Raw genomic sequence first — 115,343 nt, 5'->3', positions numbered from 1 at the left:
GGATGGGGTATTTAGGCGGTGGTAGTGGTAGTAGCAATTCCACTCCCTCTGGTAGTGGCACTACGTCTACAGAAAGTAGTGGTAGTTCTAGCCCGCAGTCTTCATCTAACAGTTTACCCAGTCAAGACAACTTGAACGATATTCCTTACGATCTAGCGATGGAACAGTTAAACCAGCAGTTAGGACGCGGAGAGAGTCAGCATAACCCTGCGCGGGACCTGCTTTACCGGTGGCAACCTACGCCGGGCTACTATTACCCGCCCATACAGTGGACCCCGCCGCAGTTGCCACCCTTGCCTAAGTTGGAGGTGACGCCTCCACCCACTCCGGTGAAGATTGAACAACCGCCGAAGATAGAAGTTCCTGCCGGGCAGCCGCAGCCTGAGACACCCGGCCCGACGCAGGACGTGCAGGAAAAAGGTCCTGGCGGGTTCGTGGAGCGGTTAGCCCCGCCGATGGCTGCGGTCCCGAGTGTGGATGAGCTTTACCGCATCTACAAAGAGGTTACCGGCGGTAAAGAGAATGAGGCCGTGCGGCAGTACCTGGCCTCGCCCCAGTTCCAGAGCGTCCTCGGCGGCAGGGTGCCTATGTGGATGAGCGCCGACCCAATTTGGCGGTTGTACTTAATGAGGTTGGGATACCTGAAACCTAATAACCGGGCCAGGTTGAACGCCTTACAGGAGAGGGTACAGCAGGCAGGGTAAAGAAGGGGCCACCTTCCACAGGGGGTGGCCATCATTGATATGTCTTATAGGAACGGCAATATTCGTAAATAGATGTGCTTGGTGTTTGGGTCAACCACCAATGGGAACCACCCAGGCAATCCGAATATTATTGTTGCAGCTATAGGGAGTAAAAGACATATAAGAACCACTTGCCACCTTTTAAGACTAAGACCATAATCACGCCCGTCAAACCAAAGCCACCTTATTAAACCTAGTGGCGCATACCATGCTGAAGGGACTAAAGTAAACCACAACCAAAAAGCAGGGCTAAGAAACCATGCAGCAATGAGCCACCACTTCATTGAAAATAGGGTTAAAGTATTTCTTAAATACCATGTTCCATTGAGGATTACAAAAAGACCATTCCATAGGGATAGTAATATGGCTACCGGCTTCGGAATAAATCGTTTAGTGCTATTGCCATCATTTTTGAAAAAATCATCTATCGATTTCCCAATCACATGAAGAGATTCATCTAATGTTTTGCTTAAATATTGATTAAGAGGATACACTACAGCAGCATCTAAATTATGACCATCGATAAGTGCATTAATAATACTGTCCTCACTATTTTCCCCCATAACCGAGACAATATTTAACTCCTTACACGCATGGTCTACAACGGCTGCCATAAATTTACTATTTTTAAACTCCAAAAGCATTGGATGGTAATATTCTACCTCCTTAAGAGCTAAATCGTGGTAAAATTTTACCTTTTGATTAAGAAATTCGTTAAGTTTAGTCTCAATAGAAGGTGATGATGTTAAATGCTTCCACCAAATACCCTTATTATTTTCAAAGACTACAAACATAATATCCATTAATGTATGCCTTAAAGGGCTATTCCCCAACAAAAAATAAAGCCGTCGATCTATAAAATAAAGGAAAAACGGTATAAATCCGTTGTAGTTTTCAAGATTAACTGTAGAACCTTTTGTAAGCTCTTTTATACTCCCATAAATGTCGTTATCCATCTTTATCAATAAATTAATTAAAGCGTCTGCCCATTCAATAGTACCTTCTGGTAAATCTTGAAGCGTTTTTTCGGTTACTTCCGGTGTTGCACTCACTATCAACCACCTCCCGCCAGGAGTATTCTACGTTGATGTAGTAAATCCTGCCTTTAGTGTAAATAAATTTCTTATGTCAACCGGGTTCCCTTGCAACCCGGATGTGTATGGAGTGATAGGGTTTCCACATGCACGTCCCAGCCAGGGTTCTCCAGGAACGGGATACCCACGCGCCCCGATAACACAAGCCGCTATTACTCCCGGCAAAAGCTAATACCTATCCCTGTGGTCCTGCCTGGCCAGGTGTTCACATAAAAATTGGCGGCCAGGTTTTCGGCCTGGCCGCAGTATCTTAAGACATTACTACTAAGCAACCATCAAGTTTTCCAGTATCACATAATCTAATGTATTCATCCACGTCTACCCATCGGTCGAGTATGTTTTCCAGTTCTCCTGTGGCTTTCTCGTTAATGAGGTCCCTTACTTCATCGTCCCTCCACAGTTCGTCAAGCAAGATTCCCGCTAGTTCACACTTCCGTTCCCACAGTTTTTGCTTTACGTCCTGCAGTTCGACTGCCATTGAAGGATACCTCCTATCTCAATAATTTGCTTCTAGCTCGTTAAATCGCCTGCTCTCTTAGATTTTCATTTTTTATGATAAAGTCCAAGAGGGCAGACTAAGCCTCCATCATCGTCCACAACAACAAGACGATGGCTTAATCTTAAGTCTTGGGTAGTAACCTCACCACTTCTTGCCCTCGGCTACCCTATCATGTCTCCCGGGGTCTATGCCCTGTGTCATTCCTTCGTTCGGCCTTTTGAGGGCGGGTGGGTTATGCCTGGTACTTGTGAGCAGGGTCTATGCCCTTATGGTGGGAATTAAGGCTTCCCCCACCCAAGACTTTTTACCTTGTGTTTGGGTTTTTATTTTTAAGCTGCTTGCTGTAATTGGGCGCGGCGATAGTCGCCTAATACTTTGTCAGGGTCGTAGTTTTCTTTCTTCCTGGCCAGGCCGTACATCACCCGCAGTAATTTTACGGCTATGGCTATTAAGGCCTGCTTTTTCTTCAACGGGTTTTCCCGCCTGGTCAGGAAGTAGTGGTACAACGCTTTAAATTCACGGTTTTTGGCTACCAGAGTAAGGCTGGCCTGGTATAACAGGTTCCTTAATTCGGCTCGCCCGCGTTTGGATATCTTGCTTTGCCCGTTCTTCTTCCCGGAACTTTGTTCGCTTAAGTTCAGGCCGGCGAGTTTTTGGATTTGCTTCCAGTGTTCGTAATTCTGGGGATCGCCTATTTCACCTAAAAAGCCGGCTACTGTTACCAGGCCTATACCGGGGATGCTTAATAAATTGCCTGCGATATCTATTCCTGCTAGTATGTCGGCCATGGCTGCTTCTGTTTGCTCGATCTGCTTTTGGTAAAAGGCTATTTCGTCCAGGCAGGCGTTTAGCTTGTGTTGGGCTCCGGTTAATCCTTCGGTTACTCCTATCGATTCCTGGGCCGTCTGGTAGAGGGCCTGGGCCCTTTTCATCCCTACCCGGTGGTTACTCGCTTCTTTTAGCTTCGCGGCTATTTCTTCGAGTTTATAGGCTAATATTAACTTGGGGAAGGGACAGTTCCTTAAGACCCATTGGGCAGCTTTGCCTAACAGGTTTTTGAATACTTGCCCCAGCTCGGGGAAGTATTCGTCCAGGATGGCCTGGAGTTGGTTTAAGGCGCTGTTTAGTTTCCGGCGTTGCTGCCGCCGGGTTACGGTCAGGTTCCTTAGTTCGGCATATTTTCCTTTGGGCAAAAGGCAGTGGAGGAAATTCCCGTCCTTGACTACTTTGGCTATTATCCCGGCGTCTTTGCGGTCGTTCTTGGTGGGGGAGTTGCCTACTTCCTCTTTCCGCCTTTTGACGTGATAGGGATTGACTATCACTACCGTATAACCCTGCTCCTGGAGAAACCATGCTAAGGGTTTCCAGTAGTGGCCGGTGGGTTCCATGCCGATTACTACCCTTGTTGCCCGGGCTTTTTCTTTGGCTTCTTCCATTTTTGCCACTAAGACGATAATAGCCTTCTTTGCTATTATGAAACTTGAAGGGTTTGACCACATCCAGTTCGATTTGGTTATAGATCCGTGCCCAGTGGTTGTGTTTGGCTACATCGATACCGACAATTATCACATCGCCATGGACCAGTAATTTCTTTTGCACCTCATTCATTCGGTTTCTCGCCTCCTGGTGGGTTTGTTTGTTTTGAGTCTATTTTCTTTTTACCAGGAGGCTTTTTTATTGGCAACACCTACCTTAAATCATTACAGGAATGCTTATAGTTTGTTTGCAAGCAGTTATTCTGGCTGCTTGCTAATACAATATTAGCATGGAAGCAGACAGTAGTCAAGTACTTTCTGCCTGTACAGACAAAAAATTTTTCCGGCTCCTTGCTCTATACATAGCTGTTGTGATACAATATGTATGAGCAAACAATAAACATGGGAGTGATGGTAATGGCTATAAAATGTTTGCTGTCAACAATTATGGGAGCTAAACGATTGAAGATGACTGAAGTCGCTGATGGTGCTGGCCTAGCCCGTAGTACAGTATTCGGCCTCTACCATGACAAGGTTAAAAAAGTCGATTACGCCGTCCTGGATAAGCTCTGCTCATTCCTCAATTGCCAGCCGGGGGATTTGCTGGTATATGTGCCGGAAGAAAAAGATAGCCACAAGGATTAATGGGGGAACGGCAATGTGGATATAACCGCTATAAGGAAAGCTGTATTTGAAGGCCGGTGGGCCATGACTGCCCATGCCAGGGAAAGGGCAGGAAGGCGTAAAATTAAGGATGGGGATGTCGCTAAAATCCTTGCTCATGGAGAGATACTGGAAGATTACCCCAATGATCCGCGTGGTCCAAGTGCCCTTATCCTGGGGTATACTGAAAATGGGCGACCGCTCCACGCAGTCTGCGCTTTTGACCCTTCCGGCACACTTCTCATAATAACGGTTTACGAACCTGAACCACCAAAATGGGAAAACGAAAGAACAAGGAGGCAGCAATAAGATGGTTAGCAAGTGTTATTTATGCGGAGGAAAAACTATCAAAAAGCTGGTGACGGCTGAAAACTGGTGGGGCGATAAATTGACCCTTGTCGAAGATGTCCCGGCCTGGGTATGCGAGGACTGCGGCGAAAAATATTTCGATGCTGATGTTTGCCAGGTGCTGGACGCCATGCGGGAAACTCCACCTGTGGAAAAGCGAACCATCCGCGTCCCAGTCTACGGCTTCAGGGAGGCTGCCGGGAACATTTAACCCATAGAAGGGGAGAGTAAATAGCTATGGATAAGTTTTTAGTCGTTATCGAGAAGGCGGACGGTAACTATTCCGCCTATTCACCCGACCTTCCCGGCTGCGTAGCGACCGGGAAAACGCCACAGGAAACCAGGGAGAACATGGCAGAAGCCATAAAGATGCACCTCCAGGGACTGAAGGAGGACGGCCGGCCAATTACCGTCCCTACAGCCAAAGCCGATTACATCGGCGTAAACCTGCAAGCTCTTTAATGGAATTGATTCCCTGCAAGGCCTCTTTGTCGAGCCGGTAATAGTTTTCTATTACCAGCGATTTTAAGAGGCCTTGCACCAAACGGTATAAATGGTAAATATGGTAAAAGGAGGGAATAGTGATGCCAAAAAGGAGAGGCCACGGGGAGGGTACGGTTTACCAGCGGCCTGACGGGCGATGGACGGCGCAAATAACTGTAGGCATTGACCATGAGGGGAAGCAGAGAAGGTTAACCCTTTACGGTAAGAGCAAGAAGGAGGTCCTGGAAAAACTGACCCAGGCCCTTTACCAGCAGCAAAACGGCGGCTTTATTGAGCCGTCGAAGATTACCGTCGAGCAATGGCTAAATCGCTGGCTTACTGATTATGCAAAGCCTCATTTGCGGCAGAGCACATGGGAAAGCTACGAAACGGTTTTAAGGCTCCACGTTATTCCTACTCTGGGCAGTATTCCGCTGAAGAAACTCCAACCGGCTGATATACAACGGCTTTATGCGTCTAAACTCGAAAGCGGCTTATCGCCGACCAGGGTACGCTATATCCACGTTGTTCTCCATGAGGCCATGAGCCAGGCAAGGGAGAGTGGGCTGCTTTTGCAGAACCCGACCGAGGCCGCTAAACCGCCACGGCACCCGAAGAAGAAGGTCCAACCGTTAAACCCGGAGCAGGTAAAACGATTCCTGGAAACAGCTAAACAGGACCCCCTTTACCCGGCGTTTTTGCTGGCCCTGGGGACGGGCCTGCGGCGGGGTGAAATATTAGGTTTGCGCTGGCAAGACCTCGATTTGCAGAAAGGCATCCTTCAGGTACGCCAATCCTTGATACGCACAAGGGAAGGGCTTAAATTCGAGGAGCCGAAAACTGAAAAGAGCCGGAGGCAAATACCCCTGCCGCCGAGTGTAGTCGCTGCATTGAAACGACATAAAGCCTGGGTTAACCAGAATAAACTCATTTTAGGTCCTGACTACGAAGACCACGACTTGGTTTTCCCAGTGGAAAACGGCAGGCCTCGTGATCCTAAAGGGTTTGCCGAGTACTTCAACCGCTTGCTGGATAAGGCTGGCCTGCCGCATATCCGGCTGCATGACCTGCGGCACACCCACGCTACTTTACTCCTTCTTGAGGGTGTTCATCCCAAAGTCGTTCAAGAAAGATTGGGCCACTCCACGGTTAGCATAACCCTGGACATTTATTCCCATATCCTGCCGGGGCTACAGGAGAAGGCGGCTGAAAGGATTGACGGTCTGCTGCAACCAAAAGAAAACTCTTCCCCAAAGGAAGGGACCATAAAGTAACATCCAATATTACCGGGGCCGCCACCCCGGTTTTTCATACCCACTGAAGCAAATAGCAGTAAGATAGCAGTCAAACAACCATAAATTGTAAAACCGCTTTATCTTTAAAAGGCCTTTCAGGCCTTGATTTTCTTGGTGCGAGAGGCGGGACTTGAACCCGCACGGACCAAAAGGTCCACGAGATTTTAAGTCTCGGGCGTCTGCCGATTCCGCCACTCTCGCAGGCAAGAAAAATTATATCATATAAACGCCGGGCTATTCAATACTAACTTTAAATTCCCCGCCTCTGAATGCTCCGGTAATGGAAGTACCAGTTTCCTGCTTTACGTAGAATATCCCCCCGGCTGTAGCTACCGGCCGTTCATCTACCACCATCTTCGCTTCCGTAACCACCATCTGGTCACCGTCATGGATTACCATCCCCTGGCAAACAACCACCTGACCTGGCTGCACCGGGCGTAAATATCCTACCTGCAGGTTGAGGGTCACTGCTTGCTTACCTGTAGTCCGTACGGCCGTGCCCATGGCCAGGTCGGCCATGGCGGCATAGACACCGCCATGCAGGGTCTTCCATGGGTTTAGATGCTTAGGTAACACCTTTAACTGCACCACGCTACGGCCAGGGCCGATCTCGACAACTTTGAGGCCCAGGAGATTGGCGAGGGGATTTTCAGGTAGGACCAGAGAAAGACATTTTTGCAGCTCCATATCACCAGCAGGCCGGTAAAAATCCCCTTTCATGGCGCCACTCCTTTTGTTATAATTGACTTCCAAAGCAGGCAAGGAGGGGTTTCTATATCTAGTTTAGCAATTAGAAGACCTGGAGGAGGAGCTGGAAGAGCTGCTCAACCAGCAAAGGGAGGCGCAATTAAATCCTAACAGCTAATCTATTACATGTAACAAGAAAGCCATCCTGCCGATAGTAGGATGGCTCTACAATTTTACCAACCTGGAGGCGCGGGCCGGATTTGAACCGGCGAATAGCGGTTTTGCAGACCGCGGCGTTAGCCTCTTCGCCACCGCGCCAGGATATAAAAATGGAGCGGAAAACGGGATTTGAACCCGCGACCCCCGCCTTGGCAAGGCGATGCTCTACCGCTGAGCTATTTCCGCTCGCTCATTGCATAGCTGATTATAGCACGTGACTGCAGGTCCTGTCAAGGCCCCCCGCGATCCCTCAGGTTAAAATAAACCTGAAGGAGAGCGCACGCCTGAAGCCCGAACTTACCACGCCATTACTTACAAGTCCGCTTCCTTTTCACCGGGTAGGCCCGTCCAGGACCGCAGGGGTTCAATTATCGTTTTTTCCCGTCAGAACACGCTCTAATTCCGCCTGGACGGCCGGGTTGGCCAGGGCAAAGACCAGATCCCCTTCTTCCAGCACAGTATTTCCACAGGGGACAATTGCCGTATTTTCCCGCACAACGGTCACCAGGATACACTCATTCGGAAATGGTATGGTCTTGATCTTCCGCCCCAGAACGGGTGCTTCGGGACCGAGCTTGAACTGGATCATCTTTAGGTCTTTGATGCCCTGCATCCACATGGCGGCCGTGGAATCCATGTCCACCCTTTCCTGGATGAGCCCCAGGATGAGGGAGGCCGGGCCGATTACCTGGTTGACCCCCAACCAGCGGAAGAGTTTCTCATTGCCCGGATTATTAACCAGGGCCAGGGTACGCTTGGCCTTAAACTGGCGCTCTGCCAGCTGGCAAATAACCAGGTTGTCCTGGTCGTCGTCGGTTACTGCTACCACGATATCGGCTTCTTCGGCTCCCGCTTTTTTTAGAAAGTGGGCCTTGGTGCCATCGCCGATGACTACTTGCAGGCCGAGTTCCCCCTTTATTTTTTCTCCCTTTTGCCGGTCGTTTTCCACCAGGACCACGTCGCAGCCCCAGGCGGCGCACTGCCTGGCCACCTGGTAACCCACTTTGCCGCCACCTACAATTATGATCCTCATGACCCAACCCCTTTCTTTTATATCTATTCGCTCCAATAGCCCCACTTCCTTCCTTGATAAATTTTATTTACCTCGGTACGGACGCCCCTGGCCAGCCAGAATTTTTGTCCCGGTGATTTCAAGGTTATGCCGGTATTACGCCCTGCTGCCTTTCGTTCCGGGGGAGGATCGGCCGATCAATAGGCGGAAGAAGTGGGGGACGAAGGGATTTCTTTCGTAATTCCCGCGAACGTGTGTTCGCCTTTTGCGGGTAGCCGTGCTATGCTAAAGCTGTCCGAAGGGAGGTGAAAAAAATGCCTGTTACCAACACCCCGCTGGCTTCCAGCCTGCGAATCCGGGTCCAGACCGGTACCAACGCTAACGGTCAACCTATTTACCGGGTACGTACCTACAACCGCGTAAAACCGGAGGCTACTGACCAGGACGTTTATGACGTAGCTCAAGCTCTAGGCGGGTTGCAGGTTTATCCGGTCAGCGCCATCAGCCGGATCAACGAAGGCGACCTCAGCGCCGGCGCCTAGGGACGGGGCGCCGGTCGGCAGGGAAGTAGGGGGACGATAGCCGCCACGTCAGGTAAAGTGACATGGCCAGGTGAAGGAGGAACCCAGGGAGGGCCGGGCTGGGCCGCCCTCCCCAACTTCCCCGCTACTTTCCATCTTACTGAAAGGAGGTGGACAATCATGCCGACAAAACGGCTGGAGCTAATCTTCCAGAACGCCGCCGGGCGTCGTACCACCCTGGTCATCCAGGAACCCAGGGAGAATTTGACCGAGGCCGACGTCCGTGCCGCCATGGATCTTATCCTGGCCAGGAACATTTTCACTTCGCCCGGCGGCGACCTGACGGCTATTACCGGTGCCCGCATCGTCACCCGGGATGTGACTGATATCATCGCTTCTTAAAACTACACCGGAAATAACTTCACTACCGGCTGATATTGTTGGCGCTCGCTTTGTAGTCCTCGTGGAGCGGCCAGAAATCAGTTCGCCCACAACATTGCGTTGAGTGCTGACACAACTCCGGGCCGGGACGGTGTTCCCGGCCCTTCTTAATGGTTATGTCTTTGCTTTTCGGCTTCGCCTGGGCTGTTTCACCCCTCAGACCAAGTTGTTCGCTTCAAAAAATGCCACCGGGATAAACCTATCAATTACGAGGTGATAAGCATGTACCAGGTACGGTTTGCCTTTTTCGCCCGGCAACGCCGGGGACGTTGTGACTGCTGCGACCGCCAGCAGGTCGTGGAGCGTAAAATTCTACTCCTGGAAGATGACGACTTAATCGGGGACTTCATTCTCTGCGGCGAGTGCGCTGCAGCCCTGGAAGCACTCCTGGGCAGGGCCCGGGAAACGGTAACCCGGGCAGGGGATATTTGCCGGCGGGCCGTCCAGGTCAGGGGATAGCCCTGGTAAATAAATAGGGAGGAAGTAATTATGGAAAACCTCTGGGTTCAGATTGGCAACTATGGCTTCCCGATGGTTATTGCTTTTTATCTATTAGTTCGAATCGAGAAAAAGCTCGACGACCTGACAGTGGCCATCAATGACCTGGCGCGGACCCTGGGAAACAGGGGGTGAGCTAGGCCCCTTGGTCCAGAACGTTTGTTCGGATATAATAAAAGCAAAAAGCAGGTCCGGGGGCAACGCCCTTCCTGGCCGGGTAGGTCAACCGCCTGGGCGACCTGATCATCGTCTGCCGGAATAATAAAAGCAGTCCCTGGCTGTAAGGGGGCTGCTTTTTTCTATGCACTCCTCTGGCAGGAAAATCCCGTATAAGTGACGAATAGCTATCAACAACCAGCTATTCAGGAAAGGGTGTGCCTGTCATTAATCGCTGCATTATTAAGAAGGCTGCTACGTTGCTCTTGTGTGCCAGTTCTCTGGCAGTAGTGCCGGTGCCTGCCGCTGCTGCCAGCGAAAGCGTTAAACTGGTGATTGACAACAAACCACTGACAGTACCGGCAGGGGACCAGGGAGCTTTTATAATGGGGAACAGGACCTACGTTCCTTTAAGGATCATCAGTGAAAAACTGGGAGCCAGGGTGGACTGGCAACAGGATGCCAATCGGGTTATTATCACTACCAGAGAAACGCCATCGGTTCCACCCCCGGCGGATGATCGAAAGAATCAGGGAGAGGTACAGATTATCATTGATGGTAAGATTTTACAACTCCCTCCTTCTCTGGGGCGCCCTTACATAACCCCTGCAGGGCGGACAGTAGTTCCCCTGCGGGCGGTGGGCGAAGCCCTCGGTTGCGAAGTTAACTGGGTGGCCTCCACCAGTACAGTAGAAATTAGATCCGCTACTTATAAACTGCTGCTAGAGTTAGCCGGTTACCGAAGCAACCTGCGGTTGCTGGACGGGACAGTAATCAACTCCGCCGAACTCTTAAAGATGGATCCCTCATCTTTCGGCCGGGAACAACTGCAGCAGTTCCGGGAATTCCTGGGGTACCTCAAGAAGTATGACCAGCAGGTCAAGTTGCCCGACGGCACGGTGTTAAACGTCGCCGATATCACCATCGAGGGGCAACCGGTAGCCAGCGCCGCCCAGCTCCGGGCCTGGATCGCCAGTGAAATCCCCCGCCTGCGGGTCAAGATGCAGGAACAGTACCACCGCGACCTGCTTCCCATCCCGGATCTGGCCGAACTGTACCTGCGGCTCGGCGCCGAGTACGGCATCCGCGGGGACCTGGCCTTTGCCCAGGCGGCCAAGGAGACCAACTTCTGGCAGTTTACCGGGAGCGTCAAGCCCGACCAGAATAATTACTGCGGCCTGGGGGCCCTTAGCAGTCCCAATACGGGGAATGAGCCCCTTAATGGCGCCGATCCCACTAAAGTCCGGTTCGCGCCCGGCGTCTACGGGGCCATCTTCGCTTCCCCGGAAATCGGGGTCGAAGCCCATATTCAACACCTTTATGCCTACGCCACTAAAAAACCCTTGCCCCCGGGTAAGGTGCTCTATGACCCGCGCTTCAATTTGGTACAGCGCGGCTCCGCCACCACCTGGCAGGGACTCAACGCCCGTTGGGCGGTTCCGGGCATTACTTACGGCCAGAGCATTATTGAGGATTACTGGCTGAAAGCCCTGGCGGCGAAATAAAGTAAAGGGGTGAACGGTCCGACAATCGTTCGCCCCTTTGTAATTTGTTTAAACCAGGCCAGCTACGCTGGTAAATTAGCTGGTCAAGATGTCTTCCTAAATGGTCCCTGGATAGGAGGTGAAGTTTGAGCAGGATTTGGATACCGCGCGGCGAATTATTCCCCCTGGTGCAGGTTTTAATAATGCACCAGGTCCTATTTTCTGGCGGTGATAATATGATCCGTTTTCTCCATACAGCCGACTGGCAGGTGGGTATGAAGGCCCGGCACGTGGCGCCGGTAGCCGCCCGGGTGCGGGAGGCGCGCCTGGAGACGGCCCGGCGTTTAATGGAAATCGCCCGGGAGCGCCGGCTGGACTTTATCATCATTGCCGGCGATGTCTTTGAAGACAACCAGGTAGATAATAAACTCGCCCACCAGGTAGTCCAGATTCTCTCCCTGGCCGCACCGGTTCCAGTCTATATCCTCCCCGGTAACCATGACCCCCTGACTCCTGATGCCGTTTATGAGCGCCGCGTCTTCAGGGAGGGTCTGGCCCCCAATATTCATCTGTTGCGTACTAACCAGCCCGTTACTGTTCTGCCCGGTGTGGTCCTGCTGCCTGCGCCCAACCGGGCTAAAAATTCCCCGGAAGACCCCACAGAAAAGATGGCACCGGTACCGGGAGGAGTCATCAACATCGGCGTTGCCCATGGCTCCTTGCGCATCGAGGGGCGTTACCAGTCCGATGACTTTCCCATTCCGCCGGAGGCGGCGGAACGCCGGGGCCTGGATTACCTGGCCCTGGGCCACTGGCATTCCTTTTTCCAGTACGGAGACCGGACTTTTTATCCCGGCACTCCGGAACCCACCGGCTTTGAGGAACGAGACAGCGGCACAGCAGCCCTGGTAACTATTGAAGGGTACGGCGCGCCGCCCCGGGTGGAAAAGATAAAGACCGGCACCCTGGGCTGGGAAACCTGGCGGCAGGAGGTCCACGGCGACCCCCGGGAAACCGTCCGGGCTCTTAAACTCCGGGTGGAAGGCCTGGCCAGCCCCGGCCAGACCCTCCTGCGCCTCGCCCTTTACGGGCGGGATACCAGCGGGGATCAATCCTGGCTGAAGGAACTCCGGGACTGGCTGGAGGCCCGGTTGCTATACCTCGATCTGGATACCACCCGCCTGGCTACGCAACCCCTGACGCCAAAGCTCCAGAACAGGGCTCGCTCCCAGCCCTTCCTGCGGGCTGCCATCGCCGACCTGGCCGCGTTGGCCAGGAGCCTGGGGCAACCCCTGGAAGACGTGGAAAATGTAGCAGACCCGGGAACCAGTCTGGATGCCGACCTGATCGACAGGATACTCCGGGCCGGCATCAAACCCGGGGACGTCCGGGAGGCCCTGGGAGTGCTGGCCGAAGTAGTAGAGGAGGTCTAAAGCAGTGTTCCTGCACTCCCTGACTGTTGCCGGTTTGCGTCGTTTCCGCAACCCCGTGGCCCTGACAGGTTTCGACCCGGGGATCAATATCATTTACGGCCCCAATGAATGCGGTAAGTCAACCCTTATCTGGGGGTTGATCCTGGCCTTTTTGAACCGCCATAACGTGAGCGGCGAGGAGATTGCCAGGTTCCGTCCCTGGGGTACGGCGCTGAATCCCATCATTAAGGTGGAGTTCACCGCCGGCGGCAAGCGCTACCGGCTGGACAAGGGCTTTTTGGACGAAGCCCGGTGCACCTTGTCCGAATGGACAGGAGGGGGCTACCAGGATTTGGCCCGGGGTAAAGCCGCCGACGAGATGGTCTTCCAGATGATGCAGGCTCAGATGGCGGGCCGTGGCTTGACCAAAAGCTCCCAGTGGGGCCTGGCCCATCTCCTCTGGATGCCCCAGGACAGGGAACGCCTGACGGCCCCGGCCCTAACGGGCAATGTCCAGGACTACTTCCGTGAGTCTCTGGGCTCCACCATTTTTACCCCTGCTGATGACCGCCTGCTGGCGGTAATCGACAGGAAATACAGTGAGATTTATACCCAGAAGCGGGGCGTCCTCCAGGCCCGCTCCCCCGTGCATCAAGCCCGGCAGAGATTGGAGGAGATCAAGGAGCAGCTGGCTACCCTCCGGCAAGCCCTGGAGCAGGTTAACCAGGTGGTGGCAGAACTAGAAACGCAGCAGGCACGCCATGAGGCGCTGCAACAGGAACTGGCCGGCCTCCGGGCAAGGGAGAAGGGATTAAAGGAACAGGTCGAGGCCATTAAAACCTTGCAGGCCGGCTACCGGCAGGCGGAAGCCGAAGTAAAAACGGCCACTACCATCTGGGAAAAATTAAAAACAGAATGGTGCCGGGTTAACGAGCTGGAAGAAAGCATTAACCTGGCTAACGCCGAAATAAATCAGGAGAAAGATTCCCTGGCGTCCCTGGGTAACGCCTGGCAGGAGGCGGGTCAAAAGCTGGGTGCCGCTGAAGAACGCCTGGCAACCCTGGAAAATGAACTGGGTCGGGCCCGCAAAGCCCTGCAGCAATCCTATGACCGGCAGCAGGCCCGGGAGCGCCTAGTGCGAATCGGCGAGCTGTCCCGGCGCCTTAAGAAAGCCCGCCAGGTTACCGCCCGGATTGCCGCCCTGGAGGGCGAGCTGGCCCGGCAACCCCTGCCCGGCCCGGAAGAGGTCAAGACCGTCACAGAAACCTGGAACCGTATTAATTCCCTGGAGGCCGAGGCCCGGGCCATGGGCCTGAGCATCAATTTCCGGGCCTATCGCGACCTGGAGCTTAGCGTTACCACTGCAGCCGGCCGGGAGAAGCGCCGGGTGGGCCCGGATCAACCCCTTCTCCTGGATGCCACCGACCGCCTCGCCCTGGAGATACCCGGCGCCGGCCTCCTGGAGGTACGTTCGGGTTCCAGGGACCTGCATAAGCTTTTACAGGAGATTGCCGGCCTGCGGCAAGATCTGGAGCATACCCTGGCCGCTTTTGGCGTTGCCAGTGTGGACGAATTGCAGGAAAGGTATAACTGGAGCGTCCGCCAAAGGACGGAGTTGAAGGCTCTGGGGGACAACCTGGGGCAGGTCCTCGGCCCGGGTAATACCCTGGAGGCCATGGAAAAGCAGGTCTTAACGGAACAGACTGCCCTGGCGGAGCAATGTGCCGCCCTGGGGATTACCGGGGAGGAACTTCTGGCCCTACCGGGACCGGATATCACTCCCCTGAAGGTGCAGGTGAAAAACCTCCAGGAAGAGGAGGAAAAACAGAAACAGGTGGTAACCCAGCTGAGGCAGCAGTTTCAGGACCTGGAACGAAGGCTAGCAGAAGAGCAGAAGAAGCTGGAGACCCTGCAAGCCCGGATCAGGGCCGCCAGGGAAGAACGTGCCCGGCGCCTGGAGGCCTGGGGCGGCTCCGCCGCCAAATTGCAGGCCGAACTGGTGGCTGCGGAGACGGCCAGGAGCAACAAAACCCTGACCTTGGAAGAGCTTAAGCATCGCCTCCCCACCAATGCTGCTGAAATTGAACAAGAAGCAAACCGGGTGGAAAAAAAGAGGGAAGAACTCGAACGGGAAATCCTGGTGGTCCGTGACAAGCTTACCAGCCTGAAAACACAGCTGGATCTTAGCAGTGGCCAGGGTCTCTATTCCCGGTTGGCCGGCCTGGAAGAGGAATATGAACTGGCAGGTGCTGAATACCAGCACGCGGCCCGGTACGCCTGGGCTATCTGGTTATTACACCTGATCATGCACAACCGCCGGGACCAGATGCTGAACAGCCTCACCGGGCCGGTGAGGCAGGAAGTCAGCGACCTCTTTCAGCAGATTACCGGCCGCCGGGAACGTAGCGTCGAACTGAATGCCGATCTTTCCCTGGCCGGCCTAAAGGTGGGAGTGGCAGACCCGCAACCCCTGGATGTCTTCTCGGTAGGCACCCAGGAACAGCTTATGGTCGCCATCCGCCTGGCCCTTGGGCGTTTTTTGGGCGCCGGCGAACGACAGCTGGTGGTCCTGGACGACGCCCTGGTAAATACAGACGCCGGCCGCCGTAGCCGCATTCTGGATTTGTTGGCCGCCGCAGCAGAGAAACTGCAGATAATAATCCTTACCTGTCACCCAGAGAACTACAGCGGACTAAAGGGAAGGCTGTTTAACGTAGAAGAGCTCGGGTAGAGGCTTCCCCGGCGGCCAGACAATAGCCTCCGTTTCTTAAAAAGCCCCCGCACTGGCGGGGGCTATACTAAAAGGGACACTACTGCTGCTGGGGTTGCTGCGCCTTCTGGAAGACCTTGTACTGGGGTTCCTGGCTTTCCAGGTAATTGACCCGGCCCTTTAAGCCCTGAGCAATACTATCGAGCTGGTTGGCGTAGTCGGTGAACTGTTTCTTGGCGTTTTTGTCCTCAGTTTGCAGGGCGTAGGTTTTCAGGTCAGCTACCGCGCCTTCCAGGCTGGTGAGGGTCTGGTGCATCTGAGTACCAATGGTCATAAGATGCAGCCTCCTTTGCAGTTTTGGTCCCTGTTCGTTTTATAGTTTTACCTTGGCCGGGGATAATATAAGGGACAATTTCTACCCTTAAGGGAGCCCTTGACCAAATATGGACAGAAGCATATAATTAAAATAAAAATTGGTCTTTTGGGTATTTCGGGAGGTGGTAGTTAACGTTGAAAACGTTAGTGCCACCTTTTGCGTTTTAATAAACTTAAGGGTAAGGAGGTTTTGACTTTGAACCTGGCGGCAACCTATGTCGGTGAAAAGGTACTGGAGCAGGGGGTAAAATTGATTCTCAATAATCCCGAAAAAAATATCCCGCGCCTGATCACCCTGGCCGAAAAACTGGCGCGGGACCCCTACCACCGGGAGATGGTAGCCAACGTTAAGAAAGTACTGGAAAATAAAGAAGGCAACTGGTACCAGTTTGCCCGACGGTTGCTGACCACAACCCATCCCAATATTCGCCAGCGCCTGGCCATGGATTTTTTTGTTAATTCTACCTTTATTGGCGTACCGCGGCAAAAGGAATGGGCGGCGAAACTGGGAGTGGCAGTGCCCTGGGCCATTCTCATGGACCCGACGGAGAAATGTAACCTCCACTGCCGGGGCTGCTGGGCCGGCGACTACCAGCGGGCCCGGGAGCTGGATTTCGCCACTATGGACAGGGTAGTTACTGAGGGGGAGAAGCTAGGGATCAACTTTATTGTCCTCTCCGGGGGGGAACCCATGATGCGGCGGGGAGATATTGTTCGCCTGGCAGAGAAACATCCCGACCAGGTCTTCCATCTCTTTACCAACGGTACCCTGATTGACCGGGCCTTTGTGGACGACATGGTTCGCCTGGGTAATATTACCGTAGCCCTGAGCCTGGAAGGTTTTGAGGAAAAGACCGACGCCCGCCGGGGTAAAAGCGTTTTCGCCAGGGTGATGCAGGCCATGGATCTCATGCGCGAGGCCGGGGCCGTATACGGGGTCTCGGTCACCTACAGCCGTAACAATACCGAGGAACTGGGCAGCGAGGAATTTGTAGATATGCTGGTGGAAAAGGGCGTGGCCTTTGGCTGGTATTTCACCTATATCCCCATCGGCAAGGACGTGGACTTGGAGATGATGGCCACGCCGGAGCAGCGGGCCTGGATGTTCGACCGCATCCAGTATTTCCGCCAGACGAAACCCATCTTTCTAGTGGACTTCTGGAACGACGGCGAGGCGAGCAACGGCTGTATCGCCGGCGGCCGGCGCTACTTCCACATCAACGCCGCCGGGGAAGTAGAGCCCTGCGCCTTTGTCCACTACAGTACCTGTAATATTAACCATATCAGCCTGGTGGAGGCCCTGCAGAACCCCCTTTTCTGGGCCTATCAGAAACGCCAGCCTTTTAATACCAACCTGCGCCGGCCCTGCCCCCTTATCGACAACCCGGAGATGCTGCGGGAGATGGTGGCCGAGGCGGGCGCCCGCTCGACCCAGCTCCACGCTGACGAGACAGCGGAGGAGTTCGCGGCCAAACTGGCCCCCTACGCCCGGGATTGGGGGGCCATCGCCGACCGCATCTGGAATGAGGCCGGGAAGGCGGGTAAGACAGCTGCGGGAGACAGGTGCTGCCAGGCCCATTGAACAATCAAGGGTAGAAATGGTAAAATGACCTTAAAGGGAGAGCCCTTTAGGGTCAATTATTTTTTGCACCCTTAAAAGGGCCGACCCCTGTTTGGTTAAATATTTTTGCGGAAAGGTAAGTGGGAGGATTGACAGGAGAGAAAATAATCAGCCTGGAGACGGCCCTGCAGGCCGGCCGCCAGGAAACCAGGGATCTCTACCGTCGTTATATCAATCCTGGCCTGGCCACGATGCTGGCCCTGCTGGACTTCGACAAGGCCTTTGTCCGGGCCGAGGGAATGGCGGTCTGGGATAAGGACGGTAAACGCTACCTTGATTTCCTGGGCGGCTACGGCGCCCTGAACCTGGGCCATAACCCGCCGGAGGTGCTGGCGGCAGTCAAAGAGGCCATGGGCCGCCCCAACCTCCTCCAGGCTTCCCTCAATCCCCTGGCGGCAGCCCTGGCCCATAACCTGGCCCAGGTTACTCCGGGCGACCTGGAGCGGGTTTTTTTTAGCAACAGCGGGACTGAAACGGTGGAGGGCGCCCTGAAACTCGCCCGGGCGTCTACAGGTAGGGAGAAGATTATTTACTGCCAGAACTCCTTTCATGGCAAGAGTTTCGGTTCTTTATCGGTCACCGGGCGCCAGAAATATCAGCGTCCCTTCGGTCCCCTGTTACCTGGCTGTGAGGCCGTCCCCTATGACGACCTGGAAGCCCTGGAGGCCAAACTCTCCCGCCGGGACGCGGCCGCCTTTATCGTCGAACCCATCCAGGGCGAAGGCGGGGTTATCGTTCCCCATGACGGTTACCTTAAAGGGGCGCGGGAACTCTGCGACCGCTACGGCAGCCTGCTGATTATCGATGAGATCCAGACGGGCTTTGGCCGGACTGGTTATCTATTTGCCTGCGAGCATGAGGGCGTGGTCCCGGATATTATGTGCCTGGCCAAGTCCCTGGGCGGCGGCGTCATGCCAATCGGCGCCTATATTGCCCGGCCGGCAGTATGGGATCGGGCTTACGGCGGTATGGACAAAGCCCTGCTCCACACCTCCACCTTCGGCGGCAACAGCCTGGCCACAGCCGCCGGCCTGGCAGCCCTGCAGAGCATCCTGGATCAGGACCTGGCCGGCCGGGCGGCTGCTATGGGGCGTTATTTCCTGGAGAGGTTACGGCAGCTAAAGGAAAAGTACGATCTAATTAAAGACGTCCGCGGCCGCGGCCTGATCATCGGCCTGGAATTTAACCAGCCGGTGGGAGGGCTGTTAGATAAACTGACCCGGGGCAAGGTTAACGAACTGGCAGGAGAGTACTTCGGTTCCCTGGTAGCCGGCGAACTCATGAACAAGTACCAGGTGATAACAGCTTACACCCTGAACAACCCCAACGTCATCCGCCTGGAGCCGCCCCTGATCGTCGGTGAGGAAGAGATTGACCATGTAGTGAATGCCCTCGAAGCCGTGCTTCGTGGCCATGGTTTCCTGGGGGTAACCTTAAGCAGCACCCGGACCGCCCTGGGTTCCCTCTTTAAACGTAAATAGGGCATAAATACTTGCTATTCCCGGCAGACTAAATAAAAAATCAGCCGGGAGGTGCGAGTGCTTTTTAAACTATGCCTGAAGACAACGTCATCGTTTATACCACCCCGACCTGACCCAGTTGCGCTACGGTGAAAGAGTATCTTTCCCGTCATGGCGTTGACTACGAGGAAAAGGACATCACCACCGATGAGCAGGCCCGGGAAGAGATGTACCGGCGCACAGGCCAGACAGCGGTGCCCACCCTGGTGGTCAACGGCCAGGTAATGGTCGGCTTCGATGAGACCCGCTTGCAAAAAATCTTGCACTAAGCCTGCACTGGCCGGGGACCCGCCCCGGCCTGGTTATTTTTGGCCACCCCAGGTGGTGTATAGGTATGCATAGATTACTGGCGGCAGGGAAAAATGATGGACGATTGATATATTTTTACAAAGGAGGCCACCTGATGAGTTTAACCCAGGCGGAATTAATGCAGCTCCGGGAAAACTTGAGCAACGAAATGCTCATGATCCAAAAGTTCGGGGCTTTTGCCGCCCAGTGCACCGACCCGCAATTGAAGAACGTCCTCACCTCGGTGCAGCAGGCCCACCAGCGCCACTATAATACCCTGATCCGCCACCTGGGCGGACAACAACTGATGTAGGAGGGGAAGTAAATGCCCATCCAGGGATTCGATGATAAGAGTATTTTTAGCGATTGCCTGGCCAGCGAAAAGCTCTTAACCAGTTGCTACAACACGGCCATTACTGAATGCGCCAATGATCAGTTGCGGCGGGATTTCATGGCTGTTTACCAGGATGAACAAAATTGCCTGAAGGCAGTATGGGATGTCATGCACGCCAGGGGCTGGTACCAGTTGAATCTGGCCAGCCAGCAGGAGATCAGCCAGCTGCAGCAGCGTATGCAACAGGAGCACCAGCGCCTGCAGCAGGTCGGTATGGCTGGCGGTGCCTTCATGGGCCAGCCCCAGATGGGTGGTATACCTCAGTACCGCATTTAAAAGGGTAGGTTAGTTCTCCCTTTACGGCTGTCACGGGAGAGCACAGCATGGCGATAAGATACCCCCGGCAGGCCGGGGGTATCTTTTTAGTCCCATGGCCGCGGTCTTAATCCCGCTGACCATCGCGACGGCTGTAGGGGAGGGGTACATACTGCACCGAAGGCCGGCGGCTGGCCGGCTGGGGATAAAGTTCCATGAGCTGGTATATCTCCCGGGGCAGGCCGGTTTTCACCGGGAGGCCCATTTTAATCAACTGGTCCACACCGATGGGGTAGTCGTGGGTCCAGCGGCCCTCACTAAAAACTGTAGCCAGTTCCTCGGCCCGCTGGCGTTCCATTTTCTCAGCCAGGAGTTCCACCAGGCTCTCCCGGACCTGATTCATGGCCTTGCGGGCAATGTCGCCCAGGATGAGGATACGGTCGTCGATCTTATTTTTATCCTTTTCCTCGATAACCTTGATAATCGAGGCCGCCGGGTACTCGCCCAGCTGGGGGTCTACAGGCCCCAGGACGGCGTTTTCGTCCATGACGATCTCATCGGCCGCCAGGGCGATGAGGGTGCCCCCGGACATGGCGTAGTGGGGGACATATACGGTAACTTTGGCCGGGTGCTTTAAGATGGCGTGGGCAATCTGTTCGGCCGCCAGGACCAGGCCCCCCGGGGTATGGAGAACCAGGTCGATGGGCATATCATCGGGGGTCAGGCGGATGGCCCGGAGGATTTGTTCGGAATCCTCAATATTGATATAGCGGCTCAGGGGAATGCCCAGAAAGCTCAGGGCCTCCTGGCGATGGATGAGGGTGACCAGGCGGGAGTTCCGCCTTTTTTCAAAGGTTTTGATGAGGTGCAGGCGGGCTGCTTCAATCCGCCGCTGGTGGATCATAGGTAAGAAGGCCGAGATAATAAAGATAATCCAGATGATGGATAGAAAGTCCAAGTGCTAGTACCTCCTCCACAAAATGCTTAAGAGACCGGGCACTACAAGTTTCCTCCAGGCGCTGGTTGCAGTCTATTATTCCTCTCCTGACAACAGGATATGCCAGGTTATCCACGCGGGTACCTGGGGTCACTTAGTTCATGGTAACCGCTAAATTTGCGACTATGTCGAACAAAAAGGGCTTTGGTATAGCAGGAATACCAAATAAAATAACGAATTCTTAACATGCATTAAAGCGAAACGGCGTTCGGTTATGTCGAATATTACCAGGCCTGTAAGGGTGGTTTTTTAGGAATGAATATTGTATACTTAAAATAACGAACATCGTTTGACATAACCGAATGGAGGCCGTTCCCGTGGAGGCAAAAAAGACCAGTAGGAAAGACCATCCACCCCAGATACGCTCGGTGGCCAAGGCCCTGATGATCCTTGATCTCCTGGCGGCCAGCCAGCGGGAGATGTCCCTGGCGGAGCTGGCCCGGGAGATGGAACTACCTAAAAGTACCCTGCACGGCCTGCTATCTACCCTGCGGGACTATGGCTATATCGAGCAGTCGGCCTTCGACGGCCGTTACCGGCTGGGGATTCGCCTGTTTGAGATCGGCAACGCCGTCGCCAACAACTGGGACGTCCGCCGGGTGGCCGCCCCCTATATCCAGCACCTGGTAGAAGAGTTGGAGGAGACGGTGCACCTGGTTATCCTGGATAAGGGCGAGGTCTTATATATCGATAAGCGGGAGAGCCGCCAATCCCTGCGTATTGTTTCCCAGGTGGGCATGCGCCTGCCGGCTCATTGCACAGGGGTGGGGAAGGTGCTCCTGGCTTACCTTCACCCCAGCGAAGTAAAGCGCATCATTGCTCTTAAGGGATTGCCCCGCTACACCAGGAATACCATTACCGACCCGCGCCGGCTGGAAGCGGAATTAGAGAAAATCCGTTCTCAGGGGTACGCCATTGATAATGAAGAGATCATGGACGGTCTTCGTTGCGTGGCGGCGCCCCTGCGGGAACACAACGGCAAGGTTTGCGCGGCCATCAGCGTCTCCGGGCCGGCAGCCCGGATGGACGGAGAGAGGCTGCAGCTGGCGATAGATCGTATTACCCGGACGGCGGCCGAGATTTCGGCCGGGTTGGGTTACCGGCCCGTCGTGGAGAGTGATGCCAGTGGAGCTTAGGGATTTCCTCTTTGCCCCCCTGGAGGGGAAAAAATTCATCTTTAAGATAACGTCCCGGGAAAAAGGGATCTTTTCCGGGGCTGCCCGGTTGGAGCAACAGGCCAGGGAGCTGGGCCTTGAGTTTACGATCCTGGCCTCCGAAGGAGCGCCCCTGGAACCCGGAAGCTGTATCCTTCGGGGCCAAGGCGGGGCGGAGGAGGTCATCCGGGCCGAAGAAATGCTCCTGGGTGCCATTGGTAAACCCTCGGGGGTGGCTACGGCGGCGGCCGATTTTGTCCGCCGGGCCGGGGGTCGCATCAAAGTCGTCTGCGGCGCCTGGAAGAAGGTAGCCCCGGAGGTAAGGTCCGACCTGCGCCGGGCCATCGCCACTGGCGGGGCGGGGGTACGCATTACCGACCGGCCCTTTATCTACCTGGATAAAAACTATGTCCGCCTCCTGGGCGGTGTCGGCCCGGCTGTTGCCCGGGCCCGGGCCTATGATCCGGAACGGGTAATTGCCGTGCAGCTGCGTGGCGAACTCCAGCCTGTGGCAGTCGAAGCCGCAGTAGCCGCAGAGGCCGGGGCCGGCATCCTGATGGTGGATACCGGGAACCTCCGGGACCTGAAGGCGGCAGTGACGGCGGCCAGAACCGGAGGCTGGCGGGAACAGGTCCAGATAGCCTTTGCCGGTGGTGTCACCCCGGCCGGATTGGAGGCCGTTATCGCCGCCGGCGCCGACATTGTGGACGTAGGCCGGGCCATCATCGATGCCCCCCTGTTAGATCTGAGCATGGATGTAGCAGAGTAGTTTAACTAGATGAAACCTAATTAATTCCCTATAGATTCCAACTAAAGCAAATTATATCTCGGTATCCGTGACGCAGGAAAGGAGGGAAAACTATGGAGTGGGATCTGCTGGAGAAAACGACCTTCTGGATTGACGATATCGACTTGAGCAAGGCCGATCTGGGCCAGGTGGCTGCCGTTGCTGCCGCGGCCCTGGAGCTGCCGGTGAAAGAAGTAATGGTGGTCGACGTGCGGCCGGGCCTGGTAGCCTTTGACATCCTGAGGCGCCGGGTCCGGGCCGAAGCCGTAGCCGGCAAAGAGAGGGTAATCCTGCAACGGCTGGCGGAGTTGCCCGGGGTAACCCTGGGACCGGGGGCCGCCGTCCATTCCGAAGGCGTCCTGGGCCTCATCGCCCTGGAGCCAGAAGAGGCCGCCAGCGTTCTGGCAGAGTCGGCAACCCTGGCCAGGGACATCAAGCAGGCGGTGACCCGGCGGGCCATTGTCTTTGCCTCTGGAGCCGAGGTCATCGCCGGTAAGATCAAGGACACCAATTCCCCCTATATCCTGGCCGCCCTGGAAAGGAACGGCTACCAGGCACGCTTCGGCGGCGTCCTCGAGGACGATTTGGTAGCGGCAGCCAACCGCCTGGAAGGGGCCCTGGAAGAAGGTTACGGCCTGGTTATCACCACCGGGGGCGTCGGGGCTGAGGATAAAGACTTCAGCGTCGAAGCCATCTTACGCCTGGACCCGGAGGCCCACACCCCCTGGATCTTGAAGTTTAAGCCCGACTATCAGCGCCACCACAAAGAAGGAGTCCGCATTGCCGTGGGGCAGGTGGGCATGACCATAATGGTGGCTCTGCCCGGCCCCCATCAGGAGGCGCGCCTGGGCTGCGACCGGCTGCTGGCCGGCCTGGAGCAGGGCCTGGCAGGCGGGCCCCTGGCGGAATATATTGCCAGCGCCCTGCGGGAACGCTGGCGCAGCGTAATGAAAGAAGGAGGCCACGAACATGGATTATCGAGCCATTGCTGCTGAACTCCTGGCAGCCGAAGCAAACTGCAGGCCCATAGAACCCTTGACCGGGACCTATCCGGACCTGACGGTAGAAGACGCCTACCGCATCCAGCTGGCCGGTATCGAGACCAAACTCGCCCGCGGCAGCAAGGTCATCGGTAAAAAGATCGGCCTGACCAGCAAGGGGATGCAGCAGTTGCTGGGAGTCAATGAGCCTGACTACGGCCACCTCCTGGACAGCATGCTCCTGCTGGAGGGTGAGCCCTGCCGGCGGGAGGAACTCCTCTGGCCGCGGGTGGAGGGCGAACTGGCCTTCATCCTAAAGGACCCCCTCAAGGGCCCTGGGGTGACCATTGCCGATGTCTACCGGGCCACGGAAGGCATCATGCCGGCCTTTGAGATTGTTGACAGTCGCATCCGCGACTGGAAGATCAAACTCCCGGACACCATCGCCGACAACGCCTCCAGTGCTCGCCTGGTCCTGGGCAGCCGTATGGTGCCCATAAAAGACCTGGACCTGCGCCTCATCGGCATGGTGCTGGAGAAGAACGGCGAAATGGTCAGCAGCGGCGCCGGCGCCGCCGTCTGGGGCCACCCGGCCGCAGCCGTAGCCTGGCTGGCCAACAAGCTGGCCGCCTTTGACATCGCCCTGGAGGCCGGGGAGATCATCCTATCCGGCGCCGTGACGGCAGCCGAGAACGCCAGTGCCGGCGATGTCTTCACCGTATCCTTCTACGGCCTGGGGAGTCTGAGCCTGAAATTTATATAGCAAGGGGATGTTAGTGTGGACAAGGTAAAAGTGGCTGTTATCGGCCCGGGCAATATCGGGTCCGACCTGATGTACAAGATCCTGCGCAGCCGGCATCTAGAGATGGCCCTGATGACCGGTATTATCGAATCCGAGGGCATCAAGCGGGCCAGGAAGCTGGGTATCAAGACATCCATCGAAGGTGTCAAGGCCGTCCTGGCGGAAGACGATATCAAGATTGTCTTTGACGCCACCGGGGCCAAACCCCACTTACAGCATGCGCCGCTTTTAAAAGAAGCGGGCAAGATCGCCATCGACTTGACACCGGCGGCAGTAGGTCCCTACGTGGTACCCTGTGTCAACCTGGACCAGGTTAAGGCCGAACCAAACCTTAACATGGTCACCTGCGGTGGCCAGGCTACAGTACCCATCGTCTATGCCATCAACCGGGTGGCCGGGGCCAGATACGCTGAGATTGTAGCCTGCATCGCTTCCAAGAGCGCCGGGCCGGGGACCCGCCAGAACATTGACGAGTTCACCCAGACTACGGCCAAGGCCCTGGAGGTTGTCGGCGGGGCGAAGAAGGGCAAAGCCATCATTATTCTGAATCCTGCCGAGCCACCCATTATGATGCATAACACCATTTATGTAGAGGTCGAAAAGCCCGACATCGAAGCCATTCGCGCTTCGGTTGAAGCCATGGTCAAGGAAATCCAGAGCTATGTTCCCGGGTACCGGCTCGTCGTGCCGCCCATTCTTGACGGCAACAAAGTAACGGCAGCTGTTGAAGTGGAGGGTGCTGGTGACTTCCTGCCCAAATACTCCGGTAATCTGGATATTATCACTTCAGCAGCCGTGGCGGTAGCTGAAAAGCTGGCCCAGGAACTGCAGGTAAAGGAAGGGGTAGCATGAGCGCTAGGTCAATCCACATTGTCGATACAACCCTGCGTGACGGTAGTCACGCCGTCAGCCACCAGTTTACGGCCGAGCAAATAGCCGCCATTGCCGGCGGCCTGGACGCGGCCGGAGTGGAGTATATCGAGGTTTCCCACGGTGACGGCCTGGCCGGTTCCTCTTACAACTACGGCTGGGCAGCCCTGGGGGATGAGGAAATGCTAAAAGCCGCTAGCGCGGCGATAAAAAAAGGCAAACTAACTGTCCTCTTACTCCCCGGCATTGGCACCGTCGAGGACCTGAAGATGGCGGCCGACTGCGGCGCCAAAGTGGTCCGGGTGGCCACCCACGTCACCGAGGCCGATATCGGCGAGCAGCATATCGGCATGGCCAAGAAGCTGGGTATGATGGCTGTTGGTTTCCTTATGATGTGCCACATGGCGCCGCCGGAAAAGGTAGTGGAACAGGCCAAACTCTTTGAGTCCTACGGCGCCGACTATATCAACATCGCCGACTCCGCGGGGGCTATGTTACCGGAAGATGTCAAAGCCCGGGTAGGTGCCGTGGTCGAAGCAGTAAAAGTACCTGTTGGGTTCCACGCCCACAACAACCTGACCATGGCTACGGCCAATGCCCTGGCGGCGGTAGAGGCTGGCGCGACTTTCCTGGACGGTGCCTGTCGTGGCCTGGGGGCCGGAGCCGGCAATGCCCAAACAGAAGCTTTAGTCGGTGTGCTTGACAAGCTGGGCTACCGGACGGGTGTCGATTTTTACAAAGTCATGGACGTAGCCGAAGACATCGTCGAGCCTATCATGCACCGGCCCCAGGTGGTGCGTAACGCACCCTTAATGCTGGGCTACGCCGGTGTTTACTCCAGTTTCTTACTCCACACCTACCGGGCGGCCGAGAAATTCAACCTCGACCCCCGGGACATCCTGGTGGAACTGGGAAGGAGGCGCATGGTCGGCGGGCAGGAAGACATGATTGTCGATGTGGCTTACCAGTTAGCACAAAAGAGAGGAGGAAACTAAACAGTGAAACTAGTTACTCTGTTAGCGCAGGTAGATACTGACAAGTGTAAAGGTTGCCGTACCTGCGAACGGGTTTGCCCGGTCCTGGCCATCAAGGTCGTGAACCGCAAAGCTGTTGTCGACCCGGAACGCTGTCGGGGCTGCGCCAACTGTGAGCAACGCTGTCCGGACTATGCCGTGACCATGGTTAAACGGGACAAGCCCCTGCAGGTGGGCGTCGATGTGAATGAAGTAAACTACGACGAGGTAGTGGCCCTTTGCGCCAAAGCTAAACTCCACCCGGAGCAGCGCATCTGCTACTGCGTCGGCACCCGGGCTGACGAGGTGGCGGCAGCCATTATCAAGGGCGCCCGGACCCCGGAGGAGATCTCCCTGGTTACCGGCGCCCGGACCGGCTGTACCATTGAATGCATCCAGCCTATCCTGCGCCTGCTGGAGGCAGCAGGATGCGAACTCAAACCTCCCGAGGGCGGCTGGCAGTGGTACGGCAGGACGGCTACGGCCTGGGACCTTCCGGAAGCAGTCAAACAGAAATACGCTTCCCGGGGCTTCTACTTTGAAGAAGACCGGGCCGTCCTGGATAAGTTGGTTGAAGAAGGCATAAAAGGAGGTGACGCCTGATGCGGGCACCCATTAAACCCATTCCCCCGAAACCCTCGCAATATGGCATTGACCCCTCCCTGGTGAAAACCAGGATCGCCGACCTGCCAGGGATGACTTCCGTCAGCCTGAAGGAGCTCTTTCCGGACCTGCCGGAGGTCATCTACCCCGGGGAAAACGGCCTGGCTAAAGTCCGGCAGGCGGCGGAAGAAGCCCTCATGAAAGTCGACATGAGCATGATCAAGCCGGAGCACTCGGTGAACGTCCTGGCCTCCCATCATGGTTTCACCCTTTTAGGTGGCGAGCCCTACGCCGAACTCCTGAAGGCCATTAAGGACGTTATTGAAAAGCGTACCGGTTGCCGGGATATCCGCCTGCGGGCCGGGGTTGGCATGCGCTTCCGGGAGACGGAAGAGTATATTAAACGCTACGGCCTGGACACCTATTACAACGGTAAAGCTACCGGGGTAGCCCCGGTGGATCAGGGTATCCCCATTGAGACAGAAATCGGTACCCTGTATGGTATCAAGAAGGTCTACGACGCCGATTGGATCGTCCACGCTCACCACAGCGACGTCCGGGAGGTCCACTTCCACCGCCAGGTGGACAAGGCCGTGAAGCCCTTCGGTATGTCCTACGCCCGGATTGAAACCCGGTCCACCTATCACCAGAACCTGGGACCGCGGGGGGCGAACTTTGTCGCCCGGGCCATCTTCGACTCCGAGTTTGTCCAGAAGAAGTTCGCCTTTGCGGCCTTCCTTAACATCGCCCCCAACGGTGTCGTCGGCGTAGACGTTGACAACGACCTCTATGCCCTGAACGACCGGGTAACCTTTACCGGTTGCCAGTACTACGGCAAGATCATGACCCTCTTCGGCGAGATCGACGAGTGTATCGCGGCCCTGGACTTCCCCTGCCCGGTACCCTACGTCTTTTCCGCCGGGGTTATCTACGCCAATTTTACCGGCGCCAACATGGATCTCTACGACCTGGATGCGCCCTTACCGCCTTATACCTGGTACACGGAAGCCTTTTACGGCAAGCGGGGTAAACCTCTTCTGAAGGATATCCCGCCCGTGAACCCGGCCATCAAGATGTGCGTCCACAACTACGCCTGGACCGGGTATCCGTCGGCATTCTTCGCCGAGCAGATTCCGACGGTGGTCGTGGGCCAGGAACAGGCCGAGCTCTTTAACCGCGATCCCTTGAACCTCAACTATATGGATTACGCCACGGTGATCAAGAGTACCGAGGCGGCCATGAACTTTGCCTACCGCGCCACCGGCACCCGGAAGGTTATTATCTTCGACGGCGCCATGGGCGGCATCAACGTCAGTGAACCCCTCGCCGAGCTGTTGACCAGAAAGGCTCCAGCCGTGAGCGAACGGGTGGACAACGAGCTCCTGCCTAAATGGCTGCGCCAGCGCGGCGTGGATATGTCGGTCTTAAAGCGGGGCGCATAACTTCTGAGAGGTGCAAGGGCATGTCACTGCCCGGCTAGAGTTTCCTGGATGGGATAGGCGGCATTCTCCACGGAGGATGCCGCTTCCCTCGAGTTTTGCCAATAGATGGTAATAAATGCCATGCCAGAAAATTTCTGAAGGAGGGTCCATTTGTGGCAATTGCTAAAGCCACCACACCTCGAAAGAGTGGCCTGATTGAACCCGGCCCAGGGTATGCTTCTGGTTTCGGCGACCTACCGCGCCACTTGAATGTTAATACCGTCACGGCAGGCATCATTGCCACTGTCTTTGGTTGTACCGGTCCGGCTTTGATTGTGATGAATGCCGCAGCCAATGGTAAATTGACCCAGGCCCAGACCATCTCCTGGCTCTTTTCCATCTATTTCTTTGGCGGCCTGCTGGGCGTGTTGCTGGCTGGTTACTACAAACAGCCCATCAACGGCGCCTACTCGATCCCGGGAGCGGTGATGCTCGCATCAGCCATACCTTTATTCCCCTTTAACCAGGTAGTAGGTGCTTATTTTATTGCTGGCGTTCTGGTACTCTTATTGGGTATTTCCGGCCTCATCGGTAAAGTTATGCGCTGGCTACCAGGACCAATTGTCATGGCTATGATTGCCGGGGCAATGATTCGCTTTGGTACCGGGATTATCACCTCGGTCCAAAAGGCACCCCTGATTGCCGGTATCGGCCTGCTGGTCTACCTCCTTATGTCCCGGTTAACGAAAAAGGTGTCGCCTGTCCTGGGTGCTCTAGTAGCCGGGGTAATCGCGGCCCTCTTTTTTGGCGGTTTTAAATTTTCGGCTGTCAACGTTCAGTGGATTGCTCCTCAGGTATTTTGGCCAGAGTTCAGCCTGGGCTCCTTCTTATCCATTGGTATTCCCCTCGCGGCACTGGTGGTCGGGGCTGAAAACGCCCAGGCCATCGGCGTCCTCATGGCCGAGGGGTATAAACCCCCCATTAATATGATGACCATTGTCAGCGGCATTGGCGGTATAGTGACTTCCTTCTTCGGAGGGCATAATGCCAATATCGCCGGTCCCATGACGGCTATCTGCGCTTCCAGTGAAGCAGGAGAAGATAAAAACGGCCGCTATGCAGCCAGTATCGTTAATGGTGTTACTTTTGGAGCTTTTGGCCTTGTTGCCAGCGTAGCCGTACCCTTTGTCAAGGCTTTGCCGGCGGACCTGGTATCTCTCCTGGCTGGCCTGGCTATGATCGGCGTACTGGTTAGCTCCTTTGAAATGGCCTTTGCGTCTAAAAAGTTTAAAGTCGGAGCGTTCTTTGCCTTGGTCATCGCCATGTCGGGGATCACCGTCTTGAAGATTAGTGCTCCCTTCTGGGCCCTGGTTGGCGGAGTGGTTGTTTCCCTGCTGGTTGAACCCAAAGACTTTGAGTAATGATTAGTTGATAGGGGTTGATAGCCTTGACAGCACGTTATGCCAACCGTATTGAGAAGGCCCGGGAACTGATGATAGAAAAAGACCTGGATCTGCTCTTTGTGGTCAACCGGGAGAACCTGATTTACTTTACCGGCCTGACCCAGATCGAGTGCCTGGCCGTGCTTATCCCCAGGGAGGGAGAACCATGTGCTGTGACCCTCTGGCTGGATGCTGATTATGTAGAACGGGAGTCAGGGCTCACCACCTATGGCTATTACTTTCCACGGGAGAGCCTGGCCAGCAAAGTTGTGGAACGCATCAAGGCCTATGGTTTCAAGGTACCGCGTATAGGTTTTGAACGCTACTTTGTCGATTTTGCCGTCTACGACGGCCTGCGCCGGGCCTTTCCGGAGGCCAGCTTTACCGGGGCAAGCGATCTCTTTTATCGCCTTCGCTCCATTAAAGAACCAACGGAAGTAGAACTCCTGCGGCGGGCGGCGGCGGCCGCCTGCCGCGGCATGGAAGCGGCCATCAAAAGCGTCCGGCCGGGGGTCACGGAGCTGGACATCCTGGCCGAAGCGGAATACGCCATGTTGAAAGCAGGCTCAGGTGGGTCTTCCTTCCGGCCTCAGGTGGTCTCTGGGGAACGGGTCCTCCTGACCCACCCCTGTGCGAGCAATAAAAAGATTGCGCCGGGGGAGGCGGTGGTCATCCACCTGGGCGCGACTTACGAGGGTTACTGTGCCAAGATGTGCCGGACCGTGGCTGTAGGCCGGATCCCTCCGGAGCAAGAAAATATCTACTATCTCCTGCTGGAGGCCCAGGGCCGGGCCATAGCCGCTTTAAGGCCCGGGGTCACGGCAGGGACGGTGGATGCCGCCGCCAGGCAGGTTGTAGAAGTCGCCGGCTATGGCGATAGTTACCTGGAGGTGGTGGGTTACGGCGTGGGCCTGCGCCAGTCGGAGTTCTACCCCATTGTCGGTAGAGGGCGGGAGGAGGTTATCGAGGCCGGCATGGTAGTAGACCTGCTCCTGCCGACCATCTACCGTCCCGGCATTGGCGGGCCCAGGGTGACGGATGTTATCTATGTCGGCCGGGAAAAGAACGAGATCCTGACGGATTACCCGCGGGAACTGGTACGGGTGTAGCCGGGCAGGTAGTTACCCGGGAAGTAGACCTGGGTACCTTGCCCATCCCGGTGTATCCCGAAAAAGAGGCGGCCCCATATCACCCCGGGGTGTGGTGGCGAAGGACCCCGCAACCGGGGTGCTTCTATATGTTTGGTTATAACACTTCACAAGTCCTTCCATTTCCCGCCTGATGTTATATAATAACTTTGTCAGTTTAATTTATAAGCGGAGGGTACCAAGGTGAAAGTAGTGGCTTTTAACGGTAGCCCCAGGAAAAACGGCAACACCTTTGCAAGCTTAAAAATCGTATTGAGTAAGCTTGAACAGGAGGGAATCGAAACAGAACTTATTCAGCTTGGCGGTAAAAGGCTTTCAGGCTGTAAGGCTTGCGGCGGTTGTATCAGGAATAAGGATAAGCGCTGCACCATAACTGACGACGACATGAACACTTTTATTGCCAAGATGATTGAAGCCGATGGTATTATTATCGGCTCCCCGGTTTATTTCGGCAACGTTACGCCGGAGGTTAAAGCCCTGATCGACCGCTCCGGCTTTGTTTCCAGCGCCAACGGGGGTTTGTTTAAGAGAAAGGTCGGTGCCGCTGTCGTAGCTGCGAGGCGGGCGGGGGCTAACTTTACTTATGCCGCCATTAACTTCTTTTTTGGTATAAATCAAATGATCGTACCCAATTCAAGCTACTGGAATATGACCCTTTCCAGGGATATTGGCGATCTGGAAAAAGACGAAGAAGGAAAAAGGACCTTTGCAACCCTGGGCGAAAATATGGCTTGGCTGCTGAAAAAGATGGCTTAAATTCTGCCGCCCCGGTCGGTCGACGCCCGGGGCGCTTTTGTAAGCTTTGCCAGAACTCTTCTTCCGTAATCTTGACCTAAAGGCAGACCCAACCATTTTTGTCGCAAGAGCGCTAATTTAAAATCGGCCACCAGTTCCCGAAGGACCTCATCTTTAGTAGAAGCGTTAACAGCCAGTTCCAGGTCATCCAGGGCAAGAGTAATGGAACCATCATCTTCCGGGAGAGCCTCCCCATCTCCATTCTAGCACATAATGAGCAGAGTATACAGGGATATCAGAGATAAGGTATGCTGGAATAGAGAGATATATTCATGTATAATATTAACATGAAGATAAATTGGAGGTGGTTTATCTCATGAATAAAGTTCCTTTGCAGGTATATCTTGACCAAAGAGTTCATGAACGATTGAGGCAGGTCGCGAAGAAAAAAAAGGTATCCAAGTCTGACCTTGTTAGAAAATATGTTTATCGTGGACTCGAGGAAGATTTGGGTAGGGAGGATCCAGCTCTGGATATTATCGGGATAGGAACAGGAAAAACTTCCGATATAGCACAAAGGCATGATCACTACCTGGTTCTACGGGAAAGGGAGACCTGGAAAGAGTGAAGAAGTTGTTTGTAGATACTTCGGCCTGGGTAGCAGTAGTCAACCGCCGGGATCAGTACCATACCATTGCGGCCCCCTTTTATAAAAAAGCACTGAAAGAATATGGACAGCTTCTAACGACTAATCTGGTGGCTGCTGAAACCTATGTTTTATTACGCCTCGATAGCGGTCTGGATGTAGCGTTGGGCTGGTGGGAGAAAATAAGTGCCTCACTGAAAATCCAGGTTGTCTATATAGATTCAGATATTACAACAGAAGCTGTTAAACTATTGCGCAAATTCGACGATCAAACCTTCTCCTTGACCGATGCTGTATCGTTTAAAGTTATGGAACGAGGGGGGATTGAAGAAGCTTTTGCCTTTGATGTTCATTTTAAAGTAGCCGGTTTTACAATGTTGCCATGAAACCGGTTGCTTTACCTTAGATCTTTACCGCAGATGCTCCAGGATCTGCAGCAGCCGGAAGGCCGGTTCGTCGGTGGTTTTAATGTTTTGCCGGGCGATATCCCGCAGGCGGCGGATGCAGGCGGTATAATCATGATTGAAAATAAATTTGAGGGTAATTTTCTGAGTGCCGGGATCTGGCTGGAGGCGGAGCAGGTCTTGAACCAGACGCCGGGAAACGGCCGGCGCCCAGAGCATGAAGACCGGTTCCCGGTCGGGGAAGTTGGCGGCAGCAAAGGCAGCCGCCCTTTTGATTTTGTGGCTGACCCGCTCTACGGTGGCAGCGTTGCTGTCGCCATAGAGGAGGCCGCGCAGGTGGGTGGCCACCTCGCAGAGGTAGATTTTTTTGCCGTCCGGGTCCAGGGCGACGACGTCGAGCTCGCCGCCACCGTCCAGGTGGCAGTTGTAGACCACGATTTTGCAACCCAAGACGTATTTAAAATAAGAGCCGACCAGGCTTTCACCGATGTCCAAAGGGTACCCTCCATTTGTTAGTTGCCCCGAGGCTGAAGGTACGGCTTCCGGGCTCCGGATGTTTTAGCGGCGGTGGTGGCTGTCTTTATGGAGCGGGCGTCAGTCCCCCCCTGAGGTGCTCCTATGAATTCCATTTATTTCCTCTCACAGCCCCCGAAAGTCCCGCTCCCGGCCGCATAACATGTATAATAGCCGGCTATGCAGGTACATCAGGCTGGCACAGGAGGGACAGCCATGCCAAGGGGCAAATTAAAAAAAGTATTTCCCGGCGGTAATACCTACATGGGGTTTTATTCCTTTTACGATTTCATTATCGAACCCGATGCCACCCGTATCTTTGTCGTTAAGGGCGGTCCTGGCGTAGGCAAGTCAACCTTTATGCGCAAAATCGGGGAAGCCATGCTGGAACGTGGCTTTGACGTGGAATTCCACTGCTGTTCTTCTGATAACGACTCCCTGGACGGCGTGGTTATACCCAAGATCCGGGTAGCCATTATCGACGGCACCGCCCCCCACATCGTAGATCCCAAGAATCCGGGCGCTGTTGATGAAATCATCCACCTGGGTGACTACTGGGACGAGGATAAGATGCGGGCCAGCAAGGAACAGGTCCTCCAGGACAACCAGCGCATCAGCCGCCTGTACCGTATTGCCTACAGTGCTTTGAAGGAAGCCAAGGTTATCCGGGACGAATGGGAAAGCTACGTCGCTGAGAGCATGCTCTGGCCACGGGTCTACCAGGCCAAGGCCGAACTCCTCGAAGCTATTTTTGCCGGCGTAAGGTCCCGCTATAACCAGCCGGCCAGGGAACGCCATCTTTTTGCCACCGCCCTGACCCCCAGGGGCCTGGTAACCGGCAACCTGGAAACCCTGCTCCAGGACGTGCGACGGCTGTATACGGTAGCAGGGGACCCGGGCAGCGGCGTACCGGGGATCCTGGCGACGGTAGCCCGGGTGGCCAACGAAAAGGGCCTTTATACCGAGGTCTACCACTGTCCCTTTGACCCCAACAATATTGACATGGTCATTATCCCGGAGATCCAGGTGGCGGTCATGAACTGGCAGCCACCCCACGCCATCGACCTGCAGGATATCCCGGGCCTCCAGGTGGCCATGGCCCTGGATTTGAATAAGTTTATCGACCGGGAGCACTTAAAACTCTATGGAAATGAGATCGCCAGCGCCATCGTCCGCTATCAAGCCGCCCTGGACCGGGCCATCGCCCATATCCGCGAGGCAAAGATCACCCATGACCACATGGAGAGTTATTATATCCCGGCCATGGATTTTGAAGCCATTAACATTAAGCGGGAAGAAATCCTGCAGCGCATCCTGGGTTACGCAGCCGAGGTCCTGGGCCAGGCGTAAATGAAGAGCCATGTATCGCCCTGGGGCAACCTTAAATAAACAGACTAATCTCTGCCCTGGAGTGTTTCGGGTATGAAGATCATCCTGCCGGAATTTTTACGCTGGCAGCCGGGGGCGGAGCAGTGGGCCGTCCCGGTCAGCGCCTGGGATACCGGCCCCACCAGCTACCTGAGGTTGCGGCGGGTATTGCTGGACGGCCGCCCGGTCGCCGGGCGTAATATTATCTTTCCTGGGGTAATGCCGGTTTACCTCCTGCCTGCCGGGGCCCGGACCTCCGACCCGGCGGCTTACTTAGCCACCCTGGGAAGAGAAGATAAGCGCTACGCCTGTTCGTGGTTGATCCTGAAGACGGCTGGTCTGTCCGCTCTGCAGGTTACCGGCGGTGAACACTCCCTGGAACTGGAGTTTATCACCTTTGCAGGTATGACCTGCCGCGCCGCCACCACCATCCTGCTGGCACCCCTGCCAGCCCATCCCCACTGGCAACCGGTGGAGCTGCAAATGCATAACTCCAGCCACGACGACGGCCACTGGTCGCCGGCAGCAGTAGTAAAGGAACTTGTTGGGCGAGGCTACCGGGCCCTGTATTTCACTCCCCACGCTGATTTGATCGCCGGTTTCTGGGAAGAGTTCGCCGGCCTCTGCCGGGATTTATCAGGCACCATTGCCGTCTTCCCGGGCCTGGAACTAGCTACCAGGAATAGCGCCGGGCACCTCCTTATTTATGGCTTGACGGCCCTAGAAGGCTGGCAGAATGCCAGGAACCCCGGCCAGGTGATTATTGACCGGGTTAACCGCTTACCTGGCCATACCGCCTCGGTAACCGTATCCTACCCCTTCGGTCGGCCTCCCTGGCCCTGGGAGGACGAGCCGGTGGTGGATTACAGTGGTCTGGAGGTCTTTTCCGGCCTGCAGTGGTACTTCGACCTGGAGTCGCGACCCCTGCAACTGTGGCGCAGGGAGGTGGCGCGCCTGTCCGGCAGGGTTTTCTTAACTGGCTATTTGCCTTCGGCCCGAGCCGGTAGCGACTGGCATCAAGTACTCCCCTATCAGGGCTATGTAACTTACGTCTACCTACCCGACAGCTGGGCGGGCCTACCCTGGCAGGAACAGAAATACTTCCTGGACCTGGCCCTGCGGCGGGGGTATACTGTGGCCAGCCGCCGCGGGGGTCTGGCTTATTTTTTAATTAACGGCCAGCCGCCGGGGACTTCAGTCACCCTGCCGCCGGGTGCTATTTTGGAGATCAAAATCTACTGGCAGGGGGTAGTAGAGGGCGATTACCAGTTTTTGCTTTTCCAGGGCTATAAAAATATGGGAAAAGCCATCTGGCAGGCGGAAACCAGAGGCGCTGGAGGGGGGCGCAGGCCTGCTTGGAAAGTTGAACTGGCGGCACCGGGAGAAACATCCTATTACTGGCTCTATGTGTCCGGGCCGGATCAGGTCCTAACCTCACCGGTTTTTTTAAGACCGGCGAGGCGTTAGCAAGCATCGCTTGAAGGGTTAAAAAATTATTGAAACCTGCCGGGAACGATGCTATAATCAAGCCGAATGAGTTAAAAAAGGCGTCCTATGTCAAGGGGGCGCTTTCATCATTACTGGGAGGGAAAAATTAGCACATGGTGGATAGCCGGGAAGCGATTTTACAGAAAGCTACCGACCTGGGAGTCAAGTTTATTCGCCTCCAGTTTACCGATATCTTTGGGGTGCTGAAAAATGTCGCCATCACCCTGGACCAGCTTCCCAAAGCCCTCAATAACGAGTTGATGTTCGACGGGTCCTCTATTGAGGGTTTCGTCCGGATTGAAGAATCTGATATGTACCTGCGCCCGGACCCATCCACCTTTACCATCTTTCCCTGGAAGCCCAATGGCGACGCCGTGGCGCGGTTGATCTGCGACGTTTATAATGCCGACGGCACGCCTTTTATCGGGTGCCCACGCGGGACCTTAAAGCGGGTTATCGCTGAAGCCGAGGCCCTGGGTTATACCATGAATGTCGGCCCGGAGGCGGAGTTTTTCCTCTTCCATACCGACGCCACCGGCCGGCCGACCCTGGAAACCCACGATCGGGCCGGTTATTTTGACCTGACCCCGGTAGACCTGGGGGAAGACGCCCGGAGGGATATGGTCCTGACCCTGCAGCAGATGGGGTTTGAAATCGAGGCCTCCCACCATGAGGTGGCTCCCGGCCAGCATGAGATAGATTTTAAATACGCCGACGCCTTAAGGACGGCCGACAATATCGCTACTTTCAAGTTTGTGGTGCGGACCATCGCCCAGCGCCACGGCCTCCATGCCACCTTTATGCCCAAGCCCATTTACGGCATTGCCGGTTCGGGCATGCACTGCAATATCTCTCTTTTCCGCGCCGGCCAAAATGCCTTTTACGACCCTGACGACGATCTCCAGCTGAGCCAGGTTGCCTACTACTTTATCGGCGGCCTGATAGCCCACGCCCGGGGCATGACGGCAATTACCAATCCCACTGTTAACTCATACAAGCGTCTGGTACCTGGTTACGAAGCCCCGGTGTATATAGCCTGGTCACCTCAAAACCGTAGCCCCCTGATCCGTATCCCCGCCAAGCGGGGCCTGTCAACGCGGCTGGAGGTACGCCATCCCGACCCCTCGACCAACCCCTACCTGGCCATTGCCGTCATGTTGAAGGCCGGCCTGGACGGCATTAAGAACCGTATCCAACCGCCGGCGCCCATCAATGCCAATATTTTTGACATGGAAGCGACTAGACTACGGGCCGAAGGTATCGACCTCCTGCCGGGCACCCTGGATGAAGCCCTGGATGCATTAGAAAAAGACCCCGTTATCCGCGAGGCCCTGGGGCCCCATATCTACCAGCGGTTCATGGAGGCGAAACGCATCGAATGCGAGGAGTACCGCACCCGGGTGCACCAGTGGGAAATCGAACATTACCTGACTAAGTTCTAACCCACATGGTCCTTTTCCCTACGGGACGGTGATCGTGCAGGGATACGCAGGTTAGCACAAAGGTGGTCATTCGGGCTCAAAAGTCCTTCATGATGGGAGCGAAGGGTGAGAGGTCATGGACCGGGTTAGGTGGAGCCATTGTTACCTTGCACGGCTCCGGTGGGTGTTTTTACAGGCTGGGATCGGCTAAAGTAATTGGTTTGGAGGGGTTTTCCATGAGTTACCAGATAGCCATCATCGGCGGTGGCCCCGGCGGTTACGTGGCGGCCATCCGGGCAGCCCAGCTGGGGGCGAAGGTAGTCGTAATCGAACAGGACGCCCTGGGCGGCACCTGCCTCAACCGCGGCTGCATCCCCACCAAAGCCCTGCTGGCCGGGGCGGCCATGGTCAGGGGCATCAAAGGGGCGGCTGCTTTTGGCATAGATGTAGAGGATTACCGGGTAGATTATGCCCGCCTGGCGGCGCGTAAGGACGCCGTGGTCAAGCAGCTTACCGGGGGCATCGCCTACTTATTTAAGAAAAACAAGGTCGACCTCATAAAAGGGCGGGGCTTTCTTAAAGGTCCTGGCCAGATCGAAGTGGCTACGGCCGATGGCACGATAGAAAACCTCCAGGCCGAAAACATCATCCTGGCCACCGGGTCGGAGCCGGCCCTGATTAAGGCCCTGGGATATAACGGCCGCACCGTGGTCACCAGCACCGAGGCCCTGGCCTGGACGGAGGTGCCGGCCGAGCTCCTGATTATCGGCGGCGGGGTCATCGGCTGCGAGTTTGCCACCCTCTTTGCCACTCTGGGGAGCAAGGTCACCATCGTCGAAATGATGCCCGCCATCTTACCCATGATCGACAGTGAGATCTCCAGGCGCTTCAGTATGCTCCTCAAAAAGACCGGGGTGGAAATAAAGACAAAGGCCCAGATAACAGAAGTCAAGGAAGCCGGCGGCCGGGTCCAGGCCACCCTTGCCGACGGCCAGACTATAAACGCCGATAAGGTTCTTATCTCCATCGGCCGCCAGTTCAATACCCGGGGCTTAGGCCTGGAAGATGCCGGCATAACCCTGGGTCCCAAGGGTGAAATCGTAGTTGACGAATACCTGCGGACCAGCGTCCCCGGCATCTACGCCATCGGCGACGTGACCAACAAGATCCAGCTGGCCCACGTAGCTTCGGCCCAGGGCCTGGCGGCGGTGACAACCATCATGGGCCGGCCGACGAAGGTGAACTACGACGCCGTACCTAGCTGCATCTACACCCTGCCGGAGATAGCCGGCGTCGGCCTGACTAAAGAGGCGGCCGAAGGGCGGGGCATGAAGGTTAGGGTCGGCAAATTCCCCTTCCAGGCCAGCGGCAAGGCCCTCTGCAGCGGCGAGACTGACGGCATGGTCAAGATAATCGCCGAGGCAGAGAGCGACCGGGTGGTTGGGGTCTTCATCATGGGTCCCCACGCCACGGAACTCATTGCCGAGGGTGCCCTGGCAGTCAATAAAGGAATAACGGCCGGCGAACTGGCGGCGACCATTCACGCCCATCCCACCCTGTCCGAGGCCGTTATGGAGGCCGCGGAGGCCGTACACGGGCTTAGTATCCATTCATAGGGGCTGGAGGGTACAGGCGAGGGCGACTCGTTTCGCGACGTAAATAAACTTTGCGCGCAGCCGATAGCTTCGCGGCGGTGGCTTAAGCAACTTAAGCGCCAAGTTTGCTAGCTTAAGCACCCTGAGCCCAGAGACTGCATCTTAACCCCTCAGAAGCCAACAAATAATCGCCTGATTTGGTAGGACCCTTTTTCGGAGGAAAACCATGGTTACTTCACCTTCAGGAACAGGGACGCGGCGGATGCCGCCCTGGCTCCATAAACGCCTGCCGGCTTCCGGGGATATAGAGGCCACCCGGCGGCTTCTGGCCGACCTGCACCTTAACACCGTCTGCCAGAGCGCTCGCTGCCCCAACCAGGGGGAGTGTTTCGCCAGCAGGACGGCCACCTTTATGATCTTGGGCAACACCTGTACCCGCAACTGCCGCTTCTGCGCCGTGGAACACGGCCAGCCGGAGGCCATTGATGAGGACGAACCCCGGCGGGTGGCCGAAGCAGCCCGGCGCCTGGGGCTCAAGCACGTCGTCGTTACCTCCGTCACCCGGGACGACCTGCCCGACGGTGGCGCCGGCCACTTTGCCGCCACCATTACTGCCCTGCGCCAGGCCCTGCCGGGGGCCTATATCGAGGTCCTCACCCCGGATTTCCGTGGTAGTCGTGCTGCCCTGGCCGCCGTCGCCCGGGCCAGGCCGGATATCTTTAACCATAACGTTGAGACGGTGCCCCGTCTTTACCCGGATGTCCGGCCCCAGGCCGATTACCGCCGCAGCCTTGACGTTCTAAAACAAATGAAGGAACTGGACGCGACGATCTATACAAAGTCCGGCCTGATGGTCGGCGTGGGGGAAAGCAGGGAAGAGGTCCTGGCAGTAATGGCCGACCTGCGGGCTGTCAACTGTGACATCCTGACCATCGGCCAGTACCTGCGGCCATCCCCCCGGCACTTGGAAATCAAAGAGTATGTCCCTCCAGAGACCTTTACCTGGTATGCCCAAAAAGGCCGGGAGATGGGCTTTCTCTATGTGGCTGCGGGACCCTATGTCCGCAGCTCTTATCACGCCGCTGAGTTTAGCGTGAAGATAGCCGGGGTAAAGTAAAGGGCGGCCACAGCGCATACCATACCTAAAAACAGGGCATCCCCTTGACAAGACCGCCCTTTTCGGGCATAATATATGGTGTCTAGCAGAAAGGGCTCGTAGCTCAGTGGGAGAGCACCTCCTTGACGCGGAGGGGGTCGCAAGTTCAATCCTTGCCGGGCCCACCATCTGAGAAGAAGACCTTTGCTTGAATGCAAAGGTCTTTTTATTGTCAAAAATTAACTTGATGCCAATTTCAGCCGTGGAGCAAGGCCTTGAAAATCCACGTTTTTCAGCACCCCGGTGGGAACAGCTCTGTATACAAACTATAGGCGGCACATATAATAGCAGCACAAGGGGGTGCAGTGCCCATGAACATCACGCTAATTACCGCCAGGCCTATAGATTTTTTACAGGCTGAATTTAATCATAGATTTGGTTATACCGTTGGCCTCCACCTGTGGCAGGCAGGGGGGTTAAATTTCTTCCGCTGTTTCCTGGAAACCGGGAGAGGTCGCCCGTCAAATAGGGATATCAGGCGCTTTCAGGAACAGGTGGCCGAGATTGTGGCCACTTTTATTGTCGAAAGATGGGAAAAGACCCTCCTGGAAAGCCTGCTAACCAGTGAATACGAGGGCCTGGATGAAGAAGCTACAGAAGAGATCTGCCGGCGTGCCCGGGCTATCCTGGATCAGGGTGAGAGCAGCTGCCTTCAGGTTCAGCAAGGGCGGGGGGAGTCCATCTACGGCCGGGTACTGGAGTATTTCCAGGAAAACAGCTGGTTGAACATCGACGGTTTTGTGCGCTTCCGACTGCCCGATTACCTGATGGAGCTGGACCAGGCTCTGGAAGAGGCCGTCGACGAGTACCTGATGGAAAAGGAGTACGACGAGTTTGTCCGCCTTCTGCGTTATTTTGTCGAAGCCCAGGAACCCAGGGTGGAAAAGGTACATGTTATCTTAAGCCCCGGTGGTTTCCAGCTCTATGACGGTGAGAACCGCAACCTCAACGGCGAATATCTGGAAGGCTTTATGGTTGATATGGCTGACAGTGAGTTGAATTATGAAGACCTGTTAATCAGTTCCCTGATAACCATTTCACCACGCCAGGTGATCCTGCATGGGGTGGATAAAGGCCGCTACCAAAATACCATCAGCACTATCATGAGTGTCTTTGGGGACAGGGTTATCCAGTGTAACGGCTGCAGCCGTTGCCTGCAGCCACTGCAAAAGCGTTAGCGACCGTGCTCCGGACTGGCCCCTCGTCACCTTGTTAATTTTTCCAAAGCCGGGCTATCTTGTTTTTTAGCCGGGCTTTTGTTATTATCAGCTTCGGTGGGGTGAGAGGATGTATATTTATGGACGCTGGATTGTAATTCCCCTAATTGGGGCCTTTATAGGGTGGGTAACAAATGTCCTGGCTATTCGCCTTTTATTTCGTCCCCACCGCCCGTTCCAGTTTCTCTTCTGGACCTTCCAGGGATTGATCCCTAAAAGGCGGGCCGAGATTGCCGCCAATGTCGCCCGGGTGGTCGACAAAGACCTGCTCCCCCTGGGAGAAGTACTGGAGCACTTGCGCACCCCAGCCCTGGAAGAGAAGATAACCGAACTGGTGGTAGAGGTGGCCCGGCGGCGGTTGACGGAACGCCTGCCTTCTTTTATTCCAGCTGGTTTAAAGGAAGCGGCCAGCAAGACAATCGAAGAAACCCTGCGCCGGGAAATCCCCCCGGCCCTGGAGGAACTGGAAGGGGAATTGACCTCGTCTATTTCCTCCTTCTCCCTGGGAGATCTGGTGGCCGAAAAGATCAACAAGCTGGATCTGCACCAGGTCGAGAATCTAATTGTGGAGGTAGCCGGCCGGGAGCTGCGGTACATAGAACTCCTGGGTGGTGTCCTGGGCTTCTTTATCGGCCTGGTCCAGGCCTTCGTGGCCGGGCGGTAGTGGCAGGTAATGGCTAAATCTTGACAGCTTCTGGCTGCAATCGCTATAATGTACCTAACAGCGAGGAAGGAGAAGAGGCCCCTGTAACGGTCCTCCAGAGAGGGATGCCCCGGCTGGAAGCATCCCGGACGTCAGCGGGGAGCCGGACCACTCCGGAGCTGCCGGGCCGAAAAGAAAAGTAAGCCTGGCCGGTGCCTACCGTTAAAAGGTTTTCAGAGGGGGGAGCATATCCCCTGAAGAAGGGTGGAACCACGGGCACAACTCCCGTCCCTTTACGGGGCGGGGGTTATTTTTTTCCACAGGAGGTTTTTATATGCGCATAACTCTACCTGACGGTACAGTAAAGGAGTATGCCCCCGGCACCACAGCCCTGCAGGTTGCCAGGGATATTTCCCCCAGGTTGGCCCGGGAGGCCCTGGCGGCGCGGGTCAATGGAGAGGTCTGGGATCTGACCCGTCCCCTGCCGGAGGAGTGCCAGCTGGAACTCCTGACCTTTGCCGACGAAGGCGGGCGTCTCGCCTACCGCCACACGGCGGCCCACGTTCTGGCCCAGGCTGTCAAGCACCTTTTCCCGGGTACTGAACTGGGCATCGGGCCGGCTATAACCGACGGGTTTTATTACGACTTTGACAGTGAGCATAAATTCACCCCTGAAGACCTGACGGCCCTTGAGGCTGAGATGCAGAGGATTATCAAGGCCGACCTGCCCCTGGAACGGCGGGAGGTGAGCCGGGAGGAAGCCCTGGAGCTATTCCGGCGGCTGGGCGAGCCTTATAAGGTTGAGCTTATTAACGACCTGCCGGAGGGGGTGCCCATCAGCACCTACCGCCAGGGTGACTTCATCGACCTTTGCGCCGGCCCCCACCTCCCCAGCACCGGTTACCTGAAGGCTGTAAAGCTTACCAGCCTGGCCGGGGCCTACTGGCGTGGCAGCGAAAGAAATCCCATGCTCCAACGCATTTACGGTACCGCCTTCCCTAAAGCAAAAGACCTGGAGGAGTACCTGCACCGTCTGGAAGAGGCCCGCAAGAGGGACCACCGCCGCCTGGGAGCCCAGCTGGGGATCTTCAGCCTCCATGAGGAAGGTCCAGGCTTTCCTTTCTTCCATCACAAGGGTATGATTATCCGTAACGAACTGGAACAGTTCTGGCGGGAGGAGCACCGCCGTGCCGGCTACCTGGAGATTCGCACCCCGGTTATTTTAAGCCGTACCCTCTGGGAGCAGTCGGGTCACTGGGACCACTACCGGGAGAATATGTACTTCACCAAAATTGACGGGGCTGACTATGCCATCAAGCCCATGAACTGTCCCGGCGCCATCCTGGTTTATAAAACCGAGCAGCACAGCTACCGCGACCTGCCCCTGCGCCTGGCAGAGCTGGGGCTGGTCCATCGCCACGAGAAATCGGGTGTCCTTCACGGCCTGATGCGGGTACGGGCCTTCACCCAGGACGATTCCCACATCTTTATGCTGCCCTCCCAGATTGCCAGCGAGATCCAGGGAGTTATCGACCTGGTGGACCGTTTCTACAATCTTTTCGGCTTCAAGTACCACGTAGAGCTTTCCACCCGGCCGGACAATGCCATGGGCTCGGAGGAAATATGGGAAACGGCTACCAGCGCCCTGCGCCAGGCCCTGGAGGCCAAGGGCATGCCTTACGCCGTCAATGAAGGCGATGGCGCCTTCTACGGCCCCAAGATTGATTTCCATCTGGAGGATTCCCTGGGCCGTACCTGGCAGTGCGGCACCATCCAGCTGGACTTCCTCATGCCCGAAAAGTTCGATCTGACCTACATCGGTGAAGACGGCCAAAAGCATCGGCCGGTTATGATCCACCGGGTGGTCTTCGGTAGCATTGAGCGCTTTATCGGCATCCTCATTGAACACTACGGCGGTTCCTTCCCGGTCTGGCTGGCGCCGGTACAGGTGCGGGTGCTACCCATTACCGACCGCCACAACGATTACGCCTTTAAAGTCAGGGCGGAACTGATCCGGGCCGGCATCCGGGCGGAGGTGAACGACCGCAACGACAAAATCGGCTACAAGATCCGGGCCGCCCAGATGGAGCATATACCCTATATGCTGGTAGTGGGGGATAAGGAAGCGGCCGAAGGCACCGTGGCCGTGCGGGAACGGCAGGCCGGGGATACCGGCAGGGTACCCCTGGCAGAGTTTATTGCCAGGGTCACCAGGGAGATAAGCAGGCGGGAATAATTTTCTTCTATGGATATTGACGCCTGATATGCCCTGTGATATACTTTCCCAGGAAGTAGAAGCCATCCGCTTCTCACCTTACGGCCCCAGGCTGGTAAGGTTTGCCCAGGAAAAGGTCTGCTTTTAGCGGGTGGAAGATTCCACCCGCTTGATTTTTGGGAAGCGGTTGCGAGGTCTTTTGCTGGGCGGTAAATCTAGCTGGAGGTGACGCATTATCAGCAAGGATTTAAGGGTCAATGGAGAAATCCGGACCCGTGATGTGCGCCTGGTTGGTGCCGACGGCCAGCAACTTGGTATCATGCCGACGCGGGAAGCCCTGCGAATAGCTCAGGAACAGGGTATGGACCTGGTAGAAGTGGCCCCAACGGCGCGACCGCCAGTTTGCCGTATTATGGATTTCGGCAAGTATAAATACGAGCAGAGCAAGCGGGAGCGCGAGGCCAGGAAGAAACAGCGTATAATAAACATCAAAGAGGTCAAACTGCGCCTGAACATCGAGGAACATGACTTCCAGGTCAAAACGCGCAACGCCATTCGCTTTTTGCAGGATGGCGACAAGGTGAAGGTGACGATTATGTTTCGTGGCCGCGAGATTGCCCACGCCGATCTCGGCCTGAAGTTGTGCCAGCGGGTGGCCGACCAGGTGGCGGACCTTGCCTCCATTGAAAAACCGCCCAAAGTAGAGGGACGTAATATGACCATGATTCTGGCTCCCAAGTCGTAAAAGAATACTTATTCTTGAGGTGATAACCATGCCAAAAATGAAGACCCACCGGGGCGCGGCCAAAAGGCTGCGGGTAACTGCCTCGGGGAAGGTTAAGAGATTCCGGGCCTATAAAAGCCACTTGCTGGCCAGCAAGACACCAAAGCAGAAAAGGCGCCTGCGCCACCCGGCTCTGGTAGACAGTACCGACCGGCGGCGGGTAGCCAGGTTATTGCCTTATGAGGCCTAAAGGGAGGTAAATATAAACATGGCACGCGTTAAACGGGGTGTAACCAAACACCAGCGTCATAAAAAGATCCTGAAGCTGGCGAAGGGGTATTTTGGTGCCAAGTCCAAACTCTTCCGGCCGGCCAACGAGCAGGTGATCAAGTCCCTGGCCTACGCCTATGCCCACCGGCGCCAGCGTAAAGGTGACTTCCGCAAACTCTGGATCGCCCGCATCAATGCCGCCGCCAGGATGAACGGGATTAACTACAGCCGCCTGGTCAACGGGTTGAAAAAGGCGGGGGTAGAGATCAATCGCAAGATGCTGGCCGACATGGCCGTTAACGACCAGGCCGGCTTTAACCGCCTGGTGGATATAGCCAAAGAAAAGTTAGGCCTGGGTGCCTAAAAGTATACGGGGCTATAACAACCCTTTGCCTGGCAGGTGAAGGCAGACGATTAACTTGCGGGAATGGCCCTTCCGTTTACGGCCGCCCCAGATAATGGTCCTGGGTTTCGGACTGGTAATCGCCACCGGTACGCTGTTACTCAGCCTGCCGGTGGCCAGCCAGACCGGGCACCCGGTGGCGGTCATTGACGCCCTGTTTACAGCCACGTCGGCTACCGCTGTAACGGGGTTGAATACTGTCGATACCCAAACTACCTATTCCCTTTTTGGAGAACTGGTAATCCTCGCTTTAATACAGACCGGCGGCCTGGGCTTCATGACCCTGTCAACCCTGGTCGCTTTACTTATTGGTAAGCGCATTACCCTGCGGGAGAGGCTGGTCATGCAGGAAGCCATGAACCAGCTGACGGTAGAAGGGGTAGTGCGCCTGAGCAAGTACGTTTTGGTATTTACCCTGCTGGCCGAAGGCCTGGGGGCCGTTATCTTAAGTATGCGTTTTAGCCGGCAAATGCCCCTGGGACAGGCCATCTATTTTGGCATTTTCCACTCTGTTTCCGCCTTTTGTAATGCCGGTTTTGATCTTTTCTCCAAGAGCCTGGTGGATTACCGTGGCGACTGGGTGGTCAACCTGGTTATTACCGGTCTGATTATCACCGGGGGCATTGGTTTCAGCGTCGTGGCAGATATTTATACCAAACGCTCCTGGCAGCGCCTTTCCCTGCACAGCAAAATTGTTATTCGGACTACATTATGGTTAATCCTCGCAGGTACGCTAATTATACTGGCGCTGGAGTATACTAATGCCAAGAGCCTGGCTCCTTTGCCCTTGAGCGAGAAGGTGCTGGCCGCCTATTTCCAGGCAGTTACCCCCAGGACGGCCGGATTTAATACCCTCAGTATCGCCGATTTAAGACCGGTAACCCTGTTATTCATCATAATTCTGATGTTTATCGGCGCTTCGCCGGGGTCGACGGGCGGTGGTATTAAAACAAGTACCTTTGCGGCCATCGCCGCGGCCGTCTGGACCATTATCCGGGGTAACGTGGATATTGAAGTCTTCGGCCGGCGGTTACCACGGGACACGGTATTGAAGGCCCTGGCGATAGTGGCTGTTTCCATGCTCCTGGTAGTTACGGTTACGGGTATCTTGTTGATTACCGAAGGGGCTGAGCTGGAGACGGTACTTTTTGAAGTAACTTCGGCCTTTGGTACTGTCGGTCTTTCCATGGGCTTGACACCTCGCCTGACGGTTATTGGCAAATTGTTGATTTCTGCTACCATGTTTACGGGTCGCGTCGGTCCCCTGACCCTGGCCTTTGCCATTGCCCAACGCCTGGGTCGTCAGGGAGTAAAACATTATCCTGAGGAGAGGATTATTGTTGGCTAAAGGCGGTAAAGCTCTGAAACAGTTCGCCGTAATCGGCCTGGGCCGTTTTGGAACCAGCGTGGCCCGGACTTTGAGCCGTATGGGGCACCAGGTGATAGCTATCGACAGCGACGAGGCCAAGGTAGAAGCCCTGATGGATGAAGTAACCACGGCAGTCCAGGCTGATGCCCGGGATGAGGAGGCCCTGAAGGCGGCCGGCATCCGCAATGTGGATGTAGCCATTGTTGCCATCGGGGAAAATGTCGAGGCCAATATTCTGGTCACCCTTATCGTCAAGGAACTAGGCATCAAGTGTGTGGTGGCCAAGGCTATAAATGACCAGCACGGTAAAGTTCTGGCCAAGATCGGCGCTGACAGGATTGTTTACCCGGAGCGGGATATGGGGGTGAGGGTGGCCCACACCCTGGCTTCCGGCAACGTCTTGGAACATATAGACCTCTCGCCGGAATATAGCATTGTTGAAATTGTGGCCCCTGCCAGGGTCGCCGGCAAGACCTTGGGCCAGCTCAATTTACGGGCCCAGCACGGGGTCAGCGTCATGGCCATCAAGCGAAACGACAAGATCTTAGCCGCGCCCGGCGCCGATGATGTGGTGGAAGAAGGGGATATCTTGGTCCTGGTGGGCCGGAATAAAGCCCTGGAGAGGCTGCAGGAAAGCTAAGGCAGGTTATAGGGGCTGCCGGTCATGGTTCACGTTAGAGCTATTCTTTAAGGGGGATTTCAAAGATTACCGATCCGAATGAAAATGGCAACTAATCTGCGGAGAGAAAGCAGATGGCCTTAATTACATCTCCAAACAACCGCTACGTAAAGCTGGCCCGATCCCTTCAGGACCGCTCCTGGCGGGAAAAGAAGGGCCTTTATCTCATCGAGGGTATCCACCTGCTGGAAGAAGCCCTGCAGGCCGGCACGTCCCTGGAAGTGGTTTTACATAGTCCCCGCATTTTTACTACATCCCGGGGCGAAAAACTGGTAGCCGGCCTGCAAAGGGCCGGCTACCAGTGCCTGGCGGTAACGGAGGAGCTCATGGCCGGCATCAGCACCACCATGACGCCGCCGGGAATTGTGGCCGTGGCGCCAATGCAGGCAAAAAACCTTGCTGAGCTTCTGGCGGTGACGTCACCGCTCCATTCTCCTCCTTTATTTATAATCGCTGCCGGCATTCAGGACCCGGGCAATCTGGGGACCATCTGGCGCACGGCCTTGGGAGCTGGGGCGACGGGCTTAATTCTAACTCGTGGCTGCGTAGACCCCTATAACCCCAAGGTGGTCCGGTCGGCCATGGGGGCGACCTTCCGGCTGCCGGTGGCCGGCGGCGTAGAGCCCGCCCTGCTGGCCCGGAAACTTCAGGATGCCGGGCTGAAACTGGTAGTAGCCGACGTGGGTGCGCCCTTAACCCTCTGGCAGGTAGACCTGCGCCCGCCCCTGGCTTTGATAGTGGGCAGCGAGAACCACGGGCCCGGACCGGAATTGCTGGCTGCGGCTACCGAGCGGGTGGGCATCCCCTTGGTGGGACCAGTTGATTCCCTAAACGCCGCCGTGGCCGCGGCCCTCCTTCTCTATGAAGCCCTACGCCAGCGGCAGGGGGTATAACCTCCTGGGGTAAATCCAGGAAAAGGCCGTTGCTTTCAGGAAAACTTTGGGCTAGAATGGAGGTAAAGGCAGGTGAGCGCCATGCCGGAGGAGAGCTTGCGGGAAATAGCCGCCACTAATGAGCCGCCCCATACCCTGGCATCACCGGAATTTTTCTTTCTCTTACAGCGTATCGACCGGCTTGATGAGAAATTAACCAGGGAAATCCGGGACGGGGACCAAAAATCAGAAGAACTCATCACCGCGGTGGAGCAAAAACTGACCCAGCGCATTGATGCGGTGGAGCAAAAACTGACCCAGCGCATTGATGTGGTGGAGCAAAAGCTGACCCGACATATTGAAGAAGTAGAGCAAAAGCTGACCCAGCGTATTGATGCAGTGGAGCAAAAGCTGACCGAGCATATTGAGGAAGTGGAGCAAAAGCTGACCCAGCGCATTGATGCGGTGGAAAAAACGCTGACCCAAGGTATTGATGCGGTGGATCAAAAGCTGACCCGGCGTATGGATGCGCTGGAAGAAAAGCTGGGCTTGCGAATCGACAAACAGGATGACAAGCTTAATAGCCTTAAATTCTGGGCTATCGGCGCCGTCATTACCATATCCGTCGGCTTCATCGGCACGATAGCCACATTGCTGTATAAATAGAACTCTTTCTTCCTGCAGTTGTTTTAAAAGGTATGCCGGGCGGAATCTGTTCTACACCTTGTCATGGGCCGTGAAGCTATGCTATAATTACACTTGTGAGGTTACCCCCAAAAGCTCCAGGAAAGGTTGTGATAGGGTGATCCTGTCGGCGGAGTTCTTTTGGAGGCTTTTTGAAAAAACAGGTTCCATAGCTGCTTACATTCTTTATCGACGGATGGTTTTGCAGTAGGCTGAAAATTGTTATAGTGGAAATGCTATGAACGGGTAAAGTAGCCGGTGCGGAACCCACAGGGAGGCGGCGTCGCTGACTGGAAGCGCTGCCGGGGAAAGGCCGGTCGAAGTTCCCCCGGGAGCAGCAGGCTGAAAAGAAGAGTAGGCCGGGCCGGTTTTCCCGCCGTTAGAGGGGAACGGCATGATGGTGCCGGGTAACTTGGGGTGGTTTGAGGATGTTATTAGCTTTCGTCCCGAAGGGGCGAAGGCTTTTTATTTTGTCAGAACGAGGTGACCTCAATGTTAGAAGTTATCGCCAAAATTCGGGAGGAAGCCCTGGCCCGGGTGGCAGCGGCCACCAGCAGCGAGGAACTGGAGGCCTTACGGGTCCGGTACCTGGGAAAAAAGGGTGAACTGACCCGGGTTTTACGGGGGATGGGTAAACTTCCACCTGAAGAGCGGCCCCGGGTAGGACAGATGGCCAACAAGGTACGGGAAGAGCTGGAAGGGGCTCTGAAAGAACACCGGGAGAATCTCTCCCGCCGCGAACAGGCGGAGCGCTTGCGGGCGGAAGCCCTTGATGTGACCCTGCCGGGACGTCCGGTTACCAGGGGCAACCGTCACCCCCTTTATCAGATATTGAACGAAATCAAGGCCGTTTTTATCGGCCTGGGGTTTGACGTCGCCGAGGGGCCGGAGGTGGAGAGCGACTACTATAACTTTGAGGCCCTGAACTTACCCAAGGAGCACCCGGCGCGGGATATGCAGGATTCCTTTTACATTACCGAAGACGTACTCCTGCGTACCCATACCTCCCCGGTACAAGTGAGGGTGATGGAAGCGCGGCATCCCCAACTGCCAATCCGTATTATTGCGCCGGGTAAAGTCTACCGGCGCGACGATGACGCCACCCACTCCCCCTTGTTCCACCAGGTGGAGGGCCTGCTGGTGGACCGGCGGGTGACCTTCGGCGACCTTAAAGGCACCTTGATGGCTTTTTTAAAGCAGATGTTCGGCGAACAGGTCCGGGTGCGTTTCCGGCCCAGCTATTTCCCCTTCACCGAGCCCAGCGCGGAAGTAGATATGTCCTGCGTCATGTGCGGCGGCAGCGGCTGTCGTGTCTGTTCCCACACCGGCTGGCTGGAGATCCTTGGCTGCGGTATGGTTCACCCTAAGGTTTTAAGCATGTCCGGCTACGACCCGGAGGAGGTCAGCGGCTTTGCCTTTGGCCTGGGCGTGGAGCGGGTGGCCATGCTGAAGTACGGCATCGACGACCTGCGCCTCTTCTATGAAAACGACCTGCGCTTCCTGCGGCAGTTTTAAAGGAGTGAATGCCTTTGCGAGTCCCGTATAAATGGCTACAACAATACGTCGACGTCACCCTGCCGCCTGCAGAGCTGGCCGACAAGCTCACCATGGCCGGCCTGGCGGTTGAGGGTGTCGAAGACCTCACCCCCGGCTTTCAGAAGGTAGTGGCCGGGAAAATAAAAACCATCACCCCCCATCCCGATGCCGACCACCTGGTCATCTGCAACGTCGACGCCGGCCGGGAACTCCAGCTGGTAACGGGGGCTCCCAACGTCCATGAGGGCCAGATGGTAGCCGTCGCCCTGGAAGGCGCCAGGTTGCCGGGAGGAAGGGAGATTCACCGGGCTACCTTCCGCGGCGTGGTCTCCGAAGGAATGCTTTGTTCGGCCCAGGAGCTTGGCCTGGATGTCAGCCTGGTTTCCCCGGAAGACAGGGAAGGCATCATCACCCTGCCCCCCGATGCCTCCCCGGGAGCGGATGCGGCTGAAGTCCTGGGCCTCAAGGACGTAGTCCTGGTTCTGGAGTTGACCCCCAACCGGGCCGACTGCCTGAGCATTTTGGGCGTCGCACGGGAAGTGGCGGCTATTACCGGCGCCCCCATCCACCTGCCGGCCACTCTTCCCGGCGAGGACGGCCCGGAAATTACCGGTCTGGCGACGGTAGAAATTACCGCCCCGGACCTCTGCGCCCGCTATGTGGCTCGCCTGGTCCAGGGAGTGCGCATCGGCCCCTCACCGGCCTGGCTGCAGGCCTTTTTACGGGCCGCAGGTATGCGGCCGATCAACAACGTGGTTGACATAACTAACTTTATCATGCTGGAGATGGGCCAGCCCCTCCATGCCTTTGATTACGACCTCCTGGAAGGACACCGGATAATCGTGCGCCGGGCCGGGCCGGGAGAAAAAATAACGACCCTGGATGGAGTGGAACGGGAGCTGGATCCGGAGATGCTGGTCATCGCCGACGCTGCGCGGCCGGTAGCCGTAGCCGGCGTCATGGGAGGGCTGGCGACGGAGGTTACCCCGGCAACCACCAATATCCTGATCGAATCCGCCCATTTTGACGGTGCTTCCATCCGCCGTACCTCCCGCCGCCTGGGCTTGCGCTCGGAGGCCTCGACCCGTTTTGAACGGGGGGTCAACCTGGAGGGCGCGCCAGCTGCGGCCGACCGGGCGGCGCGGTTAATGGCCGAACTGGCCGGGGGCCGGGTGGCCCCTGGCCGCATCGACTGCTATGTAAAACGGCGCCAGCCGGTCACTATTGAGCTGCGGCCGGAGCGGGTAAACTACCTCCTGGGGACGGAACTGGCACCAACAACCATGAAGGAACTCCTGGAGCGCCTGCACCTGGAAGTCCGGGGTGAAGGCCCCTTCCAGGTGACCGTCCCGGCCTACCGGGGCGACCTGACCGGGGAGATTGACCTGGTGGAAGAGATAGCCCGCCTCTATGGCTATAACCGCATCCCCGTCACCCTGCCGGGTAACCTCACGGCCAGGGAAAAACAGGCCCCGGCCCAGCGCTGGGAAGAGGCCGGCAGGGAAGCGGCGGCGGCCGCCGGGCTGGCGGAGGTCATCACCTACAGCTTTATCGGTCCCAGGGCCCTGGATCAACTGCGGCTGCCGGAGGACCACCCCTGGCGCCGTACAGTGAAGATCCAGAATCCTTTAAGGGAAGAGCAGAGCATCATGCGGCCCTCCTTGCTGCCGGGCTTATTGGAGGTGGCCGGCCGAAACGCCAGCCGCCGGGTGCTGCCGGTGGCCATCTATGAACTGGGGCGGGTATTTATACCGGCAGGGTCCCGCCGGCCCGGTGAACCACTGCGCCTGGCCGGGCTGGTCATGGGGACCACCCCGCGGGGATGGAACTGGCCGGCCGGGGAGATGGATTTTTATTACCTGAAGGGTATCCTCGAAAGTATATTCAGCCGGCTCCGGGTAAGGGACGTTTCCTGGGAAGCCAGTAATGCCTATCCCTTCCTCCATCCCGGCCGGGCCGCGACCATCAAGGCCGGTACCAGGGTCCTGGGCTACCTGGGGGAACTGCACCCGGATGTTCTGGCGGCCGTGGAGCTGCCGGCAAGGGCCTGCGCCTTTGAACTGGACTGGGAGGCTGCCGGGGACCTGGCACTGAGGGTGCCCCGCTATGAACCCCTGCCCCGTTTCCCGGCCGTGGAACGGGACCTGGCGGTGGTGGTGCCGGCCACGACCCCGGCGGCGGCCGTGGCCGGGGTAATCAGGGAGGCCGGGGGCGAACTGCTGCGGGCCATCGCCCTCTTCGATGTCTATGAAGGCGCCCCGGTGCCGGAGGGATGCAAGAGCCTGGCCTATTCCCTGGTCTATCAGTTGCCCGACCGGACCCTGACCGATGCCGAGGTCAATGCAGCCCAGGAAAGGATTCAAAGGGCCCTGGAGGAACGTCTGGGGGCCAGTTTGCGACAGTAGGAGATTTTTTTGCCGGCGGGAGGATTTTGCCGCCCGGAAGCGAAAGTAAGGTAAAAAAGCTACCAGGCGAAAGGGAGGGATCAGCTTGCCCCAGGCCGAAGGCCAGGTGGCGGCTCAGGACCGCACCACAGTGAATATTAACGGCCAGGACTATGTAGTTAAAGGGGAAGCCCCGGAATATATCCAGATGCTGGCCGCCTATGTGGATAAAAAGATGCGTCAGGTAAACCAGAAATTCCCCCACTATTCGCCCGTGAAGGTGGCCGTCCTCGCCGCGTTGAATATTGCCGACGAGCTCTACAAAGTACAGCAGGATTACGACACCCTGGTGAAATTGATACAGGAGGAAAAACAGGGTTGACCAACCTGGAGCTGGCCTGGGCCCTGGCGGAAATGGGCGACTTGCTGGAGTTAAAGGGGGAGGAGCCCTTTAAGGTGCGGGCCTACCATCGTGCCGCCCGTTCCCTGGAGAACCTGGAGGAAGAGGCGGCCGATCTATACGCCCGCGGCGCCCTGGAGGAGATACCCGGCGTGGGCAAGAACCTGGCCAAAAAGCTCGCCGAACTCCTGACTACAGGCCGCTCTACCTTTCTCGACAATCTCCGCCGGGAAGTGCCGCCGGGCCTGCGGGAGATGCTGGCCATCCCGGGGCTGGGCAGCCGTACCGTCCGCCAGATTCACCAGGGACTGGGGATTACGACCCTGGCTGAGCTGGAACAGGCGGCCTGGGAGAGGCGCATCCGCACCCTGCCGGGTCTGGGCAGCAAGACGGAACTGGCCATTCTGCGGGGGCTGGAGATGCTGCGGGAGGTCCAGGACCGGGTACCCCTGGGGGTGGCCCGGCCCCTGGCCCTGTTGTTGCGGGCTCAACTCCTGGCCCTGCCGGGGGTGGTCCGGGCGGAAATAGCCGGGAGCGTCCGCCGCGGTAAAGAAATGGTGGGGGATATTGATCTGGTGGCCGCCGTCGAGCCGGACAACCAGGTGGCGGCAGTCCTGGTCCGCCACCCCCAGGTCAAGGAAGTCCTGGCCAGGGAACCGGACCGCCTGGCCCTGCAGACGAACCTGGGCCTGAAGATCGAAGTGATCATGGTTCCCCCGGAGGATTTCCCGGCCACCCTCTTTTATGCCACCGGGTCAAAGGCGCATCGCCGGGCCCTGCTTCGCCTGGCCGCCGAAAGAGGCCTTGGGGCGGCCGACCTGGGCCTGGTTACCCCGCGCTGGCTGGCCGAGGAGGAGGACGTGCTGGCCGGGGGAACTACGGAAGCCCCGGGAAAGGGCGGCGGGTCCCATGGGGAAGCAGCTGCCGCCTTTGCAACATCCGGGGCGACGGCTAAGGAGGATACCCCCGGGGTCGCCGGCGGTGCTCCTGGTACCGGCGTCCCCCCTGCACACGCCGGCGCACCCCTTACACATGCCGGTACCGGGACCAATGCACGGGAAGAACACGCCGGGGTGAGGGAGCCGGTTGAAGCTGCCTTTTACCAGCGCCTGGGTTTACCTTACATCGTCCCCGAACTCCGGGAAGACCGGGGAGAGCTCGCAGCCGCCCGGCGGGGGGAACTGCCCCACCTTGTTACCCTCGCCGATATCCGTGGCGACCTGCATATGCACAGCCGCTACAGCGACGGAGTGGAGACCATTGCCGCCATGGCCGCGGCAGCCAGGGCCAGGGGCTACCAGTATATCGCCATCACCGACCACTCCCGCTCCCTGACGGTGGCCCGGGGCCTGAGCCTTGAACAGTTAAAGGCCCAGCGGGAAGAGATTGCCCGCCTGAATGAGGAACTGGAAGGCATCACCATCCTGGCCGGGATCGAAGTGGACATCCTGGCCGACGGCCGCCTGGACTACGAAGATGAGGTTTTAAAGGAATTCGATCTGGTTATCGCCTCCATCCATTCCGGCTTCCGCCAGGAGAGGGAGCAAATCATGGCCCGCCTGGAAGCGGCCCTGCGCAACCCTTATGTGGATATCCTGGGACACCCCACCGGCCGCATGCTGGGCCGGCGGCAGCCCTACGCCGTAGATGTCAAGAGGGTTATAGAACTGGCGGCGGAGACGGGGACCATCCTGGAGATCAACGCCAGCCCCGAACGGCTGGATCTAAACGATACCTCGGCCCGCCTGGCCAAAGAATACGGCGTACCCATCGCCATTGATACCGATGCCCATGACCCTCACCGTCTCGCGGACATGGAGTACGGCGTCCTCACCGCCCGGCGCGGTTGGCTGGAACCCGCGGACGTAGTCAACACCTGGGAACTGGAACGGCTGCTGGCCGGGTTGAAGCGGAACAGGCACGGGGCGTAAAACAGTATTTAAAAATAGAGGCCACCAGGTTAACCCTGGCGGCCTTTAACTTATGGCGGTAAACCCTGCACCTTTTGTCAACCCTGGAAATCATGGTATAATAAATGCTGGGCAATACAGGTGATAATTTTCCGGGATGATGATCCATGTTTACAGGACCGAAGGTTGTCACCTTGCTGAATTTTGATGATACCTTAGCTAAACAGGAAGAGCTGCGCCGTTTCCCCCATGACCTGGTCGACCTGCGGGACCTCAAGGGTACCAGGATGTATTGCGCTCCGGAGGTCCTGGGAGAGATAGCCACCCGGTTGGGTAAGACTAAAAGGGGGATTACCTTAATCGGCAGCGGTGACTTCCATTATGTATCCTACCTGCTGCTGGCGGCCATGACCCGCCCCTTTACCTTAATCCTCTTTGACAATCATGCCGACCTCAAGCAAGATCACCCGCATGCCCCTCTTTCCTGCGCTTCCTGGGTGGCCCGGGCCCTTGAGCTGCCGTACCTGCAGAAGGCCATAATTATCGGAACCCGCGGGGATGAAATGCGGTGGGTGCCACCCCGTCACCGCGAGAAGGTACTCTTCCTTTTTTTCACCGGTAAGGCCTGGCTCCGGCAGGTTTTAAATAATTCTACCGGGACCGTTTATATCAGCATCGATAAAGACGTGTTGTGCCGGGAGGATGCCGTCACCAACTGGGAACAGGGGTCGATGACCCTGGCGGAACTTTTACTGGCCCTGCGGGAGATTACGCAGCAGAAAGAGGTAGCCGCTGCCGACGTCTGCGGCGAGGCCCCCCTGCACCCCCTGGATCAGTTGCGTCCTGCCGGCCGGGAAGCTATCCGCAAGAACATGCGTGCCAATGTAATGATCCTCCGCACCCTGCTGCTGGCTGGCAGCTATAAGAAGGCGTCCTAGCAGGATGCCCCTTCAGAAATCCAGTATTCACGTCGCTCCGCTAAATATGGCAAAACTCAGCCATAAGCTCCAATTCGCGCTTTTAGTCCTACGAGGTTTCCGGCATCGGCAGTACTGCCAGATCAACATCCGATAGTGCCGTTTGCCATTTCGTACCGTAGGAGCCAAATAAAAACAAGGCTAGGACATCCTCCTGTCCACCTGCGAAATCCGCCATGCTGTTTAGAGACACCGCCACGTCCAATCGAGTTAGCTGAAAATTAACTAACTTCGATACCATAAAGAGGCCTGATTTTCATTCTGTGGAGAACCATTTCTTCAAGGTAGCTTTCAACTTTACAAATGCCGGATTTATGCAGCTTTCCAGGCTTACAGATATGGCTAACTGATAATACAATGAAGAAGAACGGGCCTTCCCGGTTAGTTTCAAAGCCCGTTCAAAGGCCTCTTTCGGTCGATTTGGTTTTCCCTTAAGATCTTCTGAAAAACCCTTCTGAACCAACCAGGACCTCGCGCTCGGTAATAATAAAAGATTCACCCTGCTTAACTCGCTTTATATAGTGACTTAAGGATGTTTTCATCTTTCTAATACCGACCTGTTCCATTTTTCCATCTCCATGTAGTTATATTATAACACCAATTAACAGGGTTATTAAGCAGGACCATGGACTAGTACCCAAAATGTTTATTGGTAAAAATTGTTGTCATATCACGGTGATTGTGATATAATATCACCAAAATAGTGAGCATCAACGGAGGTTTCGTTATGACAAAAGGACTATTCCCGCTTGGCGGTCCTGTTGCTAAGGAAGACCTGGTCGGCCGGGAACAATTCATCGTTTCTTTAGTCAATCGCCTTTCAGAAGGACAAAGTGTGATGTTGGCAGGACCTCGTCGCATTGGCAAGACATCTCTAGCCCACGAAGTCCTGCGTAGGATGAAAAATAAGGGAGCTTATACCGCCGCCGTGGACTTCTTCCGTTTTTCCGGCAAGCGGGATTTTGCTGCCAGTTTGATTGACGCATGTCTGGAAAACAGGACGGGAATTAATAAAACCTTGAACGTCTTACGGGATCGGGCTAAAGCCATGGCTGGTGGAGCGCAGTTTGCTATTAAACTTAAAGACCTGGAGATTTCCTTCGGGTTTCCCGATAAAAAATCGGACGACGAACTCCTTGACTATGCCTTGAAGCTTCCGGGTATCCTGGCCGACAGGGATGAAAAGGTAATGGTGGTCATGTTTGATGAGTTTCAGGAGGCCTCCAGGGTAACGGACCCCGAAATCTTTAAACGGATGCGTGCCCATTTCCAGACCCAAAAAGGCGTGGCCTACCTCTTTCTAGGGTCGAAGGAAGGCATGATGCAGACCCTTTTTGGTGGGAGAAAGGAAGCATTCTACCGCTTTGCCATCATGCTTCCCATTCCTATTATAGCTGAAGACGATTGGATACCATATATTACTCAAAAATTTGCCTCCAGAAACATTCAAACCGATGCGGAGGTGGTAAAAGAGATTATTCAATTTTCCGGTGGTCACCCGCAAGATACAATGTTCCTTTGTTCGGAAGTTTATTATACCCTTTTGGAAACTGGTAATAATGTCCTTACGCGCGACTACGTCCGGTTAGGATATAACCGGGCAATGCTGGCCCTTGCCCCAATCTTTGATGAAATGCTGGATGATTTAAGCACTCGTCCTCAAGTCCGGAGGGTGCTATACCAGCTTGCGGCAGGCGAAAATGTATATCAAGAGGGTATCCACCCAAATAAAATCAAACGGGCTGTCGACCATCTAATCAGCAGGGCAGTTATTGAAAAAACGGCCCGTGGGAGCTATGTTTTTGTTGAGCCAATGTTCCAGCAGTATATTTTGCAGCAGTTTCAGTGATGCCGTATTGCGCGAAATGGAAAACGGGCGCCGGTAAGGGTGGTTATCCAATACATCATATGCTGGACTGGGCGTAATAGGGTTCCGGCTTTTGTTTTCGCTCCGGTCCATTTGCAAAGCGGTAGGGATTGTGGTACATATTTAGGAAGGTGATAACCAGGCATAAGGAGTAAAGCAATGAAATTAAAGGTGATCCCCGAGGATTTCGTGGTCCGGGAACTGGCCCGCCTTCCTATTCGGGAAAAGGGGCCTTACCGGCTGTATCTTTTTGAAAAGAAGGGATGGAATACCATCGATCTTTTGATACGGCTGGCAAAGGCCCATCGCCTTCCCTACCGACTTTTTGCTTACGGGGGGTTAAAGGACTGGCACGCCCATACCTTTCAGTACGTCACAGTGAAGCATCCCGCCGATTTAACCACTGAGGCAGAAAACTTTTCCTTGCAGAGTATTGGCTATATGGACAGGCCCATGGGTCCCGATCTCCTGGAGGGGAACGAGTTTGCTATCACCATCCGCGCCCTGGGAGCGGCGGAGGTATGCCGCATCAGCCGCCGGGTTGACGAGGTGCGGGGTTTCGGCTACCCCAACTACTATGACAACCAGCGTTTTGGCAGCATGGACCGCCAGATGGGCCTCATGGCCGAGAGACTGCTGAAGAAGCATTATAACGGCAGCCTGCAGATCTACCTTACCGGCATTTACCCGGAAGAAAAAAAAGAGGCCAGGGAACGCAAGCTCTTTTTCCGCGAACACTGGGGTGATTGGTCGACCTGCCTGGCACGTGCTAAAACCACTATGGAGAGCAGAATATTTTCCTTGCTTGTCGAAAAACCCAAAGCTTACATCGAGGCTTTGCAGATGATACCCCGCGAAGAGCTCTCCCTGCTTTTTTCAGCCTACCAGAGTTTTCTTTTTAACGAGCTTTTAAGGAGGATTTTGCAGGAATTCGGCCTCGATCTTACGGCCGTACCCGGCACCGCCGGGCCCTATCTTTTTTACCGGCGTCTAGAAAGGAAAGAGCTGGGCTATTTAAGAGCGCTTAGCTTACCGCTGGCTGCCAGCCGCATGGAATTTCCCGATGCCATGAGCGAGCGGCTCTTTGCGGCCATCCTGGAAGAAAGGGGCATCAAGCGCAGCAGTTTCAACCTGCGTAAGGTCCGGCAGGCCTTTTTTAAGTCGACGCCCAGGGAAGCCATAGTTTTTCCCGGTAATTTTCGAATACAGCCGGCGGAGCCCGATGACCTTTACCCCGGCAGGCAAAAAATCCGCCTCTTCTTCAAGCTGCCGCGGGGGAGCTACGGGACAATGCTCATCAAAAGGCTGACCATGCCTTGAACCGGGATGGCATCCGGCGGGATAGGGAAGGGTGATGAGGTAAAAAATGGCGGCAAAGGAGCGGCAGCGCCTGGATAGAGTGCTGGCCCACATGGGGTTTGGTACGCGTAAAATGATTAAGAAGCTGATAAAAGAGAAAAGAGTGCAGGTCAACGGCAGGCCGGCTGAGGACCCAGGGTTACATGTTATCCCAGGCCGGGATTACATTGAGGTGAACGGCGAACCCCTGGTGTATGAAGAGTACATCTATTTAATGTTAAATAAGCCGCAGGGTGTCCTCTCCGCTACAGAGGATAGATATGCCAAAGTAGTAGTCGACCTGCTTCCTCCCCGGTATCGTGCCTTTCATCCCTTCCCGGTAGGGAGACTGGACAAAGATGCCGAGGGGCTGCTTTTGCTCACCAATGACGGCGAACTGGCCCACCGGCTTCTATCGCCCAAAAAACATGTGTCCAAAATGTATTACGCTGTGGTAGACGGTATAGTTACGGAAACAGACGTAGAAGCGTTCCGCCAGGGGATAATCTTGAATGACGGCTATCGAACCATGCCTGGCGAGTTAACGATCCTCCGCTCCGGAACGGAATCGGAGGTTGAGCTCACCATTTATGAAGGAAAATATCATCAGGTCAAACGCATGTTTGAGGCTGTAAGTAAAAGAGTGCTATATCTTAAACGAATCGCTATGGGACCCTTAAGGCTGGACGAACTTTTAAGGCCCGGCGAGTACCGGGAATTGACGGAAGAAGAAATCATCAAGCTGCGGGAATTACTTTAAATGCCGGCAGGGAAGGCAAATCCTTCCGGGAGCTGCCCGACCCCACCTGGGGGGTAGCTCCCGGGGATTTTTAAGGGGTAAAGGGGTCAAAGAACCGGCCGGTGGGGCAGGGGTTTGCCTCTGGTTTGCTTTGCTATGAAAAGGTGATAAAAGCCGAACCCTTTAAGCTCCCAGGCGCATCAATGTGAGTTTCTCGCGCTGATCTTCACGGTCGGCGGACGACAGCCGCAGGTTGGCCCATTTGCCACAGCGGCTTCCCCAGCGGCCGACGATTTCCCCACAGATATACAGCTCGCTGATTTCACAGCTATTGGCGCAATCGTTGCAAATAAAGCTCCGCGGCGCGCACTTAAACTGGGCTATGGCCCGTACCCCCCGGAAGGCGCTGGGGGCTTTGGTTTTCTGCCACTTTTCCCGGGCGAGGAGGGCCGCCCCTAGGGCCCCCATGACCCGGTAATAGGGGGGCACTATAATGGGAATACCCAGGAGGGTCTCAAAGGCCGCCCGCAGCCCGACGTTGGCCGCCACGCCGCCCTGGAAGAGGACCACCGGCTGGATCTCTTTCCCCCGGGCGACGTTGGCCAGGTAGTTGCGGGCCAGGGCCAGGCACAGGCCGGCGATTAAATCTTCCTTGCTGTAACCCATCTGTTGCTTGCTGATAAGGTCGGATTCGGCAAAAACGCCGCAGCGCCCGGCGATGCGGACCGGGCTGGTAGAACGCAAGGCCAATTCACCGAACTTTTCTATGGGAACATTGAGGCGGCTGGCCTGGTGATCCAGGAAAGAACCGGTACCAGCAGCGCAAACACTGTTCATGTTAAAGCCGCGGGAAACCCCATCTTTCAAAAAGATGATCTTTGAGTCCTGCCCGCCAATATCAATTACCGTCCGGACATCGGGGTTTACCTCCCTGGCGGCTACGGCATGGGCGGTTATCTCATTCTTGATGGTATCAGCCCCTACCAGGGCCGCGGCCAGGTGGCGGCCCGAGCCGGTGGTGCCGACGGCCAGGATCTGCAGGTCCGGTAATTGTTCCTGCAGTTGCTGAAAACCGGCTTGCAGGGCTTCTATGGGGTTGCCGTGGGTGCGTAAATAAGTTTCAAAGAGCAAATTTTTGCCGGCATCGAGGGCGACGATTTTAGCGCTTACGCTGCCGACATCAATACCCAAAAAGCACTCCATGCTTTTCACCTCCGGGGGCAGCCAGTTTTTCGCGGCGCTCGGCCAGTACTTCGAGAAATGCTTCCAGGCGCGTCTCCCAGCCCGCCGTGCCGTTCTGCTCGTTGATAATCAGCGAGAGGAAGGGTAGATCTAGTTTTTCGCTTAAAGGCACGAGGATATTCTGGGCCACGATTTCCGGCATGCAGGTGAAGGGTAGGAGCTGGATAACCCCGTCGTAACCCTCCCGGGCGGCCAGGACGGCCTCACCCACACTCTCCTGGCCGTGGCCGCCTACGCTGACATCGAGGTAGGGAGCCGCCGCCGTCACTATGACCCGGTGGCGCTCGACTTCATAGCGCCGGTGCAACACATTCAGGTTAAACCACTGGGTAGCCGTAATCTCACGCACCACCTCGACCCGCAAATCTTCCCGCGAGGCTAAAAATTGCTCAATCTCCTGGTTGACGAAGCCCTCCAGAACGGTATAGATCTCCCCGATAATTTTTACCCGTAAAGGGCTGGCGGGCACTTCCGGGATTGCCGCCAGCTCTTCCCGGAACTCATTGAACACTCGTTTGACTGACCTGACACCCGCAGCCGTTTTGACCCGGCCCACGAAGCGGCGCCAGGCCTTATCGGCGGCACCGCGCTGGCTTTCATAGGCACGTTTTCGTCTTACCATGGCTTCCCCCTGGTCCAGGGCGGCCATTTTGTGGTAGCCCAGGTAAATCCCCTGAATGATCCGCCAGAGGGGAGCATTATTGGTAATTTCCTTCAGCGCCTGCCTGAAGGCCGGCCAGCGTTCCCGCCAGGGCAGGGGGGAATCAATGATCACCAGGTGAAAATCCCGGCCCAGGCGCTTTAAGAGCAGCTCCTGGACCTGGGCATACCAGCCCAACCGGCACCGCCCTTTACCGCCTACCATGACGATGGTATTGGCTCCCTGTTCCAGGACCTCCCGGATCTGCCCCAGGGTAGTGACCAGGGGGTAGCAGATGAACTCGGGGGCCAGTTCCTTACCCAGTTCCACTGTGCGCTTAGTTACCGGCGGGGTGGGAACCATTTCCACCCGGCATTCCTGGAGGACGGCCTCCAGGGCTATATCCAGCAGGCCCATGCCGGGGGCCCCCACCTTAAGTTCTCCTCCCCGCGATGCCGGGAAGAAAAAGGCCTGTTTTTTTCCGGCCGGGTTAACCGGGCGGCTACCGCTGGTGTCAACAAAGGCCTCCAGCCTGGTGACCAGCCCGGCCTCCCCGGTATGCTCGTCCACCGTGAGTAAAAGAAAGGGGACGCCGAACCTTTCGGCCTCGGCTTCCAGGTAGGACTCAATCACCGAAGCAGGCCCGCACTCGAAGGCTTCTACCAGGACCATTTTGGTAACCTGGCCTTTTCGTAACAGGCTGAACCCCGCCCCCAGGATGCGGGCTTCATAGGCCCACATGCGGGTGCCTTCAAAAATGGTGGCTACTTCCGGCCGGTAATCCTCCGGCGGCACCATCTCTGGCGTGATTACCCGGGCGTATTCAGCCAGGCGCTCTACGATCTGGTGGCCGGCCCCGTCATACAGCAGGTAAGGATGGCCCAGGACGGCGATGGTCTCTCCCTCATCGTACCGGGCCTCGGGGTCAAATTGTTGCCGCCGCGGTTTCTCTGTACCGCAGAGGCGGTGGTAGACCAGGGGGAGGGTCAAGCCCTGCCGCGCCATTCTTTCACAGGCGGCCTGTTTCTCGAGGCCGGCCCGGATGGCCGCCGCGGCGCGTTCCGGCCCGGCCCCCAGACGGGCGGCGATCTCCAGGAGGTTTTCCCGCCAGGCGCCTGGTTTTTCCCGCTCGTTCCACTCCGGGGCCAGCACCTGCTCCGGAGCCAGCCCCAGGCCGTTGCGGATCATGGCTGCCGCCCCGATGAGCTTGGGGCAGCAATAATTATCTTTTTCGACGCTGGAGAGAACCGGGATGAAGAGGTAATCGACGCCACTCTCTACCAGCCTTTTGGCATGGGCAAAGTAGAGCTTGACGGAGACGCAGGGTTCGTCGGTAGGGCAGGCGTTCATGGCTGCCAGGGTCACGGCGTCGGTGGGTGGCGAAACGACGACTTCGACGCCGAGGGCTGTAAGAAAACCCTGCATAAAAGGAAACAGGTAATAATAGCTGAGTCCCCGCGGTATACCAACGCGATATGACAAAAGCCGTCACCTCTTGCTATGCCCAATTATACTCCTGGCCCAGTCTATTGTTAAGTAATTATTTTCCTGCGCAGTTTAAGGTAAAGGCCCCGCAGAGGCGGGGCCTACCTGGCCTGATGGGCGAAGGGGTTCTCTTTATAAATAATAATATCCACGCGGCGGTTTTTACGGCGATCCTCTTCGCTGTTATTGGGGAAAAGGGGATGATACTGGCCGTAGCCCAGGGCAACGAAACGGGAAGGGGAGAGGCCGGCGGTTTCCGTGAAATAACGGATGACCGTAGTGGCCCGGATGACCGACAGTTCCCAGTTGGTGGGGAACTGGGAGGTGTTGATGGGCAAGTCATCAGTAGAACCGGCTACGCCGATATAATTGGGCACCTGCCCGAGGTAACCGGCGATTTTTTGTAAAATGGGCACTGAGGCTGGGCGTAGGGTGGCCTGGCCGCGGTCAAAGAGTACTGAACCGGTAAAGCTTATGATCAATCCCTGGTCGGTGGCGGTGACAAAAACCTGATCCTTCAACCCCTGTTCCGCCAGGTAGGACTGTAAATCCTGGCTGAAGCCCGCCAGCTCGTCCGGGGGCGTTACCTGGTTGCCGTTACCAAGTTCGGGGAGCACCATACTACCGGCACTGCTGGTGAATATCTGGCTCAGGGCTTGCGCCAGTTGCTGGTAGCGGGCCATATCAACCTTGGAAACGGCGTACATGACGATGAAAAAGGCCATTAGGAGGGTGATCAGGTCGGCGTAGGTTAAGAGCCAGCGCATGCTCCCGGCGCCGGCATGACTGCTGCCCTGGTTTTCTTCACCGGCCTGCAGTCTTTTGAAAATGGACATACCCTTTCGGTCCCTTCTTTAAACAGGAGAAGTTTTCCTTTATACTTCGCCGGAGGTTTCTATTTCAGCCAGAATTCCCAGCTCACGCCGGATTAAACGCGGGTTTTTCCCCTGGACAATGCCGAGGATGCCTTCCATGATTATTTGGTCGACCACCATTTTTTCCCCCGCGCGGGTCTTCAGCTTGGCAGCCATGGGTAACCAGATGATATTGGCACTGGCAATACCATAAAGGGTGGCCAGAAAGGCCACGGCGATGGCGGCGGCCAGTTTGGTGGTATCGCTGATATTGCTTAAGACATGCACCAGGCCGATAACAGTGCCGATAATACCCATGGTGGGGGCGTAACCGCCTGCCGTCTCAAAGATCCCGGCACCGGTTTTATAATCCTGCTGGCGGCGCATGATTTCATTTTCCATGATCCGGCGGATCTCTTCCGGGTCAATACCATCGACGGCAAAGGAGAGGCCATGACGCAGGAGAGGATCGCTAAATTGCTGGGCGCGGCTTTCCAAAGCCAGGAGCCCTTCCCGGCGGGCGGTTTCAGCCAGGTCGACCAGAGTGTTGACGATATTCTCGAAATCGGCATGGTTATCCTGGAAGACCTGCCCTAAAAGCCCGGGGACGCGAGTAAGCTCCCTTAGGGGATAGGAGAAGGCGGTGGCCCCTATGGTACCGCCGAGGATAATGATTATGGCCGGGAGGTTGATCAGGGAGGCCAGGCTATTCCCTTCCAGGGTCAGGGCGATAATAATGGCTGCGATGGCTGTTGCTAACCCGAGAATACTTGCCAGGTCCATAAAGTGTCCGGTGCGGCGGCGGCAACCGGACTGCCCTCCTTTAAGTTTTTCTTCGATACATAAAATATAATCGGCTGCAAAGGAAGAACGTTAAGGAACCAGTAAAAAATCTTATCGGGAAAGGAGAGCTACAGAGGAAGTTACGGTCGAGCGTAGAATTAGGTAAACCGGAGCCAAGCAAGAAGCTGGAGGAATTAAAATGGTAGCCCCGATTGAGCCTTTATACAACAAGCACTACCGTTGCCTATTCTGCGACCGGGAATTTACCAACAAAAAGCTGCGCCTGAGCCGCATCCGCCAGGTTAAGCGTGACAGCGATTTATGTGCCTATTTTGAAGGCGAAAACCCTTACTTTTACGAAGTGGCCGTTTGTCCCCATTGCGGTTACGCCTTTACCACAGGCTTCGGAACGGTAAAAAAGGAGCGCCGGGAAGTTATAACCCGCGAGTATATTAACAAGATTACCCATAAGGATTATACCGGCCCGCGCACCCTGGGCGATGCCTTAAAAGTATACAAGCTGGCCCTCTTATGTGGAGATTTAAACCAGGAAAGAAAATCGGTCCTGGCAGGAATTTGTTTACATATTGCATGGTTTTACCGTTACAGCCAGGAAGAAGAGGCAGAAAAAAAGTACCTGCGGAACGCCTATGACCTCTACCAGGAAGCCTACCAGAAGGAGAACGGCACGGGCAGGGAGGGAAACCCCAACCTGATTCTCTACCTGATCGGCGAACTGGAGGGGCGCTTGGGCAATTATGTGGAAGCCTGCCGGTGGCTGGGGCGCTTGTTAAATGTCCGCAATCTGGAACCCTACCTCCATGATTTGTTATTGGAACGCTGGGAGGTCTACCGGGAAAGATTAAAGGAAACAGCTCCTGCCGGCGCGCCATAGGTCTTAATGTCAGGGCAGGCATCCGGGCCGCTGGCGCGGCACCACAGAAGGATGAAAATAACGAACCGGCATTTGTTTATAGCGAGCGACCTGGTCCGAGCGGTTAAGCAGCCTTGGCGAAAGCCGATGGATGATAAGCGGGGCCGAGGATAGAGAGGCCTTTTGGCCGGCCTCTGAGGCAAGGATGCCTGGACGGAGCCGGGACCAGACTATCCGCACGTACTGTGGTTTGCTTTTCTTCCTGGAAATTGCTATGATGGTTAAAAATTAAAGGGGGATGAGGGATTTGTGCAAACGCCTGGGTATTCTCACCGGCGGCGGCGACTGCCCCGGACTCAATGCCGTCATCAGGGCGGCGACGAAGACGGCCATGAGCCACGGCTATGAGATGATCGGCTTTCTGGATGGTTATACCGGCGTCGTTGAAGGCCGGTATATCAGGCTGGACCCAGCGGCTATTTCCGGCCTCCTCCACCGGGGAGGCACCATTCTGGGTACCAATAACCGCAGCAATCCCTTTTATTTTCCTATCCAGGAAAATGGCGAGACCATTTACCGGGATATGTCGGACCTGGCCATCGAGCGCCTTAAGGAGATGAACATCGAGGTTCTCCTGGTGGTTGGCGGTGATGGCACCCTGGCGGGGGCCCGGGACTTTAAGGCCAAAGGGGCGCGAGTCATCGGCATCCCCAAGACCATCGACAACGACCTGGCGGCCACCGACCAGACCTTCGGTTTCGATACGGCCGTCAGGACGGCCACCGACGCCCTGGATAAATTACATACCACGGCGGAATCCCATCACCGGGTCATGGTCCTGGAGCTTATGGGTCGTTATGCCGGCTGGATCGCCCTGTACAGCGGCCTGGCTGGCGGGGCGGATGTAATCTTAATTCCTGAGATTCCCTGGAATATAGAAAGTGTGCTGGCTAAAATAGAGGCCCGGCGGGCCGAGGGTAAGCCCTTCAGCATAGTCGTTGTTGCCGAAGGGGTCAAATCGCCGGAGGGTGAGCTGGTCGTCCAGCGCCGGGTGGAAGGTAGCGTGGAAAGGGTGCGCCTGGGTGGCATCGGCCAGCTGGTGGGTAAATTGATAGAAGAGAAGAGCGGCATCGAAACCCGGGTGACGGTCCTGGGCCATATCCAGCGGGGCGGCTCGCCTTCCTCCTACGACCGCGTTCTGGCCACTCGCTTCGGGGTGGCGGCCGCCGAACTGGCCGTCAGGGGCGTCCACGGGGTCATGGTCTGCCTGCGGGGCAGCGATATCTCCCATGTCCCCCTGGAAGAAGCCGTCGGCAAGCCCCGGACCATCCCAAGGGACCACCAGCTCCTGGCCGCAGCCAGGGCCATTGGAATTAGCTTCGGGGAGTGATGAAAAACATCATCGCCGCTGTCCCGCCGGGTTGCCGGTGCCAGTTGCCATATGGCCGGCACCGGGCCTCAGTAATTGAGGATAACCAGTTCGGTGATGCTGCCGCGCCGGTCGGGACGGGAGTTGATGGCCCGCCTGGCCTGGACGGTTTCGATGCGGAAACCCCGGTAGAGTTCCCTGATGAGGGGTGTGTCGGAGTTGCTGAGCATCACCAGGCAACCCCGCCGGGTAAGCTCCCGGAACACCCGGGCCAGCCGCTTTTGCTCCCCTTCACCAAAGTTTCCCGCCGTGTAACTGGTAAAGCGGGAGGTGCGATTCAAGGGCTGGTAAGGGGGATCGAAGTAAATAAAATCGCCAGGCCGGGCGTATTCCAGGACCAGGCTGAAATCTCCGGCGCGGAGGTCGGCCGCCTGCAAAGCCCAGGAGGCGGCCCGCAGGCCAGCGGCGTTCACAATATCCGGGTTTTTGTACCTGCCGAAGGGAACGTTGAATTTATTCAGCCTGTTGACCCGGTAGAGGCCGTTGTAGCAGGTCCTGTTGAGGTAGATGAAGCGGGAAGCCCGCGCCACCGGCGGCAGCCTAGCCGGGTCAGTACCCCGGATGGCGTAGTAATATTCCCTGATGTTCCTGTGCCGCCGGAGGTCGGCGATGAGTTCTTCTACATTATCCCTGACCACCCGGTAAACGTTAATCAGCTCGTCATTTAGGTCGGCCAGGATGGCATAAGCAGGTTGCAGGTAGAAAAAGAGGGCACCGCCGCCGACCATGGGTTCCAGGTAGCGGCTGTAGTTTTGCGGCAGTAAAGGTTGCAGCTGTTCGAGTAACTGCCCTTTGCCCCCGGCCCACTTTAGAAAGGGCCGGACTGGAGATGAAACACTCAATAATAACTCACCTGATCCTTAACTCCCCACTGCATGAACTTCCGTTCCATAAGGAGCACTCATGGGGACTGATGTCCCCGCCACGAACCGATGTTATCCAGACGCCCACCAAACAGTTATATTTCGCCGTCGAAGGGGAAATCCCTGCTAAATTTTCCCTCCGGCCTGCAAATGCTTCTTGCATTTCGGCCGGATATAGTGCAAAATAGTACTAGAACAACCTGACCGGGTGGGCCGGAGGCCGGCCCGGGAGGGTAACAAAATTTAAACCTGCGGTGAGGGGTAACCTGAACCTGAGGGGAGGGTCTTAAAGTGATGGATGATTCTTGACGCCTATCGACTCACGTAAGTCGGCAGGCGTTTTTTGGTTTGAACACCTTTCAGCCAGAGGTAAGCCGGTACAGGGGGCGTTTAAAAGAGCTTGCCGCCGGTAACCCTGCCGGGATCAAAGAGCCGGCCTAATCCGGAAACCGGGAGAAATTTTCCGGTGAAAAGGTAGCAACGGGAAGGAGTGCGACGGTGGAGAACCGCCTGGGAGTTGTGGGCATAGTTATCGAAGACCGGGAACATACAGCAGCCCGGGTCAACGCCATTTTAAGCGATTACGGCCACTGTATTGTCGGTCGCATGGGCATCCCTTACCGGGAATGCGGGGTGGCCGTCATCGCCTTGATTGTAGATGGGACGACGGACACGATCGGTGCCCTGACAGGTAAACTGGGAAGCCTGCCCGGGGTGAAGGTCCGGGCGGCCCTGACGGGGAAGGAGAGGTAAGCTGTGCGACCGGAATTTGCTGCAAGCTGGCAGCGGGCGGCAGCAGGTGAAGAACTCGATCGTGAAGATATTGTTAATCTCCTCGCCGCCACCCCCGGTGAAGAGGAGGAAGCCCTCTACCGGCTGGCGGACGGCGTCCGCGCCCGGATGGCGGGGGACGAGGTCCACCTGCGCGGTGTCATCGAGTTTTCTAATTACTGTCGTCGTCGCTGTTGCTACTGCGGCCTCCGGGCTGATAACGCCCGGTTGCACCGCTACCGCCTGATGCCGGAGGATATAGTAGCTGTGGCCAGACAGGGAGTAGAGCTGGGCTATGGTACCATCGTCCTCCAGTCCGGGGAGGACCCCTGGTATACGGCCCCGGTCCTGGCAGGGATCGTCCGGGAGATTAAAGAAATGGGGGTGGCCGTGACCCTGTGTGTAGGCGAGCGCTCCCGGGAGGAGTACGCCCTGTGGCGGGAGGCCGGGGCTGACCGCTACCTCTTGAAACACGAAACGGCCAACGAAGAACTTTACGCCCGCCTGCACCCCGGCATGAGCTGGCAGGAACGCCTCCAATGCCTCCAGTGGCTGCGGGAACTGGGCTACCAGGTGGGCTCCGGCAACATCATCGGCCTGCCGGGCCAGACCCTGGCCGACCTGGCCGACGACTTGCTCCTCCTGCGACAGCTGGATGTGGAGATGGCGGGTTTGGGGCCCTTTATCCCCCACCCGGCAACACCCCTGGCCGGGGAGCCGGCCGGGAGTTTGGAACTAACTTACCGGGTGGTGGCTACGGCCCGCCTGGTCATTCCTTTCGCCCACCTGCCGGCCACCACAGCGGTGGGTACCCTGGCGCCCAACGGCCGCCAGAAGGCCCTGCAGCGGGGGGCCAACGTCATCATGCCCAACCTGACCCCCACCCGCTACCGGGCCGACTACCAGATCTATCCCAACAAGATTTGTATCAATGAGGGACCGGAGGATTGCCGCTACTGCCTGGAGGGCATGGTCCGCGCCTTAGGGCGACGCCTGGGCCGGGGACCGGGGCATACCTTGAAGCCCATTCCTGCTTAGCCAGTTTGGTTTTATTAAACAAAAGTCCGTAAAACGGAGTGAAAACGGGGAAAAAGCGGAGAGGGTCCATATAAACGTTTTAAGTGTTCTTAAATAGGAATGGAGGAATTTTCCATGCAACACGGTTATCGCGCCGATTTTATCAATCATGAAGAGATAGAAGGCTACCTGGAAGAAGCTAAACGGGCAACGAGGGATGTGGCTGTCAGGATTATCGAAAAGGCGCGGGAAGCGAAGGGGCTGGAGCCCTACGAGGTGGCGGTTTTGCTCCAGAACGACGATGCGGACGTACGCCGGCGGATGTTTACCGCCGCCCGGGAGATAAAGGAAAAGATCTACGGCCAGCGGATAGTTCTTTTTGCACCTCTGTACTTCAGCGACTACTGCATTAACAACTGCCGCTACTGCGGCTACCGGCGGGAAAATAAATTCGAACGCCGCCGCCTGGAGCCGGAGGAACTGGAACGGGAGGTGCGCATCCTGGAATCCCTGGGGCATAAGCGCCTGGCCCTGGAGGCCGGGGAGGATCCCGTCCATTGTCCCCTTGAATATACCCTGGATGTTATTAACCGCATTTACCGCATCACCGAAGCCAACGGCAGCATCCGGCGGGTAAACGTCAACATCGCGGCGACGACGGTGGATGCCTACAGGCAGTTAAAGGCCGCCGGCATCGGCACCTACGTCCTCTTCCAGGAGACCTACCACCGGCCTACTTATGCCTACATGCACCCCGGCGGCCCCAAGGCGGACTACGACTGGCACACCACGGCCATGGACCGGGCCATGGAGGGCGGCATCGACGACGTCGGCCTGGGGGTCCTCTTCGGCCTCTACGATTATAAATTCGAAGTCATGGGCCTGCTCTACCATGCCCGGCACTTGGAGGAGACCTTCGGCGTCGGCCCCCATACCATCTCCGTACCGCGCCTGCGGCCGGCCTACAACATTACCCTGGAAAAATTCCCTTACCTGGTTGACGACGAAGATTTTAAGAAACTGGTGGCCATCATCCGCCTGGCTGTGCCCTATACCGGCATGATCATCTCCACCCGGGAGACGGCGGAGCTCAGGGCGGAACTCCTGGAGTTGGGCGTTTCCCAGATCAGCGCCGGCTCCTGTACGGGGGTAGGGGGCTATGGCCGTCACTATGCCGATCAGGAAGACGATATCCCCCAGTTTGAAATCGGCGACCACCGCCACCCCGATGAGGTTATCGGCGACCTCTGCCGGCGGGGGTATCTCCCCAGCTACTGCACAGCCTGCTACCGCCGCGGCCGCACCGGCGACCGCTTCATGTCCCTGGCCAAAACCGGGGAGATCCAGCACTGCTGCCAGCCTAACGCCATCCTCACCTTTAAGGAATACTTGCTGGATTATGCCCGCCCGGCTACCAGGGAAGTAGGAGAGACAACCATCAGGGAGCACCTGGCCCGGATCCCCAGCCCGGCCATCCGGGCCGAAACGGAACGCCGCCTGGAGCGCATCGCCGCCGGCGAGCGGGATTTGTATTTCTAGTGCCGCTACCCCCTAACGGCGCTTTAACCCCCCGTCCTTCAGGGCAGGGGGTTTTATCATGGGTGGAGATAAACGGGGGGCCAGCGTTTGGGTGCCGGTTGCTATGGCCATTACAAGGAATAATTTTTATATATCGGCAGGAAATTCCTTTTTTCTGCAGAATTCCTTATAGAACCCGGTTCATTAGTAAAATGGAGTACGGCTCGGGAGGCCCTGAAGAGAGAACATCCTGCAGGTGGTGATCAGGCTGCGTTTACGCATCGTCCTTCAACCAGGCGAAGAGGGGAGGGGGCGAACAATGGTCCTTCCCCTCGACTTTCGTCGCCACTTCATTTCATTAATTAAAACCCTGGCCGGTACCTCTGCCCTGGCCGCACGTTTTACCCTCGAGAAACCGGGCTACAGCCCGTATGTCTTTTCAGTAGAATTCAACAAAATTATCGACATTGATACCCGGCAAAGGGAGATAACGGCCAGGCCGCCCATCCTCGTGACCATTTCTACCGGCCTTTTTGACGTCATGACCACATTTAGCAACGGCGCCATTGCTATGAAAGGCCGGGAAACGGTGCTGGGGTTGTATCTCAAGGACATCTATCTCCTGCCGTTAAAGCAGATTCAGACCGGCGAGCAGGAGTTCCGGATTGCCGGCCACGCTGTCTTTAGAGGAGTGCGGCATTATGTCGACGGTTCTGATGTGAGGGAATTGGAGGAAGCAATTAACACCCACCTTTATAAGCGGTATAGTTTTTTAATTCAGCAATATCATCTGGATTATCACTCCCGTGTTAGCCCGGTTAAAGTCTTAGGCCCTCCAAGCTATCACAAGGGAGTGTGCTTCCATTACGGAGGGCAGTTAACAACCCTTCAGGGCCGTATCCATTTAAAGAGCACCCCGGAAACGCTGCAATTTCTCTACGATTTCGGTCTGGGGATTAGAACGGGGCAGGGCTTCGGGCTTCTGGAGGTGGGCGATTAAGCCATGCAGGACATAGAGATTTACCCGGCTTCCTGGTACTACAATGCCTGTGTTCAAGGTTTCCTCGAAGTACTGGCTTACGGCCTGGGCGAAAAGGGAGAGGAAATTGTAGCCGGCAAAATCCTCCAGGAGGACGGCCGGGCCGTTATCCCCGGCGACCTCATGGACGCAGCTTTTAAGCCCCGGGGGACTCCTTTCCCCGACGGCTACGTCTTTCGGGAAGTACCGGCGGAATTACCGGCACTGAAAAGAATCGGCTGGTGGTGGGTGGAGAAGAGCTATAAAGAAGGTTTTATTCCTAGCAAAGATAAAAAAGCTAAAAGGAATAACCCGACTAATGCTGAGAAAATAGACATGGTTTTCGGGAGACTATTTCATTTTAAAGGAGGTTATTACCCTAATTTAGCCAATCTGGGCCATCTCAAAAGTACTGCGAGTAAAGCCGAGTTCTTAAATATATGGTTTGATTTAAATAATATCCATACTTTGAGAACCCCAATTTGCAGCTTTTGTGGCAGAAAGACTGAACTGGAAATAAACAGTTCCACGTATAATACCTTTTTTACACGAACAGTATCAATTTACCTAGGTAACAGCTATGAAGAATTTCCCAACCTTTTTTGGGACGGAAATCCTAACCTTATCATGTGCAAGCAGTGCCGCTCCTATTTTTTATGTTTTCACCTGATAAGCAAATTTTTTATCAATTCCGATTCCCTCCTGGTAAACTGGCACTTGAACCGGCTCCTTGCCGGGAGAACAGGGAAAGGCGGCCATAAAACCCTCTTAAGCGCCATGCAATACGACCGGCAATTAAGACGGGCGCTGGGCAGCTGGGGCCTGCAAAACATGGAATTGCTGGTTTTTGAACAGGACAGCGTGGAATATTATCCTATTTCGGCCCGGCTGGCCCGCCTGCTCCTGATACCCCGGGTATCCTCCTTAATAGGGCAAATTGCTAATGACAGGATATGGGAGATTATCCTCCGGGAGCGTTTTGATTACCTGCCCACTGTGATTTACAAGTCCCTGCGGGCTCTGCTCAAAGGGGGCAACAACGAGAAAGATCCGGAAGTTGTCTACAAGGATGTAACTAACGTCGCGCCGGTGACTAATCTTATCCACCTTTATTATATGATCCGGCAGCAATTAGCCAGGAACGAAGGGGGGACAAGCATGGGTTATCTTAACTTAAAAGCAATCCAGGCGGCAGCCGCTGAGGCGCCGGTAGACCTCAACAGCAATCTTGACAAGAATTTGGTTTACCGTTTGCTGGAATTGACCAGGTTGAACAAGAAGACTGAAGTTTATCACCTGCTTTTAAGGCTTTACCTTACCAGCGGCGACAATAAACAATTTCCTGCCTCCCTGGCCAGCCTGTTTGCCACCAGCGACAGCGAGCTGTTTAAAACCGGCATTTATACCTTTATCGCCGGGTTGAAGGCAAACGAAAACGACGAACCACAAGGAGAAAACGATTAAACGGCTTAAAGAAAGGGGTTGTTTACGTGATGGAGGTTAAAGGAATAACAGCGACGGTTATCTTTGAGAGTTCGGCCGTCAACCGCGACGAGAAATTGGGGGGCAATATCACTTCTATAAAAAAGTTATCGCGTTATGACGGCACTTATTCCTTTATGAGCCGGGCTTTTATCCGCCACCACATGTTTGCCACCTTTATGAGGCTATATGGCTGGGAGGAAGCGCCTGTAACCCGGGATGATGCGGTAATTCAGTTTCGTTTTCCCGACGCTAACATCGTTGCATATCCGGAAACAGATATTTTTGGCTTTATGAATACCAGCCCCTTCAGCGTGACCCGCAAAGCCCCCCTCGGTATTACCAAAGCGATCTCCCTCGAGCCCTGGCAGGCCGACATGGCCTTCTACGCCAATCACGACCTGGTCCGGCGGGCAAATGCGCAGGGAGACAACGCCAATCCCAATCCCTTTCAAAAAGAAGAACACTACTCCTACTACCGCCTGTCCTTTACCCTGGATCTCTGCCGCCTCGGTTACCAGGATATTTATGTAGCCGGCGGGGACGGCCTCACCGCCTTTAAAAATTGGCTAAAAAAATATCCTGAAGCCCCGGCCGGGGAATTGGTCGAGCTGCGGAGCTTACGCAGTTTCCCGGAAAACATGAAGTGGCATTATATCCCCGATGCTGATAATAAACCCAGGGGGTTTGTGGGTATCACCGACAACGGGAATAATAGCAGGATTATTTTCGTGGTCAGCAAGGGGGAATTCCGCGAACGCCTGCGGCAATTCTTGACCGTAGTTAAAAACGGCCTGGTTATCCATTCCAGCACAGAAGATTACGGTATGGTACCGGTATTTATCGTCCTTGGGACCTTAAAGGTACCGGTACCCGTTTTCAACAGCGATGTCCGGCTTAAAAACGGTAAAGTAGATGCCGGCCCCCTGAACAGGGCCCTTAATAACGATTACTTGCTGGAAGCCTGGTATGAGAGCAGCCTGCCCTTCGATGGGAAGCTGGCGTGCGGCGAAGGGACTCGTAGTTTTAAGCCCTGGGCAGGCGTCGACCGGGTGCTGGAGGCAATTAACTGATGGGTGCTACGGCAGTTAGGGCTTTACGCGTATTAAAGTTGGGGTTCACTGCCGCTTCGGCACATTTCCGGGTCACTAGCAGCAACAATCCCCGCAAGACTTACCCCCTGCCTCCTTACTCTACGGTGATTGGCCTGCTGGCCAACATCTTGGGCGACAGGGCCAAAATCGAGGCCATGCTGGCGGGTGGGCTGGCCCTGGGCGTTTTAGCGCAGCATAATTACATTACAAAAGAGTACACCTGGTTGCGTAATATGAGCCCCTCCGCCCATAAAGGCAGGTTTTACTCCTACGATAACCGCCGGTGGCAGGAAACCCCGGAACACCCCGGCGGTCAGAGCCCTGTTGTCGTTGAAGTTTTAAACGATGTTAAAGTGTATGTTTATCTCTATCATCCAAATGAACAGGTGACGGGTTTCCTGATGGAAAACGCCTGCCTGCCGGAAAGGTGGCTGAGCCACCTGCATCTGGGCCGGGCTGAGGATTGGGCTATGATAACCGAGGCGACAATAATGGAAATTTGCCCCTCAAATGAGGGGGGGTGTTTGCAAAATTCCTCGAACTTTTACCAGTGGATGCCTGCCCCGGCGGCGGCTTTTGGTTTAAACGAGCTGCTGGATGCTGCCGAGTACACCAGCTTTTATCAGAAAATGCAGGGCAACGCCGTCCTGGTGACCTCCTTGTACCGGCTGGTGGAGGTGCCCTACCAGTTCGGCAAAAAAGGCTTGATTAGGAATTTCGCCCATGTCCCTGCCCGCCTTTGCTGCGGTCAAGTCCCTTTTCTGGACAACTTTCGTTTGCCATCCCTGCTGGTCGACAGGGAACTGAAAACGCCGGTTTATATGGCCGCGATAAACCAGGAATCGGGAAAGGAGGGGCGGTAATGGCTGATTTCTGGGCTAAAAGTAATGGCATTTCTTTAAGCAAGCACACCGGGGACGTGCTGGCGGCGACCGGGGTTCTTCAAAAGAAACTGGGTAATAAGGTCCCCGGCGACTGGTGGCTGGGTTTAAAGTATGCCGCCCTGCTCCATGACTCAGGTAAAGTTGATCCCGCTTTTCAGGAGCGCATAAAAAAGCAGGGCCAAAAGGCGGGGGACGTCCCGGCAGACGAACCAAAATATAAAGATATCCCTCACAGCATCCTTTCTCTGTTTTTCGTTAGGCCGGAGAACTTTACTTTTTCCCAGCCCTACTTGGCCTATGCGGTTATATCGGCCATTGTTTTTCATCACTGGCGCGAGAGCTTTCCTGACTACTTCCTGGGCAGCCAGGAATATCTCATCAGGAAAAAGGCCGGGGAACTGGAGGAAAGGGCGGCTTTATGGAACCGGTTGAGCCGGGATTTAGTCGCCGAGCTTACCATTCTGGCGGAAAAGTACGAACTGGATCCGGCCGTGATGGGCCTTAACACCACCTTGACGGAGTATCTACGTTACAATACCCTCGGTTCGGCCGGGCTCCTCATCCCGCCTTATACCCTGGTTTATCTTCCAGAACAGATCAGGGCCAAAGCCGCCCGGGGAGATGAAAAAGATAGAGCCAGGGTTTTTATTGCCGGCAATCTCATGCGCGCCGACCACTTTGCCTCAATGGTAGAAGAAAGCAACACCGGCTTGCAGATTGACGCCATCGAAAGCGGCCGGGTTTTCACTACCGGTGAAATTGAAAGGACCTTAAAGGAAAAATTCAATACACCGGACTACTGGCAAAAGCAGTTCTTTCAAAACCATAAGGAGGCAAAAGGTGACAACCTGGTGCTGGTGGCACCGACGGGATTCGGCAAGACCGAGTTTGCCTTCCTCTGGGGGGCGGAAAAGAAAAACTTTATCCTCCTGCCCATGCGGGCGGCCGTCAATAAGATATGGGAACGCACCAGGGATATGGTTGAGAGCCTGGGGGAAAAAGGCGACGATCAGGTGGCCCTGTTGCACAGCGATGCCGCCCTGGAGACTTTTAGCCGCTACCAGCAGCAGGGCGACCTTGAAAGCGAGAGCAATACCCGCAAAGCCATGGAGCTGGCCCGCCACCTGGCCCGGACTTATATTATAGCCACTGCCGATCAGGTCGCCCCGGCGGCTTTGAGGTATCCTGGCTATGAACGGATCTTTGCTGCCCTTATGAACGGGGCCCTGGTTATTGATGAAGTCCAGGCCTATGATCCCCGCGCGGCGGCAATCATCACCCACCTGGTACAGCAAAATGCCTATCTCGGTGGCAACAATTTGATTATGACCGCAACCCTGCCGCCTTTCATCAGCCGGGAGCTGGTCAAACGCCTGGGGCTGGCCGACCATCAGGTTATACGCCTGATTGATGAGCCGGAGTTCGAAGGGGTGGCTGCTTCTTGCCGGCATCGGCTGGGATTTAACGTCCATGCAGGCGATTATGCCAGCGCTGTAACGGCTATTATCCGGGCAGCTCAACAGGGTAAAAAGGTCCTGGTAGTGATGAATACCGTCAGGGCCGCCTGTGAGATCTACGACAAAATTATGGCGGTACTCCAGCAGGAGCAACTGGCTATTGAAACACTCCTTCTTCATTCGCGCTTTATCCTTAAACAGAAAGAAGAGCTGGAAAAAGCGGTGGTCGAAAAATATATGCCCAACCGGCCGGACAGGGATGCCGGTCCCTGTATAGTTGTAGCCACCCAGATTGTTGAAGCTTCCCTGGATATTGACGCGGACGTACTTTTTACCGAGCCTTCCCCGGCCGACAGCCTGATCCAGCGGATGGGCCGCGTTTTTCGTCGGTTTGCCCGCCTGACGGGTAACAATGCTCCCCCGGAGGCCAACGTCATAATTATAATCAATGGAGGGGATCAACCCCTCAATCGCCGCCGGCGTTCAGACCAGGAAGAAAAAACTGCCGGTGACGTCCAACTGGCATCCGGCTTAAAAACAGTCTATAACCGGGACCTGACGGCCCTCTCCCTGGTAATCCTGCTCATGGCCTTAAAGGGCGAAGCCGGCCTCAGCCCGGGCAGCAGCCTGGCGGAAGAACTAAAACGGAAACCATGGGTTGATTGTTTTAAGAAAAGCAAGGGTAAGGGGAACTCCGGGAACACGAACAGGCGCCTGGTGGAAGTTATTAAATCAATAACAGGACAAACCTTGCTTTTAACTGAAAAGGAAAAAATGGATTGGGTGGAGCTCACCTATGGTATCCTTGATGAACTACGGCGGATAGACAACTATCCCCTCCAACTGGAAGACTACATTCAGAAGTATGAAGAAACCTTGGCAATCCTAGATCATGGCTACTGCTCGGATCGCAAAAGGGATGCGGAAAGGCTTTTTCGAGATATAAATGCCATAACCGGTGTTCCCATAGAAAAGGCCGGTGAATTCTATGACAGCATCCGAACGTGGCTGAGCGGCAAAAACGCGGGAAGCTTAAATTTCTTGGAACTGGCCCTGGCCATCCTGCCGCGGTTTACCGTTAACTGCCCTTTTCTCGCGACGTCCAACGGGGAAAGGGTGCGGGACCTGGATTTTGAAGCCATGCTCCCCCCGGAGCTTGACATCAAAAGCATTACTAAAATCAGATCCAGGCTGGAAAGATGGCTAAAGGGTATATACATCCTCGATTTGCCCTATGATCAGGTTAAAGGGTTAGAGGTGCAAAATGAACAGTGACCAGGTTACCGAACTGAGAAAGGCCCATATCACCGGCACCATGGTGGCTTACTATTTTATTTGTCACCGCAAGTTATGGCTTTTTGCTAAGGGCCTTAACCTTGAGAACATATCCGGTAACGCCGATGTCATCAAGGGCAGGATATTACATGAGACCAGGTTTAACCGCCAAAACAATAAAGAAGTGGCTTTTGATACCGTTAAAATCGACTTTTTACACTACAACGGTCAGGTTTACGTCCATGAAGTGAAGAAAAGTAAAAAGTTCGAAGAAGCCCATACCTGGCAGTTGAAGTACTATATCTACATGCTCCAAGAGAAAGGAGTTAACTGCTCTGCGGGGGTAATCCACTATCCTTCAAGCATGCGCAGGGAAGAAGTGAATTTTACCCCCGGGGACCGGGAACTCCTCATGAAAGCCCTGGCGGGGATTCAAGCCGTCCTCAGTAAGCCCTTGCCGGAGAAAAAGGCCGGTAGGAAGATGTGCAGCCGGTGCGCTTACTTTGATTTTTGCTATATTTGACTTCGAGGCGATTTTCATGAGGACCTACTATATTTTTTCTTCCGGACGCCTCCGGCGAATGGATAATACCCTGGCTTTGGAGCTAGAAACAGAACGACGCGTGGTCCCGGTGGAAGATATTGATCATATTTACTGTTTTTCTGAGTTGGATTTGAACACTAGGCTTTTAGACTTCCTGGCACAAAAACAGATTTGCCTCCATTTTTTCAACTACTACGGGCACTATTCCGGCAGTTTTATTCCCCGGGAATCCCAGCTCTCCGGTTTTCTATTGGTAAGGCAGGTGGAGCATTACCTGGACCAGGCTAAGAGACTGGAACTGGCCCGGACCTTTGTCGAGGGAGCACTGCACAACATCCGCCGCAACCTGGAAAAAAGGGAGTATGATGATATTTGCAGCAAACTGGATGAGATCAGGGAGGGGATAGGTAAGACTGCTTCCATTGAAGAACTCATGAGCCTGGAGGCCCATGCTCGTAAAGCCTACTATGACACCTGGGAAGAAATCACGGGCTGGGAGTTTGGCAGCCGTAGCAAACGACCTCCTGCTAATGCTTTAAATGCCCTGATTTCCTTTGGCAACGCGATGATGTATACGGTAGTTTTAAAGGAGATCTACCGCACCGCCTTAAATCCGACCATTAGCTACCTGCATGAGCCATCAGAGCGAAGGTATTCCCTGGCCCTTGATGTTGCGGAGATATTTAAGCCGGTTTTTGTCGACAGACTAATATTCCGTTTGATAAACCTCAACATGCTAAAGGAAACCCACTTCGACACCAATGTCAATTTCGTCTACCTTACCGAAGGGGGAAGGAAGGTATTTGTTAAAGAATTTGAAGAAACTCTGGAAAAGACGATTTTGCACCGCAAGCTAAAAAGGAATATTCGCTATAAAAGTCTTGTCCGGTTAGACTTATATAAGCTTATAAAGCACCTCCTTGGTGAAGAAAAATATTCCCCCATGAAGGTGTGGTGGTAAATATAAGAGTGATCCTGATCTATGATATTAATACTGAAGACAACGACGGCAAACGGCGCCTGGTAAAGATCATGAAGACCAGCCGTAAATATTTATCTCATGTGCAAAAATCCGTTTTTGAAGGAGATATTACCGAAGGGCAAATATCCTTACTTAAGAAGGAAATAATGGCCATAGTTAACATGAAAAAAGACTTTGTCATCATTTATAGCCTCAGGGATGGAGTAAAGCTAAACCGTGAAATCTTGACTGACACCCCCGACCCTACAGATAATTTCCTGTAGTGTAAGTGCAAACTGGCGGTTTGACGCAGGGGCTTTTAAAAAATTGCTAAAATCCCTGTCGGGACAAGCCTTTCATCTGCGGTGACCATCGACCATAGAGGAATTTGAACCTGCGGTAAAAGTAGTACTATAATCAACAGCAGATTGTGACCATCGACCATAGAGGAATTTGAACATAATCTACAATTATTCCTTCCTTTTCGGCCAGCCGTGACCATCGACCATAGAGGAATTTGAACGGGAGATTTTCAAAGTCTCGACGTTATGCTCTACGTGTGACCATCGACCATAGAGGAATTTGAACAAACTCCACCGTCCCCTCCTGCGGGTCTAGCACCCGTGACCATCGACCATAGAGGAATTTGAACTTTGCCCTTGCGCCCTTGAGTTTTCTGCCCGTCGAAGTGACCATCGACCATAGAGGAATTTGAACTTTAAGCTTATCAACAGCCCCGCAGGCAATGGCGACCGTGACCATCGACCATAGAGGAATTTGAACTACTTACCCGAAGGTCATTGGCCGCGGTGGTATCAGGGTGACCATCGACCATAGAGGAATTTGAACTCGACCGCCTGAAGTCAATTCTCTACGCCAGTAGCGGTGACCATCGACCATAGAGGAATTTGAACCCCGCTCTCCCGAAACCCTGACCATCCCCACGGCAGGTGACCATCGACCATAGAGGAATTTGAACTCGGAGATTGCTGTATTTGTAAATGGGGCAAAAGAGGTGACCATCGACCATAGAGGAATTTGAACGGGTCGTCTTTACCGGTCCGTTAGCCTGCTCCGGGTGACCATCGACCATAGAGGAATTTGAACATCCCCAGGAAGAACGGCTGCTGGCCGATCCTGTTTGTGACCATCGACCATAGAGGAATTTGAACAGCTTTTCAATGGATGGATTGCATCGACCGTGTTCAAGTGACCATCGACCATAGAGGAATTTGAACTTCTTTTATAGCGGATATTGAAGCTGGACGTAGCAGTGACCATCGACCATAGAGGAATTTGAACTAGCGATGACGGAATAGCCCCGTAAACCGTCGAAGCGTGACCATCGACCATAGAGGAATTTGAACCCCGATAACGCGGAATGAGTGCCGCGAGTGTGCCAGTGACCATCGACCATAGAGGAATTTGAACTGTTAAGGGGCACAAAGTGTTTGTCCCCTTCCGGGTGACCATCGACCATAGAGGAATTTGAACGGTTTATAAGCATAAGTTTCCGTGCCGTGGGCCGAAGGTGACCATCGACCATAGAGGAATTTGAACAATGGATCGTCTGGCATGGTGAAGAAGAGTACGGCAGTGACCATCGACCATAGAGGAATTTGAACTGCGGCATATCAAGCAAAAGAAGTCGATTTACGAAGAGTGACCATCGACCATAGAGGAATTTGAACAAGAAACCGGCGACAAATAAGCCGGTTTTCTTTTTGCGTGACCATCGACCATAGAGGAATTTGAACTATAAACATCAATTAAATCCGCATCAAGCATTTTAGTGACCATCGACCATAGAGGAATTTGAACTCCGGCTCGGAGCCAGGTGGTTTCTTCCGTGACAGGGGTGACCATCGACCATAGAGGAATTTGAACTCCTTTTACTGATGACCCTGAAGGCAATATGAAGAGTGACCATCGACCATAGAGGAATTTGAACTTACTCACCGAGGTTTCCAGTCGGGGCGACAACCGGTGACCATCGACCATAGAGGAATTTGAACTTACGGGGCGTAGGCGGAGAGCCGAAATTCATAAAGGTGACCATCGACCATAGAGGAATTTGAACCAAGCTCTCGGAGCTCTTCTCTCAACATTCCCACCCGTGACCATCGACCATAGAGGAATTTGAACCTACCAGATCGCTTGAATTCGGAGAAGGTCTTTATTGTGACCATCGACCATAGAGGAATTTGAACCTTTTCGTCCAGGTGGTCCAGGCGGCAGGCGTCTTCGGTGACCATCGACCATAGAGGAATTTGAACTTCGGGCAGGGAATAAAATATTTCTGCCGGCAAATCTCGTGACCATCGACCATAGAGGAATTTGAACCGCTCATGTAGAGGTACTTTTCAAACCCGTTGAGTGTGACCATCGACCATAGAGGAATTTGAACCGTCCCAAGCCGCTCCATACGCCACCGGGGTACCCGTGACCATCGACCATAGAGGAATTTGAACTACATTGAGCCACCCAGGCATCACGTTCCCTGGGTGAGTGACCATCGACCATAGAGGAATTTGAACTCATAACAGTAACCTTCCCTGTAGAGGAATTAAACTGTGACCATCGACCATAGAGGAATTTGAACCTGGCTCACCGTAATGCGGTATTTGGGTAACTGCACGTGACCATCGACCATAGAGGAATTTGAACTTAGATATAATAGGTTAAAAAGCACTGGAATATTAGGTGACCATCGACCATAGAGGAATTTGAACTTTTAATCCCGCCTCTTTCAGTTTTACGGCCATTTGTGACCATCGACCATAGAGGAATTTGAACCTGAAGCAATCCCAGGTCCTCATCGGCAAAAACTGGGTGACCATTGACCATAGAGGAATTTGAACTACCGGGGGCCTTGCTGCGCATAAAAGTCCAACTACGGTGACCATCGACCATAGAGGAATTTGAACGGCAGTTGATCAAAACTATCCACGGCCACCTGGCAGAGTGATCATCGACCATAGAGGAATTTGAACAGGGTGGAGATAAAAATCTGGTGATAACGTCAAAGGTGGAGTAGTAATCGGGCTGGGTACCCGGTTGCAAGTTTTTCAGCAAGAAATGGTGCGACGTATAACTGGTGATAGCGATATAGACTTAACGTTACCAGGTAAGGGAAAGTGTGCTTACTTCATCATCACTCCAGATACCCATGGCGCCTTTGATTTTCTGGCTTCATTGCTGTTCACCTTTTTATTCGTTCGGTTGGTAGAGGTTGCTGATACCTCTCCCAATGGCCGTTTACCGGTGCAGGTTAGTTTTCTTCTGGATGAGTTCGCCAATATCGTAAGTATTCCGGAGTTTGAAAAGAAAATCGCCACCGTCCAGAGCCTAAGACTGAAGACGAACTTAACGATGGCGGAAATCAGGATTACCATGATACTAAGGACCAGAAACCTCTAGAAGAAGGGGCAGAAGAGGTGACGGAAGAAAATATAAAAGAGGGAGATAGGGTTATAGAGATAGAAAACAAAACGGGTAATGGAAAAATCGTTGTCCCGTGGTGAACGCCGATAACGTAGTTGATTTCTAATAGAACGCTGGGCCTGGTACAATACGGCAGCCTTATTATGGACCGCCCCGCGGCCACCATTGCCTCACGTATGGATACCCGCACCCGGGAATGCAACGCCCGGAACTTGGCTGAGCCAGGCTTATGGCCGTAGTAGCGGCACGGCCAGATAGAGGAGGCTGGGAGCGCTGGTATAGGCAATGAAAGGAAAGAGAGAAGTCCTTGGGCCTGCGGCTATACGTTGGGGTCCGGGGCATTTTTTGATTATAACATAAAAACAGCCCCCTAGAAACAGGGGGGCTAAAAGACTAGGATTTTTGAACAGATTTTAGTCGTCCCCAAAGAACAGCAGGATGAGGATTAGGAACAGTATAAAAGCAAATCTGCCGCCAAAAAAGCCTTTTCCACCAAATATACCGTCCATAAAGGTCCTCCTTTCCCATTTCTTACTATATCGTATGAAACAGGCGGAGAAGTGTGAGTGTTAACGTCTAAAATTATGTATTAAGGGCTGGGTTCATTTAGGCCGGTGCAGCAGGATCGGCACCTAGCCCACCCTGTTTATAATTTAGAGAATTAGCCAGGAGAACCTTTAAGATTTAGTTGATAAACTTGATTACTTACTCGGCAGATATGGGAATAGTATATACCATCAAATTCCTAAAGGGGGGGATTTCTTACCACGGCCGATAGCAACAGCAACGTCAACATACAGCTAGTTACTATGGATAACTTTCTCAGAAGGTTGGCTGCCAGATTTCAAGACAGGGTAGCTAATGTTGAGTTTTTCTGTGGTGAATGCTGTAAAAAAGACAAAGGTGGGAAGTTAACGCTGGTAGGCAGAGATTTTATCGAGCTAATTGAAGTTGACGATTTGAAATTGAAGGTATCACTTTTTCCGGTGGCAATATAGTTGATCCCACATTCCGCACCTTTGGATATAATTACCAACGTTTTCTTGGGGCACTAAAAAATACTTCTACCCGCCACCGCGAGGTGGAAAAAGATATATTTCCTTACCGAAGCCGGCAAGTTCAAGGGCTCTAATCACCTCCGGCCCCTGATAGTAGTTGCTCACTATTTCTTCATCAACTGTGCCCTTTAGGATGAAAGGTTGGTGGCGGTATTCCCTCAAGAAGAGTTCTATGGCTTTCCTGGCGTCGGCCTTACAGGCGAAGGGACGGCGGGAAAGATCTTTGGCGGCCTTTTCCAGAACTTCTCTTTGCTTAGCCCACTTTTTCAAGAGACTATTCTCTTTGCGCTTATCCAGGGTTGTGGAGTGGACCACGATTAACCGGTAATCGCGGCCGTCTATTTCCCGGACAAAGCTCTGGCTTTTATAGCAAGCAGCATCTTTCTTGGGGCTTAGTTTCCCGATCTCCTGCCAGGTGCCGGTGCGGAAGGCCTCAGCCTTAATCTCCTTGTTAAGGCCGAAGTTCTCCGGTAACAGGGAGATGAACTGGAGGGCGGGTTTGTTACCTTCCTCCTGAACCAAAAGAGCCAGGTTATCCTTAGTTACCAGGGCGCAGTCCGCCACGAAAATGACCTCTTTAAGCTTTTCCGGCTTGAAGGTTTGGACCAATTCCTCTATAACCTGGGGGTACCAGGACTTATCACTGCTATTGCCGTCCAAGCTCTGAGCCAAAATGGGCAACCCATCTCTATTTACGGTCAAGCCGATGAGAAACTGTTTGAGGTCGGGGCGATGATCTTTACTAAAACCAAAAGTGATATCTAAATCTCCTTCACCATCATAGGCTCCTTGCACGGAAATGGAGGTGGTATCGACGTGGATGCCCGCAATGGATACGTTATGGGTGGCGGCGGCAGTTAAAGCAATGCTGGAGAACAACTTCTTCAGCTGGCCGCTGGTGAAGAGTTTATCCAGGGCCCGGCCCAGAGCATCATCGTTAAAATCTTCAGGCCGGACCTGTTGCTCAGCTCCAAACAAAACCTCCAGGTCCTGGTTCTCATAAAAGCGCTCCACATGATAGAGGGCCTCCCGGTCTACCAGGAGATTAATGATCAGCGCCTTAACCCGATTTCCCGGGGAAAGATGGCACTGGGCCGGGTCCCAGTCAACTACGGCATCTATGATTTCTGCTATCTTCAGGACGTCACATAACCTGGAGATAAGGGCTGCGGGACCGGCCCGGAAGAAGCGCATATTATCCATGGCTACAGGCATCGAACATTCCTCCAGAATTCTCTTAGAGGAATGATTCGACACTGAATTAGAAATTCCTGGTTAGAAGATTCTCTCTACTTTTATTTCTTTCTGCACCCTATAAAAATTATTTTTGGGTTCCTCACTGGGTGCGGAATATGGGTTTTATAATACGCAGTTGATATTTCTTTCTTCCCACGGGAAATCCTGCTAATCTCATTAAAAAGCTCGATTGCAAATAATTGTTCCACCACCCCCCACGCCTAAAGTCCGGGAAATCTGCAGATATCTGCAGGGCCCAGGAATTTCGTTCTTGGCCACCCTGGGTCTCTATCTTACCGGAGAAAGCCGAGTGCCGTCACATTCATAGCAAAACGTCGAAAGACCTTACATCCCACCTATAGTCTCTCTCCTTTAGCTTAACAAATGTCCTTCAATGCTATAACTCCGTCAAAGAGGCTTTACAGGCTTTTGCTCGTGTGGGTTGGGTTTTAAAACGGTAGCGAAGTAATCATTTGATTATGGTTATAATAACTAACATGGCCCTATTTATGAGATTTAAAGATGCAGAGGGGCTATCGTATACGTTAATTCTCCTTGGACTTACTTCTATTAACTTAAGGTGGGAGTAAGGCAGTGCCGGTAGTGACGATATCTTCAAAAGGGCAGCTAATTATCCCTGCTGAAATCCGGAAATAACATACCATCAAGCAAGGGGACAAGTTTGAGGTGCGGGTGGCCGAGGGAAAGCTGGTATTAGTCCCCCTGAAGGAAAAGCCCTTCGTGCGTTTGTACGGGGCATTAAAGGGTGAAACCAACCTGGTCCGGTCACTGCAAGAAGAACATGCCAGGGAGACCGAAAAGGAAAACCGGCGGGTAGAGTTGCGGGTCGGCATAGGTGACCATCGACCATAGAGGAGTTTGAACATTTCTCCTATCACAGTGACATTTTCTCAGTCCGCTTACAGGGTGACAATATCACTGTCCGGTGACACATATTTTACAAAGGGCCTTTACAGAAAACAGGCGAACAATTATAATTTTAGAATAGAAAGTTGCATATGGTTACTTTTCAGGTGCCCGCAAGGGAGAATAGGGAACCGGGTGCGAATCCCGGACGGACCCGCCACTGTGAAGGTGAGCACTTGCCAGACCACTCCTTAATGGGGGAAGGGGCAAAGGTGTGATGATCCGAGTCAGGAGACCTGCCTGAAAAGTTTATGCCGCCCTCGCGGAAGGGGCGGGCGTAAGCATGGATGATGGTAAAGTCCACGCTGAGATATGGCGTGGACTTTATTTTTTATCAATCAAACAAAGGGAGAGGATGATTTATGGCATAGGTTCCTTGTGCATGGCTGTCATTGCAGGGTTTTACCCGGTCATCAAGAAAGCGAAAAAATACTGTGAAGAAGGCAAACATTGCGGCGTAAACCGCTGTTGGAGTTGCAAAAATACAGTGGGAGGGAGAATAGTTGAACCTGATAGAAAGCGCCCGGGCCGGCTTGATTACCCCCGAAATGGAGCAGGTGGCCGTTCAGGAGGGTGTAACTCCGGAATTCGTGAGGCAGGGTGTGGCTGATGGGACGATAGTCATCCTGCGCAATGCCCGCCGGCAGAACGTCACTCCAGTTGGTGTCGGTAAAGGGCTGAGGACAAAGGTCAGCGCCAGCGTCGGTTTGTACGGAGAGACGGGCGGTATTGATGTGGAGGTTGCCAAGATTAAAGCCGCCGTGGAAGCGGGAACGGACGCCATCATGGATCTGAGCGTCAGCGGGGACATCGAGGCCATGCTTGCGGAAACGCTGGCCGTTTCCCCCAAGCCCGTCGGTACCTTGCCCCTTTACCAGGCCATGGCCGAAGCCGGCAGAAAATACGGTTCTTCCGTTAACATGAGAGATGAAGACTTGTTTGATGTAATTGAACGCCACGCGGCCGCCGGGGTAGACTTTCTGGCCCTGCACTGCGGGACTACTATGAATATTGTAGAACGCGCCAGAAACGAGGGCCGGATCGATCCTCTGGTAAGCTACGGGGGTTCCCACCTGATCGGGTGGATGCTGGCGAACCGGAGGGAAAACCCCCTTTATGAACACTTTGACCGGGTTCTTGCGATTGCCCGGAAGTACGATGTTACCATCAGCTTTGCCGACGGCATGCGACCGGGATGCCTGGCCGATTCCCTGGATGGCCCCCAGGTGGAAGAGCTGGTTGTTTTGGGAGAGCTGGTCAGGCGGGCGAGGGAAGCCGGTGTACAGGTGATGGTAAAAGGGCCGGGTCATGTACCCTTGCAGCAACTAAAGGCGACGGTTGTCCTGGAAAAAAGTCTCTGCCACGGGGCGCCGTATTTTGTCTTCGGCCCCCTGGTAACAGATATCGCAATCGGTTATGACCATATCAATGCTGCTATCGGGGGTGCCTTGAGCGCCTGGGCGGGTGCGGAGTTTCTCTGTTATGTAACTGCCGCCGAACATGTGGGGATTCCGGATATTGACCAGGTCCGGGAGGGAGTGATTGCCGCTCGCATTGCCGCCCATGCCGCCGACCTGGCCAACGGCCTTACCTGTGCCCGGGAATGGGATCGGGAGCTTTCCCGGGCGAGAAAAGAACTGGACTGGAAGCGGCAGATTGCTCTCGCCATAGACCCCGAACGGGCGGGAAGGCTGAGAGAAGAAAGAAGCGACGCCGCGGCGGCGGGATGTGCCATGTGCGGTAAATACTGCGCCATGGAAATCGTATCCAGATACCTGGGCACAGCCAGACATACATGTTAGGGGGTAGGATAAATGAGCCAGGTTTTAGATGCCCGTGCTGGAAAAATTACTCCGGAAATGGAAAAAGTGGCGGCAGATGAAAAGGTGGATGTGGAATTTGTCCGGGCAGGGGTGGCGGAGGGGACTATTGTAATCCCCCGGAATACCAACCGGAAGGTCCTTAAACCCTGCGGTATCGGGAGGGGTTTACGTATCAAGGTGAATGCCCTGATCGGGACCTCCAGCGACCGGGATGACCGGCAAATGGAGATGCGGAAGATCGCTGCGGCCGAGGCGGCAGGGTGTGATTCCTTTATGGATTTAAGCACCGGCGGGGATATCGATGAGATGCGGCGGCTCACCCTTGCCCACGCCAGGGTTCCGGTAGGCAGCGTGCCCATTTATCAGGCAGCCATCGAAGCCATTGAAAAGCGGGGCAGTATTGTAGCGATGACGCCGGACGACATGTTTGCGGCCGTGGAAAAACAGGCAAGGGACGGGATAGATTTCATGGCCATTCACAGCGCCCTGAATTTCGAGATCCTCGAAAGGCTTCAGGCTAGCGGCAGGGTGACCGACATTGTCAGCCGCGGTGGGGCCTTCCTCACCGGCTGGATGCTGCACAACCAGAAAGAGAATCCCCTTTATGAGCAGTTCGACAGGTTGCTCGAAATCTTGCTGAAGTACGATGTCACCCTCAGCCTCGGCGACGCCATTCGTCCGGGTTCTACAGCCGACTCCCTGGACGGGGCCCAACTGCAGGGAATGATCGTGGCCGGGGAACTGGTCAGGCGCGCCAGGGAAGCCGGCGTGCAGGTTATGGTCGAGGGTCCGGGACATGTTCCCCTCAACCATGTGGAAACGACAATGAAACTACAGAAAAGCCTGTGCGGGGGCGCGCCTTACTTTATTCTGGGTACCCTGGCTACTGATGTGGCGCCGGGATATGACCATATCACTGCCGCAATAGGGGGTGCCCTTGCCGGGACGGTTGGGGCGGATTTTATCTGCTATGTGACACCGGCGGAGCATCTGGGGTTACCAACAGAGCAGGACGTTAAAGAAGGGGTGATTGCCGCCCGCATTGCCGCCCATGCCGCCGATCTGGCCAGGGGAAACAGGCAGGCCTGGGAGCGGGATCTGCAAATGGCGCGGGCGCGGGTCGCCCTCGATGTGGAAAAGCAGATAAGCCTTGCCATTGATCAGGAAAAGGCACGCTCGTTGCTCGACGGTACCGGGGAAGACGGGGTTTGTGCTGCCTGTGGGACGAACTGCGCAGCCCTGGTGGCCGCCCGTTATTTCGGGATGAACTGAGGCGTGAAAACCAGGGGGGAAAATGATGGGATTAAAGCTGGAGGAGACGGTTAAAGGGATCATGCCTGTCAACGATGCCTGGCGCCGGAAGGCCCGTGAGCACTTAAACAACCTGGCCATTCCGGTAGGAAGCCTGGGAAGGCTGCTGGACATCGCCGAACAACTGGCCGCCATAAAGGAAAGCCTGAAGCCTTCGACGGGTAGCAAGGTGGTCGTCACCATGGCCGGGGACCACGGCGTTGTTGAGGAAGGGGTCAGCACCTGTCCCCAGAGAGTGACCCTCCAGATGGTTTACAATTTTGTAGCCGGCGGGGCCGGGATCAATGCCCTGGCCGGGGCGGCCGGGGCCAGGGTAGTGGTTGTGGATATGGGCGTGGCCGGAGATCTGAAGGACCTGGTGGAGCAGGGGAAGATCCTTTCCCGCAAGGTGGATTACGGAACGCGCAATATGACCAGGGGCCCTGCCATGACCAGGCAACAGGCGGTGCAGGCCCTGGAGACCGGCATCAACATCGCCGGAGACCTGGTCAATGAAGGCGTTGAACTGCTGGGAACAGGGGATATGGGGATCGGCAACACCACCCCGAGCAGCGCCATTCTGGCGGCCCTTTCCGGCCTGCCGGTCCGGGAGGTGACGGGGAGGGGCACCGGGATCGACGACGAGACCCTGGCAAGGAAGGTCCAGGTGATCGAGAGGGCCCTTGCCCTGAACAGGCCGGACCCGGGTGACCCAGTAGACGTTCTGGCCAAGGTGGGCGGTTTCGAGATCGGGGGAATTGCGGGGTTGATTCTCGGGGCGGCCTACTACCGGGTGCCAGTTGTGGTGGACGGATTTATATCCACCGCCGGTGCCCTCCTGGCGAAACAACTCGCCCCCCGGGCGGTTGATTACATGATCGCCGCCCACCGGTCCATGGAGTACGGGCACAGGTATATGCTCAAAGAGCTCGGCCTGCGGCCGCTGCTCGATTTAGACATGCGCCTGGGAGAGGGTACAGGGGCTGCCCTGGCCATGTGCATTGTAGAAGGGGCGGCGCGGGTGATCGGCGAGATGCTCACCTTTGAAGATGCCGGGGTCGCCAGAAATAAGTCCAGGGAGTATGCGGTATGAAACCAGGCTTTCTCAAGTATGACCCCCAGGCCCCTTGCCCCCAGTACCTGGAGGATCTGGCTACCGGTTACTGGTTTTCGGAAGTCCTCTTCACCGCCGTGGAGGCCGGCCTGTTCACGCTCCTGGCCGGTGGCGGTATGAGTGCGGCCGAAATAGCTGAAGCCCTAGGCTTCAGCATTCACGGTACGGAGCGTTTCCTGGGCGCCCTTTGCGCCCTGGGGCTGATCGGCCGGGATGGGGACGTGTTTTTTAACACTAGGCTTTCCGAGACATACCTCGTCAGGGGGCGGGAACATTACCAGGGAGACTCTATCCTCTGGCGAAAGCACCTGGCGTCATCCTGGCGCGGGTTAAAGGAGTGCCTGGAGGCGGGAGGGAGGGTGTCTTACCCGCCTCCGGGGGAATCCAGGGAATGCATGGGGCAGCGTGTGGGCAGGTACATCCGGGCCATGGACAATGTGGCCAGGTACAAGGTACAGGAAATACTGCCTATCTTTGAAGGGGTTTTTGATACAGGCAGGGTCCTGGATGTGGGGTCGGGCTCCGGAGCGGTGGCTGCAGGCTTCCTCGAGCAGTATCCGGGGCTTGCGGCCACCCTGGTAGACATCCCCGAGGTCCTGGAACTCGCAAAAATGTTGATGGAGGAAAGGGGTCTGGGGGGCCGGGTCACCTGTCATCCGGCGAACATCCTGGAGCCGGGGGCCCTTCCGCAAGGCCCCTTTGACCTGGTGATCCTTTCCAACATACTCCACATTTATACGGAGAAAGAGGGCGCCCTGCTTCTTTCGCGAGCGGCGGGATGCCTGGGGGCGGCAGGCTTTCTTCTGGTACACGATTTCTTCCCGGAACACCGGCCGGAAAAAGCAGCCCTGATGGACTTGAATATGTTGATCAATACTTACAACGGTAAGGTTTTATCCTCCCGGTGGGTGCGGGAGCGGCTTGAGGCCCGGGGGCTTTGCAGCACCGAGCTTGTACTGCTGCGAAGCGATACCGCTCTGGTGATCGCCGCCAGGGATGCCGGCGCCCTGGAGAAACTGAAGCTGGCTCCAGGCGTGATCAGGCCTGACCGAAGTCTTTTGATATCATGAAATACCGGCTGGAGATCCGCAACGCCGCAGTAAATTCATTCTCTGTAGGGGTGGGCTAAAACTTAAAAAGAATGCTAATCGGGCTGAGGGGGTAAACTCCGGGGCCCGATTTTTTTTGTTATCGGGAGCAGATTCAAGAGAACGAAAATCAAATTTATGAACAGTACTGTACAAAAAAATGAATGGCTAATAAGAATTTTGTGAGACCTGGCAGGAGAATTTATTTTTATGGCGAATAAGCTTTCTATACGAACTATCACAAGGTGACTTAACAATAATAGTGAATAGCCACACTATCACCCTGCAATTACAGGCCGATAAACCCGGGCCTGCTTTAGAAAAAGAGGGATTATCCCCTCCAGGCCGGCTCTATTTTCCCGGTACGGCTCGAGGCGGTTTCGGGCAGACGGCTTATTGCAGGATGTATACCCCCTGAGTGTACCATGGCTACTCTTGCAATGAGGAGGTTGTTCTAATGGAAACCTGTCAATGCGAAGCTAAATGGGAGGAACTTGAAAAAATCATCGACGCCCACCGGGGACAGCCGTCGGCCTTGATCGAGGTGCTCCACCAGAGCCAGGAACTGGTAGGCTATTTGCCCCGTAATGTCCAGGTAGCAATCGCCGATGGTCTGGGGCTATCTCTAAGCCAGGTTTACAGTGTGGTGTCCTTCTATAACCATTTTACGACCAAGCCCAAGGGCAAATACCAGGTCTCGGTGTGCATGGGCACTGCCTGCTTTGTTAAGGGTGCGCCGGCGATACTGGAACGCCTGGAGCAGGAACTGGGAACGAAAGTCGGCGACACCACGGCGGACGGTAGATTTACCATCAATCAGGTACGCTGCCTCGGTTGCTGCGCCCTGGGGCCGGTGATGACCGTCAACCAGAAGGCCCATGGCCGCTTAACCCCGGATACCGCCCTGGAGATATTAAAGGAATACCAGTAATAAGGTCTCGCCAAAATGCACGGGGGTGATGAGTTGTGATTAAGTCGATGGAAGAACTGCAGAAGTTCAAGGAAAGCCAGTTGGAAGCCATGCAATCCCAAGAAGCGGGCGCGAAGGCGAAGATCGTCGTGGGGATGGGAACCTGCGGCATCGCTGCCGGGGCCCGGGAGGTTATGAACGCCATCCTCGATGAAGTAGCTAAACGCCAGTTAACGGGGGTGACGGTTAGCCAGACAAGTTGCATCGGCCTTTGCGCCCAGGAGCCCCTCGTTGACGTGATCTTACCCGGCCAGCCGAAGGTGACTTACGGGAAGGTAGACGCCGCCAAAGCCAGGGAAATCGTGGGTCGCCATGTCGTTGACGGCCACATTGTAACCGAGTGGGTCGTGAACCGCCAGGGGGACGCCGTCAGGCCCTACACGGAGTTGCCCTTTTTTAAACACCAGGTCCGCATAGCCCTGCGCAACTGCGGTCTCATAGATCCGGAATCCATTGGCGAATATATCGCCCACGACGGCTACCAAGCCCTGAGTAAAGTTCTGACTACCATGAAACCGTATGAGGTTATCGAGACCATTAAAAAATCTGGTTTACGCGGCCGGGGCGGCGGTGGTTTTCCCACCGGTCTTAAGTGGGAGTTTGCCTATCGTTCCCCCGGTCCGGTCAAGTATTTTGTCTGCAATGCCGACGAGGGCGACCCGGGGGCTTTTATGGATCGCAGTATCCTGGAGGGTGACCCCCACGCCGTCCTGGAAGGCATGGCTATCGGGGCCTACGCCATCGGCGCCAGCCAGGGCTATATCTATGTCCGGGCCGAATACCCTGTTGCCGTCCAGCGGTTAAAGCTGGCCATTAGCCAGGCGCGTGAGCAGGGACTTCTGGGGAAAAACCTGTTTAACTCCGGGTTTGATTTCGACATTGATATTCGCCTGGGGGCCGGGGCCTTTGTTTGTGGCGAGGAGACGGCCCTGCTGGCCTCCATTGAAGGCCGCCGGGGTGAACCGCGGCCGCGGCCGCCCTTCCCGGCCGTTTCCGGGCTCTGGGGCAAGCCGACGGTTATTAACAACGTGGAGACCCTGGCCAATATTCCCACAATTATCCGCCAGGGATGGGAATGGTTTGCCGGTATCGGCACGGAAAAGAGCAAGGGCACCAAGGTCTTTGCCCTGGCCGGCAAGATTAACAACAACGGCCTGGTTGAAATCCCCATGGGGACTTCCCTCCGCCAGGTTATTTATGAAATTGGCGGCGGTATCCCGGGCGGCAAGAAGTTTAAAGTGGCGCAGACCGGAGGTCCGTCGGGCGGTTGCATCCCTGCCGAGCACCTGGATGCGCCCATTGATTATGAAAACCTGACGGCCCTGGGCACCATTATGGGCTCCGGCGGCCTCATCATTATGGATGAAGACACCTGTATGGTAGATGTAGCCAAATTCTTCATGGACTTTGTCAAAGACGAATCCTGCGGCAAGTGCACCCCCTGCCGGATCGGCACTACGCGGATGCTAGAAATCTTGAATCGCATCACCAGGGGACAGGGGGAAGAAAAAGACCTGGATCTCTTGGTAGAACTGGCGCGCCAGATCAAGGATACAGCCCTCTGCGGCCTGGGCCAGACGGCCCCGAACCCGGTTTTGAGCACCATCACCTATTTCCGGGACGAGTACCTTGCCCATATTCGCGACCACCGTTGCCCGGCTCATGTCTGCCAGGAGCTGCTTTCATATGTTATTGATGCCGGAAAATGCACCGGTTGCGGGGCCTGCAGTCGCGTCTGCCCGGTGGGGGCCATAAGCGGCGGCAAAAAGGAAGCCCATCAGATTGATCCTGCAGCCTGCATTAAATGCGGCAGCTGTTATGAGAAATGCAGGTTCGGCGCCATAACGAGGGAATAACGGAGGAAAACGGGAGGCGAACAAGTTGAGCACCGTAAAACTGACCATTGACAATATACCGGTGGAAGTTGAGGCCGGAACGACGATCTTAAAGGCCGCCGAGGAGGCTGGTATTCATATACCCACCCTTTGTTACCTGGAAGGCATCAACGAGATCGGCGCCTGCCGGGTCTGCGTGGTTGAAGTTGAAGGGGCCAGGAACCTGATGGCCTCCTGTGTAGCCCCGGTAGCCGAAGGTATGGTGGTAAAGACCAACAGCCCGAGGGTAAGGATGGCCCGGCGCCTGAACGTTGAGCTCCTCCTTTCCAACCACGAGATGGAGTGCCCGACCTGCATCCGTAACTTGAACTGCGAACTCCAGTCCCTGGCCCGGGGGCTGGGTATCCGCCAGGTACGCTTTAAGGGCAAAAAGAGCGAGCACCCCGTGGACGATTCGACCCCAGCCCTGGTGCGCGAGCCTGACAAGTGCATTCTCTGCCGCCGTTGCGTGGCCGTTTGCGAAAAGGTCCAGGGAGTTATGGCTATAGCCCCCCTGGGGCGGGGCTTTGACACCGTCATCGCCCCGGCCTTCCAGGAGAAGCTCGTGGACATCGCCTGCGTGGAATGCGGCCAGTGCACCCTTGTCTGCCCGGTGGGCGCCCTGTACGAAAAAGATTACACCAGCGAAGTCTGGGCGGCCCTGGCCGACCCGGAGAAGTTCGTCGTCGTCCAGACGGCGCCGGCCACCCGGGTGTCCATCGGCCAGGAGTTCGGGTTAGCACCGGGGAGCATCAACACCGGCCAGATGGTGGCGGCTTTAAGGCGCCTGGGCTTTGACAGGGTCTTTGATACCGACTTTTCCGCCGACCTGACCATTATGGAAGAAGGCTCCGAGTTTATTGAGCGCTTTACCAAAGATGGCCCCCTGCCGTTGATCACCTCCTGCAGCCCGGGCTGGATCAAGTTTATGGAGCACTTCTACCCGGAGCTTATACCCAACGTCTCCACCTGCAAGTCGCCCCAGCAGATGTTCGGCGCCGTGGCCAAGACTTACTATGCCCGGAAGGCCGGTGTAGATCCGGCCAGGATGGTGGTCGTCTCCATCATGCCCTGCACTGCCAAGAAGTTCGAGTGCCAGCGGCCGGAGATGCGGGACAGCGGCTATCAGGACGTGGACTACGTCCTCACCACGCGCGAGCTGGCGCGGATGATCAGGGAAGCCGGGATTGATTTCAAAAACCTCCCGGAAGAGCAGTACGACGATCCATTAGGCGAATCCACCGGAGCGGGGGTCATCTTCGGTGCCACAGGCGGGGTCATGGAGGCGGCCTTGCGTACGGCCTACGAACTAATTACCGGCGAGACCCTGCCCGCCCTGGACTTCTATGATATCCGCGGCCTCAAGGGCATCAAGGAAGCCACGGTAGACATCAAGGGTACCAAAGTCCGGGTGGCTGTAGCCCACAGCCTGGGCCATGCCCGGCAGCTTTTAGAGCGGGTCAAGGCCGGGGAGCAGTATCACTTCATTGAAATCATGTGCTGCCCCGGCGGCTGCATTGGCGGCGGCGGGCAGCCCATCCCCACCAACACCGAGATCAGGGAGCAGCGCATCAAGGGTATTTATCAGGTCGACATGGAGATGCCCATCCGCAAGTCCCACGAGAACCCGTCCGTTCAAGCCCTTTACCGCGAGTTCCTGGGCAAGCCTTTGAGCGAGAAGTCCCACCACTTATTGCACACCGAATATACGCGGCGGGGGAAATACTAGAGAATCTTTTGCAGTTCGCCAGGACCTCCCCGGTTCTTTAAAAGCGCCGGGGAGGCCTTTTTATCTGGTCGAGAAGGAGAAAGAGGTCTTGTGGCGAAAACTAAAGCAGGCTCGTAAGCTTCATTAAATTTAAGGAGGGAAAAATATCCAATCAAGGGAGAGGAACAACATGCAGGCAATTGATCTGGTAGGCCTGGGGGACAGCCTGACGTGGGGGTATCCCTTCGGGCCGGAGGCCTCCTGGCTGAACCTGGCGGCCGCGGAAACCGGCCTGCAGGTGATCAACCGGGGTATCAGCGGGGAAACGACGGGGGAGATGCTGGCCCGTTTCGATGAGGATGTTGTCCGGCCGGGGCCCCGGGCAGTGACCATCATGGGCGGGACCAACGACGCCTGGGCCGGTTTGGCCGCCGCGGAAGTGGAAAGTAACATCCGAACCATGATTGATAAATCCCGCCGGGCCGGCATCGAGGTTATTATCTGCCTGCCGCCCCCCCTCTGCCGGACAGGTTCCGACATCCCGGCATCGTTCTTGGAAAAGATGGCCGGATTGCTGGCGGATTATCGTGACGCCTGCCGCCACCTGGCCAGCTCCCTGGGTTTAGAGCTTCTGGACTTTTATATCCCCCTCCTGGACCAGGATACTGGTTGGGGGAAAAGAGAATTCTTCGTTGACGACGCCCACCCCAGTATAAAAGGGTATCAGGCCATGGCCGCGGTAGCCGTCGATCTGTTCCGGAAGTTGAAATGTTAGACATGTGCAGATGAGTCCAGGCTGTTTGGCTGAAGCCTGACAGCCTCAGAGTTAGAAAGTATTTAGAAGCTTTCATCCCCCATGAAGGGTGAAGGCGGTGGTCTTTTTTCTTACTCCTGCGGGGGTTTTTCTTTTTTATCAATAGATTGCAACCGCGACTTTTCCTTTTCAATCAGCTGCAGTGCCAGGTCCCAGTGCTGGGCGAGTAATTCCTTTTCACCCGGAGTCAAATCAAGATTGGGCAGGCGCTTGAAGATATTTTTAAAAATAGGGTCAGCAAGCAAGGTCCTGACCCCGGGTTCAAGCAAAACCATAGTTGTTCTGGCCTGGGTTTCATCCTGCAAAGGATAGGTTTCTTTTTGCCGGGAATCAGCACGTCCCAGAAGATAATCAATAGAGACATCAAAAAAGTCGGCAAGCCTTTCCAGGGTTTCCGGGTCGGGCCGGCGTTTATTTTTTTCGTACATGGCGATAGTACTCTGACCCATATTGAGCAATTTGGCCATCTCCGCCTGGGATAAGGCCCGTTCTTTACGCAAGAATGCTAATCTTTCCCCCAGGGACTTCATAATAGCCACCTCATTGCCAATTTAACATGGCGGCGGAAAGCTTAACAATATCATATCACAATTTGTGATAATTTAGTCTTTAAACCTTGACAAATATCGCGAAACGTGATTATATAATCTTAGGATGGGATTTCCAAGGTAATTATGGTGAGATTTATGCGCAATGAGAAACTATACCAGCTACGCCGGGAACGGGGCCTCAGCCAGGTTAAGGTAGCATCTGCAGTTGGTATAACCCAGAGCGCCTATGCCATGATCGAGAGGGGCCAGCGTTATCCACGTAAAGAAACCATGAAAAAGCTGGCCGATTATTTCGGTTTGACGGTAGATGAGCTTTTTTTCAAATAAAGCTCGTTTAGTGCTTCAAAGTCATTTTTTCTTAATTCAAGTGACGGCGTTACACCTAACATACCTCCGGAACAGCTATCCCTTATAGCGGGGTAGCTGTTTTTGTGTTCCTGCCTGGTAGTAAACAGGTTAGTTTCACCCTGGCGGCAGTAGCGACCACCACATTTAAGGGCCATCCACATCCGGTCCGGAAATTCGTCTCCCCATCCAGATAGATGTATTGTATAATAGAGTTTAGGAAAAATAGTGCGGCGAGGGATGAATTGTGCGGGAAATAGTGAAAACAATCACAGGCAAATGCCGGATGTGTTATGCTTGCATCCGCAACTGCCCGGTCAAGGCGATCAAGGTAGTCGACGGCCAGGCCCGGGTGGTACCGGAGCTTTGTATCGCCTGCGGCCACTGCGTCCAGGTCTGTGCCCAGGGAGCCAAGCTGGTCGAGCGGGAAATAGACAAAGTAGAGGAATTCCTGGCTGCCGGCCGGGTCATAGCCTGCCTGGCGCCTTCTTTTGTCGCGGAATTTCACCCCGCCTGGCCCGGCCAGGTGGTGGCGGCCCTGCGGAAGCTGGGTTTTGACGAGGTTTATGAAGTGGCTTACGGCGCCCATCTGGTTACCCTGGAGTATCAAAAGTACCTCCAGGAAGCCGGCGACCGCCAGGGGCTCATCAGCACCCCATGCCCGGCGATAGTCAACCTGGTGACCAAATACTACCCCCGCCTGCTGCCCCAGCTGGTGCCGGTGGTATCGCCCATGATCGCCTTGGGACGCTACCTGAAAGCCCGCAAGGGTCCCGATGTCCGCCTGGTCTTCATTGGTCCCTGCGTGGCCAAGAAAGGAGAGGCCAGGGAGGAAGAAGTAGCCGGGGCGATTGACGCCGTCCTGACCTTTCTGGAGCTAAAGGAGATGCTGGTCGCCAGGGAGATCGACATTAATCTCTGCGGTAACAGCGATTTCGATAATGACCCGGCCTATCTGGGCCGCCTCTACCCCGTCGGGGGCGGCCTCTTACGTAGCGCCGGCATCGATGCCGATATCCTGACCAACCAGGTCCTGGTAGTTGAAGGCCGTGAAGACTGCCTGGATTTTTTAAAAGCAGTAAACGAGGGCAAGATGGTGCCTCAGATGGCTGATATGCTCTTCTGCAAGGGGTGCATCAACGGCCCCATGCAGGAAAACGATTTTTCGCCCTACCGGCGGCGGAAGATTGTGGCCGAATTTACCCGCCAGGGATTGCAAAATACCCGTCCCCAGCCCCTGGATCTCACAGGGATAAACTTGCGCCGGGAGTTTCATGATCAGAGCGTTTTCTTTCCCCGGCCCAGCGAGGCGGATATCCGGGCCATCCTGGCAGAACTGGGTAAGTATACCCCGGAGGACGAGCTCAATTGCGGTGCCTGTGGCTATCCCTCCTGCCGGGAGAAGGCCGTTGCCGTTTATCACGGCCTGGCGGAGAATCGCATGTGCCTGCCCTACCTCATTGCCCAGCTGGAAAAGAGCAACTTCCACCTGCGCCAGGAGCTTAAAGCCTTCCAGGGCAAGTTTGGCCAGCTGGTGGGCAACAGTGCAGCCATGCAGGAGGTCTACCGCCTGATAGAGAAGGTAGCTAAAACCGATGCCACCGTCCTCATCCGGGGGGAGAGCGGTACCGGCAAGGAGCTGGTGGCTAGGGCCATACATTATCACAGCCGCCGGAGCGAGGCGCCCTTCGTCAGCATCAACTGCGCCGCCCTGCCGGAAACCTTGCTGGAGAGCGAGCTCTTCGGCCATGCCCGGGGCGCCTTTACCGGGGCGGTCACGGCTAAGAAAGGACTCTTTGAGGAGGCCAACGAAGGCACCATTTTCCTGGATGAAATCGGCGATATCAGCCTGGGACTCCAGAGCAAGCTCCTGCGCGTCCTCCAGGAAGGGGAATTCTTACGGGTGGGAGAGACCAGGCCGACCAGGGTGAACGTCCGCGTCCTGGCGGCCACCAACCGGGACCTGGAGAAGGCCGTCAAGGATGGCGCCTTCCGGCCCGAGCTCCTTTATCGCCTCAACGTCATTACCATCTGGCTGCCGCCCTTGCGGGAACGGCGGGATGATATCCCCCTGCTGGCCCGTCACTTCCTGGAAAAATCCTGCCAGCGCCTGGGTAAAGAAGTCAATGGCTTCACCCACGAGGCCATGGACGCCCTGATACGGGCCGACTGGCCGGGCAATGTTCGGGAACTGGAGAACGTCATCGAGCGGGCGGTTATTTTGACCGAGAGTAAGAGAATCGAGCTGGGCGATTTACCGCGGCAGTTCCGTAACATGGCCGCCGGGGCTTCCGGCTGGGCCTTCACCCGGGGCATGAGTTTTAAAGAGGCTGTGGCCGCCTACGAATCGCGCCTTATTCTGCAGGCTCTGGAGGAGAGCCAGGGGGTCCAGGCCCGGGCGGCAGAGATCCTGGGCCTGAAGCGGAGCACTTTGAATGAGATGATAAAACGCTATAATTTAATGGGCCGCAAAAATGGTGGTACAAATAAATGAACGCTGTACAAAAATATGAATAGCACGGAAACGGCCAACTATCAGGATTAAGACCAATTCCATTCAAAAAAATGTATAGAAGAAAACAGGCATGGGCTTGTTAAAAAACGACTTTCGCTAGATAAATCAAGGGCGGAAGCCGTTTTTTTATTGTCTGGCACGGGATTTGCTTTTTAAGGATAGTGAAAAGAGGTACAAAAAACCGTTCGGGGGGGATTTTCGACCACTGGATATTTAAAACTAACTTTGTAGCCGGTGAATGACGCAACTGTTTTAAAAGTGTGGTAAAATAACTCTACCCAAGGGGATTTAAAAGGGAGGCGGAAAAAATGTCCCAAGTATTAGCCAGGACAGAATATGGGAAGGTACTGCCAGAACTGACGCCGGCCGAGTTAAATGCTGCTTATGCCCGCCTGGAGGAGCGTTATAATTGCCTGCGGAGCAACTGGGAATGGTTTACGAAGGCCGGTTATTCCCGGGTTGTTGCTGACCCTGCCGGGCGGGTGGAACAAAACTAAAATGCCGGTAATAGCAGGGCACACGATATACGCCGGAAGCCCCTAAAGGAGCTGCCGGCGTTTTTATTTTCCCCGGGCCGCGATATAATAAGCCTTGAGGTGAAAGGATGAATAAACCAGAACTCATGGCCCCGGCCGGGAACCAGGAAGCCCTGAAGGCGGCCATCGCCAACGGCGCCGACGCCGTTTACCTGGGCGGCCGGCAGTTTAACGCCCGGGCAGGCGCTGATAATTTTGATCGGGATGGGATCCTGGCGGCCCTGGATTATGCCCATGAAAGGGGCTGCCGCGTTTATGTCACCGTAAACATTCTCCTGGCTGACCGGGAACTCCCTGCGGCCATGGATTACCTCTATTTTTTGGGAGCGGCGCGAGTGGATGGTGTCATCGTCCAGGACCTGGGACTGGCCCATCTCGCCCGGCGGCTCCTGCCGGAACTACCCCTCATCGGTAGTACCCAGATGACGGTGACCAATGCCGCTGGAGTCAAATACCTGGAGCAACTGGGCTTCAAGCGGGTGGTCCTTGCCCGGGAGCTGTCCCTGGACGACATCAGGGCCATCAGGGAGCAGGTAGAGCTGGAACTGGAAGCCTTCGTCCACGGGGCTCTTTGCTTTTCTTACTCGGGTCAGTGCTTGTTAAGCAGCATGATTGGGGGCCGCAGCGGCAATCGTGGCCGCTGCGCCCAGCCCTGTCGCCTGGCCTACACCCTGGTGGACGAGGCCGGCCATCCCCTGGAAGCGAAACCGGAACACCTGTTAAGCACCCGCGACCTCTATACCCTGGACCGGATTCCGGATTTGCTGGCTGCCGGGGTCACGGCCTTCAAGATCGAAGGCCGCCTGCGGCGGCCGGAGTATGTAGCCGTGGTGACCAGGGCCTACCGGCGGGTCATTGATCGCTACCTGGCCGATCCCCGGGGATTTGCCGTTTCCCCGGCAGAACGGGCGGAAGTGGCCCAGATCTTTAACCGCGATTTTACGCCGGGTTACCTGGACGGCGACCCGGGGGTCGAACTCATGGGGTACGGCCGACCCAGTAACCGGGGTCTTTACCTGGGCCGGGCCGGCCGGCGCCAGGGGGAGCGCTGGCTGGTACGCCTGGAGGCCCCCTTGCGCCGGGGGGACGGCCTGGATGTCTGGGTCAGCCGGGGCGGCCATCAAGGGATAGTGGTTCACCATATCTGGCAGGAGGGCCGGGAGGTGCCCCAGGCACCGCCAGGGACCACCGTGGCCCTGGAGCTGCCCCCTGCCACCCGGCCGGGGGACCGGATCTTTAAAACCAGCGATGTGGAGCTCCTGGAGGAGGTCCGGCGTACCTATACCTCGCCCCGGGAAGAGCCCCGGGTGCCGCTGACCATGGCAGTGCGGGGGCGACCGGGGGACCCCCTGGAACTGGAGGTTGTCGACCCCGGCGGCAACCGTGTCCAGGCCCGGACCGCTGTAGCCGCGGCAGTGGCTAAACGCCATCCCCTGGATATGGCCACTCTAACGGCCCAGCTGGGCCGCCTGGGCAACACACCCTACCGGTTGGACCGGCTGGTGGCGCACTTGGAAGGACCGGTCATGGTACCTTTAAGTGAATTAAACCGGTTGCGCCGGGAGGCCATTGAGGAACTCCGGCAGAAGCGCCTATCCTCCTGGCCGCAACGGGTACCGTCTCCGGAGTCCTTCCGTACCGGCCTGGAAGTTTGCCTAACGCCCCGGGGACGGGTGCAAGCACCAACCACGAAAACGACAATAACAGGGTATACGGGGTTACCAGGGCCGGTAGCAGGAAACGGCTATCACCGGCCCCGCCTGGCTGTAGCCGTAGGCGACGGTGAAGGAGCCCGGGTCGCCCTGGCCGCAGGTGCCGGGAGGGTGTACCTGGCCGGGGAAATCTGGCAGGGGAAAGAAACCCTGGATACAGGCGACCTGCGGGAACTGGTGACCCTGGCCGGGGAGAAGGGGGCAGAAGTCATTCCCGCCCTGCCGCGCCTGTGGCACGAAAAGGAGGCCGGCAGGGTAAAGAAGCGCCTGGAACAATTTATGGAAGCCGGGGCCAGATTGATAATGGTGGCCAATCCGGGCGGCCTGGAGCTATTACAAGAATATCACCTGGCGGGATGGGGCGATTATCCTTTAAATGTATTTAACGTCACCGCAGTAGAGGCTTTGGCCGCTGCCGGTTTACAAGGTGTGACCCTGTCGCCGGAGTTAAATCTGGAACAGCTGCGGGAGTTTAAGTCCCGGGCACCGGGCCTGCCCCTGGAAGGCATCGTCCACGGGTCCCTGCCCCTGATAGTCTCGGCCCACTGCGTCCTGGGAGCGCGGCTGGGGGGCAAAAAACCGGGGCAGGTTTGCACGGCTCCCTGCCGCCGGGGTCGCTATGGACTGAAGGATCGCCTGGGGCTGGTGTTCCCGGTAGCTACCGACCGGCAGTGTCGCTTTTATTTATATAACCCCAAAGAAATGTGCCTCGTGGACCATCTGGCGGCCATCGCCGGCCTGGGTCTGGCCTGGATTCGCATTGAGGCCCGGGAAAAGCCTCCCGGCTATATCCGCCGGGTGACGGCCCTCTACCGGGAGGCCCTGGCCGCCCTGGGGACCAGGGAAGAAAGCAGGGTTCTGGGGGCGGCCGCCCGGGAGGCGGAAGCCCTGGCCCCGGCGGGCATTACCCGTGGCCACTATTTCCGGGGAGTTATTGATGTTTAAATTAACTCCAGCCGGGTGCAACGTCGGCCTTTCCTGTTGACCGCGGCGGTAGATGAAGTTATCATCAGGACGAGGTTGGAAATGGGGGCCAAAGGTTTGAATAAGACGTACATTAAACTGGAACTGGATAAAATTCTGGCCCGGCTGGAGGGCTATTGCCTATCGCCCCTGGGAGCGGAGAGGGTGCGTGCTCTGGAACCGGTCCGGGACCTGGAACTGGTGCGCCGGCGCCAGGAAGCAACGGGAGAAGGGGAACGGGTATTGCTGCGCTATCCGGATTTACCCCTGGGTAACTTCCAGGACATCCGGCCGGAGATCAACCGGGCGGCAGCCGGAGCCATCCTGGAGGGCCAGGAACTCCTCCGGGTGGCCACCACCCTGGCTGCCGGCCGGCGCTTGCGCCAGTTCCTCCTGGGGCTGGAGGGCGAGTGGCCGGTTCTTAAAGGGCTGGCCGCCGGGATTGGCGACTTTCGCCAGCTGGAAAGGGCGATTACGGCCGCCATCGGCCCCGACGGCCTGGTCCTGGACCAGGCCACGCCGCGCCTGGCGAGCCTGCGGCAGCAGGTTCGCCAGGCCCAGGAGAGGATCAAAGAGCGCCTGGATAGCTACCTGCGTTCAACCGAGATGCAGAAATACCTCCAGGATAACCTGTTCACCATTCGCAATGATCGCTATGTCTTACCCGTCAAGCAGGAGTACCGCCACCAGGTACCGGGGCTGGTTCACGATCAATCGGCCAGCGGGGCCACCCTCTTCATCGAACCCATGGCCCTGGTGGAGTTGAATAACGAACTACGCCGTCTCCAGACAGCCGAAGCCAGGGAAGTGGAGGCTATTCTCCTGCACTTGAGTAAACTCGTAGGCGGGCAGAAAGAAGAAATCCTGGCCAGCCTGGCCGCCCTGGGGGAACTGGATTTTACCCTGGCCAAAGGACGCCTCAGCCAGGCCATGGCCGCGGTGCCGCCGCGTCTCAATGCCGGGGGGCGCTGGCGTATCCGCCAGGGTCGTCATCCCCTCCTGGGCGGCCGGGTTGTACCCGTTAGCCTGACCCTGGGCGAGGATTTTGATACCCTGGTCATTACCGGACCCAACACCGGCGGCAAGACGGTTACTTTGAAGACCATGGGCCTGTTTACCCTGATGGCCCAGTGCGGCCTGCACCTGCCGGCGGCTGACGGTACCGAAGTCGATGTCACGGCAGCCGTCTATGCCGACATCGGTGACGAACAGAGTATCGAGCAATCCCTGAGCACCTTCTCGGCCCACATGCGTCAGATTGTGGCCATTGTCAGGGAAGTGGAAGCGGGGAGCCTGGTCCTCCTGGACGAACTGGGAGCCGGTACCGACCCTACTGAAGGAGCGGCCCTGGCCATGGCCATCCTGGACTACCTGACCGGGGTGGGGGCCCGGACGGTAGCTACCACCCACTTCAGCGAACTCAAGGCCTACGCCTATGCCACGCCCCGGGTAGAAAACGCCGCCGTGGAGTTTGACAGCGAGACCCTGCAGCCGACTTATAAGCTCCTCATCGGCACCCCCGGGGAGAGCAACGCCTTCGCCGTTGCCGGTCGTCTGGGACTGCCGCCGGCCCTCATCGAACAGGCCCGTGGCTTCCTGAGCGAGGAGAACCGGCGGGTCAGCCGTCTGATCGAGGGACTGACGGCCGACAGGCGGGCCAGCGCCCGGGAACGGGCCGAGGCCGAATCCTTACGCCGCGAGGCGGAAGCCGCCCGGGAAGCCATGGAAAAGGAACGTAGGGAGTGGCAGCAGCAGGCTGCCAGGCAATTGGAGAAGGCCCGGGAGGAAGCCCGGGCCATCCTCCGCCGGGCCCGTTATGAAGTCAGGGAGCTCATGGCCAGGGTGGAGAAGGCCCTGGCGGAGGAAAGCCTGCGCAGCCAGCAGCAGGTCCTCTCTAGAGCCCGCCAGCGGTTAAAGGAACTGGAGGATGAGGTAGAAACCGGGATGGAACGCTACCAGCCGGTAGCAGGCGGCCAGCCGCCGGAGCACCTCCGGGCGGGGGACAGGGTCTTCCTGGCTTCCTGGGGCCAGGTCGGAGAAGTTATCAGCCCTCCTAACGAGCAGGGAGAGGTCCTGGTCCAGGTTGGCGCTCTCAAAGTGAATGTGCCGGTAAAGGAGCTTCGCCTGGTTAATAACGACCATCACGAAAATAGAACTAAAACTAGAAGGAACGTCGCCGGTGCCGGCTGGACTGTCCAAGCGGCCGTCAATGACGACATCCGGCCGGAAATCGACCTGCGGGGGCTAACCGTAGCCGAAGCCTGCCATCAAGTAGACGAATACCTGGACGACGCCGTTCTGGCAGGTCTGAACCGGGTAAGTTTAATCCATGGCAAGGGTACCGGCGCCCTACGAGTGGCCCTGCAGGACTACCTGCGCCAGCACCCCCTGGTCAAGGGCTTTCGCCTGGGCGGGGCCGGGGAAGGTGGCAGCGGGGTGACCATCGTCGATATCGGCCGTTGACCTGGTGCCAGGGATAAAAAAGAGGGGTAGACCCCGGGGAAAATACTCCGGCGTTTACCCCTCTTTAGCCTCTCCCTTTATTTTTTGGGTATAGCTATGGTCACCTCATTGGAAGGAGTACCCGATTTATCATTACCACTCAGGGCGATTACCCGGTACCGGTAGGTCACCCCCGGTTGCACGCTGGTGTCGGTATAACTGGTTTGCCTGACGATGGCCAGGCTTCTATGGCCGGAACCGCCGGTACTTCTCTCGACGGAAAAGACGTAATTGCCGCCATCAGGTACGTCCCAGGTGAGGATTACCCGGGGCTGGCTGACATTGGGTCCGACCTCCAGCTGGGCATCCAGCTGCGGGGCCGGCGGCCCATTGTCCTGGCTGGGGCCACCGGTACTTTTGCTGAGCTGGTGATCCGGTAGATCGCAATGTCTGGTAGGCACCTGGCCCGGGGGTAATTGTACCTGTTTTACATACTGGGAGGGGCAACCGCCGGATTGGCCCGGTCCCGGGATGTTGGCCAGGAAAAGGGCACCGCCGTGGCGCGGATCGGTACAGATGCTCACCAGGCCCGCTTTGTTACTGTTTCCCCCGCTGTGGAGGGTACAGTATTGCCGCGGCGCTTCCAGATAAGAATCTTCCGCCTTGCCCGTATAGCCATCCGGTCGCCTTAAAAACACGCCGGTGGTGACATTGGGGCAATTGGGGGTGGCCAGCATACCTGTGGTGGGGTCGATCTGTACCTGTACCCAGACGTCGGAGACCTTCGTGGGTAGCATACTCTGGGTAAAGATCTCTTTAACGATAAACTCTTTGGGGGTCAGGTCGCTGGGGAGGAGACCTGACTTGGCGTCCACGTCAGCATAGATAATCCCCGCCGGCCGGGGGAAGTCCTGAACCGGTTTATCCTTCAAAGCGGCCCCGATGACCTTTTTCCAGATTAAGGCCGGGTAGCCGCCGCCGGCGACGCTTTTCAAGTAGTGCTGGGGGTCGGTCTGGTCATAGCCCATCCATACGGCCCCGACTAGTTCTGGCGTATAACCAACGAACCAGGCGTCCTTTTCACCATTCAAGTTTTTGAACTCCGGTGTTTCCGGCAGGGAGGTAGTACCGGTTTTGCCGGCAGCCGGACGGCCAATTTGGGCCCTGGTGCCGGTACCGGAGGTAACTACCGTTTCCAGCATATCGGTCATGAGGTAGGCAGATTGCTCGCTCATGACGGCCTGCTTCTGGGGATTAACTACAATCAGATCCCGGCCGTTGTGGTCGGTAATCCGGGTAATCAGGTGGGGGGTGATATATACCCCCTGGTTGGCAAAGGTGCCATAGGCGGCAGCCATCTCCAGGGGCGATACCCCGGTAGTCAGGCCACCCAGGGCCAGGGACAGGTTGCGATCCTCAGGTTTAAGGGGCAATCCCAGGCGCAGTCCGAAATCGTAGCCAGTATCGACACCAATGGTATTTAGCATCTTGACGGCGGCGACGTTGACGGACCAGCGCAGGGCTTCCCGCATGCTGATGAGCCCCCGGTAACGGCCATCGTAGTTACGGGGGGTAAAGGGTTTGGGTGACCCGGGGAAGGTGGTGGGTACGTCGTCAATGACATAGGCCGGAGGATAGCCTTTTTCGAGGGCAGGGGCATAAACAACCAGTGGTTTAATCGTGGAACCGGGTTGCCGCTCAGCCTGGATCGCCCGGTTAAAGCCCCGGCGGGTAGTATAATCGCGCCCGCCAACCAGGCCACGTACCTCGCCGGTATGGGGGTCCAGGACAACCATGGCGCTTTCGATCTGGCGGTCTTTGGCGCTGGGAGGGAAGTTATTTTTATCCTGGTAAACCTGCTCCATTTCAGTTTGGATGGCGGGGTCCAAGGCTGTATAGATTTTCAGGCCGCCCCGGTAAAGTTCGGAGGATTCGATACCGTTGCTCTCAAGTAAGCGGCTGGCTTCCTCGACTACAGCATCGATATAATAGGGATACTTGTCTACCGGAGCCTTTTTGGACTCCTTAAAGGTTAATTTTTCAGCCTTGGCCTGGTTGGCTTGTTCCTGGGTAATGTAACCGTATTTTACCATATTATCCAGGACGACAGCCTGGCGGTCTTTAGCTGCCTGTTCATTACCCTTGACGAAAGGGTTGTAATTACCCGGGCTCTGGATGATACCCGCCAGCATAGCCGACTGGGCGAGGTCGAGGTTCTGGACGTCTGTACCAAAGTAGTACTGGGCGGCGGCTTCCACCCCGTAGGTACCGGGGCCGAGGTAGACGATATTCAGGTATTTCTCCAGGATTTCTTTTTTAGTATACATGCGCTCCAGTTGAATGGCCATGAGGGCTTCCTGGATTTTACGTTTGAAGGTCCGCTGCGGATTTTCAATGAAAGCATTTCTAGCCAGTTGCTGGGTCAGGGTGCTGGCACCCTCCTGGATGCTCCCGTGGCGCAGGTTGATAATGGCTGCCCGGAGAATTGCTTTCAAATCGATACCATGATGCTGGTAGAAACGGGCGTCCTCAGTAGCGATAACAGCGTTTTGCAAATTGACAGGTATTTTATCCAGGGGCACTACCACCCGGTTTTGCTCACCGTGAAGCTCGCCGACCAGCTGGTTGTTGCGGTCGTAAACAAAGGTGGTCATGTCCAGTTTGAAATTATCAGGTTGCCAACCAGGCATAGTGCGGATGATACCGATGGCAAAGCCGGCACCGGCACCTACCAGAATCACACCTAGGACTAACAGGGTCAATAAAACTGCCCGGAAAACATTCAATTTCCTTTTGCGTTTTTTCTCTGGAGCCATTCCTAAAATGACCTCCTTTCAACGGCTTTTTCATTATATCATAGCCCGGCCGCCAGGGGAATGATGATACCTTGAAGGACGGCCGGGGCTTATGCTAAACTTAAGCAAGTGCTACTTAAAAATAGACGTTGGGGCAGCAAAGAATTGCATGATTATTTCGGAGGATGGTTTAAGTTGGAACAAGAAGTCGCACGGCAGTTAAGGATCCTCCGCCGGGGAGTGGCTGAGATTGTGCCTGAGGAGGATTTGCAGGCCAAACTCAGAAAATCCCTGGCCACCGGTAAACCCTTAAAGGTTAAACTGGGTTTAGACCCTACGGCCCCGGATATTCATCTGGGTCATACGGTGGTGCTCCAGAAACTGCGCCAGTTTCAGGAATTGGGCCACCAGGTGATAATCATCATCGGCGATTTTACCGGGCGTATAGGCGATCCCACCGGTAAATCGGAAACCAGGCGCCAGCTTACAGAAGCAGAAATCCTGGCCAATGCCGAAACCTATAAGGAACAGATTTTTAAAGTACTGGACCCAGAGCAAACCCGGGTGACCTTTAACAGCCACTGGCTGGGCAAGCTTACCTTTGCCGAAGTCATTGAACTGGCAGCTAGGACGACGGTGGCCCGCATGCTGGAGCGGGACGATTTTGCCCGCCGGTTCCAGGAAAATCGTCCTATCAGCATCCATGAGTTTTTTTACCCCCTAATGCAGGGTTATGATTCCGTGGCCCTGGCTGCAGATGTCGAACTTGGGGGTACGGATCAGAAGTTTAACCTCCTTATGGGCCGTCACCTGCAGCGTGAATATGGCCAGGAGCCCCAGGTGGCCATGATGATGCCCATCCTCCCCGGCCTGGACGGCGTACAGAAGATGAGCAAGAGCCTGGGGAACTATATCGGTATCAAGGAATCCCCCCGGGAGATGTACGGTAAGACCATGTCCCTCCCTGATGAACTCATGCTCACCTATTACGAGCTGGTGACGGCAGTGCCCCTGGAGGAGCTGGCAGCCATCAGGCAGGGCCTGGCCAGCGGCAGCCTGCACCCCAGGGATGCCAAAATGCGCCTGGCCCGGGAGATAGTAGCCATGTATCACACTCCGGAAGCGGCCCTGGAGGCGGAGAGGGAATTTCGCCAGGTCTTCCAGCAGCATGACCTGCCTGATGATATGCCGGAATTAACGATTAAAGAAGACAGGGTGTGGCTGCCCCGGCTCATGGTCCAGGCCGGGCTGGCTCCCAGCACCAGCGAGGCCCGGCGCCTGATCCGCCAGGGTGCAGTAAAGATCGACGGTGAACGGGTAACCGATCCTGACACCGAGGTTGAGGTCAGGGAGGGCCAGGTCCTCCAGGCCGGTAAACGTAAATTTGCCCGGCTGCACACATTTTAATCACCCCCTGAGTATACTTCTTATATGGGGGTGATTGCCTTGCGGCGGCGGTGGCGGCGCCCTGGAAGGCGGCCGTGGGGAGTGGCAGCGCTGGTCCTGGCCGGTTTGCTTCTACTTTTACTCCTGGAATGGCGCCTGGGACCGGCTCTGGAAGCGGTGGCAGCTACCCAGGCCAGGTGGGTGGCCACCGAGGCTATGCAGCAGGCAGTGCTGGATAAAATTACCGGCCAGGTAAGCTATAATAATCTCATCCAGCCCGGGAGCAGCGATGGCGGCCAGGTAGTCTTCATGCAGGCCGACGCCCTGGGTATCAGCCGCCTCCAGGCTGCGGCCCAGCTGGCCATCCAGGAACGCCTGGCGCGGCTGCAGGGTAAAACCTATTACCTGCCCCTGGGGCAGATCCTGGGGTTAAAACTCCTGGCGGCCTATGGCCCCCCGGTACCATTACGCTTTGTCCCCATGGGCACGGTAAAGGTTAATGTCGGTGATACCTTTGAAAGCGCCGGCATTAATCAGACGCGCCATCGCATCTACCTCCAGGCGGAGAGCGAGGTTCAGGTAGTAGCCCCTTTTAGCCGGGAAAAGGTACAGGTAGCCACCACCATTCCCGTGGCCGAGGCCATTATCGTCGGCCCGGTACCCCAGACCTACGTCTCCCTGGGGTCGGAAATGTTAAAAGGTATTTTAAGGGCACCTGGATTCTAATTTTTCTTGTCCAACAGGCAGGAATTAGACAATTGAGGGCGAATAAATAATACCTGAGCGGTGTGGAGACCGCGCTGGATGGAAGGCCACGAGGAGGTCAGAACCGGCTGGAGCCGGTGGGATTCCCTGTGGCCCTTTTTGCTTTTTTACTGCAACTTTCTTAAGGGGGTATTCCTGCTGCGCATAGCTGTAGTCGATGGCCAGGGCGGCGGTATCGGTAAGCACATAACCGCCAGGCTGCGACAGGAACTGCCGCCGGAAGTCGAAATCCTGGCCCTGGGAACCAACGCCGCGGCTACCGTAGCTATGATCAAAGCCGGGGCCAATGAGGGGGCTACCGGCGAGCGAGCCATCATCTACAACGCTCCCCGGGTCGAGGCCATCACCGGTTCCCTGGCCATAATCCTAGCTGACGCTATGCTGGGCGAATTGACCCCGGCTATGGCGGCGGCCATCGCCGCCAGCCCGGCACGCAAATTTCTCCTGCCAATCAACCGGTCGGGGGTAGAAGTAATAGGAGTCACCCCCGAGCCGTTGCCCCATTTAATTGAAGCCCTGGTTAACCGCGTGAAGTTTTTTTATCAGGAGGGAGGGGATAAGGATGTGTGAAGCCAACGCCTACCTGCTCAAAGAGAGCGGGGAAGAGGAACTGGTCTTTGAGAATGTTGACCGGGTCTTGCCCGGGGAAGAGGGTATTATGATGGAAGATATTTTCGGTAAACGCAAACTCCTGCGGGCGCGGATTAAAGAAATGGCCCTGGTGGACCATAAAATCATCCTCGAAGCCCTCTAAGCCGGGCGTTAGTTACGGCCAGGCCACGGCATACTATAGTTGCCGTGGCTTTTTTACTTGACAGGCCCATGACCAGGGATTAAAATGTAAATAATTCCGATATAAATACTTAGTTATAAGGAGGAAGGCAGCATGAAGATAGCCCGGGATGTTACCCAGTTGATAGGGCAGACGCCGATCCTGCGCCTGAACCGCCTGGTAGAGGACGGGATGGAGGTATACTTAAAAATCGAGTTTTTTAATCCTGGAGGCAGTGTTAAGGACCGCATTGCCCTCAGCATGATTACCGCTGCGGAAGCCGACGGCCGCTTGAAACCCGGGGATACCATTGTCGAGCCCACAAGTGGTAATACGGGTATCGGCCTGGCCATGGTGGCGGCCGTACGGGGTTACCGCCTGATCCTGGTTATGCCGGAAACAATGAGTATTGAGAGGCGCAAGCTCCTGGCGGCCTATGGGGCGGAGTTCGTCCTGACTCCGGGAAACCTGGGGATGAAGGGGGCTGTAGATAAAGCAAATGAACTGGTACGGGAGAACCCCGGTTACTTTATGCCCCAGCAGTTTGAAAATCCGGCCAACCCGGCCATCCACCGCCAGACCACGGCCAGGGAGATCCTGGAGCAAATGGACGGTAAAGTAGACGCCTTTGTGGCCGGCGTCGGGACCGGGGGTACCCTCACCGGGGTGGGTGAGGTCCTGAAAAAGGAAATCCCGGGGGTAAGGATTGTAGCTGTGGAACCGGCGGCTTCACCGGTCCTTTCTGGAGGCCAGCCAGGACCCCATAAGATTCAGGGTATAGGTACCGGCTTTGTCCCGCCGGTCTTGCGCCGGGAGGTGGTTGACGAGATAATCACCGTCACCAACGAAGACGCTATGGAAACGGCCCGGCGCCTGGCACGGGAGGAAGGCCTGCTGGTGGGCATCTCTTCGGGCGCCGCTGCTTTTGCCGCCCTCCAAGTGGCCCGGCGCCTGGGCCGGGGGAAAAGGGTACTGGCCATCGCCCCCGACACCGGCGAGCGCTACCTGAGTACGGAGTTGTTCAAGATAGGCTAAGGGAAAACGGCAGGCCGGTGGCCTGCCGTTTCTACTGCTATGAAGTTCTACTGGCCGATGAATTCCTGGACCCAGTAGTGGCCATAGCTGCCGCCGCTGGCATAGCCGACACCTATGGCCGTAAAATTAGCGTTTAAGATATTACTGCGGTGGCCGGGGCTATTCATCCAGGCCGCTACCACCGCCTCCGGTGTTGGGTAGCCGGCGGCGATGTTCTCCCCGGCTATACGGTAGCTAATGCCGAATTGCTTGAGCATATTGGCGAAGGAACCATAAGTGGGCGACTCATGGCTGAAATAATTCTTGTCCCGCATATCTTCGGCCTTGAGGCGAGCTACCCGGGCCAGCTGCGGGTCTGCTGCCAGGGGTTTCAGGCCGACCTTGGCCCGCTCGGCATTGACCAGGTTCACTACCTGCTGTTCGTAAGCGCTTAACTGGTAGTTACCGGCGGGGGCGGGTTGGGGGGCAGGTTGCGGTGCTGGTACGGCCGGATTGCCGGGACTGGTTACCGGGGCCGGTGCGGGTTTAGATGCTGGTTGTGGTGCAGGCGCCGGTGCCGGAGTCGGGGACTGCCTGGTGACCTGTCCGCTGCCGGCGTTCGGAGAAACATGCCACCGGTAGTGCCAGCTCCAGTAAGGGGCGGTATACCAGCTATAGTTATAGGAGTAAATACCCCTGGTAGAGTTAGAGGCGGGTGTAGCAGCCCGGGCCGCGCTTAAAGGGGCGGCAGCCACAACGGCGGCCAGCAGGATTTTCAGAGCTGCGGTGAGCCACTTGTGCTTCAAAGCGGTCAATCCTCCTTTTACTCCTTTTTTACGCCTGGCCAGGCCAGTAAAAAATCCACCTCCCTTCCAACGCCTCCGGGGTTAGCTGACGGGTGCGGGCTGGAAGTGCCCTATGCCGCTCCCGGTCTTTCTCCCACCGTTGCCCGGCTCCGGACAAAGACGAGAGGTGTATACTGGAAGCGGGATTAACCCCAAGAATATGGTTCCCCCGGTTTCTTTTAAAAGAAATTCGGCGTTTACA

Annotated in this window: 104 protein-coding genes, 4 tRNA genes, 2 pseudogenes, 1 CRISPR repeat array, 2 riboswitches and 1 other annotated feature (1 of these 114 cut by a window edge); of the genes and pseudogenes, 89 read left to right on the top strand and 21 right to left on the bottom strand. The window is 55.8% G+C overall.

Going from position 1 to position 115,343, the window contains the following annotated elements:
- The first annotated feature begins 329 nt into the window (after positions 1-329).
- Entirely contained in the window at positions 330-704 is a 375-nt protein-coding gene (locus MOTHE_RS13490) for a hypothetical protein (protein WP_053094926.1), read from the top strand.
- A gap of 44 nt (positions 705-748) precedes the next feature.
- Here MOTHE_RS13490 and MOTHE_RS08800 read toward each other — a convergent pair whose 3' ends face one another.
- The 3 genes and pseudogenes from MOTHE_RS08800 to MOTHE_RS08790 all read right to left on the bottom strand — a co-directional run bounded on the left by MOTHE_RS08800 (position 749) and on the right by MOTHE_RS08790 (position 3,944).
- Positions 749-1,795 (bottom strand): hypothetical protein, encoded by a 1,047-nt coding sequence (locus tag MOTHE_RS08800; protein WP_053094925.1) that lies wholly within the window; start codon positions 1,793-1,795, stop codon positions 749-751.
- A 292-nt stretch (positions 1,796-2,087) separates the two neighbouring features.
- The gene (locus MOTHE_RS08795) at positions 2,088-2,315 is read right to left on the bottom strand and encodes a hypothetical protein (protein WP_053094924.1); all 228 of its coding nucleotides are present in this window, start codon (positions 2,313-2,315) and stop codon (positions 2,088-2,090) included.
- A gap of 350 nt (positions 2,316-2,665) precedes the next feature.
- Positions 2,666-3,944: pseudogene (locus tag MOTHE_RS08790) on the bottom strand (IS110 family RNA-guided transposase).
- A 314-nt stretch (positions 3,945-4,258) separates the two neighbouring features.
- On the opposite strand from MOTHE_RS08790, the gene MOTHE_RS08785 reads away from it, so the two are divergent.
- The 5 genes from MOTHE_RS08785 to MOTHE_RS08765 all read left to right on the top strand — a co-directional run bounded on the left by MOTHE_RS08785 (position 4,259) and on the right by MOTHE_RS08765 (position 6,579).
- On the top strand, positions 4,259-4,456 hold the full coding sequence (locus MOTHE_RS08785) for a helix-turn-helix domain-containing protein (RefSeq protein ID WP_236683218.1): 198 nt from the start codon (positions 4,259-4,261) through the stop codon (positions 4,454-4,456).
- Positions 4,457-4,471: 15 nt separating this feature from the next.
- Positions 4,472-4,783: a DUF4258 domain-containing protein gene (locus MOTHE_RS08780; RefSeq protein WP_011393300.1), complete on the top strand. Its 312-nt coding sequence runs from the start codon at positions 4,472-4,474 to the stop codon at positions 4,781-4,783.
- A gap of 1 nt (position 4,784) precedes the next feature.
- A complete protein-coding gene (locus MOTHE_RS08775) occupies positions 4,785-5,033 on the top strand; it encodes a type II toxin-antitoxin system MqsA family antitoxin (protein ID WP_011393299.1) in 249 nt (82 codons plus the stop codon).
- 26 nt (positions 5,034-5,059) lie between these two features.
- Positions 5,060-5,284 carry a type II toxin-antitoxin system HicB family antitoxin gene (locus MOTHE_RS08770; RefSeq protein WP_011393298.1) on the top strand — a complete coding sequence of 75 codons (225 nt, stop codon included), beginning with the start codon at positions 5,060-5,062 and terminating at the stop codon, positions 5,282-5,284.
- 122 nt (positions 5,285-5,406) lie between these two features.
- On the top strand, positions 5,407-6,579 hold the full coding sequence (locus MOTHE_RS08765) for a tyrosine-type recombinase/integrase (RefSeq protein ID WP_053094923.1): 1,173 nt from the start codon (positions 5,407-5,409) through the stop codon (positions 6,577-6,579).
- A gap of 133 nt (positions 6,580-6,712) precedes the next feature.
- Here the strand turns inward: MOTHE_RS08765 and MOTHE_RS08760 are convergent.
- The 5 genes from MOTHE_RS08760 to MOTHE_RS08740 all read right to left on the bottom strand — a co-directional run bounded on the left by MOTHE_RS08760 (position 6,713) and on the right by MOTHE_RS08740 (position 8,539).
- A tRNA-Leu gene (locus MOTHE_RS08760) sits at positions 6,713-6,801 on the bottom strand.
- A 33-nt stretch (positions 6,802-6,834) separates the two neighbouring features.
- On the bottom strand, positions 6,835-7,320 hold the full coding sequence (locus tag MOTHE_RS08755) for a PaaI family thioesterase (RefSeq protein WP_011393296.1): 486 nt from the start codon (positions 7,318-7,320) through the stop codon (positions 6,835-6,837).
- Positions 7,321-7,529: 209 nt separating this feature from the next.
- Positions 7,530-7,605 (bottom strand) — tRNA-Cys (locus MOTHE_RS08750).
- Positions 7,606-7,617: 12 nt separating this feature from the next.
- Positions 7,618-7,692 (bottom strand) — tRNA-Gly (locus MOTHE_RS08745).
- A 178-nt stretch (positions 7,693-7,870) separates the two neighbouring features.
- Positions 7,871-8,539, bottom strand: coding sequence for a potassium channel family protein (locus tag MOTHE_RS08740; RefSeq protein ID WP_011393295.1), 669 nt, complete (start codon positions 8,537-8,539; stop codon positions 7,871-7,873).
- A gap of 293 nt (positions 8,540-8,832) precedes the next feature.
- Here MOTHE_RS08740 and MOTHE_RS08735 point away from each other — a divergent pair, with 293 nt between their 5' ends.
- The 7 genes from MOTHE_RS08735 to MOTHE_RS08710 all read left to right on the top strand — a co-directional run bounded on the left by MOTHE_RS08735 (position 8,833) and on the right by MOTHE_RS08710 (position 15,761).
- Positions 8,833-9,060, top strand: a complete 228-nt coding sequence (locus MOTHE_RS08735) for a DUF1659 domain-containing protein (protein WP_011393294.1) — start codon at positions 8,833-8,835, stop codon at positions 9,058-9,060.
- A 159-nt stretch (positions 9,061-9,219) separates the two neighbouring features.
- A complete protein-coding gene (locus tag MOTHE_RS08730) occupies positions 9,220-9,441 on the top strand; it encodes a DUF2922 domain-containing protein (RefSeq protein ID WP_011393293.1) in 222 nt (73 codons plus the stop codon).
- A 261-nt stretch (positions 9,442-9,702) separates the two neighbouring features.
- A complete protein-coding gene (locus MOTHE_RS08725; protein ID WP_011393292.1) occupies positions 9,703-9,939 on the top strand; it encodes a hypothetical protein in 237 nt (78 codons plus the stop codon).
- A gap of 30 nt (positions 9,940-9,969) precedes the next feature.
- A complete protein-coding gene (locus MOTHE_RS12890) occupies positions 9,970-10,113 on the top strand; it encodes a YvrJ family protein (protein WP_069590222.1) in 144 nt (47 codons plus the stop codon).
- Between the two features lie 239 nt (positions 10,114-10,352).
- Entirely contained in the window at positions 10,353-11,639 is a 1,287-nt protein-coding gene (locus tag MOTHE_RS08720) for a stalk domain-containing protein (RefSeq protein WP_011393291.1), read from the top strand.
- A gap of 125 nt (positions 11,640-11,764) precedes the next feature.
- The gene (locus MOTHE_RS08715) at positions 11,765-13,051 is read left to right on the top strand and encodes a metallophosphoesterase family protein (protein WP_053094922.1); all 1,287 of its coding nucleotides are present in this window, start codon (positions 11,765-11,767) and stop codon (positions 13,049-13,051) included.
- Between the two features lie 4 nt (positions 13,052-13,055).
- A complete protein-coding gene (locus tag MOTHE_RS08710) occupies positions 13,056-15,761 on the top strand; it encodes an AAA family ATPase (RefSeq protein ID WP_053094921.1) in 2,706 nt (901 codons plus the stop codon).
- 79 nt (positions 15,762-15,840) lie between these two features.
- Here MOTHE_RS08710 and MOTHE_RS08705 read toward each other — a convergent pair whose 3' ends face one another.
- Positions 15,841-16,074: a DUF1657 domain-containing protein gene (locus MOTHE_RS08705; RefSeq protein WP_011393288.1), complete on the bottom strand. Its 234-nt coding sequence runs from the start codon at positions 16,072-16,074 to the stop codon at positions 15,841-15,843.
- A 237-nt stretch (positions 16,075-16,311) separates the two neighbouring features.
- On the opposite strand from MOTHE_RS08705, the gene MOTHE_RS08700 reads away from it, so the two are divergent.
- The 5 genes from MOTHE_RS08700 to MOTHE_RS08680 all read left to right on the top strand — a co-directional run bounded on the left by MOTHE_RS08700 (position 16,312) and on the right by MOTHE_RS08680 (position 20,214).
- Positions 16,312-17,697: a radical SAM/SPASM domain-containing protein gene (locus MOTHE_RS08700; RefSeq protein ID WP_053094920.1), complete on the top strand. Its 1,386-nt coding sequence runs from the start codon at positions 16,312-16,314 to the stop codon at positions 17,695-17,697.
- A 128-nt stretch (positions 17,698-17,825) separates the two neighbouring features.
- A complete protein-coding gene (locus tag MOTHE_RS08695) occupies positions 17,826-19,217 on the top strand; it encodes an aspartate aminotransferase family protein (protein ID WP_011393286.1) in 1,392 nt (463 codons plus the stop codon).
- Positions 19,218-19,288: 71 nt separating this feature from the next.
- Positions 19,289-19,525 carry a glutaredoxin family protein gene (locus MOTHE_RS08690; protein ID WP_489660286.1) on the top strand — a complete coding sequence of 79 codons (237 nt, stop codon included), beginning with the start codon at positions 19,289-19,291 and terminating at the stop codon, positions 19,523-19,525.
- Positions 19,526-19,659: 134 nt separating this feature from the next.
- On the top strand, positions 19,660-19,857 hold the full coding sequence (locus MOTHE_RS08685; protein ID WP_025773065.1) for a hypothetical protein: 198 nt from the start codon (positions 19,660-19,662) through the stop codon (positions 19,855-19,857).
- 12 nt (positions 19,858-19,869) lie between these two features.
- Complete coding sequence (locus MOTHE_RS08680) at positions 19,870-20,214, top strand: spore coat protein (protein WP_011393283.1); 345 nt, start codon at positions 19,870-19,872, stop codon at positions 20,212-20,214.
- Between the two features lie 106 nt (positions 20,215-20,320).
- Here the strand turns inward: MOTHE_RS08680 and MOTHE_RS08675 are convergent, their stop codons facing one another.
- Positions 20,321-21,151 (bottom strand): SDH family Clp fold serine proteinase, encoded by an 831-nt coding sequence (locus tag MOTHE_RS08675; RefSeq protein WP_011393282.1) that lies wholly within the window; start codon positions 21,149-21,151, stop codon positions 20,321-20,323.
- 356 nt (positions 21,152-21,507) lie between these two features.
- On the opposite strand from MOTHE_RS08675, the gene MOTHE_RS08670 reads away from it, so the two are divergent.
- From MOTHE_RS08670 to MOTHE_RS08610, 13 genes are all read left to right on the top strand, one after another.
- Positions 21,508-22,326, top strand: coding sequence for an IclR family transcriptional regulator (locus MOTHE_RS08670; protein WP_011393281.1), 819 nt, complete (start codon positions 21,508-21,510; stop codon positions 22,324-22,326).
- Complete coding sequence (locus tag MOTHE_RS08665; RefSeq protein WP_011393280.1) at positions 22,310-23,113, top strand: beta/alpha barrel domain-containing protein; 804 nt, start codon at positions 22,310-22,312, stop codon at positions 23,111-23,113. Before MOTHE_RS08670 ends, MOTHE_RS08665 begins: the two co-directional genes overlap by 17 nt.
- A gap of 92 nt (positions 23,114-23,205) precedes the next feature.
- Complete coding sequence (locus MOTHE_RS08660) at positions 23,206-24,126, top strand: molybdopterin-binding protein (RefSeq protein ID WP_011393279.1); 921 nt, start codon at positions 23,206-23,208, stop codon at positions 24,124-24,126.
- Complete coding sequence (locus MOTHE_RS08655) at positions 24,101-24,874, top strand: 2-keto-4-pentenoate hydratase (protein WP_011393278.1); 774 nt, start codon at positions 24,101-24,103, stop codon at positions 24,872-24,874. Before MOTHE_RS08660 ends, MOTHE_RS08655 begins: the two co-directional genes overlap by 26 nt.
- A 15-nt stretch (positions 24,875-24,889) precedes the next feature.
- Positions 24,890-25,765 (top strand): acetaldehyde dehydrogenase (acetylating), encoded by an 876-nt coding sequence (locus tag MOTHE_RS08650; protein WP_011393277.1) that lies wholly within the window; start codon positions 24,890-24,892, stop codon positions 25,763-25,765.
- Entirely contained in the window at positions 25,762-26,778 is a 1,017-nt protein-coding gene (dmpG, locus tag MOTHE_RS08645; protein ID WP_011393276.1) for a 4-hydroxy-2-oxovalerate aldolase, read from the top strand. The genes MOTHE_RS08650 and dmpG overlap by 4 nt, the downstream gene beginning before the upstream one ends.
- 3 nt (positions 26,779-26,781) lie before the next feature.
- Positions 26,782-27,399, top strand: a complete 618-nt coding sequence (locus MOTHE_RS08640) for a (2Fe-2S)-binding protein (protein ID WP_011393275.1) — start codon at positions 26,782-26,784, stop codon at positions 27,397-27,399.
- Positions 27,399-28,841: a hypothetical protein gene (locus MOTHE_RS08635; protein WP_053094917.1), complete on the top strand. Its 1,443-nt coding sequence runs from the start codon at positions 27,399-27,401 to the stop codon at positions 28,839-28,841. Before MOTHE_RS08640 ends, MOTHE_RS08635 begins: the two co-directional genes overlap by 1 nt.
- Positions 28,842-28,993: 152 nt before the next feature.
- A complete protein-coding gene (locus MOTHE_RS08630; RefSeq protein ID WP_011393273.1) occupies positions 28,994-30,241 on the top strand; it encodes a benzoate/H(+) symporter BenE family transporter in 1,248 nt (415 codons plus the stop codon).
- A 26-nt stretch (positions 30,242-30,267) separates the two neighbouring features.
- Positions 30,268-31,371, top strand: coding sequence for a M24 family metallopeptidase (locus MOTHE_RS08625; RefSeq protein WP_011393272.1), 1,104 nt, complete (start codon positions 30,268-30,270; stop codon positions 31,369-31,371).
- A 222-nt stretch (positions 31,372-31,593) separates the two neighbouring features.
- Positions 31,594-32,166 carry a flavodoxin family protein gene (locus MOTHE_RS08620; protein WP_011393271.1) on the top strand — a complete coding sequence of 191 codons (573 nt, stop codon included), beginning with the start codon at positions 31,594-31,596 and terminating at the stop codon, positions 32,164-32,166.
- Positions 32,167-32,521: 355 nt separating this feature from the next.
- Positions 32,522-32,773 (top strand): CopG family transcriptional regulator, encoded by a 252-nt coding sequence (locus tag MOTHE_RS08615; RefSeq protein WP_053094916.1) that lies wholly within the window; start codon positions 32,522-32,524, stop codon positions 32,771-32,773.
- Positions 32,770-33,177 (top strand): type II toxin-antitoxin system VapC family toxin, encoded by a 408-nt coding sequence (locus tag MOTHE_RS08610; protein ID WP_011393269.1) that lies wholly within the window; start codon positions 32,770-32,772, stop codon positions 33,175-33,177. The genes MOTHE_RS08615 and MOTHE_RS08610 overlap by 4 nt, the downstream gene beginning before the upstream one ends.
- Before the next feature lie 24 nt (positions 33,178-33,201).
- On the opposite strand, the gene MOTHE_RS08605 is transcribed toward MOTHE_RS08610, so the two are convergent.
- On the bottom strand, positions 33,202-33,690 hold the full coding sequence (locus MOTHE_RS08605) for a hypothetical protein (RefSeq protein ID WP_011393268.1): 489 nt from the start codon (positions 33,688-33,690) through the stop codon (positions 33,202-33,204).
- 234 nt (positions 33,691-33,924) lie between these two features.
- Here MOTHE_RS08605 and MOTHE_RS08600 point away from each other — a divergent pair, with 234 nt between their 5' ends.
- The 21 genes from MOTHE_RS08600 to MOTHE_RS08500 all read left to right on the top strand — a co-directional run bounded on the left by MOTHE_RS08600 (position 33,925) and on the right by MOTHE_RS08500 (position 56,980).
- Complete coding sequence (locus MOTHE_RS08600; protein WP_011393267.1) at positions 33,925-35,058, top strand: PRK06851 family protein; 1,134 nt, start codon at positions 33,925-33,927, stop codon at positions 35,056-35,058.
- A 72-nt stretch (positions 35,059-35,130) separates the two neighbouring features.
- A complete protein-coding gene (locus MOTHE_RS08595; RefSeq protein ID WP_053094915.1) occupies positions 35,131-36,543 on the top strand; it encodes a CehA/McbA family metallohydrolase domain-containing protein in 1,413 nt (470 codons plus the stop codon).
- Positions 36,544-36,677: 134 nt separating this feature from the next.
- Positions 36,678-38,006, top strand: a complete 1,329-nt coding sequence (gene glnA / locus MOTHE_RS08590; RefSeq protein ID WP_011393265.1) for a type I glutamate--ammonia ligase — start codon at positions 36,678-36,680, stop codon at positions 38,004-38,006.
- Positions 38,007-38,221: 215 nt separating this feature from the next.
- A complete protein-coding gene (lpdA, locus tag MOTHE_RS08585; protein WP_011393264.1) occupies positions 38,222-39,601 on the top strand; it encodes a dihydrolipoyl dehydrogenase in 1,380 nt (459 codons plus the stop codon).
- A 205-nt stretch (positions 39,602-39,806) separates the two neighbouring features.
- Positions 39,807-40,697: a lipoyl synthase gene (lipA, locus tag MOTHE_RS08580; RefSeq protein ID WP_011393263.1), complete on the top strand. Its 891-nt coding sequence runs from the start codon at positions 39,807-39,809 to the stop codon at positions 40,695-40,697.
- Between the two features lie 92 nt (positions 40,698-40,789).
- Positions 40,790-40,864 (top strand) — tRNA-Val (locus tag MOTHE_RS08575).
- A gap of 183 nt (positions 40,865-41,047) precedes the next feature.
- On the top strand, positions 41,048-41,914 hold the full coding sequence (gene ytxC / locus MOTHE_RS08570; RefSeq protein ID WP_011393262.1) for a putative sporulation protein YtxC: 867 nt from the start codon (positions 41,048-41,050) through the stop codon (positions 41,912-41,914).
- Between the two features lie 109 nt (positions 41,915-42,023).
- Positions 42,024-42,617, top strand: coding sequence for a DUF445 domain-containing protein (locus tag MOTHE_RS08565; protein ID WP_011393261.1), 594 nt, complete (start codon positions 42,024-42,026; stop codon positions 42,615-42,617).
- Positions 42,618-42,671: 54 nt separating this feature from the next.
- Positions 42,672-42,892: a binding site (T-box leader), on the top strand.
- Between the two features lie 38 nt (positions 42,893-42,930).
- A complete protein-coding gene (gene thrS / locus MOTHE_RS08560) occupies positions 42,931-44,832 on the top strand; it encodes a threonine--tRNA ligase (RefSeq protein WP_011393260.1) in 1,902 nt (633 codons plus the stop codon).
- A gap of 214 nt (positions 44,833-45,046) precedes the next feature.
- Positions 45,047-45,556, top strand: a complete 510-nt coding sequence (gene infC, locus MOTHE_RS08555) for a translation initiation factor IF-3 (protein ID WP_051498574.1) — start codon at positions 45,047-45,049, stop codon at positions 45,554-45,556.
- A 28-nt stretch (positions 45,557-45,584) separates the two neighbouring features.
- On the top strand, positions 45,585-45,785 hold the full coding sequence (gene rpmI / locus MOTHE_RS08550) for a 50S ribosomal protein L35 (RefSeq protein WP_011393258.1): 201 nt from the start codon (positions 45,585-45,587) through the stop codon (positions 45,783-45,785).
- Between the two features lie 18 nt (positions 45,786-45,803).
- Entirely contained in the window at positions 45,804-46,169 is a 366-nt protein-coding gene (rplT, locus tag MOTHE_RS08545; protein WP_011393257.1) for a 50S ribosomal protein L20, read from the top strand.
- A 55-nt stretch (positions 46,170-46,224) separates the two neighbouring features.
- The gene (locus tag MOTHE_RS08540) at positions 46,225-47,556 is read left to right on the top strand and encodes a TrkH family potassium uptake protein (protein WP_011393256.1); all 1,332 of its coding nucleotides are present in this window, start codon (positions 46,225-46,227) and stop codon (positions 47,554-47,556) included.
- Positions 47,546-48,217 carry a potassium channel family protein gene (locus MOTHE_RS08535; RefSeq protein WP_080996781.1) on the top strand — a complete coding sequence of 224 codons (672 nt, stop codon included), beginning with the start codon at positions 47,546-47,548 and terminating at the stop codon, positions 48,215-48,217. Before MOTHE_RS08540 ends, MOTHE_RS08535 begins: the two co-directional genes overlap by 11 nt.
- A gap of 113 nt (positions 48,218-48,330) precedes the next feature.
- Positions 48,331-49,149 carry a TrmH family RNA methyltransferase gene (locus tag MOTHE_RS08530; protein ID WP_011393254.1) on the top strand — a complete coding sequence of 273 codons (819 nt, stop codon included), beginning with the start codon at positions 48,331-48,333 and terminating at the stop codon, positions 49,147-49,149.
- A 72-nt stretch (positions 49,150-49,221) separates the two neighbouring features.
- On the top strand, positions 49,222-49,794 hold the full coding sequence (locus MOTHE_RS08525) for a hypothetical protein (RefSeq protein ID WP_053094914.1): 573 nt from the start codon (positions 49,222-49,224) through the stop codon (positions 49,792-49,794).
- Positions 49,795-50,304: 510 nt separating this feature from the next.
- Positions 50,305-51,327 (top strand): phenylalanine--tRNA ligase subunit alpha, encoded by a 1,023-nt coding sequence (pheS, locus tag MOTHE_RS08520; RefSeq protein WP_011393252.1) that lies wholly within the window; start codon positions 50,305-50,307, stop codon positions 51,325-51,327.
- 14 nt (positions 51,328-51,341) lie between these two features.
- Positions 51,342-53,753 carry a phenylalanine--tRNA ligase subunit beta gene (gene pheT / locus MOTHE_RS08515; RefSeq protein ID WP_011393251.1) on the top strand — a complete coding sequence of 804 codons (2,412 nt, stop codon included), beginning with the start codon at positions 51,342-51,344 and terminating at the stop codon, positions 53,751-53,753.
- A gap of 85 nt (positions 53,754-53,838) precedes the next feature.
- Positions 53,839-54,114 (top strand): cell division protein ZapA, encoded by a 276-nt coding sequence (locus tag MOTHE_RS08510; protein WP_011393250.1) that lies wholly within the window; start codon positions 53,839-53,841, stop codon positions 54,112-54,114.
- The gene (locus MOTHE_RS08505) at positions 54,111-56,063 is read left to right on the top strand and encodes a DNA polymerase/3'-5' exonuclease PolX (RefSeq protein ID WP_053094913.1); all 1,953 of its coding nucleotides are present in this window, start codon (positions 54,111-54,113) and stop codon (positions 56,061-56,063) included. Before MOTHE_RS08510 ends, MOTHE_RS08505 begins: the two co-directional genes overlap by 4 nt.
- A 146-nt stretch (positions 56,064-56,209) precedes the next feature.
- Positions 56,210-56,980 (top strand): arginase family protein, encoded by a 771-nt coding sequence (locus tag MOTHE_RS08500; RefSeq protein WP_011393248.1) that lies wholly within the window; start codon positions 56,210-56,212, stop codon positions 56,978-56,980.
- Between the two features lie 88 nt (positions 56,981-57,068).
- Here MOTHE_RS08500 and MOTHE_RS14295 read toward each other — a convergent pair whose 3' ends face one another.
- Positions 57,069-57,197, bottom strand: coding sequence for a nucleotidyltransferase domain-containing protein (locus MOTHE_RS14295; protein WP_158499111.1), 129 nt, complete (start codon positions 57,195-57,197; stop codon positions 57,069-57,071).
- A gap of 525 nt (positions 57,198-57,722) precedes the next feature.
- Between MOTHE_RS14295 and MOTHE_RS08495 the strand changes: the two genes are divergently transcribed.
- The 3 genes from MOTHE_RS08495 to MOTHE_RS08485 all read left to right on the top strand — a co-directional run bounded on the left by MOTHE_RS08495 (position 57,723) and on the right by MOTHE_RS08485 (position 60,984).
- Positions 57,723-58,868 (top strand): AAA family ATPase, encoded by a 1,146-nt coding sequence (locus tag MOTHE_RS08495; RefSeq protein ID WP_235551359.1) that lies wholly within the window; start codon positions 57,723-57,725, stop codon positions 58,866-58,868.
- A 177-nt stretch (positions 58,869-59,045) separates the two neighbouring features.
- Positions 59,046-60,206 (top strand): tRNA pseudouridine(13) synthase TruD, encoded by a 1,161-nt coding sequence (truD, locus tag MOTHE_RS08490; protein ID WP_053094912.1) that lies wholly within the window; start codon positions 59,046-59,048, stop codon positions 60,204-60,206.
- Between the two features lie 46 nt (positions 60,207-60,252).
- Positions 60,253-60,984, top strand: a complete 732-nt coding sequence (locus MOTHE_RS08485; RefSeq protein WP_011393245.1) for a pseudouridine synthase — start codon at positions 60,253-60,255, stop codon at positions 60,982-60,984.
- 162 nt (positions 60,985-61,146) lie between these two features.
- Here the strand turns inward: MOTHE_RS08485 and MOTHE_RS08480 are convergent, their stop codons facing one another.
- The 4 genes from MOTHE_RS08480 to MOTHE_RS08465 all read right to left on the bottom strand — a co-directional run bounded on the left by MOTHE_RS08480 (position 61,147) and on the right by MOTHE_RS08465 (position 65,967).
- Positions 61,147-62,166 carry an acyl-CoA dehydratase activase gene (locus tag MOTHE_RS08480; RefSeq protein WP_011393244.1) on the bottom strand — a complete coding sequence of 340 codons (1,020 nt, stop codon included), beginning with the start codon at positions 62,164-62,166 and terminating at the stop codon, positions 61,147-61,149.
- On the bottom strand, positions 62,144-64,327 hold the full coding sequence (locus MOTHE_RS08475; protein ID WP_053094911.1) for an acyl-CoA dehydratase activase-related protein: 2,184 nt from the start codon (positions 64,325-64,327) through the stop codon (positions 62,144-62,146). The genes MOTHE_RS08480 and MOTHE_RS08475 overlap by 23 nt, the downstream gene beginning before the upstream one ends.
- A 104-nt stretch (positions 64,328-64,431) precedes the next feature.
- The gene (locus tag MOTHE_RS08470; protein ID WP_011393242.1) at positions 64,432-65,166 is read right to left on the bottom strand and encodes an OmpA/MotB family protein; all 735 of its coding nucleotides are present in this window, start codon (positions 65,164-65,166) and stop codon (positions 64,432-64,434) included.
- 39 nt (positions 65,167-65,205) lie between these two features.
- On the bottom strand, positions 65,206-65,967 hold the full coding sequence (locus tag MOTHE_RS08465) for a flagellar motor protein (RefSeq protein WP_011393241.1): 762 nt from the start codon (positions 65,965-65,967) through the stop codon (positions 65,206-65,208).
- 199 nt (positions 65,968-66,166) lie between these two features.
- On the opposite strand from MOTHE_RS08465, the gene MOTHE_RS08460 reads away from it, so the two are divergent.
- Positions 66,167-66,862, top strand: a complete 696-nt coding sequence (locus MOTHE_RS08460; protein WP_053094910.1) for a DUF2225 domain-containing protein — start codon at positions 66,167-66,169, stop codon at positions 66,860-66,862.
- A 277-nt stretch (positions 66,863-67,139) separates the two neighbouring features.
- The gene (locus MOTHE_RS08455) at positions 67,140-68,231 is read left to right on the top strand and encodes a 6-phosphofructokinase (protein WP_053094909.1); all 1,092 of its coding nucleotides are present in this window, start codon (positions 67,140-67,142) and stop codon (positions 68,229-68,231) included.
- 68 nt (positions 68,232-68,299) lie between these two features.
- On the opposite strand, the gene MOTHE_RS08450 is transcribed toward MOTHE_RS08455, so the two are convergent.
- The gene (locus tag MOTHE_RS08450) at positions 68,300-69,112 is read right to left on the bottom strand and encodes a DNA adenine methylase (RefSeq protein WP_011393238.1); all 813 of its coding nucleotides are present in this window, start codon (positions 69,110-69,112) and stop codon (positions 68,300-68,302) included.
- A 519-nt stretch (positions 69,113-69,631) separates the two neighbouring features.
- Here MOTHE_RS08450 and MOTHE_RS08445 point away from each other — a divergent pair.
- From MOTHE_RS08445 to MOTHE_RS13315, 13 genes and pseudogenes are all read left to right on the top strand, one after another.
- A complete protein-coding gene (locus MOTHE_RS08445) occupies positions 69,632-69,886 on the top strand; it encodes a TM1266 family iron-only hydrogenase system putative regulator (RefSeq protein ID WP_053094908.1) in 255 nt (84 codons plus the stop codon).
- A gap of 3 nt (positions 69,887-69,889) precedes the next feature.
- Complete coding sequence (hydE, locus tag MOTHE_RS08440) at positions 69,890-70,942, top strand: [FeFe] hydrogenase H-cluster radical SAM maturase HydE (protein WP_011393236.1); 1,053 nt, start codon at positions 69,890-69,892, stop codon at positions 70,940-70,942.
- A 114-nt stretch (positions 70,943-71,056) separates the two neighbouring features.
- Entirely contained in the window at positions 71,057-72,460 is a 1,404-nt protein-coding gene (gene hydG, locus MOTHE_RS08435; RefSeq protein ID WP_011393235.1) for a [FeFe] hydrogenase H-cluster radical SAM maturase HydG, read from the top strand.
- A gap of 298 nt (positions 72,461-72,758) precedes the next feature.
- Positions 72,759-73,439 carry a CRISPR-associated endoribonuclease Cas6 gene (locus MOTHE_RS08430; RefSeq protein ID WP_011393234.1) on the top strand — a complete coding sequence of 227 codons (681 nt, stop codon included), beginning with the start codon at positions 72,759-72,761 and terminating at the stop codon, positions 73,437-73,439.
- Between the two features lie 3 nt (positions 73,440-73,442).
- Positions 73,443-74,921, top strand: coding sequence for a type I-B CRISPR-associated protein Cas8b1/Cst1 (gene cas8a1, locus MOTHE_RS08425; RefSeq protein ID WP_011393233.1), 1,479 nt, complete (start codon positions 73,443-73,445; stop codon positions 74,919-74,921).
- A 29-nt stretch (positions 74,922-74,950) separates the two neighbouring features.
- Complete coding sequence (cas7i, locus tag MOTHE_RS08420) at positions 74,951-76,012, top strand: type I-B CRISPR-associated protein Cas7/Cst2/DevR (protein ID WP_011393232.1); 1,062 nt, start codon at positions 74,951-74,953, stop codon at positions 76,010-76,012.
- Positions 76,012-76,896 carry a type I-B CRISPR-associated protein Cas5b gene (cas5b, locus tag MOTHE_RS08415; RefSeq protein WP_053094907.1) on the top strand — a complete coding sequence of 295 codons (885 nt, stop codon included), beginning with the start codon at positions 76,012-76,014 and terminating at the stop codon, positions 76,894-76,896. The genes cas7i and cas5b overlap by 1 nt, the downstream gene beginning before the upstream one ends.
- Positions 76,896-79,649: a CRISPR-associated helicase/endonuclease Cas3 gene (locus MOTHE_RS08410; protein ID WP_011393230.1), complete on the top strand. Its 2,754-nt coding sequence runs from the start codon at positions 76,896-76,898 to the stop codon at positions 79,647-79,649. Before cas5b ends, MOTHE_RS08410 begins: the two co-directional genes overlap by 1 nt.
- On the top strand, positions 79,639-80,172 hold the full coding sequence (cas4, locus tag MOTHE_RS08405) for a CRISPR-associated protein Cas4 (protein WP_011393229.1): 534 nt from the start codon (positions 79,639-79,641) through the stop codon (positions 80,170-80,172). The genes MOTHE_RS08410 and cas4 overlap by 11 nt, the downstream gene beginning before the upstream one ends.
- Positions 80,173-80,188: 16 nt before the next feature.
- Positions 80,189-81,154, top strand: coding sequence for a type I-B CRISPR-associated endonuclease Cas1b (gene cas1b, locus MOTHE_RS08400; RefSeq protein WP_011393228.1), 966 nt, complete (start codon positions 80,189-80,191; stop codon positions 81,152-81,154).
- A gap of 8 nt (positions 81,155-81,162) precedes the next feature.
- Positions 81,163-81,438 (top strand): CRISPR-associated endonuclease Cas2, encoded by a 276-nt coding sequence (cas2, locus tag MOTHE_RS08395; RefSeq protein WP_011393227.1) that lies wholly within the window; start codon positions 81,163-81,165, stop codon positions 81,436-81,438.
- Positions 81,439-81,519: 81 nt separating this feature from the next.
- Positions 81,520-84,147: direct repeats of the CRISPR family, unit length 29 nt; unit sequence GTGACCATCGACCATAGAGGAATTTGAAC.
- Positions 84,148-84,181: 34 nt separating this feature from the next.
- A pseudogene (locus MOTHE_RS08390) lies at positions 84,182-84,574 on the top strand (type IV secretory system conjugative DNA transfer family protein); the annotation flags it as partial.
- 833 nt (positions 84,575-85,407) lie between these two features.
- Positions 85,408-85,596, top strand: a complete 189-nt coding sequence (locus tag MOTHE_RS13315) for a hypothetical protein (RefSeq protein ID WP_158499110.1) — start codon at positions 85,408-85,410, stop codon at positions 85,594-85,596.
- 66 nt (positions 85,597-85,662) lie between these two features.
- Here MOTHE_RS13315 and MOTHE_RS08385 read toward each other — a convergent pair whose 3' ends face one another.
- Positions 85,663-86,871, bottom strand: coding sequence for an IS1634 family transposase (locus MOTHE_RS08385; protein WP_011393226.1), 1,209 nt, complete (start codon positions 86,869-86,871; stop codon positions 85,663-85,665).
- A gap of 714 nt (positions 86,872-87,585) precedes the next feature.
- Here MOTHE_RS08385 and MOTHE_RS08380 point away from each other — a divergent pair.
- The 9 genes from MOTHE_RS08380 (at position 87,586) to MOTHE_RS08340 (ending at position 98,461) form a co-directional block, all read left to right on the top strand.
- Positions 87,586-87,765 (top strand): hypothetical protein, encoded by a 180-nt coding sequence (locus MOTHE_RS08380; protein WP_148844662.1) that lies wholly within the window; start codon positions 87,586-87,588, stop codon positions 87,763-87,765.
- 142 nt (positions 87,766-87,907) lie between these two features.
- A riboswitch (cobalamin riboswitch) is annotated at positions 87,908-88,077 on the top strand.
- A gap of 245 nt (positions 88,078-88,322) precedes the next feature.
- On the top strand, positions 88,323-89,621 hold the full coding sequence (gene thiC, locus MOTHE_RS08375; RefSeq protein WP_011393225.1) for a phosphomethylpyrimidine synthase ThiC: 1,299 nt from the start codon (positions 88,323-88,325) through the stop codon (positions 89,619-89,621).
- Positions 89,622-89,633: 12 nt separating this feature from the next.
- Positions 89,634-90,914 carry a B12 lower ligand biosynthesis ThiC-like protein BzaB gene (bzaB, locus tag MOTHE_RS08370; RefSeq protein ID WP_011393224.1) on the top strand — a complete coding sequence of 427 codons (1,281 nt, stop codon included), beginning with the start codon at positions 89,634-89,636 and terminating at the stop codon, positions 90,912-90,914.
- A gap of 25 nt (positions 90,915-90,939) precedes the next feature.
- Positions 90,940-92,025: a nicotinate-nucleotide--dimethylbenzimidazole phosphoribosyltransferase gene (gene cobT, locus MOTHE_RS08365; protein WP_162490148.1), complete on the top strand. Its 1,086-nt coding sequence runs from the start codon at positions 90,940-90,942 to the stop codon at positions 92,023-92,025.
- Positions 92,022-93,116 carry a class I SAM-dependent methyltransferase gene (locus MOTHE_RS08360; protein ID WP_053094904.1) on the top strand — a complete coding sequence of 365 codons (1,095 nt, stop codon included), beginning with the start codon at positions 92,022-92,024 and terminating at the stop codon, positions 93,114-93,116. Before cobT ends, MOTHE_RS08360 begins: the two co-directional genes overlap by 4 nt.
- 475 nt (positions 93,117-93,591) lie before the next feature.
- On the top strand, positions 93,592-94,065 hold the full coding sequence (locus tag MOTHE_RS08355) for an NADH-quinone oxidoreductase subunit NuoE family protein (protein WP_011393221.1): 474 nt from the start codon (positions 93,592-93,594) through the stop codon (positions 94,063-94,065).
- A gap of 89 nt (positions 94,066-94,154) precedes the next feature.
- Positions 94,155-95,960, top strand: coding sequence for an NADH-quinone oxidoreductase subunit NuoF (nuoF, locus tag MOTHE_RS08350; RefSeq protein ID WP_053095250.1), 1,806 nt, complete (start codon positions 94,155-94,157; stop codon positions 95,958-95,960).
- Between the two features lie 25 nt (positions 95,961-95,985).
- A complete protein-coding gene (locus MOTHE_RS08345) occupies positions 95,986-97,707 on the top strand; it encodes an NADH-dependent [FeFe] hydrogenase, group A6 (protein ID WP_011393219.1) in 1,722 nt (573 codons plus the stop codon).
- A gap of 169 nt (positions 97,708-97,876) precedes the next feature.
- Positions 97,877-98,461, top strand: coding sequence for an SGNH/GDSL hydrolase family protein (locus MOTHE_RS08340; protein WP_011393218.1), 585 nt, complete (start codon positions 97,877-97,879; stop codon positions 98,459-98,461).
- A 110-nt stretch (positions 98,462-98,571) separates the two neighbouring features.
- On the opposite strand, the gene MOTHE_RS08335 is transcribed toward MOTHE_RS08340, so the two are convergent.
- Positions 98,572-99,030 (bottom strand): helix-turn-helix domain-containing protein, encoded by a 459-nt coding sequence (locus MOTHE_RS08335; protein ID WP_011393217.1) that lies wholly within the window; start codon positions 99,028-99,030, stop codon positions 98,572-98,574.
- A 156-nt stretch (positions 99,031-99,186) separates the two neighbouring features.
- On the opposite strand from MOTHE_RS08335, the gene MOTHE_RS08330 reads away from it, so the two are divergent.
- The 5 genes from MOTHE_RS08330 (at position 99,187) to MOTHE_RS08310 (ending at position 107,585) form a co-directional block, all read left to right on the top strand.
- Positions 99,187-99,378, top strand: a complete 192-nt coding sequence (locus MOTHE_RS08330; protein WP_025773019.1) for a helix-turn-helix transcriptional regulator — start codon at positions 99,187-99,189, stop codon at positions 99,376-99,378.
- A gap of 277 nt (positions 99,379-99,655) precedes the next feature.
- The gene (locus MOTHE_RS08325) at positions 99,656-101,890 is read left to right on the top strand and encodes a sigma 54-interacting transcriptional regulator (RefSeq protein WP_162490070.1); all 2,235 of its coding nucleotides are present in this window, start codon (positions 99,656-99,658) and stop codon (positions 101,888-101,890) included.
- Between the two features lie 329 nt (positions 101,891-102,219).
- A complete protein-coding gene (locus MOTHE_RS08320) occupies positions 102,220-102,408 on the top strand; it encodes a hypothetical protein (protein WP_025773017.1) in 189 nt (62 codons plus the stop codon).
- Between the two features lie 107 nt (positions 102,409-102,515).
- A complete protein-coding gene (locus MOTHE_RS08315; RefSeq protein ID WP_011393214.1) occupies positions 102,516-105,104 on the top strand; it encodes a U32 family peptidase in 2,589 nt (862 codons plus the stop codon).
- 81 nt (positions 105,105-105,185) lie between these two features.
- A complete protein-coding gene (locus MOTHE_RS08310; RefSeq protein ID WP_420890986.1) occupies positions 105,186-107,585 on the top strand; it encodes an endonuclease MutS2 in 2,400 nt (799 codons plus the stop codon).
- Positions 107,586-107,662: 77 nt separating this feature from the next.
- On the opposite strand, the gene MOTHE_RS08305 is transcribed toward MOTHE_RS08310, so the two are convergent.
- The gene (locus tag MOTHE_RS08305; RefSeq protein ID WP_011393212.1) at positions 107,663-110,380 is read right to left on the bottom strand and encodes a transglycosylase domain-containing protein; all 2,718 of its coding nucleotides are present in this window, start codon (positions 110,378-110,380) and stop codon (positions 107,663-107,665) included.
- A 144-nt stretch (positions 110,381-110,524) separates the two neighbouring features.
- On the opposite strand from MOTHE_RS08305, the gene tyrS reads away from it, so the two are divergent.
- The 5 genes from tyrS (at position 110,525) to cysK (ending at position 114,317) form a co-directional block, all read left to right on the top strand.
- Positions 110,525-111,766, top strand: a complete 1,242-nt coding sequence (gene tyrS, locus MOTHE_RS08300; protein ID WP_011393211.1) for a tyrosine--tRNA ligase — start codon at positions 110,525-110,527, stop codon at positions 111,764-111,766.
- 81 nt (positions 111,767-111,847) lie between these two features.
- On the top strand, positions 111,848-112,471 hold the full coding sequence (gene yunB / locus MOTHE_RS08295) for a sporulation protein YunB (protein ID WP_053094900.1): 624 nt from the start codon (positions 111,848-111,850) through the stop codon (positions 112,469-112,471).
- Between the two features lie 177 nt (positions 112,472-112,648).
- Positions 112,649-113,080: a DUF3842 family protein gene (locus MOTHE_RS08290; protein WP_025773011.1), complete on the top strand. Its 432-nt coding sequence runs from the start codon at positions 112,649-112,651 to the stop codon at positions 113,078-113,080.
- Positions 113,073-113,264, top strand: coding sequence for a CooT family nickel-binding protein (locus tag MOTHE_RS08285; RefSeq protein WP_053094899.1), 192 nt, complete (start codon positions 113,073-113,075; stop codon positions 113,262-113,264). Before MOTHE_RS08290 ends, MOTHE_RS08285 begins: the two co-directional genes overlap by 8 nt.
- A gap of 132 nt (positions 113,265-113,396) precedes the next feature.
- Positions 113,397-114,317, top strand: coding sequence for a cysteine synthase A (gene cysK, locus MOTHE_RS08280; protein WP_053094898.1), 921 nt, complete (start codon positions 113,397-113,399; stop codon positions 114,315-114,317).
- Between the two features lie 47 nt (positions 114,318-114,364).
- Here cysK and MOTHE_RS14150 read toward each other — a convergent pair whose 3' ends face one another.
- Positions 114,365-115,102: a CAP domain-containing protein gene (locus MOTHE_RS14150; protein ID WP_011393207.1), complete on the bottom strand. Its 738-nt coding sequence runs from the start codon at positions 115,100-115,102 to the stop codon at positions 114,365-114,367.
- A gap of 54 nt (positions 115,103-115,156) precedes the next feature.
- A riboswitch (cyclic di-AMP (ydaO/yuaA leader) is annotated at positions 115,157-115,343 on the bottom strand (it continues 4 nt past the right edge of the window).

It is taken from the genome of Moorella thermoacetica (genome assembly GCF_001267405.1).
Lineage (GTDB): Bacteria > Bacillota > DSM-521 > Neomoorellales > Neomoorellaceae > Neomoorella > Neomoorella thermoacetica.
Note: the sequence above shows the minus strand (reverse complement) of the source record. Positions and strands in the feature narration are given on the sequence as shown.

What these genes read in the sequence shown, in the direction of transcription:
- MOTHE_RS08795 (WP_053094924.1), bottom strand. Translation starts at nt 2,315, where the DNA reads ATGGCAGTCGAACTGCAGGACGTAAAGCAAAAACTGTGGGAACGGAAG.
- MOTHE_RS08785 (WP_236683218.1), top strand. Translation starts at nt 4,259, where the DNA reads ATGGGAGCTAAACGATTGAAGATGACTGAAGTCGCTGATGGTGCTGGC.
- MOTHE_RS08775 (WP_011393299.1), top strand. Translation starts at nt 4,785, where the DNA reads ATGGTTAGCAAGTGTTATTTATGCGGAGGAAAAACTATCAAAAAGCTG.
- MOTHE_RS08770 (WP_011393298.1), top strand. Translation starts at nt 5,060, where the DNA reads ATGGATAAGTTTTTAGTCGTTATCGAGAAGGCGGACGGTAACTATTCC.
- MOTHE_RS08765 (WP_053094923.1), top strand. Translation starts at nt 5,407, where the DNA reads ATGCCAAAAAGGAGAGGCCACGGGGAGGGTACGGTTTACCAGCGGCCT.
- MOTHE_RS08755 (WP_011393296.1), bottom strand. Translation starts at nt 7,320, where the DNA reads ATGAAAGGGGATTTTTACCGGCCTGCTGGTGATATGGAGCTGCAAAAA.
- MOTHE_RS08740 (WP_011393295.1), bottom strand. Translation starts at nt 8,539, where the DNA reads ATGAGGATCATAATTGTAGGTGGCGGCAAAGTGGGTTACCAGGTGGCC.
- MOTHE_RS08735 (WP_011393294.1), top strand. Translation starts at nt 8,833, where the DNA reads ATGCCTGTTACCAACACCCCGCTGGCTTCCAGCCTGCGAATCCGGGTC.
- MOTHE_RS08730 (WP_011393293.1), top strand. Translation starts at nt 9,220, where the DNA reads ATGCCGACAAAACGGCTGGAGCTAATCTTCCAGAACGCCGCCGGGCGT.
- MOTHE_RS08725 (WP_011393292.1), top strand. Translation starts at nt 9,703, where the DNA reads ATGTACCAGGTACGGTTTGCCTTTTTCGCCCGGCAACGCCGGGGACGT.
- MOTHE_RS12890 (WP_069590222.1), top strand. Translation starts at nt 9,970, where the DNA reads ATGGAAAACCTCTGGGTTCAGATTGGCAACTATGGCTTCCCGATGGTT.
- MOTHE_RS08705 (WP_011393288.1), bottom strand. Translation starts at nt 16,074, where the DNA reads ATGACCATTGGTACTCAGATGCACCAGACCCTCACCAGCCTGGAAGGC.
- MOTHE_RS08685 (WP_025773065.1), top strand. Translation starts at nt 19,660, where the DNA reads ATGAGTTTAACCCAGGCGGAATTAATGCAGCTCCGGGAAAACTTGAGC.
- MOTHE_RS08680 (WP_011393283.1), top strand. Translation starts at nt 19,870, where the DNA reads ATGCCCATCCAGGGATTCGATGATAAGAGTATTTTTAGCGATTGCCTG.
- MOTHE_RS08665 (WP_011393280.1), top strand. Translation starts at nt 22,310, where the DNA reads ATGCCAGTGGAGCTTAGGGATTTCCTCTTTGCCCCCCTGGAGGGGAAA.
- MOTHE_RS08660 (WP_011393279.1), top strand. Translation starts at nt 23,206, where the DNA reads ATGGAGTGGGATCTGCTGGAGAAAACGACCTTCTGGATTGACGATATC.
- MOTHE_RS08655 (WP_011393278.1), top strand. Translation starts at nt 24,101, where the DNA reads ATGGATTATCGAGCCATTGCTGCTGAACTCCTGGCAGCCGAAGCAAAC.
- dmpG (WP_011393276.1), top strand. Translation starts at nt 25,762, where the DNA reads ATGAGCGCTAGGTCAATCCACATTGTCGATACAACCCTGCGTGACGGT.
- MOTHE_RS08635 (WP_053094917.1), top strand. Translation starts at nt 27,399, where the DNA reads ATGCGGGCACCCATTAAACCCATTCCCCCGAAACCCTCGCAATATGGC.
- MOTHE_RS08615 (WP_053094916.1), top strand. Translation starts at nt 32,522, where the DNA reads ATGAATAAAGTTCCTTTGCAGGTATATCTTGACCAAAGAGTTCATGAA.
- MOTHE_RS08600 (WP_011393267.1), top strand. Translation starts at nt 33,925, where the DNA reads ATGCCAAGGGGCAAATTAAAAAAAGTATTTCCCGGCGGTAATACCTAC.
- MOTHE_RS08595 (WP_053094915.1), top strand. Translation starts at nt 35,131, where the DNA reads ATGAAGATCATCCTGCCGGAATTTTTACGCTGGCAGCCGGGGGCGGAG.
- glnA (WP_011393265.1), top strand. Translation starts at nt 36,678, where the DNA reads ATGGTGGATAGCCGGGAAGCGATTTTACAGAAAGCTACCGACCTGGGA.
- lpdA (WP_011393264.1), top strand. Translation starts at nt 38,222, where the DNA reads ATGAGTTACCAGATAGCCATCATCGGCGGTGGCCCCGGCGGTTACGTG.
- lipA (WP_011393263.1), top strand. Translation starts at nt 39,807, where the DNA reads ATGGTTACTTCACCTTCAGGAACAGGGACGCGGCGGATGCCGCCCTGG.
- ytxC (WP_011393262.1), top strand. Translation starts at nt 41,048, where the DNA reads ATGAACATCACGCTAATTACCGCCAGGCCTATAGATTTTTTACAGGCT.
- MOTHE_RS08565 (WP_011393261.1), top strand. Translation starts at nt 42,024, where the DNA reads ATGTATATTTATGGACGCTGGATTGTAATTCCCCTAATTGGGGCCTTT.
- thrS (WP_011393260.1), top strand. Translation starts at nt 42,931, where the DNA reads ATGCGCATAACTCTACCTGACGGTACAGTAAAGGAGTATGCCCCCGGC.
- rpmI (WP_011393258.1), top strand. Translation starts at nt 45,585, where the DNA reads ATGCCAAAAATGAAGACCCACCGGGGCGCGGCCAAAAGGCTGCGGGTA.
- rplT (WP_011393257.1), top strand. Translation starts at nt 45,804, where the DNA reads ATGGCACGCGTTAAACGGGGTGTAACCAAACACCAGCGTCATAAAAAG.
- MOTHE_RS08530 (WP_011393254.1), top strand. Translation starts at nt 48,331, where the DNA reads ATGGCCTTAATTACATCTCCAAACAACCGCTACGTAAAGCTGGCCCGA.
- pheS (WP_011393252.1), top strand. Translation starts at nt 50,305, where the DNA reads ATGTTAGAAGTTATCGCCAAAATTCGGGAGGAAGCCCTGGCCCGGGTG.
- MOTHE_RS08500 (WP_011393248.1), top strand. Translation starts at nt 56,210, where the DNA reads ATGTTTACAGGACCGAAGGTTGTCACCTTGCTGAATTTTGATGATACC.
- MOTHE_RS14295 (WP_158499111.1), bottom strand. Translation starts at nt 57,197, where the DNA reads ATGGCGGATTTCGCAGGTGGACAGGAGGATGTCCTAGCCTTGTTTTTA.
- truD (WP_053094912.1), top strand. Translation starts at nt 59,046, where the DNA reads ATGAAATTAAAGGTGATCCCCGAGGATTTCGTGGTCCGGGAACTGGCC.
- MOTHE_RS08485 (WP_011393245.1), top strand. Translation starts at nt 60,253, where the DNA reads ATGGCGGCAAAGGAGCGGCAGCGCCTGGATAGAGTGCTGGCCCACATG.
- MOTHE_RS08480 (WP_011393244.1), bottom strand. Translation starts at nt 62,166, where the DNA reads ATGGAGTGCTTTTTGGGTATTGATGTCGGCAGCGTAAGCGCTAAAATC.
- MOTHE_RS08470 (WP_011393242.1), bottom strand. Translation starts at nt 65,166, where the DNA reads ATGTCCATTTTCAAAAGACTGCAGGCCGGTGAAGAAAACCAGGGCAGC.
- MOTHE_RS08465 (WP_011393241.1), bottom strand. Translation starts at nt 65,967, where the DNA reads ATGGACCTGGCAAGTATTCTCGGGTTAGCAACAGCCATCGCAGCCATT.
- MOTHE_RS08460 (WP_053094910.1), top strand. Translation starts at nt 66,167, where the DNA reads ATGGTAGCCCCGATTGAGCCTTTATACAACAAGCACTACCGTTGCCTA.
- MOTHE_RS08455 (WP_053094909.1), top strand. Translation starts at nt 67,140, where the DNA reads ATGAGGGATTTGTGCAAACGCCTGGGTATTCTCACCGGCGGCGGCGAC.
- hydG (WP_011393235.1), top strand. Translation starts at nt 71,057, where the DNA reads ATGCAACACGGTTATCGCGCCGATTTTATCAATCATGAAGAGATAGAA.
- MOTHE_RS08430 (WP_011393234.1), top strand. Translation starts at nt 72,759, where the DNA reads ATGGTCCTTCCCCTCGACTTTCGTCGCCACTTCATTTCATTAATTAAA.
- cas8a1 (WP_011393233.1), top strand. Translation starts at nt 73,443, where the DNA reads ATGCAGGACATAGAGATTTACCCGGCTTCCTGGTACTACAATGCCTGT.
- cas7i (WP_011393232.1), top strand. Translation starts at nt 74,951, where the DNA reads ATGGAGGTTAAAGGAATAACAGCGACGGTTATCTTTGAGAGTTCGGCC.
- cas5b (WP_053094907.1), top strand. Translation starts at nt 76,012, where the DNA reads ATGGGTGCTACGGCAGTTAGGGCTTTACGCGTATTAAAGTTGGGGTTC.
- MOTHE_RS08410 (WP_011393230.1), top strand. Translation starts at nt 76,896, where the DNA reads ATGGCTGATTTCTGGGCTAAAAGTAATGGCATTTCTTTAAGCAAGCAC.
- cas4 (WP_011393229.1), top strand. Translation starts at nt 79,639, where the DNA reads ATGAACAGTGACCAGGTTACCGAACTGAGAAAGGCCCATATCACCGGC.
- cas1b (WP_011393228.1), top strand. Translation starts at nt 80,189, where the DNA reads ATGAGGACCTACTATATTTTTTCTTCCGGACGCCTCCGGCGAATGGAT.
- MOTHE_RS13315 (WP_158499110.1), top strand. Translation starts at nt 85,408, where the DNA reads ATGGATAACTTTCTCAGAAGGTTGGCTGCCAGATTTCAAGACAGGGTA.
- MOTHE_RS08385 (WP_011393226.1), bottom strand. Translation starts at nt 86,871, where the DNA reads ATGCCTGTAGCCATGGATAATATGCGCTTCTTCCGGGCCGGTCCCGCA.
- bzaB (WP_011393224.1), top strand. Translation starts at nt 89,634, where the DNA reads ATGAGCCAGGTTTTAGATGCCCGTGCTGGAAAAATTACTCCGGAAATG.
- cobT (WP_162490148.1), top strand. Translation starts at nt 90,940, where the DNA reads ATGGGATTAAAGCTGGAGGAGACGGTTAAAGGGATCATGCCTGTCAAC.
- MOTHE_RS08360 (WP_053094904.1), top strand. Translation starts at nt 92,022, where the DNA reads ATGAAACCAGGCTTTCTCAAGTATGACCCCCAGGCCCCTTGCCCCCAG.
- MOTHE_RS08355 (WP_011393221.1), top strand. Translation starts at nt 93,592, where the DNA reads ATGGAAACCTGTCAATGCGAAGCTAAATGGGAGGAACTTGAAAAAATC.
- nuoF (WP_053095250.1), top strand. Translation starts at nt 94,155, where the DNA reads ATGCAATCCCAAGAAGCGGGCGCGAAGGCGAAGATCGTCGTGGGGATG.
- MOTHE_RS08340 (WP_011393218.1), top strand. Translation starts at nt 97,877, where the DNA reads ATGCAGGCAATTGATCTGGTAGGCCTGGGGGACAGCCTGACGTGGGGG.
- MOTHE_RS08335 (WP_011393217.1), bottom strand. Translation starts at nt 99,030, where the DNA reads ATGAAGTCCCTGGGGGAAAGATTAGCATTCTTGCGTAAAGAACGGGCC.
- MOTHE_RS08330 (WP_025773019.1), top strand. Translation starts at nt 99,187, where the DNA reads ATGCGCAATGAGAAACTATACCAGCTACGCCGGGAACGGGGCCTCAGC.
- MOTHE_RS08320 (WP_025773017.1), top strand. Translation starts at nt 102,220, where the DNA reads ATGTCCCAAGTATTAGCCAGGACAGAATATGGGAAGGTACTGCCAGAA.
- MOTHE_RS08315 (WP_011393214.1), top strand. Translation starts at nt 102,516, where the DNA reads ATGAATAAACCAGAACTCATGGCCCCGGCCGGGAACCAGGAAGCCCTG.
- MOTHE_RS08310 (WP_420890986.1), top strand. Translation starts at nt 105,186, where the DNA reads ATGGGGGCCAAAGGTTTGAATAAGACGTACATTAAACTGGAACTGGAT.
- MOTHE_RS08305 (WP_011393212.1), bottom strand. Translation starts at nt 110,380, where the DNA reads ATGGCTCCAGAGAAAAAACGCAAAAGGAAATTGAATGTTTTCCGGGCA.
- MOTHE_RS08285 (WP_053094899.1), top strand. Translation starts at nt 113,073, where the DNA reads ATGTGTGAAGCCAACGCCTACCTGCTCAAAGAGAGCGGGGAAGAGGAA.
- cysK (WP_053094898.1), top strand. Translation starts at nt 113,397, where the DNA reads ATGAAGATAGCCCGGGATGTTACCCAGTTGATAGGGCAGACGCCGATC.